Source organism: Amycolatopsis coloradensis (assembly GCF_001953865.1).
In the GTDB taxonomy this organism is placed as follows: domain Bacteria; phylum Actinomycetota; class Actinomycetes; order Mycobacteriales; family Pseudonocardiaceae; genus Amycolatopsis; species Amycolatopsis coloradensis.
Genome location: NZ_MQUQ01000011.1, coordinates 1 through 115,343 on the forward strand (window position 1 = coordinate 1; position 115,343 = coordinate 115,343).

Here is a 115,343-nt window from a genome sequence, read left to right on the forward strand (position 1 = left end):
CTACAAGAAACTCCGCAAACTCACCACATGAGACAAGCTCTAAGGTGGTGTCGGTAAATTCGGGCACAAAGGGGGCGACCCAGCGCTAGCGTGCGCCGCCCGGATTCCCCGCCAGGTGGAAATCATCTGGCCAGCGCCCGACTGACCCTGCCCGCCCATGGATCCGGGCCAACGGAGCGAGTCAGGAACATCCGGCGTCCCGTCACCGGCATTGTCACCAGCCCGACCCTGCGTGTGGTGAACTTGATCGCCCACCGTCTGGCTTATGCCCCCACCAAGGTGATAGCGGCCAGTATCGGCTTTCTGCTTCGTGGCAACGACCTCATGGCGAGCAACTTCGCCGGACTTCCCGTAGAAACGTGCCTCGCGGGCGCCAAAGTCACTGCCATCCACCCGTACTTGCCACTACTGCGCACCCCCCATCGGAATCGCACTCCTGTCCTAAAAGGACCGGCTACAGCTCGGCATCACCATGGACACCCATGTCATCACGGAACCAACGGCATTCGTGACGTGCCTTCAAGAAAGATTCGCCGAAATACTCCAGGATGCTGCCAAACCCACGTGGCAGACGCGACTGTCCCAGTAACCCTCGACCAACGTTCACCGTCCGAGCCGGTCGAAGTAGCGTTCGGCACCAAGTACCGCGGCGTGTGGCACCCGCTTCCCGCCATCGTGGCTACCACCCGCTCACCCAAGGTGCAGCAGTGGATCTCCTGCGCTGACAGCCATGTGTCCCACCTTGCTTGAATAAGACCGAGCGATGATCCACAACTCGCCGGGAATAGCCGAGCATGGTGACTTCGAAGCCTCTGCACGTATTTCACCGTGTTCGTGTGTCAGTGCCACGGGCCCGGAAATGTCCTCGTACGGCGGTACCGACACCACTTCGTCTTGGACACATTTCTCTCCATAGTCCGTTGGGTGGATTTTGCCCGCCTTGTGTATCGATCCTCTCCTGTCGCTGGCTTACTGGAACCAGGATACGGCCGGTAGGCGTCACGGGAGGTTCAGTGCGGGTTGCCGGGATCGCGCCATACGCCCCTTGGCCGACAGAAGCCATGCCGTCCGGGGCAGTCGAACTGCGCTCTTGGCTGACCGACCGTTTGGTGGCCCGAATGGGCCCGGATGCCGCCGTACGGGATCCGTGTCGCAGCCGAGTTCTCGAGTCAGCGCTCACCATGCGGTTGCTGGAACGCACCGGCCTACGGCCTGACCTGTACGCGGCTGTCGAAACCTATGTGCAGCGGCAAGCACCCGAGACCACTGGCTTCGAACGGACGATGGCCGAGATCACGCTGGGCGGCAAAAACGTACGATCGGATGTGCTTGCCGAGGTGGTGCGGGCCGCACCGGATTTTACCGGCAGCCGCAAACGCGTGCTGGCACAAGCGCTGTTGGCGGTCGTGGGCGCGCCTGGGGAAATCACCTGGGAGCCGGCGGCCTTCGACACGGCATTCCTGCACAGCTGGGCGTCCGTGCAGATGACCGCCGCGAAGGTGATCCTGGCGGCGGTCTCGGGGCAATCGGCGCGGATCAGCGACGAGGACGTGCGGTGTCTGGCTGATACGCAGCGCGCCCCGCGGCTGTGGGAGGGCAATGTGCTCATTCACCTCTCGGTGTTGCACGCCTTGACCTTGCTGCCCAATACCGGCCGGCTTGTCGCGGCCGGGGTGGACACGCTCGCGGCGCAGGTGCGATCCGATGGCGGTCTGCCGTTCGTGTCCGATGTGGACACCTGGTGCACCGCGACGGCCGGTGTGGCCTTGGCCGCCGTGAACGCCGCCGAGCCGACCTTGCGGGCATTGGCCGATCGACTGGCCGCCTGTCAGCAGCCAGGTGGCGGCTGGTCCTACTCCGACACGGCGGTGCAGACCGATGTGGACGACACGTCCGTGGCGGTGCAGTTCCTGGACAGGGTGGACTCGCGACGTTACCGGGGTTCGGTGCGGCGGGGCATACGGTCCTTGATGGCGGTGCGGGGGACCGATGGCGGGTTCCCCACCTATGTGGCCGGGGCGGCTTCGGAGGCGTCGATGACCGCCGCGGCCCTGGACGCGCTGACCCTGCGGTCCGACCGACACGCCGGGCACATCGCCGAGGGTCTGCGGTTCCTGGTATCACAACAGAACGAGGATGGCTCGTTTCCGCCGGACTGGAGCAGCAGCCGCCTGCACACCGTCTGCCGCGTACTGCTGTGCACATCCCGGCGACCGCGCAGTGGCTCGGCCACCGTGCGGCGTATGGTCGGTCGCGCCGCCGCTCTGGTGATCGGAGGGCAAAATGATGACGGGGGATGGGGTCAGCAGGCAGGAGATGCCAGCGACGTCATCAGTACCGCCTACGGGCTGACCGCCCTATGCAGCATCCCCGATGCCGATCCCAGGGCAGCCGCGGTCGCGGCCGAGTTTCTGGCCCATGCCCCCCGGGGGGCCGACGGATTGCAAGCGATCCCGGACTCCATCGGCCCGCGGCCGTTCGTGTTCACCGTGCCGGTCCTCGCCGAGATCTTCACCCTCCTGGCGTTAGGACACTTCGACCGCCGGCTCGCGGCGCCTGCTGCGCGGGCCCAGGGGACGACCCGTGGGTGAGCCAGGCAAGCCGCCGCGGCACGTCGGCATCATCCCGGACGGCAATCGGCGGTGGGCAGCACAACATGGCCTGCCGGTGCTGGAGGGACACCGGCGAGGTGCGGAAACGACCATGCGTGCACTGAGCTGGTGCGAAGAGGCGGGGGTCGAAGAGGTCACTGTCTGGGCGCTGTCCTTGGACAACATCGCCCGGCGACCCAATGTGGCCGGCATGGCCACCGCCATCGCCGAACTGGTCGACAGGGTGGACGGCCACCCAGGGTGGGACCTGCGTCTGATTGGCTCCCCGGGTCGGGTGGCCCTGCCCGTCCGCGCTCCTGATACGTCGAAGGACATCGTCGACCGCCGTCTGCTGGTCAATCTGGCCGTGGCCTACGACGGACGAGAAGAGATCGTGGCCGCAGCCCAAGCCCTGCTCACCGCCGATCCTCTGGGGAAGTTGGACGCTACCGCGCTGTCAGCGGAGCTGGAGCGGCGCGGACAGCCCGACTGCGATCTGATCATCCGCACCTCCGGCGAGCTACGGCTGTCGGGATTCCTGCTGTGGCAGAGCGTTCACAGCGAACTGTACTTCGCTCCCGAACTGTGGCCGGAATTCACCGAGCGGTCCCTCCATCGTGCCTTGGACTCCTACGCCCGCCGCGACCGAAGGGCAGGCGCATGACCACCACCGCTGCTTCCCACCTGCGGCTGGCCCGCTTCGCCCACACCCACATCCAACGCCTGGCCCCGCCGTCGACCCGTCGCCACCCCGACAGTGACTCGATCGAGACCGAGCTACGCCACTGGGCCACCACCGTCGATCTGTACGCGGGCGAGGACATACAGCAGTTGACACGACGGCAGGTCGGGCTGATCGTCGGCTGCTGCATGCCCGACGTCCCCACTCCGATCGCCCGGGTGACCGCCCACTACCTCGCCTGGGTCTTCGCGTTCGACGACACCGTGGCCGAGCACGAACCACTGCTGGCCATTCATCAGGCGATGGACCTGCCGGGACTGCTGCGGGACGGCGCTACCCACGATCGGTCTGCCGCTCAGGGACTGGCAGGCGTGTTGGTCTCGGTGCGCGACGAAATCGTCGACATCGGCGGAATGGCGCTGCTACCGCAGCTGGCCGGGCAACTGGGACGTTACCTCGATGCCTGCGCCGGGGAAGCCCCATGGCGGCGCACCGGCAGGCCGCCCGCACTCGCGGCCTACCTGCACGACCGCACCGCCACCTCCGGAGGGCATCCGCTGCTGCTACACAGGCTGATGCCCGGTATGCCACCCCCTGGTGCGCCGCTGCCGGCAGGTCTGGACAGTCTGGCCGACCAAGCCTTCCTCATCGGAGGCTTGGCCAACGACCTGCTCGGCTTCGCCCACGAACAGCGACAAGGCGATCCGGTCAACGTGGTCACGGTTCTGGCAGGCGAGTACGCGCTGCCGCTACCGGAGGCGTACCGGGCGGCGGTGATCCTGCACGCCGCCCACACCCACCGCTTCGCCGCCGACCTCGTTCGTACCAGCGGCGATCCCGCCCTGGCCGAGTCTCATCGTGCTCTGGCCGCGGCCATCGGCGGTTGGGTCGAGGGCAGCGCCGCGGCGATCGAGCCCTACTGGCAGCACCTGTTGGCCCACCACGAGGACCGACCGTGAGGAGACTTCCATGCCCGCGCTCTCGCCACACACCGTCATCGTGGTCGGCGCCGGCATCGCCGGCCTCACCGCGGCCTGGCGGCTGCGCCGGCACGGCGTCTCAGTCCGCGTCCTGGAACGGGAGTCACGTCCCGGCGGCCGGATGCGCACCGACGAACACGACGGGTTCCGCATCGAATTGGGAGCCAGCATCCTGGGCACCAACTACACCAGAATGCTCGACTTGATCACTGAACTCGGCATCGCCGATCAGTTCGGCCCGGCCAACCCGACCTGTGGTTTCCTGCACGCGGGTAAGACGCACCGCCTCCGAGCCACCTCCGTACTGGACTTCCTGCGTACACCGCTGCTCGGCACGCGGTCCAAGCTGGCACTAGCCCGGGCACTGCCCGAGCTCGTGCGCCACCGGACAAGGCTCGGCTGGGACACCATGGACCAGAACACCGAACTGGACCAGCTCAGCGTCACCGAGTACGCACGCCGTCACCTCACCCCCGAGATCCACGAACGTATCTGCGAGCCCCTGTTCGGCGGGGGGATCGTTCTTGGCTCGCCCGACAATTTGGCGGCGGCCGACATGTTCTTCTACGCCACGAAGTTTCTCGTCCCGCACTTCAACAGCCCTCGAGGAGTCGGCCTGCTCACCCAGACCCTCGCCGATCGCTTGCCCGTCACCCTCAACACCACCGTCACCGCCGTGCGCGCCAACCCCACCGGGGCGTCAGTATCTTTCACCGACGAACATGGCGCCCACACAAAACTCACCGCCGATGCCGCCATCGTCACCGTCCCCGCCCCCCAAGCAGCCGACATCCTGCCCGACCTACCTCCCGATCAAGCGGCCTACCTGCGCGCGGTTCCCTACTCGCGAGGTCTGATCGTGTCCTATGGCCTGTCCCGTCCGCCGAGGGAAACCTCTCCCAACATTTTCACCTGCCAAGCCACCCACCCCGATGCCGCCGGCGTCGAACTGCACCACAACAAGATTCCCGGTCGAGTCGACGGCGGCCGCGGGCTGATCACCGTCCACTCCCGGGAAGCTTTCGTCAAGCAGTGGTGGGAACGCGACGACGCCGACATCGCCCAGCGCCTGCTCGACACCACCGAATCCCTCCTTCCCGGTGTCCGCGACACCGTCATCACCACCCACGTCAACCGACGTGCCCTCGCGCTGGTCGTCCGGCCCCCCGGCGGCTACGGCGCCTTGCGCGAATTCAACGCCCGCCGTCGCACCGCCAACCCCCGTATCCAACTGGCCGGCGACTACTTCGCCCCGTCCAGCACCTACGGAGCGCTCCGCTCCGGTGAACACGCCGCCGCCCGCGTCCTGAACCACCTGCTTGCCAGTCCACCACCACAGCCCCCACCGACCGGCGACCCGGACCCAGGCCCCAACATGACCAGTCAGCACTAGTACTCCAGTCGTAATGGGACAGTCCCAGTCCCTCGGCGGGGGGTGACCTTTTGATCTGATGTCGTGGAAAGTTTCAGGTTGCCTTGTCTGTGTTGCAGTTGACGTCTCCAGAACTGACCGTGGTGCGGGCTACGAAAGGTCGGACATGTCAAGTACGAAGCGGGAGCGGACGTCGTTGCGCTCCAGGCGGGCGAGGGCTCCGTGCACGCGCGCCGAGGGCACGAGTTCGATGTCTGCGGAGACGTCGTGCTGAGCACAGAACTCCAACATGGCGGCGGTTTCGGGGCGACCGCCGCTGCCGGCGGAGCTGAGCTTCTTGCGCCCGATCAGCAGATCCAGTGTCTCCACGGTGACCGGCCCGAGGTGCCCGACGTGGCTGAGTGTCCCGTCCAGGGCGACCAGCCGCAGGTAGGGGGTGATGTCGTGCGGGACGGCGATGGTGTCGATGACGACGTCGAACCGGTCGCGGGCGGTGGTCATCTGTTGCTGGTCCGTGGAAATGATCAGGTCGTGGGCGCCGAGGCGGCGGGCGTCATCGGCCTTGTCGGCCGACCGACTGATGACCGTGGTGTCGGCACCGAGTGCGACGGCGAACTTGACCGCGAGGTGCCCGAGGCCACCGAGTCCGGCGACCGCGACCCGAGTACCGGGCTCGACGCCGAGGGCCCGTAGTGGCTCCCAGACGGTGATCCCCGCGCACAGGAGAGGAGCCGCGGCCGCGGGGTCAAGGCCTGCGGGGAGCGGGTAGGCGAACCGGTCGCGAACGATGTACTCGCGGGAGTAACCGCCCAGCGTGATGGTTCCGTCGTGGCGGTCGGTGCCACCGTAGGTCAGGGTCGGGAACTCGTAGCAGAAGTTTTCCTGCCCCTGTCGGCACATGACGCACACACCACAGGAGTCGACGATGTTGCCGACTGCCACCCTGTCGCCGACGGCGAATCGCGTGACCTCACGCCCGATGTCGGTCACCACCCCCGTGAACTCGTGGCCCGGCACCAACGGCGCGTTCGCCGTGCCGGTACGGGCGTGAATGGCGTGCAGATCGGAATGGCAGACGCCGCAGTAGTCCACCCGCACCGCGACGTCGTCGGCTCGCAGTTCCCGGCGTTCGAACGACACCCGCCGCAACGCGATCCCGGCGCCGTCGGCCTGCCAGCCCACTGTGGTCCTCATGCTGACTCCTAAGATAAACAGACTGTTCGGTTTGCTTCAACTTAGCCGAGGGCTGAGGACATAGCAAACAGACCGGTCTGTTGTTAAGCTGTGAGACATGCCCGACAAGCCCCTGACCTCGCGTGGTGCCGCCACGCGGCAGCGCATCATGGAGGTGGCGACCCAAGAGTTCGCCCAGTACGGGATCGCAGGGGCACGCGTCGAACGAATTGTGGCCACCGCCCGCACCAACAAGGCCCAGCTCTACGGCTATTTCGGTAACAAGGAAAGACTGTTCGACGCGATCTTCTTCGGCTCCCTGGAACGGATCATGACCGTCGTCCCGATCGACACCGCTGATCTGGCGGACTGGGCGGTCCGCCTGTACGACGAGTACCTCCGTCGCCCCGACCTGATCCGGCTGGCCACCTGGGCGCGCCTGGAACGACGCCCGACCGGTCACCTCGTCGACGACGTCAACCGCCTCGATGAGGCCAAAGTGCGCGCCATCACCGACGCGCAAACCGCGGGCCTCGTCCGATCCGGCGATCCGTTCGACCTCATGGCCATGGTCATCGCGATGTCCATGGCATGGTCACCGGTCAGTAACGTCTACGCTGCCAGCGATCAGGAACCCGCAGAGCTGCACGAGCGACGCCGAACCCTGCTCCGCGACAGCGTTCAGCGGGTCATCGCACCCGACTAGAAGTCGACCCATGCGGTGCCCCTGCCCCAGCGACGACCCGACATACCCGACGCAACTGCGCCTCTGTCAGCTCATCAACTCACGAGCCTTGGCCACCGCCCCTGCCCATACGTGACACCGGCATACGCTCATGCTGTTTGCCGCGCCGCCAGACAGCTTGCGATCAAGCAGTGCGGACACCAGCCGCTTCCCGGCTGATCACGTCGCGCGGAAACACCAGGTCGTTCACCTGGAACGTACAAGTGCTGTAGTTTCCGCGCCGATTTGAGCATTTCCGAGTGTGCCTGAGCACTGCGTGAGCATCTGCTCAGGCGTTACGGAAGTCTGCCCGCGAGTTCGCTACGGGGCCGCTTCTGTTGCCCCGATGAGCCTTGAGAGTAGAACAGCGACACCGCCGATTGCATTCAACTTCGAGCGAATCGCCGATGCGTTCGAAGTGCGAGCGGACGGCTGTTACTCAACTCTGCCAACCCCCGATCCCGCCCCAGGCGCGGTCCAAGTGAGGAGCCTTGAAGGGCACCCAGTACGCGACCTGCTGATGCGCGGCCTTCATTGCCGCGATCCCTCCCGAGCGGTAGATCTGAGAGCCGATCTCCCTGGTGCGTTCGTCGTCACGACCATCCTCGGTGAGGAAACCACCCTCACCCCGAGAGCCTATCTCCACCAATTCACGAACCAGCGGGTGCAGCTCGGCGAGCGGCGTCCGGTTACGCACCCGCTCAGCCTCGCGCCTCGCAGCCACCTTCTCCATATAGGCCTGGTCGCGTCGCGCGCGCCATCCTCGAAGCATCACGACCCCACGTTCGTCTCATTTCAAGATGACCCAGACTACTCGCGCTTACCCACTCTGGACGATCCTCAGCATGAACGCGGTAATCAACCTGTCGGCTACCGACACTTCGACACCACATCGGCAGGTTCACCGACTGTTCACCTGCAGGGCTCCCATCGCGGCACTGCACTGCTCCACGCGCTGGCTCCCACCGGCGGCCAGCAACACCTCGCCACCGCCACGAAGTGAGGCGCCAAGACCCAACGGATCAACCACCGCGGAAGGAAACACCACCCGCAGTGGTCAACTGTCAGGTCGGCGAGGGCGCGGCTGAGCCAGGCGTTCTCGGCGTCGCGTAGGGCGATGGCGTAGTCATTCTCGATCAGGAAGACGCGGGCAGTGACTGTGACGCGGCCGCGGTCGACCGCCTGAGGTCGTCCACTGCCGCAGTGTGCCGCTCGGTGAGCAGCTTGGCCGCGCTCCCCGGGGGTGGATCACCAGGGATGAGGTCTACGGAGCCGACCCAGCCTGCGCAAGGACCCTCCGAGCAACGCGGCGTCGGCTACGTCCTCGCCATCGGCTGCGACCGCCGTGTCAGCACCCCGGCAGGCGAACTGCGCGCCGATGGTGTTGCCGCGAGGCCGCCCAAACACGTCTGGCAGCGCCTCTCCGCAGGCGCCGGAGCGAAGGGGCATCGCTGCTACGACTGGGCTTTCGCCGATATCGACGAGCGCGGCGGTTGCCAGTGGCTGCTAATCCGCCGTAACCGCACCACCGGCGAGTTGGCGTGCTACCGCCGCAATTCGCCCGAGCCGGTGCCGCTGAGGGTCTTGGTGCAGGTCGCAGGCAGGAGGTGGACGGTCGAGGAGTCGTTCCAGGTCGGCAAAGGTCTCACCGGGCTTGATCAACACCAGGTCCGTCGCTGGACGGTCATGGCGATGCTCGCCACGCTTTCCTCGCCGTTGTCAAGTCCACCGAACGAACCCCCATATCCTCGGCCGCCGGATGGATTTCGTTGATCTGCAGGGAATTTCGCCACCTCTTCATCGCCCTCATCAGTCGCCCGGTTCTCGATGCCGCGCACCGGATCCGCTGCTCACGATGGCGCAAACGCCACCAATATCGCGCCCAGCAAGGCCACTACCAGCGACAATCCATCCACGAACCAAGAACATCACGAACTACGGCTGGAGTACGCGGCGGCGGCCCGGCCACAGGCCTACCTGCTATATCGCCGCAGCCGCGGCGGAGCCTTTGCCGCGCTACACGACCTCCGCTACCGCCAGGCAAGACGAAATTGGTCTAAGGGCCAATTAGCGGCCCACCTCCATACCGGGGTTCTACGCTCTTTTACTGCATGGCAACAGGTTCGGGTGTCACAGTCACAGCCGCCGCTACCCAAAGTCACCACCGGCTACGCGGAAAGACTCACCGGCTCGGCCGGACGCTCGTTGTCGAAGGGCGACCCTGTTCGTCCCACTCAACCTGTGTCGGCTTGCCCGTTCGGTTGCCGCCAATGGTTCTTTGTGCAGACAATTTCGCCGTGATTCACCGGGTCGATCCGGAAGGCCACCTTCTGCTGTACAACAAAAGCAAGAGACTGGCGTGTGCTTTTCAGATGTTGGGGTCCGGGTCGCAGCGCGGCGGCTGTCCAGGGATGTCATCCGCGGTCGCGGGATGACGCCGGGTCTGCAAGGGGAGTAAACGTATGGCATCGAAAAGTATGACAACGTTGTCTAACGGAGTCGTCCCGCGCGGCGCGGGCCGGGACACCACGGCTCTGGTCGGAAGGCGGGTCGAACTCGATCGGCTCAGTGCCGGGATCGCCGGGATCCGGTCCGGCCGCGCCAAGGCGGTGCTGCTGCGCGGTCCCGCCGGTATCGGCCTGAGCAGCCTGATCGCCGCTGCCCGCCGGGAGCTGTCGGTCGACGACATTCCCACCCTGGCGGTGAACTGTGACCCGGCTGACACCCAACTGGGCTATAGCGCGCTGCGCCGGTTGTTCGCGCCGCTGCTGCTGCGCGGCACCGTCGAACTGGACTCGCCGCTGTTCAACGATTGCGCCCGACGAGCGGTCCCGGTGCTGTTCGAGGGGGCCGAGTCGGTGAGCTACCCGATCCTGGACGGGCTGCATCGGTTCACCCGCAACGTGATGGCAGGCGGCCCGCTGGCCCTCGTGCTGGACGATGCGCAGTGGTGCGACGTGGGTTCGTTGCGCTGGCTGGACTTCCTGTTGCGCCGGGCCACCGACGTGCCGTTGTTCGTGCTGTTGGCGCAGCGCACCCCTGCCGTGGAGCCGAGTGGGCCCCTGCTGGCCGAGCTGGCCGCGGACGGCAACTGCGAAGTGCTCGAACCGGGCCCGCTGTCGGAGGAAGAAGTGGGCGACATCATGGCGGCGGTCCTGCCGAAGCCGCCGACCAGGAACCGCTCCCGCCACTTCACCGAGATCTGTGGTGGCAACCCGCTACTGCTCGATCGGTTGCTCACCGGGGTGCGGCTGGACACCGATGTGGACCGGGTCAGCGCGGACGTGGCCGCGGCGTCGGCGCTGGGCCGGTTGGCAGGCCAGCCTGAGCACGTGCGCCGGGTCGCGGTCGCGATGGCCGTATTGGGCTCGGCCCAGATCGAGCTGCTCACCGCGCTGGCCGAGGTGCCCGCCACGTTGGTGGCTTCGGCGATGACCGTGCTCGGCGGGGCCGAACTGGACGGCCCGGCGGCACGCGCGGCGGTGCTCGACGAGATCCCGGCAGTGGAGCTGGCCCGGCTGCGGGCCAGGGCCGTCTGGCTGCTCAACGACGCGGGATCGCCTATCCTCCAGGTGGCCGAGCACCTGCTGCGGACCGAAGTGGCCGAGCCATGGCAGTCCGCGCTGTTACGGCAGGCGGCGGTCAAGGCACTGTCCCACGGCACCCCCGAGGCCGCTGTCCGCTACCTCAATCGGGTGCCGGCCGAGCTGGTCGACCTCCCGACGGTCTGTGAACTGGCCAGGGCACTGGCCTTCGTCGATCCACACGAAGCCCTGTCCCGGCTCCGGGGCGCGCTGGTCGAGACCAGGTTCGATCCGCTCGGCCACGCACCGATCGCGATGCAGTTCGCGCTGACCGCGGTGGTGACTCACCAGGCCCGCGAGGCCATACCGGTGCTGGTGGACGCGCTGTCGAGGCTGCCAGACACGGCTGATCGGCCGCGGGGCCTGCTGCGGTCCACGCTGCTGATCGTCGGCGCCCAGGACCGTTCCACCGTGCGGATGGTGATCGAGCTGGCGCGCTCGATGTCTGAGCCCGGCGGGGACAGCGTCTCCGACATCCAGACGCTCGCCGGGATGGCAGTGCTTGCCGTCCTCGACGGTCAGCACCTGGATACCGCGGTGTCGTTGGCTCGCCGGGCGCTACGGGGTCCGGAGGGTTGCCATGGCGCGGCCAGGCTCGCTCCCGCCTTGGTACTGCAACTGGCCGACGAAGTGGATGACGCCAGGGCCTTGTTCGATCTGCAACTGGAGGACACCAGACACCGCGGCGACGTCTGGACCCACTGCGTGACCCTGGTGGCGCGGTCGTTCGCCTCGCAGGGGGCCGGCCGGCTGACCGAGGCCTCGGCGGATGCCGGGAACGCGATGGAGATCGTCCGGCGGACGCCGTGGGGTAAGGCCCCGGCTCTCGCGGCCATGGCCCAGGCCGCCGTGATGGTCGAGACCGGGCAGGCCGACCGGGCGGACAGCCTGCTCGACGGCGTCGACCGGGACCGGCTCGCCGACTCGGTCTGGGAGTGGAGCACCTTCCTGCTGGTCCGGGCCAGAGCGCGGCTGGCGCGCGATGACCGTACCGGGGCACTGCGGCTGCTGCGTGCCTGCGAGCGGAGTCTGTCCGAAGTGGGCAACCGGAATCCGGCCTCCGTCCCGTGGTGGAGCGACGCGGTCGAGGCGCTGGTGGATGAGGGGGATCTCGCCGCGGCCGACGGGGTGATCGAGCGGGTCGGCGAGCAGTTCCACCGCTGGCCGACCGCACGGCTGATCGGAATGGGCCTGCTGGCGCGGGGAACTGTCGCAAGTGGACTGACGGCGGTCGAGTTGCTGACCGGAGCGGTGGACGTGCTGGGGACCGCGCCGGCCCCGCTGGTGCTGGCCAGGGCCGAGTATCGCCTCGGCCTCGCCCTGCTGCGGACGGGGGACACGAAGGGAACTCGACAGCACGCGCGCCACGCCATCGACCTGGCCAACCGCAGCGGATCGCGGAGGATCGTGGCGCCGGCGCAACGGCTCCTGGTCGCGGCGGGCGGACGGGCGTACCGATCGTCCAGGGCCGCGGCGGACACGTTGACCGGGAGCGAGCGCCGGATCGCGGCGATGGCCGCCGGCGGTGTCAGCAACCGGCGGATCGCCGAGGAGCTGTTCGTCTCGCTGCGAACCGTGGAGATCCACCTGACCAACACCTACCGCAAGCTCGGCGTGACCGGGCGGCCCGAATTGGTCGAAGGGCTGGGCGCCGTGGCGGGGGAGAGCCCATGACCGGCCGGCACGGCCGTGCGGTGGCGGAACCACTGATCGAGCGGGAAGCGCACTTCGAAGTGCTGCTACGTCAGCTGAAGTCGTTGCGGGCCGGACGGTCCACCGTGACGATGGTGGAGGGGCCGCCGGGATCCGGGCGCAGCGCGCTGCTGCGCTGGTTGACCGACCGGGCAGGCGAAAAGGGCATTCCTGTCGCGGCGGCCCAGGGCTCGCTCACCGAAACCGGGTCGGCTTGGGGTGTGCTGAGCCAGCTGGCCGAGCCGATGCGGGCCGCCACCGGCCCCCTGCTCGTCACCGTGGACGACGTCCAGTTCGCCGACTTCGAGTCGCTCTGCCGACTGCACCTGATGGCTAGATGTTTCAGCGAACTGCCGGTGCTGTTGCTGCTCGCGGCGCGGAGCCCGGCGTTCCCGGTCAGCACCGGGCAGCAGGTGGCGCTGCGGGAACTGGTGGATACCTGCAACGCCGGCGGCGAGGTCCTCACCACCGCCGTTCTGTCCTTGGACGGGGTGCGGGCGACGCTGGCCGCCAGGTACGGGCCTGGCGTCGACGAGGAGACCGTCTTGGCGGTGCACACGGTCACCCGCGGGTGCCCCACCGTTCTGCGCGCGGTCACCGAGCAGTTCGCGCTGACCGGGTTGCGGGCGGCGGACCGGACGCGGTTGCGGGCGGTGGCGGCCGAGGAGACCGGGAACCTGTTCGTGCGCATGGTGGAGGTCCTGCCCGGGGACCTGGTGGACCTGGTCCGGGCCATCGCGGTGTGCGGCGGGCAACTCGGCTACGACCTCGTGTGCCGGGTGGCCGGGTTCCGCGACGGGTCCGGCTCGCTAGCCCTGGTGCGGTTGCGGGCCGCTGGGCTGGTCACTGGCGACGAGCGGCCCGAACTCGCCGATCCGGTCGCCGCCGAGCGGCTGCTGGCCGTTATGTCCACCGCGGCGAGGGAGAAGCTCCACCTCCGGGCGGTCGAAGCCGGCTGGCTGGCGGCGATTCCCGACGAGGCTCTGGCCGAGATGCTGCTTTGGGTGCGGGTGCATGGGGCGCCGTGGTCGGTGGCCGTGCTGCGCGACGCGGCGGCGGCCAGCCACGCCGGCGGAGATCCGGCGACGGCGGTGAAGTACCTCCAGCGGGCATTGGCCGAGCCGATGGATGCCGTAAGTCGGGCACAGGTCCGGATCGAACTCGGTGCGGCGCAGCTGCATCACGCCCCACGGGCCAGCGGCCGCAATCTGGGCGAGGTGATCAGGAGCCCCGGCGGGGCCGAGGTGGACGAACTGCGTGTCCAGGCCGCGGATCTGTTGCTGGCGCGCGGGGATCTGACGTTGGTGCACCGGCTGACCAGGGCGCCGCTCGGGCGGATGGACTCCGGTTCCGGTGGGGGCGCGGCGCTGTCCGCGTTGCACCGGCTGACCGACGAGGGAAAGCACGAGTGGGCGGAGCAACCGGTGTGCGAGGTTGCCCCCGGCCCGCCTCATCCCGCCGAGGCCGGGGTGAGGGCTTGGCAGTTGTCGTTGGGCGGTGAAGACATCGAGCGGGTACGGGAGCTGGCCCGGATCGGCGTGAGCCCGGACACGCCGCCGTTCGTGCCGAGGATCCTTGCCTGCTTCGCGCTCTGCCTGACCGACGACCTGGATGAGGCCGTGGCCGGGCTCGACTCAGTGGTGACCGACGCCCTGCGGCCCGGTGCCGACGCGGCCGTCGCCCTGGCTTTGGCCACGCGAGCCGGGGTCGACCTGCGGCGGGGACGGACCGACGGGGCCGCCGACGATCTCGACCGTGCCAGCCGCCTCATGCCCGATGATTCCTGGCACCCCAGGTTCGCGCTGGTGCTCCGATTGGCGTGGGCGCGACTGCATCTGCGGCTGGACGAAACCGAACTGGCCGCCCGATCTCTGGATGGGCCGGTGCCCAGTGGGACCGAGGACGGTGTGCTGTGGCCGCAGTGGTTGCTGGCCAAGGGAGTGCTGAACCTGCGGCGCGGTGCTGCCGAGACGGCGGACGCCCAGCTGAGCGAGTGCGGGCGCCGGTTGCTCTCGGCCGGTGTGCACAATCCGGCCGCAGTGCCCTGGCGCGCCGCGCTGGCCACGGCCAAATGGAACCGCGGCGCCGGTGACGAGGCCGTCCGGCTGATCACCGAGGAACACCGGCTCGCCGCGCGGTGGGGCGCGGTCGGGGCCACGGTCCGGGCCAGGCGGCTGCTCTCGCCGGTACACGGCGAGACCACGGCCTACCGGCGACGACGCCGCGGCGAGTGGGGTGAGAGGCGCTCCGACCGGGCCGTGCCGCGCGTGCTGCCGCCACGGCACGACTGAAGGGGACGAAACAGGTTGTTGCTGGAACGTGAGACCGAACTGAGCCAGGTGTCCGAGGCGTTGCGGCATGCCCGCGCCGGCCGGGGTTCGCTGCTGGTGGTCGGTGGCCCGGTCGGTAACGGGAAGTCCGCCTTCCTCGACGCGTTGCCACCACTGGCCACCGAGCACGGTGCCAGGGTGCTGCGGGCGAGTGGGGCGGTGTCCGAACAGCGTTTCCCGTTCGGTGTCGTGCGTCAGCTCTTGGACCCGGCGAAACCTCAGGGGCTCTCCGGCCGGCCCCCGTCGGTGAAGGACCGGATCGGCGCCATGCCGTGCGAGCGGCCCGAAATACCGGATCCGGTGGAATTGACGAGCGATCGGCAGCCGTTGCTGGTGCTGGTGGACAACGTGCACGCGGCCGATCAGCCCTCGCAGCGCTGGCTGGGACAGCTGGCGCGAAGACTCGACGGAACCAGAGCCGTGCTGGTGGTGACCGTCAGAGACGGCGACCCCCAGACCGAGCTGCCCCTGGCACGAGCGGTCACCGACCTCGCGACCGGGTGGCTGCGGCCGTCCGGTCTGTCCGTACCGGCCTGTCGGCTGCTCGTGGAGGCACATTTCGACGGGCCGGTGCAGGAGGAGTTCGTTCTCGCCTGCCACGAGGCCTCCGGTGGGAACCCGATGGTACTCAAGGCGACCCTGCTGGCCGCCGCCGCCGCAGGCCACCGGCCGGTCGCGGAGGAGGCCGCGCGGATCCGTGCGCTGCGGCCGCCCGCACTGTCGCACCGCTTCCTGTCCTGCCTCCAGACGTACCCCGAACACGTGCGACGGCTGTGCCAGGCCGTGCTGGTGCTGGGGCAGGACGCCGACCCGGAACTGCTCGACCGGTTGTGCGACCTGGACCCGGCCGGGCGGACCGAAGCTATCCGGCTGCTTCGCCGGGCCGGGTTGCTCACCGACGAGCCACGCCTTCGGTTCAGCCACCACGCGGTCGGTGCCGCCGTCGAACACTCCGCCAGCGTCGCCGAGGTGGAACGGTTACACACCAAGGTGGCCGCCCTGCTGTACCAGGGCGGCCACCCGGCCGAGCGGGTGGCCGCACATCTGCTGGCGGTGACCGCGCCGCAGGAGGACTGGACCACCGATGTGCTCCGCTCGGCGGCGGATTCCGCGCTGCGCCGGGGAGATCCCGAGTCAGCGGCCCGATACCTGCGGCGGGCCCTGCTGGCCTGCGGGCCGGAGGGCCCCGGCCGGGCCGAGCTGCTGATGGGCCTGGCGAACGCGGAACAGGGATTCGACACCGGTGCCGCGATGCGGCATGCGCTACAGGCAACCCACCTGCTCGACACGCCCGCAGGGCGCGCCAGGGCAGCGGCCTCGATCGGGCTGCTGGCGCTGGGTCGGACCTCGAGTCGAACGGTCGAACAGGTCCGCCGGATCGCGGGTGAACACGGTGAGCCCGAACGCCTGCGCGGCGCGGACCGGGAAGCGGCGCTGCGGCTGGAGGCGCGGTTACGGCACGCGTCACAGTTCGATCCTGGCCGCCTCGACGAAGCGGTGGACCGGCTGGGCGAGTTCGGTGACCGGCCACCGATGGACACGCGGAGCGGCCGGGAACTGACCGCCACCCTGCTGTACGCCGGCATGCTGACCGGCCGCCTCACCGCGGTCGAGGTGGCCCGGCTCGGTACCCGGATCCTCGACCGCGAGCCGGCGAGTCCGGACCATGCGCACACGGCCACGCCACTGGTGGTCACCGCCTTGCTGGCGGCCGACAGGGCCCCGGCCGTGTGTTCCTGGCTCGAGTTGTCCGTGTCCGAGTCGGGCAAGCAGCAGGCGCCGGTGTCCCGTGCGATCGCCTGCGCCGAGCTGGCGCGGGCGATGTGCGGCCTCGGCCGGGTGGCCGCGGCGGTACCGCTGATCACCGAGGCGCTGGAGCTGCTCGACCCGGAGTGGATCGGCGGGGACCTCCTGCTGGTCGGGGTGCTGGCCTCGATCATCCACGAGTCGGCGGTGCCCGACCCGGAGCTGATCGGCCGAATATCCACGATGTACTTTCCCGCCGACAATGATCCGCACACGGCGCTGACGAAGTCGTTGGCCGCCGGGGCGCAGGCGGCAGGACAGGGCAACAGCACCGAGGCGATCCGGCACCTGCGTGACTGCGGGCGGATGGTGGAGCGGCTCGGCTGGCGCAATCCCGCCGTGCTGCCCTGGCGCAGCTGGGCCGCGGCCCATCACCTCAAGCTCGGTCAGACCGGTGACGCCAGTGAACTGATCGACGAGGAACTAGTGCTGGCGGAGCGGTGGGGCGCCCCGACGGCCATCGGGCGGGCGCTGCGGATCCGGGGCGGCATGGAGTCGGGGGAGACCGGCGTGAAGTTGCTGAGGGAGGCCGTCGAGGTGCTCGGCGGTTCGCCCAACGCACTGGAACTGGCGAGAGCCTGCCTGTCGCTGGGCAATCGGCTGCGGGCCGACGGGCAGGCGGACGCGGCCGAACTCCTGCGCCGCGGGAACCTGCTCGCGGCCGAGTGCGGCGCTACCCTGCTGCCGGAACAAGGGAGCCAGGCCGGGCCTGCCACGGACTCCAGGCCGCTGACCGGTGCCGAACATCGTGTGGCGGTGCTCGCCGTCACCGGCCGGACGAACCAGGACATCGCGGAAGTACTGGGGGTCAGGTCCCGCACGGTGGAGAAGCACCTTACCCGTGTCTACCGGAAGCTGGGCGTGTCCGGGCGATCCGGTTTGGACGATGCGTTGCGTGCGCTCGCTCCCGATGTCAACGCGGTGTGAGTAGCGTCATGTCGAGGTTGGCCCATTCGATGCCGTACCAACCGTTCGCGGGAACCCTTCCGCCCTATTCCGTGACCACAGTATTTCCCGATCCCGGCTCCTTCGCGTTGACCGACCACCATCGGCGTTCATACGATCGTTGGGGGGAAAGAGATTCTGCACCGTACCCGGTTTCGTGGGTGCGTTTTTCGCTGCCAGGAAGGCAAAGGTGATCTGTGGTGTCCGAACGCGATGACTCCGGCACAACTGGCCGGACCGACGACCTGCCCCGCGGGCTGGTCGAGCGTTCCAGCGCGGGCGTGGCCCTCTTCGACGAGCAGTTGCGGGTCCTGGAGAAGAACTCCGAGCTGTTGCGCCAACTGAACCGCCGTTTCGGGGAGGTCCGCGGGCGGCGATTCCCGGAGCAGACGGTCAAGGGGCGGCCGGAGCAGGCCGAACCGGGGCGGCGGCTCAGCGACCTGGAAACCCGTATCCTGGAGGGCATCGCGGCCGGGATCTCCGTGGTGGAACTGGGTTCACAGTTGTACCTGAGCCGGCAGGGGGTGGAGTACCACGTGCGTCACATGTTGCGCGCGCTCGAAGCGGCCAACCGGCCGGCGTTGATCTCCCGTGCCTACAGCCTGGGAATGTTCACCACGGGGGTCTGGCCACCCAAGGTCCGCGCGGAGTTCGTCAAGTGACAAGCGCGGTGCGGTACCCGAACGGGGTCGGTGACGTCATCGCCGACCCCGCGGATTCACCAGCTCAACTCGCCACTGCTCGTTGGTACGCCCGGACGCTGAGCGGGATCGCCGCCGCCAGCGCCACGATCAGGGTGCCCACCGCCACCTGCGCCGGATGGGCCGCCGGCAGGCTCGTTCCGCCGCCGGCCACCGGGTTTCCCCACAGCAGACGGCAGGTCGTCACCACCGAGCTGACCGGATTCCACTCCACGAGGGTGCGTAACCACCACGGCAGTCCTTGTACCGGAACGAAGGCGCTGGACAGGAACGAACCAGTGACCAGCACCAGAGCCGAGAGCGCGGAGATGGCGTCGTGGTTGCCCACGAGCAGCCCCAGCAGCAAGCCCAGCCAAACCATGGCGAAGCTGTACAGCAGCAGTACGCCGAATCCGGCGACGGCGGCCGTGAAATCCCCGTGCAACCGCCAACCCAGCAGAAGGCCGGCCACGGCGGCGATGGTCATACCGAGCACGGCGAGCGCCAGGTTGGCCAGGGCCTGCGCGAGCAGGATGCTGATCCGGGGCACCGGTAATGAGCGGAACCGGTCGACCAGGCCGTTGCGCAGCTCCGAAGCCACCGACACGGCCGTGGCGCCGAGGCACTGTAGTCCTACTTGGACAGTGATTCCGGCCATCATGTAGTCCAGGTACTTCCCGCCACCGCTGAGGGTGATGGCGTTGCTGAACATGTAACCCAGTACGAACACCATGCTCACCGGCATCAGTGTGACGCCGAGGATCTTCCCCGGGTTCCGCAGCAGGTGCAGCAGGTGCCGCAGCGTCATCGCCGTGACCTTCATCGGGCACCACCTTCACCGGTCAGAGCCAGGAACACCTCGTCGAGGGACGGGCGACGCACTCCGAAGTCGATCACGTCCAGTCCCGCCGACTCCAGCGCCGTGGCCGCGGCGGCGATCACCCCGAACCCGCTGGTCAACTGAACTGTCATCTGGCGTCCGTCCACAGTGCAGGGGGACTCGGTGGCTACCCCGGCCAGCGCGGTCACCGCCGCGGCGACGTCTTCGAACCGTGCCAACGAAAACTCCAGACGCGCGCCGCCGATCTTCGTCTTGAGCATGTCCGCGGTGCCCTCCGCGATCACCTCACCCCCGGCCAGCATCGCGATCCGATCCGCCAACTGGTCGGCCTCCTCCAGGTACTGGGTGGTCAGCAGGATGGTGGTGCCGGTTGACACCTGCTCGCGGACCAGCTCCCACAACACCTGCCGGCTGGCCGGGTCCAGCCCGGTCGTCGGTTCGTCCAGGAAAACCACGGGCGGCGTGGCGATCAGGCAGGTGGCCAGGTCCAGCCTTCGGCGCAGGCCGCCGGAGTAGGTGGCCACCAGCCGGTCGGCCTTGCCGGTCAGTTCGAACCGGTGCAGCAGCTCGTCGGCCCGCCCGCGCGCCCCGCGCCGGCCGAGCCCGAGCAGAATTCCCAGTAATACCAGGTTTTCCCGGCCGGTGAGCTGGTTGTCCACCGCCGCGTACTGGCCGGCAAGACCGATCCGGGCGCGCACCTGCTGGGGGTGGGTGACCGTGTCGAAACCGGCCACCACCGCGTGCCCGGCGTCCGGTTTCTGGAGCGTGGCCAGGATACGGACGATGCTGGTCTTACCCGCTCCGTTGGGACCGAGCAGACCCAGCACTGTTCCCGGTGGGACGGAGAGGTCCACCCCGCGTACTGCCTCGTGCCCGCCGTAGCGCTTGCGCAGCCCCTCCGCCCGGATGGCGATGTCCATATGCCCCCCAAGACTTTTCGGTGTAAGGAATACCGTTCGATACTCAGGCACGGCACCCGCCTATGTACAGCAACCACTGTCCTCGCGCAAACGATGTTTGCGCAAGGACAGTCAGTCACTGACAACTGGCGATCGCGGTCCGTCGTTGGCTACGGTGGACATCGCCGCACCGAGAAGTTTCGGTTGCTTCAGTCTTCTTCCCTTGCTGCTGCGGGGAAATCAGTAAGTCATGTCGGGAACCACCGTTTTGCCAATGCCTTTGGGGGTTGTGCATGTCCGAGACCGTTACCGCACCGAGTTTCGCCGTGATCTCCGGTGCTCAAGTCCAGCGTGCGTTGTCAGGCAACGAGAAGCGCGTGGTGGAGCTGGTCGAGGCCGCCTACCGCACACACGGTGCGGGCGACACGGTGAACCCGCCCTCCTACTTCCTGCGCTTCCCCGACCGGCCGTCGGCACGGATCATCGCGCTGCCCGCCTCGCTGGGTGGCACGGCCAGGGTGGACGGGCTGAAGTGGATCTCCAGCTTCCCGACGAACGTGTCGGCCGGCCTGCCGAGGGCGTCGGGGGTGCTGGTACTCAACGACCACCTCACCGGATACCCGTTCGCCTGCCTGGAAACCTCGATCATCAGTGCGGCACGGACGGCGGCCTCCGCGGCGCTGGCCGCCGACTGGCTGACCCGCGGCCGCGACCGGCCGCGCCGGCTGGGGTTCATCGGTACCGGCCTCATCGCCCGCTACGTGCACACCTATCTCGCCGGTACCGACTGGAGCTTCGACTCGGTGGCCGTGCACGACCTGTCGGCCGAGCATGCCGAAGGGTTCCGCGGCTACCTCGCCGGGGCGGCCCCCGATGTCGAGGTCACGGTGGCCTCGAGCGCCGAGGACCTGATCCGCGACTCGGACGTGGTGGTGTTCACCACCACGGCGGGCAAGCCGCACGTGCTCGATCCCGAACTGTTCTCGCACAACCCACTCGTGCTGCACCTGTCGCTGCGGGACCTGAGCCCGGAGATCATCCTGTCGGCCACGAACGTACTCGACGACGTGGAGCACTGCCTCAAGGCCGACACCTCGCCGCACCTGGCCGAGCAGGCCAGCGGCAACCGGGACTTCGTGCACGCCACGTTGTGCCAGGTGATGAACGGCCAGGCCGAACTGCCGGCGGACCGGCCGATCGTGTTCTCCCCGTTCGGACTCGGCGTGCTCGATCTGGCTGTCGGCCTGCACGTTCACGACGAGGTGCGCGTGGCGGGGGAACTGGCCGTGGTCGAGGACTTCTTCCACGAGCTCTCCCGCTACGGAAAGCGCGCTCCGCGCGCGGACCGTTCCTGACCTGGAGGTCGGTGTGCCTATCATTTCCGCTCCACACGAGTTCATCGAGGACGACCTCTACGTCGACCTTGGCGAACTCGTCGGGCATTCGCTCTACCTCAAGTGCGAGGGTCTCAACCTGGCAGGCTCGATCAAGCTGAAGGCCGCGGCGGAGATGGTCACCGCGGCCGAGCGGGAGGGCCTGCTGCGACCCGGATCCATCCTGGTCGAGTCCTCGTCCGGCAACCTGGGCATCGCGCTGAGCATGATCGCCGCGAGCAAGGGCTATCAGTTCCTGTGCGTCACCGACTCCCGGTGCAACGCGGTGACCAAACAGCTGATGGAAGCCTACGGCAGCAAGGTGCACACGATCTCCGAACCGTTGCCCGACACCGGGTTCCTCGGCGCGCGGCTGGCGTTCGTGGACAGCCTGTGCGCACGGGACGACCGGTTCGTCTGGCTCAACCAGTACCGCAACCCGAACAACAGCCTGGCGCACTATCAGCAGACCGCCCCGGCCATCCTCAAGCAGTTCCCGGACGTTCAGGTGTTGTTCATCGGTGCCGGCACCACCGGCACCCTGATGGGCTGCGCCCAGTACTTCCGCGAACACAAGCCGGACACCACCCTGGTCGGGGTCGACACCGTCGGTTCGGTGACCTTCGGTGGCCCGCCTGCTCCGCGGCTGATCCCGGGCGTCGGCGCCGGGGTATTGCCACCGCTTTACGACTCGTCCTTTGTGGACAATGTGGTGATGGTGCCCGAGCCGGACACGGTGCGTACCTGTCGACGGCTGGCCCGCCAAGGCTTCCTGTTCGGCGGGTCCACCGGAACGGTGATCAGCGGGGCACTGAAGTGGTTGTCGGCCAACCCGCTCGGCCCCACCGAGGCGGCCGTGGCGATCGCCCCTGACTTCGGTGAGCGTTATCTGGACACTGTCTACCGCGATTCCTGGGTGCAGGAAACGTACGGGTCCGAGTCGGCCCTGGATCTCACTTTCGAAGGAGTGCGTGAGCATGGCTGAGTTGCACCGGGCGGGACTTCCGCTGTCCGCGGCCCAGAGCGAGATCTGGTATGCCCAGCAACTGGACCCGGCCAACCCGATCTGGAACATCGCCGAGTGCTACGAGATCCACGGCCCGGTGGACGTCGGGTTGTTCGAGTCCGCGACGCGGCAGGCGGTCATCGAGGCCGAGTGCCTGCGGGTCCGCTTCGAGTCCGTCGACGGCGAACTTCGGCAGTTCGTGGAACCCTTCGACGGCTGGCCGTTCCCGGTGCTGGATGTCAGCGACGAGCCGGACCCGGCCGCGGCCGGTCGGGCGTGGATGTCCGCCGACGTCGCCCGTCCGGTCGACCTGACCGCCCCGCCGTTGTTCGGCCTGGCGCTGCTGAGGGTCGAGACGGGGCTGTTCTTCTTCTACGTCCGCGCGCACCACATTCTGTGGGACGGATTCAGCGAGGCGCTGTTCGCCCGCAGGGTGGCCGAGATCTACACGGCGCTGGTCGAGGGAAAGTCCACTCAGGACGGTGCCTTCCCGCCGCTGGCCGAGCTGCTCGCCGAGGAGACGGCCTACCGCGCGTCCTCACAGTTCGAGCGGGACAAGGAGTTCTGGGCCGGTCGGTTCGCCGAGGCTCCCGAGCTGACCAGCGTGTCCGGCCGGACCGCAGAGCCGGTGAACGACTTCGTCCGGTGCAGTGGCCGGGTCAGTGCGTCCACTTTGGAGCGACTGCGCGAGCTGGCATGGGAGGCGCGGACCACCTGGCCCACCTTCATCATCGCGGCCACCGCGGCGTACGTGCACCGGATGACCGACTCCAGCCAGGTGCTGCTTTCCCTTCCGGTGGCGGTACGCCCCGGCAAACTGGCCGGCAAGGTGCCGGGGATGCGCGCCAATGTGCTGCCGCTGCCGCTGACCATCCGGCCGGACATGTCCCGCGCCGAACTGCTCGCCAGCGCGGGCAAGGAGGTCGGCAGCACGCTGCGGCACCAGCGCTTCCGCGGCCGTGACGTGCGGGCCATGATGGGTCTGGCCGCCGCCGACCGCAGGCCGTTCGGTCCCGAGCTGAACGTGGTGTCCTTCTTCGAGCAGATGCAGTTCGGACCATTCCAGGGCTTCACCAAGAACGTGTCGACGGCCCCGAGCGACGACCTGACGATCACCGTTTACCACGCCGAGAACGGCGGCCTCTACGTCGCGTTCGACGGTAACTCCTCGCTCTACAGCCTGGAGGAACTCACCGCGCACCTGGACCGGTTGCTGGGCTTCCTCGACGCCTTCGCTTCGGCCGAGGCCGACCTGCCGCTGGGCAAGCTGGACGTCGTCGGTGAGCAAGAGCGCCGGCAGTTGCTGATGGACCACAACGACACGGCCAAGCCGCTGGACTTCCCCGGTGTGGTGGAGCGGGTCCGGCAGACCGCACAGGAGCGGCCCGAGGCGGTGGCCGTGTTCGACGACACCGAGTCCCTCACCTATCGACGGCTGGCCGACCGTTCGACCGCGCTGTCCCGGCGCCTGCTGGCGGCCGGTGTCCGGGCCGACACACTGGTGGCGGTGCTGGCAGATCCCGGTTGCCGATTCGTCTCCGCCGTCCTCGGAGTGCTCGGCGCCGGGGGCGCGTACCTCCCGCTCGACCCCAACGCGCCTTCCTCTCGCAACGCCGGGGTGCTCGCCGACAGCGGCAGCGCCATCCTCCTGGTGGACCCGGAGTACCGGGAGCAGGCCACCGGGTTCGGCGAGATCACGGTGCTGGAACTGGACGACGTCGAGGAGGAGGCGGCGGCGTTCACCCCGCCCGCCGCCGCGCCCGAGGACCTGGCTTACGTCATCTACACCTCCGGTTCCACCGGCCGCCCCAAGGGTGCGATGGTGCACCGCGAGGGGATGGCCAACCACCTGCTGGCCAAGGTGGAGGATCTGGGAATGTCCGAAGTGGACGTCCTGGTGCAGAACGCCCCGCTGACCTTCGACATCTCGGTGTGGCAGATGCTCGTCCCGCTGGTCTCCGGCGGCCGGGTGGTCGTGGTGTCCCGATCCACCGCCGCCGATCCGGTGGAGTTGTTCGGCCGGGTCACCGAGCAGCGGGTCACCGTGCTCGAAGTCGTGCCCTCGTTGCTGCGGACAGCCCTGGAATCATGGGACGCCGGCAATCCCGTGCCGGACCTGTCGGCCTTGCACCACCTGGTGGTCACCGGCGAGGCGATGCCGCCGGACCTGTGCACGCGCTGGTTCGCCCTGTTCCCCGATATCCCACTGGTCAACGCCTACGGTCCCACCGAGTGCTCCGACGACGTCACCCACGCCGTGATCACCGCCACCGACGAGGTCGGCCCGGTCCGAGTGCCAATCGGTCGCGCCGTGCGCAACACCCAGTTGTATGTGCTGGGCCAAGAACTGCGGCCGGTGCCGTTAGGCGTCCCTGGTGAGCTGTACGTGGCCGGAACCGGTGTCGGGCGTGGTTACCTGGCCGATGCCGCCCGCACGGCAGCCACCTTCGTGGCCGACCCCCACTCGACCCGCCCGGGCGCCCGGATGTACCGCACCGGTGACCGGGTGGTCCGCCGCGCCGACGGCCAACTGGAGTTCCTGGAGCGCAGGGACCGCCAGGTCAAGGTACGCGGGCACCGGATCGAGCTCGGTGAGATCGAGGCCGCGCTGCGGGCCGTTGACGGCATCACCGACGCCGCGGTCGAGGTCAAGCAGGCCTCTTCGGGCCAGCCGCAACTGGTCGCCTACGTGGCAGGCAAGGCCGAGCCGGAGGCGCTGACCGAGGAACTGGTCAGGACCCTACCCCGCTACATGGTGCCTGCCGCGTTCGTGGTGCTGGACGCGTTGCCGTTGACCCCCAACGGAAAGGTCGACCACAAGGCGCTGCCCGCGCCAGATCTGCTCGGACTTATCGGCCGCGGCCCCCGCAACCCGCGCGAAGAGGTGCTGTGCGCGGTGTTCGCCGAGGTGCTCGGTCTGTCCAAAGTGGGCATCGACGACAGCTTCTTCGACCTCGGTGGCGAGTCGCTGCTGGCCACCACCCTGGTCAACCGCGTCCAGCACGCGATGGGCGTCACCCTGTCCATCAAGGAGGTCTTCAACGCACCCACGGTGGCCGAGCTGGCCGCCCTGACCACCGGACCGCGCCGTGCCCGGCCACCGCTGGTCCGGGCGACGGAGGCGGCCAACAACGTGCCGGTCTCCTCGGTGCAGCACAGGTTGTGGTTCCTCAACCAGCTTGAGGGCCGGGTCGGCACGTACAACATCGTCACGGTCACCCGGATGTCCGGCGACCTGAACCGCAAGGCTCTGTGGCAGGCGCTGACCGACACCGTCGAGCGGCACGAGACGCTGCGCACGGTCCTGCCCGAGGTGGAAGGCGTTCCCTACCAGAAGATCCTGCCTCTCGAGGAGGCCAGGCCGGTTCCGCTGGAGACCGAGGTCACCGAGGAGCAGCTGGCCGAACTGGTGGACGCCGATGCCAAGCTCGGCTTCGACCTCACCGCAGAGCTGCCCTTCCGGTTCCAGCTGTTCGTGCTCGGTCCTCAGGAGCACGTGATGCTCGGCGTCGTGCACCACGTTGCCGCGGACGGCTGGTCGGTGGCGCCGCTGGTACGCGACATCGGCATCGCCTACGCCGCCCGCGTCGAGGGGCGCGAGCCGGGCTGGGGGCCGCCCCCGGTCCGCTACACCGACTACACCCGCTGGCAGGCCGAACTGTTGGGCAGTGCCGAGGACCCCGACAGCGTCCTCGCCGAACAGCTGACGTACTGGCGGGCGACGCTGGCCGGGATGCCGCAGCGGCTGGAGCTGCCGACCGACCGGCCGCACCCGGAAAAGCCCACCCACCGCGGTGACACGGTCGTGTGCATGATCGAACCGCGGCTGCACCACGACCTGGTCCAACTGGCCAGGGTCACCGGCAGTTCGGTGTTCATGTTGGTGCAGGCCGGTGTGTCGCTGCTGCTGGGCAAGATGGGTGCGGGCGAGGACATCCCGATCGGCACTCCGGTTGCCGGTCGCACCGACGAGGCGCTGCTGGACCTGGTCGGGTTGTTCATCAACACCCTGGTGCTGCGCACCGACCTGTCCGGGGACCCGAGCTTCCTTGAGCTGCTGGCGCGGGTGCGCGAGGCGGACCTGTCGGTATACGACAACCAGGACGTGCCGCTGGAACAGCTGGTGGACAGCATCAACCCGGTGCGCTCGCGGTCCCGCCAGCAGCCGGTGCAGGTGGTCATCGCGGTGCAGAGCGCACAGCAGAGCGACCCGGTGATGCCGGGACTGGTCACCAGCCTGCGCCGGATCGGCAACGGCACCTGCAAGTTCGACCTGTCCCTTGAATGCACCGAAACCTTCGCCGAGGACGGAGCCGAGGCCGGCCTTGAGATCAGCATCGAGTACAGCGTGGACGTGTTCGACCGGGACACGGTCGAACACCTCGGTGCGGAACTGGCCAAGCTGATCGGGGCCGCCGTCGCCGAGCCGGACCTTCCGGTCAGCACGATCGCGGTGACCGCTCCGCGCCGGGCAAGCCGCCGTGCCGCGCCCATCCTTGCCGCCGGGAAGGGGACGTCGACCACCCCGTACCGGGCCCCGCGCAACCCGCAGGAGGAGATCCTGTGCGCCCTGTTCGGCGAGGTACTCGGCGTTGCCAAGGTTGGCATCGACGACAACTTCTTCGAGAACGGCGGACACTCGCTGCTGGCCACCCGGTTGATCAGCCGGGTCAGGTCCACGCTGGCCGCCGAGCTGGAGGTGCGTGACCTGTTCGAGTCGAGCACCCCGGTCGCACTGGCCCAGCTGCTGGACCGGGACGCGCCGAACCGGGCGAAGCTGCGCCAGATGGACCGTCCGGACACCATTCCGCTGTCCTACGCCCAGCAGCGGCTGTGGTTCCTCAACCGGCTGGAAGGCGCCAACGCGACCTACAACATCCCAGTGCTGCTCCGGCTGTCCGGCGAACTGGACCGGTCCGCGCTGCAACAGGCGCTCGACGACCTGGTCGGCAGACACGAGATGCTGCGGACGGTGTTCGTCGAGGTGGACGGGGTGCCGTGCCAGGTGGTGCGGGACCGGGTGGCCGTGCCACTTCAGGTGATCGAGGTGTCCGAACCCGACCTTCGGGCCGCCGTGGAAGTCTCGGTGAGCCAGGGCTTCGACCTCGCGGTGGACGTGCCGATGCGCGCCAAGCTGTTCGTGCTGGGCGAGAACGAGCACGTGCTGTTGATGGTGGCGCACCACATCGTCAGCGACGGCTGGTCCTCGGTCCCGCTGTCCGGTGACCTCGCCCGTGCCTACCAGGCCCGGCGCGCCGGTGAGGCCCCGAGCTGGCAGCCGTTGCCGGTGCAGTACGTGGATTACACGCTGTGGCAGCGAGAACTGCTTGGCACCGAGCAGGACCCGGAGAGCCTGTTCAGCCGGCAGCTGGACTTCTGGCGCGGCCGGCTGGCGGACCTGCCGGAGGAGTTGCCGCTGCGGGTGGACCGGCCCCGCCGGGACGTGCCCTCTTATCAGGGCGACACCTACCGGTTCACCCTTGGTACCGAGACCCACCGTGGGTTGGTCGCACTCGCCAGGCAGGCCAAGGCCAGCATGTTCATGGTGTTACAGGCCGCGGTGGCCAGCCTGCTGACCAAGCTGGGCGCCGGTAACGACATCCCGCTGGGGACCCCGATCGCAGGCCGCACCGACGACGCGCTGGACGAGCTGATCGGGTTCTTCCTCAACTCGCTGGTGCTGCGCACCGACACCTCCGGTGACCCCGCCTTCGCTGAACTGGTGAGCCGGGTCCGTGAGGCCGACCTTGGCGCGTACGGCAACCAGGACATGCCCTTCGAGCGACTGGTTGACCTGGTCAATCCGGAGCGGGCTGCCGCGCGGCATCCGCTGTTCCAGGTGATGGTGGTGCTCCAGAACAACGCCACCGCCGAGGTGCGTCTGCCCGGCCTGGAGAGCACTGCCGAGCTGCTTGACACCGGCGCCGCCGACCTCGACCTGCACTTCGAGTTCGACGAGGACGTCGAAGAGGGCATGGCCGCCTTCATCCGGTACAGCACCGATCTGTTCGACCGGGACACGGTGCGCGGCATCGCCGAGCGCCTGATCCGGCTGATCGAGGCCGTGGTGGCCGAGCCAAGCCTGCCGCTGAGCCGGATCGAGATCCTGGACGAGGCCGAGACGGCACGGCTGCGGCAACGGTGGGACGGCACGACACGGGGCTTCGCGTTCACCGACGTGGTGACCCAGGTTCGCGACTGGGCTCAGCGGCTGCCCGATGTGGTCGCCGTGGCCGATGACGAGGGGGAGACCACCTACGCCGATCTGATCGGGCGGGCCGACGCGGTTTCGCTGCGGCTGGCGGCGGCCGGTGTCCGGCGGGGTGATCTGGTCGGCGTGCTGGCCGAGCCGGGGGTCCGGTTCATCGCGGCGATCCTCGGGGTCTGGGGTCTCGGGGCGGCGTACGTGCCGCTGGACCCGAACTCGCCCAAGGTTCGCAACGAGGCCCTGATCCGGGACAATGGAATCCGTTTCCTGTTGTCCGACAACGAGTTCGAAGGCTCCCTGCGGCTGGACGAGGAGATCGCCGACGACGGGTTCACCCCGGTGGCGACCACGGCGGACGACCTGGCGTACGTGATCTTCACCTCCGGCTCGACCGGGAAGCCCAAGGGCGCGATGGTGCACCGCCAAGGCATGGTCAACCACCTGCTGGCCAAGGTGGAGGAACTCGGACTGTCCGATGTGGACGATGTGCTGCAGAACGCCCCGTTGACCTTCGACATCTCGGTGTGGCAGATGCTGGCCGCGCTGGTGGTCGGCGGCCGGGTGCGCACGGTCCGCCGGGACATCGCGATGGACCCGGTCGCGCTGTTCGCGCTGGCCGAGACCGAGCGGCTGTCCGTGGTCGAGGTAGTGCCCTCCCTGCTCCGCGCCGCGCTGGAGGAGTGGGAAAACGGCAAGGCGCCCGCGCTCTCCGCGTTGCGCTGGCTGGTGGTCACCGGGGAGGCGCTGCCCGCCGGGCTGTGTGCCCGGTGGCTGAGCCGGTACCCGGGAATCCCGCTGCTCAACGCGTACGGGCCCACCGAGTGCTCGGACGACGTGACGCACGCGGTGATCGCCACCGCCCCGCATCGGGTGCCGATCGGCACCGCGGTGCGCAACTCCCGGCTGTACGTGCTTGGCGACGACCTGCGGCCCGTCCCGCCCGGTGTGCCCGGTGAGCTGTACGTGGGCGGCCTGGTCGTCGGGCAGGGCTACCTCGGTGACCCCGCGCGGACCAGTACCACCTTCGTGCCCGACCCGTACGCCCCGGCCGGCGGTGCCCGGATGTACCGCACCGGTGACCGGGTGGTCCAGCTCCCGGACGGTCAGCTGGAGTTCATCGGCCGCCAGGACCAGCAGGTCAAGGTGCGCGGTCACCGGATCGAACTGGGTGAGGTGGAGGCCGGGCTGCGCGCGGTCCCCGGTATCACCGACGCGGCGGTCCGGGTGGACATCGATGCGGCCGGCCTGCGCCGCCTGGTCGGCTACCTGGTGGGGGGCGTCGACCTCGGCATGGTCCGGCGCGCCCTCGCGGAACGGCTGCCGGACTACATGGTGCCAGGCGCGTTCGTCCAGCTAAACGAGCTGCCGCTGAGCGCCAACGGGAAGCTCGACCGTAACGCGTTGCCCGCTCCGGACCTCGCCGCGCAGACCGGCGGCCGGGTGGCCAGGGACCCGCGGGAGGAGATCGTCTGCGGGATCTTCGCCGAGCTGCTCGGGCTGTCCTCGGTCGGCGTGGACGACAGCTTCTTCGACCTCGGCGGGCACTCCCTGCTGGCGACCCGGCTGGTCAGCCGGATTCGCTCGGCACTGGGGGTGGAACTGCCGATCCGCGCGGTGTTCGAGAGGCCGACGGCGGCAGGCCTGGCGACCGCCGCGGCACGCGCGGGCCGGTCCCGGCCGCCGCTGCGCCCGATGCCGCGGCCCGAGGTGGTCCCGCTGTCCTTCGCCCAGCAGCGCCTGTGGATCGCCAGCCAGATCAGCGACTCCTCCTACGCGATGCCGGTGGCACTGCGTATGTCCGGCCTGCTGGACCGGGCGGCTCTCACCGCCGCGATCAACGACGTGGTCGCCCGGCACGAGGTCCTGCGGACCGTGTTCGGCTCGGTGGAAGGGGTTCCGTGCCAGCTGGTGCGGGACCGGGTGGAGCTGGAGCTGCCGGTGCGGGAGCTTGCCGAGGCGGAGCTGCGCCAGGCCATCGACGTGTCGGTGGCGCGCGGGTTCGACCTGTCGGCCGACCTGCCGATCCGGGCCGAGTTGTTCGCGCTGGGCGAGCGGGAACACGTGCTGCTGGTGGTCGCGCACCACATCGCGAGTGACGGTTGGTCGGCAGCCCCACTGTCGCGGGACCTGGCGGTGGCGTACCAGGCCCGGTGCGCCGGTGTGGCCCCGCGTTGGGAGCCGTTGCCGGTGCAATACGCGGACTTCGCGCTGTGGCAGCGGGAACTGCTGGGCGCCGAGGAGGACGCGGACAGCCTGTACGCGCAGCAGCTCGGGTACTGGAGGGAACGGCTGGCGGGAATGCCGGAGGAGCTGGCGCTCCCGGTGGACCGGCCCCGTCCCGCGGTGCCCAGCCAGGGCGGTGACGCCGTCCGGTTCGAACTGAACTCCGAAGTGCGGCAAGGGATCATCAGCCTGGCCCGGGAGACCGGGGCCACGCCGTTCATGGTGCTGCAGGCCGCGGTCGCCGGACTGCTGACCAAGCTGGGTGCCGGTAACGACATCCCGCTCGGCACCCCGATCGCGGGCCGTACCGACGACGCGCTGGACGAGCTGGTGGGCTTCTTCATCAACTCGCTGGTGCTGCGGACGGACACCTCGGGTGATCCGGGTTTCGCCGAGCTGGTGAGCCGGGTCCGTGAGGCCGACCTCGCCGCCTACGGCAACCAGGACGTGCCGTTCGAGCGCTTGGTGGACCTGCTCAACCCGGAGCGCTCGGCTGCCCGGCACCCGCTGTTCCAGGTGATGGTGGTGATGCAGAACAACGCCGACGGCGAGGTGGAACTGCCCGGCCTGCGCACCGCGGTCGAACCCCTCGAGACCAGGACCTCCCGGTTCGACCTGCACTTCGCCTTCACCGAGGACGAAGACGATCTGACGGGGGTGCTCACCTACAGCACCGACCTGTTCGACCAGGCCTCGGTGACCCGGTTGACGTCCCGGCTGGTCCGGTTCCTCACCGCGGTGACCGGCGACCCGCAGCGGCCGCTGAGCCGAGTGGACATCCTGGACCCGGCCGAGCGGCGGCAGCTGCTGGTGACCTGGAACACCACCGCCCGGGTGGAGACGCCCAGCCTGGTGACCCTGTTCCAGGCCGAGGCGGACCGGGTCCCGGACGCGATCGCCGTTGCCCATGGGGACGACCGGATCAGCTATGGCGACCTGAACCGGCGGGCCAACAGCCTCGCCCATGCCCTGATCGGCACCGGCGTCGGCCCCGGTCACCTCGTCGGGGTCCAGCTGCCCCGGTCGGTGGATCTGGTGACCAGCCTGCTGGCGGTGCTCAAGACCGGCGCGGCCTACCTGCCGATCGACCCGTCCTACCCGGACGACCGGGTGGCTTTCATGGTCGAGGACGCCAAGCCCACCGTGGTGATCAGCACCGGGGAGGCCGCGCCGTCCCTCGACGTGCCGATGTTGCCGCTCGACCACCAGGGCACCGCCGAGGCGCTGGCCGCCCAACCTCAGTCGAACCCGGCCGACACCGACCGAAAAGCACCGCTGACCGGGACCACCCCGGCCTACGTGATCTACACCTCCGGTTCGACCGGTCGCCCGAAGGGTGTGCTGGTGGAGCACAGCGCGCTGACCGACTACTTGAACTGGACCCGGCAGCAGTACCAGAGCGCCACCGGGACCTCCCTGGTGCACTCACCGGTCTCCTTCGACCTGACCGTCACCGCCCTGTTCACCCCGCTGGTCCGCGGGGGAAAGGTCGTGCTGGCCGGACTGGACGACGGCGGGGCCGATGCCCTGAAGGCACTCGGCGGTTCGGCGGTGGACTTCATGAAGGCGACACCGAGCCACCTGCCGCTGCTGTCCGCGCTGCCCGGAGAGCTTTCACCCACCGGCGAACTGCTGCTCGGCGGTGAGGCGTTGACGGCGGAAGCGTTGGCGCAATGGCGTTCCGAGCACCCCGGGGTGACGGTGTTCAACGTGTACGGGCCGACCGAGGCGACGGTGAACTGCGCCGAGTACCGGATCCCGCCGGGCACCGCACTGCCGCCCGGCGCGGTGCCGATCGGCCGGCCGCAGGCCAACGCCCGGCTCTACGTGCTGGACGCGGCGTTGTCCCCGGTTCCGCCGGGGGTCTCCGGTGAGCTGTACATCGCCGGGGCGGGCCTGGCCCGAGGCTATCTGAACCGGCCGGGGCTGACCGCGCAGCGGTTCGTTGCCGACCCCTACGGGCCCGCCGGTTCGCGGATGTACCGCAGCGGCGACCTGGCCCGGTGGAACGCCGAGGGCAACCTGGAGTTCCTGGGGCGGGCCGACGACCAGGTCAAGCTGCGTGGGTTCCGGATCGAACTCGGCGAGGTGGAGACCGTACTCGCCGCCCACGCCGGGGTCGAGCGGGCCGTGGTGGTGGTCCGTGAGGACCAGCCTGGCGACAAGCGTTTGGTCGCCTACGTCGTATCGGCCGGGGACTGCGATCCGGAGGCGCTCCGCGAGCACGCCGGGGCCGCACTGCCCGACTACATGGTGCCCGGCGCCGTGGTCGTACTGGGAGAGCTTCCCTTGACAGCGCATGGAAAGCTCGACCGGAAGGCGCTGCCCGCACCGGAGGCGAACACCAGCTCGGCCCATAACCGGCCGAAGACCCCGCAGCAGGAGACGCTGTGCGAGCTGTTCACCGAGCTGCTCGGGGTGAGCGGGGTCGGCATCGATGACAGCTTCTTCGACCTGGGCGGGCACTCGCTGCTGGCCGCCCGGCTGCTCGGCCGGATCCGGGCGGTGTTCGGGGTACAGCTGGCCATCACCGACCTGTTCGCCGCGCCCACCCCGGCCGGTCTGGCCGAACGGCTCGCGACGAAGACCGCCGGGGATCCCTTCGACGTGCTGATCCCGTTGCGTACCGGGGGAACCGAGCCCGCGGTGTTCTGCGTGCACCCGTCCGGTTCGGTCAGCTGGTCCTACATCGGACTGGCCAAGCACATCGGCCCGGAGCGACCGATCTACGGGTTGCAGGCGGCCGGGCTGAGCGAGCCCGCCGACCTGCCGGACTCCATCGAAGACATGGCTGCCGACTACGTCGCACGGATCAGGCAGGTCCAGCCCGAGGGGCCGTACCACCTGCTCGGCTGGTCCTTCGGCGGGCTGGTCGCGCACGAGATGGCGGTGCAGTTGCGGGAAGCCGGGCAGCAGGTGGGGCTGCTGGCCAGTTTGGACAGTCATCCCGTCGGCGATCCCGATGAGGTGCCCACCGACCACGACTTCTTCCTCACCATGCTGGGCTTCTTCGGCTACGACCTGGCCGATGTCGGCGACCGGACGCTGACGATGGCCACGGTGGTCTCGATCCTGCTACGGGACAACGTGTTGCCGGGCCTGACCGAGGACAAGATCGGCAACACCCTGGTGACCTGGCGCAACAACATCCAGCTGCACGGCCGGTTCACCCCGCGCCACTACCCGGGCCGGATGCTGCACTTCGTGGCGACCCTGGACCGGGACAACGGGGTCGACACCGCCGCGGACTGGCGTCCGCACCTGGGCGGAGGGTTGCAGTGCCAGGAGATCACCTGCTCGCACCAGGAAATGATGCGGCCGGGGCCGCTGGCCGAAATCGGCAAGATCATCGCTTTCGAACTAGGCAACCAGACCGCATAGCGGTAGCCGGAGCAGAGGAGCGCACCATGACCAATCCCTTCGACGACGACGCGGGCACCTTCTCCGTGGTGTCCAACGACTTGGGCCAGCACAGCCTCTGGCCGTCCTTTATGGACATACCAGAGGGCTGGCGGCCGGCGTACGGCCCGGAGTCCAGGAGCAACTGCCTGGACTACGTGGAGAAGAACTGGACCGACCTTCGCCCGAAGAGCCTGGTCGATTAACCGAAAGTCAACGAGGAGGTGTGTCGGTGCACGTCGAAAAGAAGACCAGCCCGTCCGGTGGTACCACGGCCGCGCTGATCACCGTTTCCACGGAAGAACGTGGCGGTGTGGACCAGGCCGTCGAGGAACTGCTGGCCGAACACGGGGCGGTGTTCCTGCGCGGGATCGGGGTGGCCGGCCCCGAGCACTTCCGGGCAGTGGTCGACCGGTTCAGTGAGAAGCTGTTGGACTACCGGCACGGCAACTCGCCGCGGACCCAAATCGGCGACGGGGTCTACACGTCGACCGATTACCCGGCGGGCTACGACATCTCGCTGCACAACGAGATGTCGTACGCGCCGACCTGGCCCAGCCGGCTGTTCTTCAGCTGCCTCGTCGAGCCCGCCACCGGTGGGGCCACCCACCTGGCCGACGGCCGGGCCCTGCTGCGGGACCTCGATTCAGTGGTGCGCGACCGGTTCGAGGGGCTCGGGGTGACCTACCGGCAGAACATGCACGGCGGGGTTGGCTTCGGCAAGTCCTGGCAGGCCACCTACGACACCGAGGACCGCAAGAAGGTCGAGGAGTTCCTCACCGCGGCCCAGGTCGGTTTCGAGTGGACCGCGGACAACGGGCTGCGTACCTGGCAGATGCGCCCGGGCGCGCGTTCGCACCAGGTCAGCGGGGACGCGGTGTGGTTCAACCAGGCCGACCAGTGGCATGTGTCCAACCTGCCCGAGGCCGAGCGGGAAGCGCTGCTCGGCATGGTCGAGCACGAGCAGGACCTGCCGCTCTCGGTCAGCTATGGGGACGGCAGCCGGATCACCACCGAGGACCTGGACACCGTGCGCGAGACCGCCGGGCGACACGCGCTCGACGTGCCATGGCAGTGCGGGGACGTGCTCATGGTGGACAACATGTCGGTGCTGCACGGGCGCCGCGCTTTCACCGGAGACCGGAGAATTCTCGTATCCATGGCCTGATTCCCGGGCCAAGACCGGCTCGATTCCTTCACAACAAATGAAGTGGAGCAAGAAAATGGAAACGATCAACCGCGAGCGTGCCGCCCGTATCAAGGAGATTGTCTGCGAGATCCTTGAGCTTGACCAGGACGAGGTCACCGACACCAGCCTGTTCGACGAGGACCACGGGGCCGACTCGCTGCGTTCCATCGAGATCCTCGCCGCGCTCGAACGCGAGTACAGCGTGATCATCGACCAGAACGAGCTTTCCCGGATGGTCAACCTCAAGAGCGTCTGCGAGGTCGTCGGGGAAGTCTCCGGCGGCTGAGCACGGCCGGCTGACACCTGCGAGGCGTTGGAGTGGAAGGGGAACAACCGGTGAACGAGAATCGACTCGCCATCACGTCGTGGTCGGCGGTCTCACCGTTCGGCATCGGACGGCAGTCGTTCGTGGACGGTCTGCGGGCCGGGATCGGGACGGTGAAGACACTGGAGCCCGGCCGGTGGGACGGGCCGGACGAACGGGCGTGCCTCGTTCCGGGGTTCGATGCCAGGGAGGTGCTGGGCAGCAAGGGAACGCGGTCGATGGACCGGGGAACCGCGCTGGCCGTCACCGCCGTCGGACGACTGGTCGACGGTGACCGGGACGGGATCGTCGGCGACGGCGGGGACATCGCGGTGGTGCTGGGTACCACGATGGGCAGCGCGCAAAGCGCGGTGGACTTCACCAGGACCTCGCTGACGGCGGAGAAACCCTTCTACGTCGACCCGTCGAAGATGCCGAACACCGTGATCAACTGCGCCGCCGGCCAGTGTGCGATCTGGTGTGGCCTGAAGGGGCCGAACACCACGCTGGCCGGCGGCCGCGCGGCCGGTCTGTTCGGCCTGACCTACGCCCGCCGGCTGCTGGCCACCGGACGGGCGGCCAGGGTGCTGGTCGGCGCGACCGAGGAGTACTCCACGGCACGGGCCTGGCTGACCGCCCGGGGCCGCTCCGGCGGACCGACGGACACGGTGCTCGGCGAAGGGGCCTGCGTGCTGCTGGTGGAACCGGCCTCGGCCGTGCCGCCGGAGCGGTCGCCGCTGGCCGAGGTGCTGGCGGTCGAGTCCAGGGTTCACTTCAGACACAACATCGCGGAGGTGCTCACCGCCTGCGTGGACGCCGTCCTGAGGTCTGCCGCGGTCACCAGTGACCAGGTGGCAGCGGTGGTGCCCTCGAGTGTGCCCGGGGAGGGCGGCGAACAGGAAGGGGCTGTGCTGGCCGGTCTCTTCGGCGAGGCGGCGCTGGCGGAGGTTCCGCTGGTGAACCTGATCGGCGACGCGGGTGCCGCGTTGGGCCCGCTGCAGATCGTCATGGCACTGGAGACGGTGCGGACGCCGGGTTCGGTGGTTCTTGTGTCCACTGTGGATAGTGCGGGCAGTGTGTCTTGCGCACTGTTGCGGCTGGCGGGTGAGCGGTGATGGCGGTGGGCACCGGGGTCAGCCCGGTCGCCGCCGAGGTGCGGCTGGTCGGCCCGGGGGAGGCCGGGGAGGGTAGGGCGCTGGCTACCGCTTCGGTGCGGATCGACGCCAGTGAACCGGTTTTCGCCGGACACTACCCGGATTTCCCCATCTTCCCGGGGGTGTGCGTGGTGGAGTGCGTGCTACGCGGCGCCCGGCTGGCCGCGCCGCAAGCTTGCGGAGACCTCTACCTGGCCGCGGTGGAGTCCGCCCGGTATCTCCGTGCGGTCTTCGCCGGTGACGTGCTGGACATCGGCCTGGAGTTCACCTGGGACCGGACCGCGGTGCGGTGCCGGGCCAAGGTGGGCACCCAGCGGGGTGAGGCGGCGGTGGTCCGGCTCCGTTACCGGAGAGGGGAGAGCTCATGATCGGTGCGGCCGGCATCAGGAGGGTGCTGCCGCACCGGTATCCGATGCTGCTGGTCGACCGGGTGCTGGAGCTGAACCCAGGCCGCGACCTGGTCGCACAGAAGGCGATCAGCTGCAACGAGCCGTGGTACTCCAGGCTCGGCGAGGATCTGTCCGAAATGGACATGGCCTATCCGGGAGTGCTGCTCATGGAGTCCTGGGCGCAATCCGCCGGGGTGCTGGCCGCGGCCACCCGGCCGGACACCGGCGGCGTGATGCTGGCCGGCTCGATGTCGGACATCGAGTTCTTCGGCAGTGCGCGGCCGGGAGACGTGGTCGAAAACCACGTCCGGCTGCGCCGGGAACTGCCCGACGCGGCGATCTTCGAGGGTGCGGGAGTGGTCGGGGGACGGGAGTTGTTCACCGTCGGAGCCATGGTCCTGGCCTTCCGGCCGGCTGAAGTGTTGCGGTCAACCGAAAACGAAGTGAAAGCAGGTGAACGACGGTGACGGGGAACAGAACCGGGGTCGCGCTGGTCAGCGGAGGGTCGGGCGGGATCGGTGGGGCCACCGTGTGCAGGCTCGCCGAGCTGGGCTACGACGTCAGCTTCAGCTACCACGGCAACGAGCAGGCCGCTGGTGCGGTGGAGAAGCAGGCGGGTGAGCTGGGCGCCCGGGTACTCACGACGAAGGTGGACGTGGCCGACCCGGACGCGGTCCGGGCCTGGGTGAGCGGCACAGAGGCCGAACTCGGCCCGATCGCGGTCGCGATCACCGCAGCCGGGATCACCCGGGACAACCCGCTGGTGGCGATGCCCGATGAGGATTGGCACGCGGTGCTGGAAGCCAACCTGACCGGGGTCTACACGGTGTGCCGGGCCGCGGTGTTCCCGATGATGAAGCGCCGGGCCGGCTCGATCGTCAACCTCTCCTCGGTCTCCGGGGTGCAGGGCAACGCCACGCAGACCAACTACTCGGCCGCCAAGGCCGGGATCATCGGCTTCACCAAGGCACTGTCCAAGGAGGTCGGCCGCTATGGCATCCGGGCCAACGTGGTGGCCCCGGGAATGATCGACACCGGGATGACGGCGGTGCTGCGCGAGCAGACCCTGCGCAAGATGCTCGACGCCACCGCGCTCGGACGGCTCGGCACGGCCGGGGAGGTGGCCGACCTCGTGGGCTACCTGGCATCGGACCGCGCGGCCTACATCACCGGCTCGGTCTTCGAGATCCACGGTGGCCTCACAATCTGATCGGAGAAAAGTTCGATGCCAGACAAAGCCCGGCCCCGCTGGTACTTCTCGATGCGCAGCCCGTACTCCTGGCTGGCCCATCACGACCTGACCGAGCACTTCCCGGACGTGCTGGAAACCGTGGAACTGATCGCCTGCTGGGAACCGGACCAGCCGATGACCGAGCGGCTCGACGCGGCGGGGGTGAAGGCGCTGTACACACCGATGTCCCGGGCCAAGCACTTCTACATCTTGCACGACGTGCGCCGGCTGGCCGCCGCACGCGGTCTCAAGGTGACCTGGCCGGTGGACCGGGACCCCACCTGGGACGTGACGAACCTGGCTTACCTGATGGCCGATCAGGCCGGCAAGGGCCGTGAGTTCCTGGCGGCGTGCTACCGGAAGCGGTGGGCCGAAAACAAGGTCATCTGGGACCGGGCGGTAGTCGCCGAAATCGCCGGGGAACTGGGTCTCGACCCGGTGGCGGCCGCGAGTGCCGCCGACAACCCGGAATTGCAGCAGCGGGGCGTGGAACACATGGCGCGCGCGGACAAGGAAGGCGTGTTCGGTGTGCCGTACTTCGTGCACGGCCGGGAGACCTTCTGGGGACTGGACCGGCTGAGTTCCTTTGTGGCCGCCGTGCGCGGAAAGCCGGTGAGGGACTACCCGGACTACGCCTGGCGTGCCGGTGTCGAGGAGACCGACCTGTGGGTCCGCGCCGGCGGCGACGGGGGACACGCGGGCGGCTGCGGCTGACCGCGAAGGAGATGCTGGAAAGGAGGACTCGTGACAGAGATGCTGTTCTGCCTGCCCTATGCCGGCGGCGGTGCTTCGTTCTACCGGGCGTGGACGCCGCCCGAGGATATGGGTTTCACCCTCTATCCGGTTCAGTTACCGGGGCGGGAGGAACTGTTCGGTGAGTCCCACTACGGCGATGTCGCGGAGGCTGCCGCCGACATCACCGGGCGGATCGTCGAGACGGCCGGACCGGGGGACCGGGTCTCCCTGCTGGGGCACAGCTTCGGTGCGGTACTCGGCTACGAGATCGCCCGCCAGCTGGCGGCAAAGGGTGGGGTCGAACTGGGACACCTGGTGGTGAGCGGTTCGGCCCACCCCTTCAGCCGGCTGGGCCGGATCTCCGGTGACCTGCCGGACGACGAGTTCGTGGCCCGGGTGGAGGAACTGGCCGGATACGCGCATCCGGCGCTGGCCGACCCTGACCTGCGCAGCCTGGTGCTGCCCGTGCTGCGCTCGGATGTGATCCTGCACGAGACCTACTTCGCCGCTCACGCGACAGCGTTGCCGATGCGGATCACCGCGCTCCGTGGCCAGGACGATCACATCGTCTCCCGGTCGGAGGTCGAGGGGTGGCGCCGGGCGAGTTCAGTCGGCTCCGCGGTGGTGGAGCTGCCAGGCGGGCACATGTACCTCGCCGATCAACCGGCGCAGTTGTTCGAGGTACTGCGACGGTTGGCGCACTCGGAGGCCCTCGATGGCTGAGGTGCTGTTGACCGGAGCCCAGCGGCTGCGCTGGGCGGGCTGCCAGGAGGACGGGGCCGAGTTCGCGGTCCATTCCGTGCTGCTCGACGCCGCCGGGGTGACCGCCGAGGAACTGACCAACCGACTGCGAGCCGTGCCCGGACTGGACCGTCGGCTGTCCACCGCGGCCGGTGAGCCGGGCTGGGTGGACGGCCGCCCGGCCCAGCTGCTGGTGGAGACCGGTGACCAGGGCCCAGGCATCATGGCCCGGCCGATCGATCCGCGGCGGGGCCCGTTGGTGCGGGTCGTGTTTCTCGAGTCGGTCCGGCAGCTGGTCGTCACCGCCCACACCGCGTTGCTCGACCGCGCGGAGCTGCTCGACCTGGCCGCGCGACTCCTTGGTGGGCCAGGGAAATCGGCGCGGACCCGGCCGGTCGCGGCGGGCGATCAGGATTCCAGCCTGGCCGTGCCGCTGGACTGGGCGCGGATCTCGGAGCACGACCCGGGGCGCGGGCCCGCCGTGGCCACCGCCGGGATCGCCGCGCCGGACCGCACGGCCACCCAGCTCATCGTCGCGGCGGCCGTGGTGCTTTCCCGGTACACCGGGATCCTCGCCCCGGCCGTGGCCGTGGCCGACGTGGCCGTGCCGGTCCCGGTGCTGGACGACACCCCGCTCGGCGAGCTCGCGGCAGGGGAGTCGATTGCCCTGCGACTCCCCGAGTCCGGCCCGCTGCACGACTGGGTGCCCACCATCACCGTGGAGCGCGGCTCCCGGGTGCGGGTGCTCGACGAGTTCGCCAGGACCCAGCCGATGGCGATCGCGCTCCGCCAGGACGGCACGCGTCTGGTCTGCCGATACCGTACCGATCTCGTCGACGACTCGGCGGCGCGATGGCTGCTGGAATCGGTGCGTGCGGTCCTGGCCGCCGACCCGGCCCGTCCGGCGGGCGAGATCGAGATCGTATCCACCGTGGATAGTGAGCCCGAGGTGCTTGCCGACACCGGGCACACCATTCACGCCCTGGTGGCAGAACAGGCCGGTCGCCGGCCGAACGCCACCGCCGTGACCTTCGGCGAACAGGAGCTGACCTACGCCGAGCTGAACACAGCGGCCGACGAACTGGCCGTCCGGCTGCGGGCCGCCGGTGTCGGGCGTGGCGCGCGGGTCGGCGTCAGCCTGTCCCGCGACCTGTCGCTCATCACCACGCTGCTCGGGGTCATGAAGGCCGGCGCCTCCTACGTGCCACTGGACCCCAGCTACCCGAGTCAGCGCATCGAGCACATGATCACCGATTCCGGGGTCGCGGTGGTGGTGACCGAATCCGACGGGAAGCCGGCACTGACGGTCCACGACGACGCCCCGAAAGGGGTGGCCGGGGAAGTGGCCGCCGAGGACCACGCGTACGTCATCTACACCTCCGGTTCCACCGGCCGTCCCAAGGGCGTCGGCGTGCGGCACCGCAACGTGGCCGCGCTGTTGACTGCCACCAAGGACTTCCAGTTCGACACCGAAGACGTCTGGACCTTCTTCCACTCCTATGCCTTCGACTTCTCCGTCTGGGAGATCTGGGGCTGCCTGACCAGCGGCGGCCGGCTGGTGATCGTGCCGCAGGAGATCGCCCGCGATCCCCAGGAGTTCCACCGGCTGCTCGACGAGCAGCGGGTCACCGTGCTCAACCAGACCCCGTCCGCCTTCGCCCAGCTGCTGTCGGCCACCGGGGACCGCGACCTCGCGGTGCGGCTGCTGGTGTTCGGCGGCGAGCAGCTGGACAGCCGGATGCTGCTGCCCTGGCTGGACGCCCGGCCCGAGGACCGCTGCCGGGTGGTCAACATGTACGGGATCACCGAGACCACCGTGCACTGCACCTGGACCACGGTGACCAGGCGGGCCGCGCTGGCAGGCAGCAAGTCGGTCGGCGTGGCCATTCCCGGCTGGTCGCTGCGGGTGGTCGATCCGAAGGGACGCCGGGTCCCGCCGGGCGTCGCCGGTGAGATCGTGGTCGGCGGGGCCGGGGTGGCCGACGGCTACCTGGGACGACCGGAGTTGACCGCAGAACGGTTCCCCTCCGGTCCGGACGGTGCCAGGCTGTACCGCAGCGGGGACCGCGGCAGGCTGCTGGCCAACGGCGAACTGGAACACCTCGGCCGGTTGGACGACCAGGTCAAGGTGCGCGGCCACCGCATCGAACTCGGCGAGATCAAGGCGGCGCTTCTGGCCGATCCCGCCGTACTGGCGGCGACGGTGCTGGTCAACCGGCGCGGCGACGCCGGGGACGTGCACCTGGACGCCTACGTGGTCGGCCCGGAGGCCGAGCCCACTGCCCTGCGCGACCGGCTCACCTCCAGTCTGCCGGCGTACATGCTGCCGAGCACCATCACCCCGGTGCCGGAACTTCCGTTGACCGGCAACGGAAAGCTGGACACCACGCGCCTGCCGGCACCGATCCGGCCGGTGCGGCGCGCGGTCGAACACGAGGCCGGCGAGACCGGCCGACTCGGCCAGATCTGGGCCCAGGTGCTCGGCGGCCCGGTCGGGCTGGACGACAACCTGTTCCTGGTCGGCGGGAATTCGTTGCTGGCGGCCAGAATCGCGGCCGAGATCCGCCGGGAGTCGCTGGGCGACGTGTCGGTGCAACAGGTGTACCGGCACCCGACGATCCGGGCGCTGGCCGGGATGCTCGGAACGAAGTCATGACCGGACAAGGCTTGCCGACGGGGAGATCCTCGCGGTTGGACAACAAGCTCGTCCTCATCACGGGCGCGGCGCGGGGCATCGGGCGGGCCTGTGCCACCGAGTTCGCGGCCGAGGGCGCCGACCTGGTGCTACTCGACATCGCCGCCGACATCGACGGCTGCCCGTACCCGATGGGAACCTGGAGCCAGTTGCGGCACACCGCCGAGCTGTGCCGAGGGTACGGGGTGCACGTCACCGCCGACCGACTGGACGTGCGCGACAGCGCCGCGGGCAGCCGGATCGTCGAACGGGTCCTAGACGAGCACGGCCGGATCGACGCGCTGATCAACAACGCCGGTCTGGCCGCGCCCTCGGGCAAGCCGCTGCATGAGGTGACCGACGAGGAATGGCAGCTGATGCTGGACGTGGACCTCACCGGCGCGTTCCGCATGCTCCGCTCGGCGGTGCCGGGAATGATCCGGCACGGCGCGGGCAGCGTGGTCAACATCGCCTCCACCGCCGGCATGGTCGGCTACCGGCACTTCGCCGGCTACGTGGCGGCCAAGCACGGCCTCGTCGGACTAACCAAGGCGGCGGCGCTGGACTACGCCCCGCTCGGGGTTCGAGTCAACGCGCTGTGCCCCGGCTCGGTCCGGGACGACCCGGAGCTGGAGGGCCGGATGCTGGGCGAGATCGCCCGCAGTCTGGACCTGCCGGTGGCCGAGCACGAGCACACCTTCATCGCCGCGCAACCGACCAACCGGTTCGTCGCCGCCCGCGACGTGGCCAAGGCCGCGCTGTGGCTGGCCTCCGACGAGTCACGAGACGTCACCGGGGCGGTCATCGCCGTCGACGGTGGCTTCAGCGTGCGGTGACCGTGAATCCCTTACCCAATCCGAGGAGTGACTCGTGATGTCCCTTGATCTCAATTCGCAGCAACCGGCCAACCGGGTGGTGCTCACCGGGTTCGGCGTGTTCTCCAGCATCGGCATCGGCGCGCAGGAGTTCGCCGAAGGACTGCGCGCCGGCCGCAGCGGAGCCCGTCCGATCACCGTGTTCGGCACCGAGGGCTTCACCCACGCCACTGGCTGTGAAGTAGTCGGCTTCCGGCCCGATGACTGGATCCGCACCCTCCCGGTGGAGGAAATGGGCCGGGCCACCCAGTTCTCGGTCGCCGCGGCGCGGATGGCGGTGGCCGACGCCGGACTCCAGGCAGAGGAGCTGGCCACCAAGCGCGGCCTGATCGCCATCGGCACCACCGACGGCGAGTCGCATGACCTGGACGGGATCGTGCAGAGCGAGCTGGACTCCGGTCCGGAGCGGATCGACCCGGTCATCGCGCGCCGGGTGGCGGTCAACCGGCTGTCGGTGGCGATCGCGCAGGAGCTGGAACTGTCCGATGTGGAGGCTGTGACGATCGCGACGGCCTGCTCCGCAGGCAACTACGCCATCGGTTACGGCTTCGACGCCGTACGGGCCGGCGAGGTGGACTTCGCCCTGTGTGGCGGAGCGGACGCCATGTGCCGCAAGACGTTCACCGGGTTCTACCGGCTGGGCACCGTGGCGCCGGAACTCTGCCAGCCCTTCGACAAGAATCGCAAGGGCATCCTCACCGGGGAGGGGGCCGGGGTGATGATGCTCGAGAGCCTGGAGTCCGCGCTGGCCCGCGGCGCCCGGATCTACGCCGAGGTGCTCGGCTACGGCTTGAACTGCGACGCCTACCACCAGGTGGCCCCTGATCGCGGCAGCGTGGCCAGGTGCATGGAACTGGCCCTGCGCAACGCGGGCGTGAAACCGTCCGAAGTGGACCTGGTATCGGCCCACGGCACCGGGACCAAGGCCAACGACGTCACCGAGACCCGCGCGATCCGCGACGTCTACGGCAGCACCCCACCCAGGACGATCTCGCTGAAGTCGATGCTCGGCCACACCATGGGGGCGGCCAGCGCGCTGGCCACGATCGCCTGCTCACTGGCGATCACCCACCGGTTCATCCCGCCGACCATCAACCACGTGGAGACCGACCCGGAGTGCGAGATCGACTGCGTGCCCAACGAGTCGGTCCCGGCCGACCTGCGGGTGGTGCAGAACAACGGAATGGCCTTCGGCGGCAACAACGCCGTGGTGATCCTCGGCCGGTACGAGGAGCAGTCCAGGTGAGCCCCGTGATCTCCGCCTGGTCGGCGGTGTCCCCGTTCGGTGTCGGGCGGCACGCGTTCGCCGACGGTGTCCGGGAACGCCGCCGCACGGCGGTGGCGATCGACCGGAATCAGTGGCAGGTACCCGACGAGCAGGCGTGTCTGGTGCCGGAGTCGGTGCTGACCGCCGCGCGCCAGGTCAAGGGAACTCGGGGGATGGACCGGGGCACGCTGATGGCCCTCACCGCGGTCGGCGACCTGTTCGACGAGGTCGGCGGCACCCCCGACCCGGCCACGGCCGTGGTGTTCGGTATCACCAACGCCAGCGTCGAGACGATGATGGAGTTCACCAGGAGTTCCCTGGTGGCCGAGAAGCCGTTCTACGTGGACCCCGCGGTCACCCCGCACGCCGTGATGAGCGGCGCGGCTGGGAACTGCGCGATCCGCTACCGGCTCAAGGGGCCGAACACCACGCTGTCCGGCGGCCGACCGGCCGCGCTGTTCGCGCTCGGCTATGCGCAGCGCCTGCTGTCCAGCGGCCGGGCGAGCACCGTGGTGTGCGGTGGTGTCGAGGAGTACTCCAGGGCCCGTTCCCGGCTGGAACAGGGGAAGCAGGCACCGGGCTGCCCGGACGAGGTGCTCGGCGAGGGCTGCGCGGTGCTGTTGCTCGAATCCGGCGGACCCGGGCTGGCCGAGGTGCTGGCGGTCGGCCGGCGGGTGTACCTGGACGGCAGTCCCGGTGCGGTGCTCGACACCTGCGTCCGGTCCACTTTGGAACAGGCCGGGGTCGGCCGGGAGGAGGTCTGGGCGGCGGTCCCCTCGGGCGCGTCCGGTTCCCTGGGTGACCACGAACGGGCCGTGCTGGCCGAGCGGTTCGGCGCCGAAGCGGTGGACCGGGTGCCGGATGGCTCGCTGGCCGGTGAACTCGCGGCCGGCTCGGCGGCCTTCCAGATCGCCGCCCTGCTCAGTCTCGCCGAAGACGGCTCGGCGGCCGGGCGGGCGGCGGTGATCACGTCGGTCGACCGGAGCGGTGTGCTGGCCTGCGCCGTGCTGCGGCTGACGGGTGAACCTCGTCAAGGAAGGGGCTTCTGAATGACTGAGCCGGAAGACCAGTGGGACGCCGTGGTCGTTGGCGCGGGAATGGGCGGCCTGGTCTGCGCCGCCTACCTGGCGACCAGCGGCAAGCGGGTGCTGGTGCTCGAACAACACGACGTGGCCGGTGGCAACAGCCACGTGTTCCGCCGTCGCCGGGCCTACGAGTTCGACGTGGGTGTGCACTACCTCGGCGACTGCGGGCCGGACGGGGTGCTGCCGGCGATCCTGGCCGGGGTGGGCCTGGCCGACCGGGTGAAGTTCCGGGAGATGGACCCGGACGGCTACGACCGGATCGTACTGCCGGGGCTGGAGGTGGACGTCCCGGCCGACTGGCCCACGCTGCGTACCCGGCTGCGGCAGGCGTTCCCCGAGGACGCCACGGCCATCGACTCGTTCCTGGACATCAGCCAGGCGATCGGCGCGGAGCTACGTGCGGGCCTGCTGTCCGAGTCCGAGGTGTCCCCGAGCGACCTGGCCCGGCGGACCCCTGAAGTTGTTAGGTGGAACAACCGCCCGCTGACCGAGTTGTTCGACCACTGTGGACTGCCGGTGCGGGCCAGGACCGTGTTGTCCGCGCAGACACTGAACTTCGGCATGGGGCCGGACCAGATCTCGGTGAGCATGCACGCCTCAGTCACCGACCACTACCTGCGCGGCTCCTATTACCCGGAGGGCGGCAGCCAGGTGATGGCCGCGTCGCTTGTGGAGACGATCGAGGCACACGGCGGGGCACTGCGCACAAAGAGCCGGGTCGGCCGGATCCTGGTCGAGCAGGGTCGGGCAGGCGGCGTGGAGCTGGTCGGCGGTGAGCGGATCAAGGCCCCGCTCGTGGTGTCCAACGCCGACTTCCCGCGGACCGTGCTGGAGCTGGTCGGCCCGGATCACTTCCCGCCCGCCCTGGTCGCCAGGACCAGGGAGACCGAGATGGCCCTGCCGCTGGCGGTTGCCTACGTCGGGCTGGACATCGACCTGGGCGACCGGCGCAACGCGAACCTGTTGTGGCACCGGGGAGAGGACATCTCGGAAAGCTACCGCCAGCTCGCCACCGGGGACTGGGACGAGTTGCCGGCGCTGTTCGTCTCGTTCGCCTCGATCAAGGACCCCGGCTCCAGGGCGGTCTGCCCCGAGGGGCACAGCAACTTCCAGGTGCTCGTGATGTGCCCGCCGGGCTACGAGCAGTGGGGCGTGCGGGAGGGGCCGAGCAGCGGTGGCCGCTACCGGCGCAACGCCGACTACCGCGCGGCGAAGGACCGGCTGACCGAGGCGATCGTGCGCGGCACCGAGACCGCCATCGGACCGTTCCGGGAGCACATCACGCACCTGGAGGTCGCCACCCCGCTGACCCAGGAGCGCTATACCCGCTCCACCGGCGGGGTCTCCTTCGGCATGACGCGCTGGGGCGGCCAGATCGCGCGGCCGGACGTGCGCACCTCCGTGTCGGGGCTGTTCGTGGTCGGCCAGAGCACCCGGTACGGCACCGGGATCGCCGGGGTGGCGATCAGCGGTATCGCCTGTGCCGGCGAGATTCTCGGCCGCCGTCTGCTGTCCGAGGTGCACCGGGGCGCGGTGTTCGCCGACCGCGAGCTGCTGCCGGAGCGGCTGCCGGGCTGGGACCCGTTGCGGGTCTCCCGCGGTACCGCCCGGCGCAACGCTCGTGGTCTGGCCGGATCCGGACGAGGCGCCCGATGACGCGGTTCGCGGGCAAGGTCGCGTTGGTCAGCGGCGGGGCACGGGGCCTGGGCGCCAACCACGCCCGGGCGCTGGTGGCGCAGGGCGCCCAGGTGGTCATCGGGGACCTGCTCGATCAGGAAGGCAAGGCTCTGGTCGAGGAACTAGGCCCGGCGGCCCGGTTCTGCCATCTGGACGTGACCTCCGAGGACGGCTGGGTGGCGGCGGTGGAATTCACCGAGCAGAGCTTCGGTTCCCTGTCGGTTCTGGTGAACAACGCCGGGATCGTGTTGCTGGAACGGTTCATGGACACCGAGCCCGCGGCGTTCCGTCAGCAGCTGGACGTCAATCTGGTCGGTATGTTCCTCGGTATCCGGGCGGCCGCGCCCGCACTACGACGGGCGGGCGGGGGCAGCGTGGTCAACGTGTCCTCGATAGCGGGCCTGGCGGGCCTGCCCGGTTTTGCCGGCTATTCCGCCAGCAAGTGGGGGGTCCGCGGGCTGACCAAGACCGCGGCCATCGAACTCGGCGGCAGCGGCATCCGGATCAACTCGGTGCACCCCGGGTTCATCCGGACACCGATGACCGCGGAGGCCCCGCTGCCCCCGGAGGCGGTCGGCTACCAGCCGATCCCCAGGTTCGGTGAGATGGACGAGGTGACCTCGGTGGTGTTGTTCCTGGCCAGTGAAGAAGCCTCGTACGTGACCGGAGCCGAGTACACGGTGGATGGTGGGGCGACGGCCCCGATCGGGGGCACCGGAGCCATGGCGGCCCTCGGGATCTTCCCATTGGACTAGGTCTGTGTGTGCCGCTTGCCCGGGAGAATTCTCATCGCGAACACATGAACAGGAGAGGTGTTCGATTGACGAACGATTCGGATAGTCGAGCGGAACTGCTTACCGGATTGAACGTATTCGTCGGAGGTCCGATCCAGCATGCCATTCTCCGTGACAGCTTCTTCGAGCCATTGCGGGAAGTGATCGAGGCGGCCATAAAGACCGTACGTGAGCAGGGCGCCAGGATCTTCTCGGCCCATGTCGTCGAGAAGTTCGGGGCGGAAACGGCCGCTTTCACCCCACAGGAAGTGTCGGTGCGGGACTTCAACTGGATGAAGGGGTGCGACGTCTTCGTGCCCATCCTGCCCACGTTGCCCGACCAGACGCTGTACCGGACGGACGGGACCCACATCGAACTCGGCTGGGCCACCGCGCTTGAACGCCCCATCGTCCTGATCACTGAGCAGCCGTTCGTCGAGGGCGCGAGTCATCTTCTCAAGGGACTGGGCTGTGTGGGCCAGGTGCGGGTAATCGACTTCACGGCTTTCACCCGGGATCCAGGCCTGCTTACCCAAGCCGTTCTCGCCGCCACGGGTCGGCGGCAGGCGGCGAACCTGCCGGCGTGACTGCCTGCCCGGCGTCACGAAACACCATTCATTTCGCGGTCCGAAACCTGGATGGAGAACCATATGCCCATTTTTCCCATTCTGGGCCTGCGCACGAAGAACCCGGTGATCATCGGTTCCGGTCTACTGACCGACCAGGAGGGCAACATTCGTAAACTGCTGGCGAAGGGGGCCGGGGCCGTGGTCACGAAGACCATTCATCCCAGTCCCCCCGAAGGGCTGGCCGAGCGGATCCTGCGGCTGCCCGTCGGCATGCTGAACAGCACGACATACTCCAAACGCCCGATCGGCTATTGGCTGACGATGCTCCGTTCCTGTGCCGAAGAGGGCCTGCCGGTCATCGCCAATCTGCACGCCGACACTCCGGTCGAACTGGGCCGGCTCGCACAGGAGGTCGAAGCCGCCGGCTGTCCGGCGCTGGAACTCGGCATCTCGTGCATCAACGAGGAATCGGATGCGGAGGACGACCCAGACCGGGTGCGTGCGTATACGGCGGCGGTGCGGAGCCGGGTGACGATTCCGTTCTCGGTCAAGCTGGCCGCCGGTGAGGGCCTGACGGACCGGGCGCTCGCCGCGGCCGATGCCGGAGCGAACGCCATAACCTTGAGCGACACCATCCCGGGGGCCGCCGTCTCCCCGAAGACCGGTGCCCTCGAACTGAACGGGGTGTTCGGTTACTCGGGCCCGGGAATCAAGCCGCTGGTGCTCGCGGCCATCTGGCGACTGCGCCGACGGGGCTTCGACCTGCCCATCATGGGTTCCGGAGGCGTGACTTGCGGCCGTGACGTGGTGGACTACCTGCGGGCCGGCGCCGACGTCGTGCAGGTGTACACGGCGCTGCACACCGACATGTACAACACCCTGGACACCATTCTCACCGGTACGGAACACCTTCTGGCCGAGTCGACGAAGGTGGCTCACTGATGCCGAGGGAGTTCGCCGACCTCACCAGCGCCGAAGTGGTGGACCAGGTGACCGGTCGTACTGTGGTGTGGCCGCTCGGGGCCATCGAACAACACGGTCCGCACCTGCCGCTCTCGGTCGACTCGCTGATCGCCGAAGCGTTCGCCCGGGAAATCGCCGACATCGTCGACGGGTACACCCTTCCGGTACAGTCGATCGCCGCGCGATCGTTGCCGCAGAGCGGTGGCGGACTGTCCTTTCCCGGCACGATCCACGTCGGCGGGGACACCCTGATCCGTTTCCTTCGCGAGGCACTGCGATCCCTGTTCAGTCTGCCGATGGCCCGGCTGGTCGTGGTGAACGGTCATTTCGAAAACGAGCCCTTCCTTTTCGAGGCGCTCGACCAGGTTCGCCAGCAGGGCTTCATCGGGGACCGGGAAGTCTTCGCCTTCAGCTGGTGGAGCCTGGTCCAGGAGTCCTGGCTCACTGCCGAGATCACCGGATTCCCCGGTTGGCACGCCGAACACGCGGGGGTGAGCGAAACGAGCCTCATGCTCCACCTCCGGCCGGACCTGGTGACCGACCTGCGGCCGGACCACGACCACCCGCCGAGAGCGGGCCTGTACCTGCATCCAGTGGATGTGGACCGGATCAGTAACCGCGGCGTCCTGTCCTCGACCTCCGGATCGAGCGCCGAACTGGGCGAAAAGCTGTTTCGCCACGTGATCGACGAAGGGGTGGCCGTGCTCCGCGACCGCGACGGGAACTCGTCCGCGAACCGCCGCTAGGCAGCCAGCCAAGAAAGAGGAACAATGACGAGCAAATTCCACCTCGCCTTCATCTTCGATTTCGCCGCGGACGAATGGCAGGGACCGTTCGGCACCGGTGGCTCTCCCTGGGACGGTAAGTTCCACACCGAAGTGGCGGTGGCACTGGAACGGGCCTGCTTCGACTTCGTGGTGGTCGAGGACAAACTCATGGTTCCGGAGAGCTACGGTGGCTCCTCGGAAGCCGCGCTGAGCCAGGCCATGATCGTCCCCAAACATGATCCCGTCCCGCTCGCTGTGGCCATGGGACTTGCGACATCACAGCTCGGCATCGTCACTACGCTGTCCACATTGGGCTATCCGCCCTTCATGACCGCTCGCCTTGCTTCCACTATGGACAACATGCTGGGTGGGCGTTACGGCTGGAACATCGTCACCAGCGCGGAGGACCTGGCCGCACAGAACTTCGGCCTGAAGAAGCTGCCGCCGCGGCAGGAACGCTATGCGCGGGCGGAGGAGTACGTCCAGATCGTCCGGGCCCTGTTCGATTCTTGGGACAAAGACGCGGTGGTGCTTGACCGGGAAAAGGGGATCTACGCCGACCACACCAAGGTCCGGCCCATCAACTTCGAGGGTACCTACTTCACCGTGCGTGGCCCCCTGAACACCGTGCCCTCGCCCCAGCATCGTCCCGCGTTCGTCCAGGCAGGCGCTTCTCCGCAGGGGCGGGAGTTCGCGGCACGCAACGCGGACTCCATCATCGCCATCGCCAACGGCCCGGAGAGCATGAAGGACTTCCGGGACGACATTCGCGATCGCGCCAGGAAGATGGGCCGGGATCCCGACGAGATCAAGGTGCTGTTCTGTGTCACCCCCATGCTGGGGGACACCGAGTACGACGCGAGGGAAAAGCAGGCGAGAATGGTCGCCTCGCCCAGGTTCATCAAGGACATCCTCGCCCAGATGTCCGCGCTCACCGAGATCGACTTCGCGCAGTTCGATGTGGACCAGCCGTTGCCGCACCGGCTGGAGACCAACGGCGAGAAGGGCACGCTGGACATGTTCCAGCAGTGGGGCAGTGGGAAGACCCTGCGGGAACTGGTGGTCGACGGCGCCGGCGGTCTGGTGTCTTCCGTGCCGCTGGTCGGTACCCCGGACCAGGTCGCCGAACGCATGGGCGAGGTGATGGAGCAGGTGGGTGGCGACGGGTTCATGCTCACGACCCCGTTACTGCGGATGAACCGCCGCTACGTCGCCGAGGTCACCGATGGGCTCGTTCCCGCGCTTCAGCGCCGCGGGCTGACTCGGTCGACCTACACCCCCGGCCGGACCCTGCGGGAGAACCTCCTGGAGTTCTGATCGGCCTGACCGGAGAGAGCAGGAGAGGGAGCCGTGCGGAGAAGTGCCGAAGAACTCCTCGAACTGACCGGCGCCCAGCAGGGCATCTGGCAGGAGCTGGCCGACCGGCCCGGTAGCCCGGCGTTCAACTCCGCCGAATACGTCGAGCTGACCGGGGACCTGGACCCCGGTGCCTTCCTGCTGGCCATCGACCAGGTGGTCGGGCAGGAGGAGGCGATGCGACTGACCTTCGTGCGGACGTCCGACGGCCCCCGGCAGAGGATCCGCCCGCCGGAGGACCAGCCGCTGGGTTTCGTGGATGTCAGTGGCCACGCCGATCCGCACGCCGAGGCGCTGTCTCGGATGTGGGCGGATCTGGGAGAAGAGGTGGACCTCGTCCTGGGCCCCCTCTCCCGCCAGCTCCTGTTTCGGCTCGGTGCGGGGCACTTCATCTGGTATCAGCGCGTCCATACCCTTCTTGTGGACGGCTTCAGCCTTGCCAAACTGACCGGCCGGGTAACCGACCGTTACACCGCGCTGATCACCGGGGCCGAGCACCGCCGCCCGGTGATCCGGCCGCTGGCGAAACTACTCGCGAGCGAGGCGGCGTACCGTTCCTCTGAACGCTTCGCCGCCGACCGGACCTTCTGGACCCAGCGCCTGGCCGCGCAACCCCGGCCGTTTTCCTTGTCCGACTCGTGGCCTTCCGTAGCAGCGGAACGCTTTCTGCGCACGTCCGTGGTGCTCCCGCCTGACCTGATGAGCCGGATACGCCGGGCGGAGGGACTGCTCGGAGCGAGCTGGCCGGTCCTGTTGACCGGCTGCGCCGCGGCGTATGTGGGCAGTACCCGGAGCACGGAGTCGGTGGTGCTCGGGTTGTTCGCTACGGGACGCCACGGCACCGACACGGCTGACACCCTGGCAATGGTCTCCAACGTGCTTCCGTTGCATCTGGAGGTCTGCCGGAGGTCGACCACCGAAAGCTATGTCGCCCTTGTTCTCGACACGATGGCACGAATACTGGCACGCCAACGGTTTCGCCAGGAGGAGATGCGCCGGTGCCGGGTCGCGGACGCCTCCGCATCGCTTTACGGGCCGTTGGTGAACATCATGCCGTTTCCCCGTGAGTTCGAATTCGCCGGGATTCGCGGGAGAACGCGGAACCTCAGCACCGGCCCGATCGACGACCTCATGCTGGCGGTGTGGGAAGTCCGGGCCCTGTCCGGGGAGACGACCCTCGCGGTGACCATCGATACGAACCCCGATCTGTACACACAGGACCAAACAGAAGGTCATCTAGAACGTTTCATCGCCTTCCTGACGGCGTTCGTCAGCGCAGGCCCGTCGACCCGGCTGTCCGAGATCATGGTGTTCGAAGGAACAGTGGTGTGATGGAAGGGTTCGTTCCCTGGCCGGCCGAGTTCGCGGAACGCTACCGCCGTGAGGGCTACTGGCCGGGCGAGACTTTGGGGGGCTTGCCGCGACTCCACAGCGGACGGACAGCGCTGGTGGACGAGCACCGGTCGTGGACGTACGCGGAACTGGACCGGGATGCCGACCGGCTGGCCGCCGGTCTGCGGCGGCTCGGTATCCAGGCGGGGGACCGTGTCGTGGTGCAGCTGCCCAACGTAGGCGAGTTCGTCGTGCTGTGCTTGGCCTGCTACCGGGCCGGTGTGGTCCCCGTGCTGGCTCTGCCGGGACACCGGCGCACTGAGATCGCCTACCTGTGCGAGCTTTCCGGGGCGGTCGCCTACGTCATCCCTGACCGCCATGGGGGCTTCGACTTCCGCGAGCTCGCCCGGGATGTCGCCGCCGTGTCACCCGCGCTCCAGCAGGTCCTCGTCCTGGGAGACCCCGGCGAGTTCACGTCCCTGGCATCGGTGCCTGCCGAGCCTGAACCGATGCCGGTGCCGGACCCGTCCGGCGTCGCGATGCTCCTGCTGTCCGGCGGTACAACCGGGCTCCCCAAGCTCATCCCGCGTACACATGACGACTACGCGTACAACGTGCGTGCGAGCGCGGATTTGTGCGCTGTCAACGAGGACACCTGTTATCTCGTGGTGCTGCCGGTGTCGCACAACTTCGCGTGGGGCTGTCCCGGAGTGCTGGGTGTCCTGCGAGTGGGCGGCAAGGTAGTGCTCGCGGGCAACGGGAGCCCGGCCGAGGTCTTCCCGCTCGTGGCGCGGGAACGGGTATCCATGGTCGCCCTCGTACCGCCGCTGCTGGTGCTGTGGTCCGATGCCCGGCGCCGGTTCGACGTGGACCTGTCCAGCCTGCGCCTGCTGCAGGTCGGCGGGTCCAAACTGGCCGAGCCGCAGGCCAGGGCCGCGCTGGACGCCTTCGGTTGCACGCTGCAGCAGGTGTTCGGGATGGCGGAGGGACTGCTGAACTTCACCCGTCTCGACGATCCCGAGGAAGAGGTCGTCACCACGCAGGGCAGGCCGCTGTCGCCCGCCGACGAGGTGCGGGTGGTCGACCAGGACGGGACCGGCTGCGGTGAGCTCCTCACCCGCGGCCCCTACACCTTGCGGGGCTACTACCGCGCCGAGGACCACAACCGCGTCGCGTTCACCCCGGACGGTTACTACCGGACGGGCGACCTGGTCCGGCTGACCCCGGCGGGAAACCTGGTCGTCGAAGGACGCGTCAAGGATCAGATCAACCGCGCCGGGGAGAAGATCGCCGCCGTCGAGATCGAGGGCTATCTCAGTGAGTACCCCTCGATCCGGGAAGCCGCTGTCGTCGGAGCGGCGGACGCCAGGCTCGGTGAACGGATCTGCGCGTTCGTGCGGGTCGACGGGCCGGCTCCGAGTCTGACCGAGATCAGAAGCTTCCTGCGGTCCAGGGGGGTCGCGGCCTTCAAGGCGCCGGACAGCATCGAGGTCGTGAACTCCTGGCCACTGACCAGCGTGGGGAAGATCGACAAAAAGGCACTCGCCCGCATCCTCGCCGAGCGACCCCAGTCCGACGGCTAGCCGTCCCGACTCACTGCCCCGTTACGAGACCAGAGGACGGTTATGTTGCCCCAGAGCTACCACGAACGCGTCGTGCCCACGTCTGATGATCCTTTGCTCGTGATGGCGTCGCTGGCCCGGACGTTCCGCGCTGACGACCACATCGTCTACGAGAGTCCCAACGGCTACACCTTCGCGCTCGGCCGTCTGGCGGAGGTCACCGTCGACCGGGACGCCGTCCAGGTGCGGTGGGGCGAAGAGAAACGCCGTGAGCGCTGGACTTCGAGCCCGTACCCGGTCCTCGAGCGGTTGCTGGCCGAGCTGCCGGTCAAGGACTGGCGGGCCTACGGCGTCGCCGACTTCGAACTCTGCTACCTCGGCGGGGATCTCCACGACATCTTGGGCGACCGGCCGTTGTTGCGGCTCATGATCCCGGAGTCGGAGGTGTCGCTGCGTGACGGAGAGGCCGTCGTACGGGCGACCAACCGGCGACAGCTCGACCAGATCGCCAGTCTGGTGTCCGGCCCAGCACCGGACCATGGCGCCTGCTCCGCGCCCATCGCCGTCGAGCAGGAAGGTGTCGCGGACTACGAGAAGGCAGTGGGCCGCGCGATCCGGGACATCAACGGCGGCAAGCTGCAGAAGGTCATCCTCTCCCGGGTCGTCCCGGTCCCCGGCGCGATCGACCTCGTGGCCACCTACGTCGAAGGCCGCCGGAACAACACCCCGGTCCGGTCCTTCCTCGTTCGGATGGACGGGCACGAAGCCGCGGGGTTCAGTCCGGAGATCGTGGTCCGGGTGGACGCCCAGCGGCAGGTGACCGTCCAGCCACTCGCCGGCACCCGGGCCCGGCACCAGGACCCGGCGGAGAACGCTCGGCTCAGGACGGAACTCCTGGCCGACAGCAAGGAGATCTTCGAGCACACGATCTCGGTCAAGGTCGCCCACGACGAACTCTCCGCCGTCTGCGCCCCACAGGCCCCCTTGATCGCCGAGTTCATGGCGGTCAAGGAACGGGGTAGTGTCCAGCATCTCGGTTCGGAGGTTCGGGCCGAGTTGCCGGAGAACAGGGGAGTGTGGGACGCGTTCGCCGCACTTTTCCCCGCCGTGACGGTTTCCGGTATACCCAAGGACGCCGCCTACCGATGCATCCGCGAGAACGAGTCCGGGCCCCGAGGCTGGTACGGCGGAGCCGTGCTGGCGGTCGGACAGGACGGCACGCTCGACGCGGCCCTGGTCTTGCGCACTGTGTTCCACGCGGACGGCCGGACCTGGCTGCGCGCGGGCGCCGGAATTGTCGCGCAGTCGAACCCCGCCCGGGAAGTCTTGGAAACCAGTGAAAAGCTGCGCAGCGTCGCCCTGCACGTGGTCCCGGCTACCGAGGACAGCCACGCGGAGATGCGACGCGACATCGCCGACCAGCTGGGCGTGGAACCCGCCGAGCTGACCGACGACGAAGACCTCGTGTTGCGAGGTCTTTCCTCCCTGTCGGTGATGGCACTGGCCAACAGCTGGAGTACCAACGGAACCGTCGTCCGCTATACCGATCTGCTCGAACGCCCAACACTGGCCCACTGGTCCGCACTCGTGAAGCGATGACTCTGATCCTCACCCTTCCGGAAAAGCTTTCGCGCGCGAGGCGTTGAGCCAGCCGCTTGGCATAGGCGGCGGGGTCGGCGTTGTCGATCGCGCAGTGCAGCCGCATCCCCTTCGACCCCGACGTTTTCGCGAACGCGGTCAACCCGTCGGCGGCCAGCACATCCTGAAGCCGCTCGGCGACCCGGCACGATCAGACGATCACCGATCCGTGCCTCGACCGCCTCGATATCCCCGAACGCCGGCAGTACCGCCAACGGCTCACCGACGGCACCGGGTTCGGTGAAACTCACCGGGCAATGCTGATCGCACCGCAGCGACGACAGGCGCGGCACCGGAACCGATCCAGTCGCGGCCTGCCACGCCATCCGCGTCACCATCCCCGTCAACCACATCCCGTGGGCGATCGTGGCGACCGACGGCGCCTACACGCCCATGAAACACCTGGGAATCACCGATTGGCGAGCGCTCAGCAGTCTGCCAGGCGAGGAACTGTACCGGATCCTGGATCGCTGCCGGTGTTGGGAACACCACGATGTCCCCCTTGTCTCCGCCCGGTTCGAGTAGTCGCTGGCCGACAGCGCCAAGGGGTCACCACTGGTACCTGCGCCGCCTCGCACGGGAACAGTTTTCGACAACACTGACCGAGCTCTTTGGCACAAGCTGAGACTCAGCTGTTGCTGGGCAGGAGGTTGATGTCACACCCACCCGATAGCGGATGTATGCAAATCGCATATAGTTCTGGGTATGGAGTCAAGCCTTGAAGAAGTGATCAACGAGTGGCACGCGAGGGTCAACGCCGGCGACCCGCAACGGTCTGCGACGGCGGTCGGTGATCCAGTCGTCGTCCTCGGACCGAAGGGCGCGGGCCCGATCACGCCTGCGCAGTTCGCTGACTGGGTGGAGCGTTCAGGGATCAAGTTGACCCCTCGGTCCTGGCACCCGATCAGCGAGCGACTGATGGTGGTCGAGGAAGACGCCACCTGGCCCGAGAGCGCGAAGCCCACACGGGTAGCGACGGTCTACCGCGCCTCCGACGGGAAGGTCACGGCTGCGTTGCGGTTGCCGGACCTCAAGGCTGCTCTCGAGCTGGCCTACATCTGCCGTGAAATGGCAGCAACCGAATGACGGATCGAGGTCCGGGGCAGGTCCTGTTCCACTTCGTCCGGCACTGGTCACGCCGACCTGTCGTGGCAGACACGGGCGGCGAGCAGGGGCGACTCGTTCTGACCTGCGAGGCAGTCCATGCGCTCAGCCTGCACGGTACCCCGGCAACGGTGAATGCGATCGCGCACGAGATCGGGATCGACCAGAGCGGCGCGTCACGGTTGATCAAGAGCGCTGCAGCAGCCGGTTACCTGGTCATGGCGGCGTCCGCGGCCGATGGCAGACGACGCGAAGCATCACTCACTTCTGCGGGCAGGTCCATGCTGGACCAGGCACATCGCTGGCAGGAGGACATCTTCGCTCAGTTGACCACGGGCTGGAGTGACAAGAAGTGCCGCGACTTCCAGCAGGCGATGACCGACCTGATGGAGCGCTCCTACGCGATGGACGCATGAGCGTTGCCGTGGCCAGGTGGCTGCGCCTCCGGCGTCACTCATACGGCCTAGCGTGCCACGGAGTCGAGTCAACCATGCCAGTGGCTGCCCGTGGATCACCGGGTGGACGTGGCGGGTTCACTACCTGGTGTTATGTCAGCCACTCGGCTTGACGGCAGGCATGCGAGCGGGTCAAGATCGTTGACGTAGTTCGTTCGTATGTTCGAGTGTTTGTCGCTGGCTTCCCCCCACGGCAGAGCGTGTGTGGTGTGGAGCTGGTGTGGCGTTCAACAATCCTGCTGTCCCGTGGTCGGAGGTCGCTCGTGTGGCCTCCGGCCAGTCGCCTGCCCAGGGCGACGGGGGCGATTCGCCCGCCTGGTCGCGCAAGCGCGAGGGCTACGCCGGGGCGCCTGCGGATTTGCGGGTCCGCGAGGGTGACGACGATGGCGGTGCGGTGCCACGGGTGCCGTACGCGGAGTTGCACGCGCATTCGAACTTCAGCTTTCTCGACGGCGCCAGCCACCCGGAGGAGCTGGTGGAGGAGGCCGCCCGGCAGGGCCTGGACGCGATCTTCCTGACCGATCACGACGGCATGTACGGGGCAGTCAGGTTTAACGAGGCCGCCCGCGAGCTGGGTGTCCGGGTAGGGTTCGGGGCCGAACTCTCCCTTGACCTTCCGGCCCCGCAGAACGGGGTGGCGGATCCGGGCGGGGCACATCTGCTGGTGCTCGCCCGCGGCCTGGAGGGCTACCGGCGGCTGTGCCGGGTGATCTCCCGTGCCCAGCTCGCCGGTGGGGAGAAGGGCCGCCCGGTCTACGACGAGACCGCGCTGGTCGACGATCTCGCCGGGCATGTGCTGGTGCTGACCGGCTGCCGCAAGGGCCGGATCCGCCGCGCCCTGGCCGCGAACGACAAGGTCACGGCGATGTCGGAGCTGGTGTCCCTGGTGGACAAGTTCGGGCGAGACAACGTGGCGGTGGAGCTGATCGATCACAGTCAGCCCCTGGAGTCCACCTTCAACGACACGTTGGCGTCGATGGCGGAGGTGGCGGGGGTGGTGACGGTGGCGACGAACAACGTCCACTACGCCCACCCCGGCCGGGGCCCGCTCGGTGACGCGGTGGCCGCGGTCCGCGCCCGGAGGTCGCTGGAGGACATGGAGGGCTGGCTACCAGCGGCGCACCAGGCGTTCGTGCGCTCCGGCGCCGAGCAAGCCGAGTACTTCGCCCGGTATCCCGGCGCGGTCACCCGCGCCGCCTTGCTGGGCGTCGAGTGCGCCTTCGACTTGAATCTCGTCGCGCCGGACCTGCCTCCGTTCCCCGTCCCGCCCGGGCATGACGAGATGTCGTACCTGCGGGAACTGACCTGGGTGGGCGCGGCGAAACGCTACGGGCACCGGGATGACTGTCCGAAGGCCTACGCCCAGCTCGAGCATGAGCTGAACATGATCGAGAAGCTGGGGTTCCCGGGGTATTTCCTGGTGGTGTGGGACATCGTCCGGTTCTGCCGCGACGCGAACATCTTGTGTCAGGGCCGGGGGTCCGCAGCGAATTCCGCGGTCTGCTACGCGCTGGAGATCTGCCACGCCGACCCCGTCCGCTGGGGCCTGCTCTTCGAACGCTTCCTGGCGCCGGAACGCGATGGGCCGCCGGACATCGACATCGACATCGAGTCTGACCGCCGCGAAGAGGCGATCCAGTACGTCTACGACAAACACGGCCGCTTCCACGCCGCGCAGGTCGCGAACGTGATCACTTACCGGGCCGCCTCAGCGATCCGGGACGCCGCCAAAGCGTTGGGGTACAGCCAGGGCCAGCAGGACGCCTACGGCAAGGTCGTCAACCGCTGGGCCGGCGTGGCGAAGACCAGCGAGGAAGCGGCGGGGGAGATCCCGTCCGAGATCCTCGAACTCGCCGACGCACTCGAAGATTTCCCCCGGCATCTGGGGATCCATTCGGGTGGGATGGTGATGTCGAAGGAGCCGGTGTCGGAGGTGGTGCCGGTGGAGTGGGCCCGGATGCCTGGCCGGTCGGTGTTGCAGTGGGACAAGGATGACTGCGCCGCCGTCGGTTTGGTGAAGTTCGATCTGCTCGGCCTCGGCATGCTCTCCGCGCTGCACTACATGATCGACCTCATCGCCGAGTTTCACGAGGCCACTGTGGACATCGGCAAGCTCGACCTCGCCGACCCGGCTGTCTACGACATGTTGTGCGCGGCGGACGCGATCGGCGTGTTCCAAGTGGAGTCCCGGGCGCAGCTGGCGACGCTGCCGCGGTTGCGGCCGCGGAAGTTCTACGACCTCGTCGTCGAGGTCGCGCTCATCCGGCCCGGCCCGATCCAGGGCGGCTCGGTGCACCCCTACATCGCGCGCCGCCGCGGCGAGGAAACCTGGAAACACAAGCACCCCCTCCTGGCTCGGAGTCTCGATAGGACGCTCGGGGTGCCGTTGTTTCAGGAGCAGGTCATGCAGATGGCCGTCGACGTCGCCTCGTTCACCCCGGCCGAAGCCGATTTGCTGCGGCGGGCGATGGGCGCGAAACGCTCCAGCGCGAAAATGCGGAAGCTCGCGAAGCGGTTCTTCGAGGGCGCTGCGGCCAACGGTGTCGACCGTGACACCGCGGTGTCGGTGTTCGAGCAGATCGCCGCCTTCTCCGGCTACGGCTTCCCCGAGTCTCACTCCATGAGCTTCGCCCTGCTTGTTTACGCCTCGTCCTACCTCAAGTTCTACTATCCGGCGGCGTTCTGCGCGGGTTTGCTGCGGGCGCAGCCGATGGGGTTCTACTCTCCGCAATCGCTGGTCGCCGACGCCCGCCGCCACGGCGTCATCGTCTACGAACCCGACATCAACTCAAGCCTCACCCACGCCACTCTCGAAGCCGATCCCGCCGGCACCGGCGGCCATGCGATCCGCCTAGGCCTCGCCGCGATCCGCAACGTCGGTGACAAAGCGGCTGAGGCGATCGTCACCGAACGCCACACCCACGGTCCCTATACCAGCATCGGCGAGCTGACCGAACGCGTCCGCTTGAAGAGACCCGCGATCGAAGCTCTCGCCACCGCGGGTGCGTTCACCAGCCTCGGCCCCCAGCGGCGTCAAGCGCTCTGGGCCGCCGGTGCCGCGGCCACCACCCGGCCCGAGCACCTCCCGGGCCTCGCCCCCGGCCTGGACGCGCCGGCGCTGCCGGGGATGACGCGGATCGAGGTCACCGCCGCAGACCTGTGGGCCACCGGAATCTCGCCCGATTCCCACCCTGTCGAGTACCTGCGCCAGTGGCTCACCGACCACGACGCCGTCACCGCCGCCCAGCTCGGCCAGACCGAGGACGGGACGCGAGTGTGGATCGGGGGAGCGGTCACCCACCGGCAGCGCCCCGCCACCGCCGGCGGCATCACCTTTTTCAACCTCGAAGACGAGACCGGAATGGCCAACATTCTCGTCTCGCCGGAAATGTTCCGCACCTACCGGAAGATATTGCAGGCCAGCAGCGCGTTGCTGTTCCGTGGCATCGCGCAGATAGCTGAGGGAACCGCTACGGTGGTCGCCGATCAAGTACGACCGCTGGATCTGCGAGACCTGGCGGCGAAGTCGCGGGACTTCCGATGACCGGCGCGAACCGGCAGTGGCACACGTTGGAAGTTCCTCTCCGGCCCGGCACGGGCACACCGGCACGATGCCCGTGGGGCCACGACCTCGCGGTCGCGGGTGTCCGGCAAGGCTGGTCGCAGGACTACCGGTCACCGGAATGGACGTGCGAGGCATGTCATGCCCTGTCCGCGGGGTCCGGAGTGTGGGCGATGATCGACCCCGGCCCCGCCCGGCAAGTCACCGAAGACCACGTTGACGAGTACGGCCTGCGCCTCGTCCTGCTCCGGCCGCCCACAGCGGCCGGAATCGGCGCCATCCAACTACGCATGGGACACACCACGTTCGGCGAGATCCGATTCTCTTTGTGTGGCCCTGACCGGCGCGCTGTCCTGGTTAGTGTCGAGGTGGAGGAGAAGCACCGGCGACGGGGCGCCGGCCGGATACTGGTGGCCGCCGCCCGAGCACGCGCTACCCGCTATCACTGGACGATGCTGCCGCTGGGCGAAGATCCCGTCGCCGTCGCGTTCTGGGCCACAGTAGGAGCGCTCGGCCCCCACAATCCTCACCCGTGTACACACCAAATCGACGCCCAGGTGGTACCCGCGGAGTCGAGATGGACACAGTGGTGGTGACAGGCGGCGCGGGATCGTTCTTCCTCTGGCACCACTGCTCTCGCACGCACAACGCGCCAGACAGGAAGAGATCCGCGACAACCTGGAAGCCCGCGTCATAGAGGCGGAACGCGAAGGCTGGCTCGGCGAAGTCGAAGGCATGCAGGTCAGCTACAGCGGCATCCTGTGTTCTTCCCGTACCTCGACGGCCGGGCCGAACAGGGTTGCCACTGAGCGCGCCAGGGTGGGCTCAGAGAAACCACTGACGGTAACTGAAGTTGTCACGCCATTCTCGGTGCGTCCAAACGAAAAAATCGTCCTACCTCGGCAAGTCTGCCAAGCGGGACGGTCTTCGTGTTGTGAAGCCAAGGACTTGAACCCCGACCCCTCATTGCCTGATCCGTGGCTATCGCGAATCCGCTGTTCGGCTGCAGCAGCTGTGCTCTGACCGGTGTGGTTCGACGCTGTTGTGCCTGACGGCGTGCTTCAGAACTGCTCCAGGAAACAGGTGGGATAGTCGGACTGCCAGGGGGCCGTGGGTGATCGCCGCCGCTGCGGACGCGACGTCTCGCCGCTGGTGGGCGTCGCTTCCAGAGGCTACGGACCATCACTCGCAACCAAGGACAGCCGGGACGTGCTTTGGTCAGAATGAGCCCATGTCGGACGAGATCCAGTGCTCGGGGCGGAGGTAGATGGCCAGATGCTCGCCGAGCTGGCTCAGCTCGAACTCCACGAAGCCGTCAACCTTGTCCGCGGGCAGGTAACGCGCGGCCATCTGCCTCGACAGCTCGCGGGTGCCCGGCTCGGTCCGGACCACCGGCCCCTCCACCGCCACATAGCGAATCGTCGGCTCGGTCCGCTGAACCATCAGGCTGCACCGCCCGGCCGCCTCGATCGCGCGAGCCTTGCGCGAGCCGGGCGGGGTGTTCACCCACAGTTCGCCACCGGGCGTGTAGTGGTACCAGATCGGCACGACCAGTGGTGCGCGATCGGCACTCTCGACCACGGACAGCGCCCCGATCCGCGGCTCGGCCAGGAACTGCTCGCGTTCGTCCTTCGACAGTGGCATCACCCGAGACTATCGAGCTGATCGGAGGGCTGCAGCTCCCAGCTCCGATCAGCGGTGTTTCGCCACTGTGGAGCTGAGGGGACTCGAACCCGCGTCAACAACCTCACGACTCGCGACGACTAGTTCTTCCCGCGCCGGTACTCACTGGGGCTGCAACCGTGTTCTCTGCGGAAAGTGCGCGAGAAGTAGAACGCGTCGTTGTAGCCGATGGTCCTGGCGATCTCGGAGATGTCGCGGGACGTGGTAACCAGCAGCTCGCGCGCCCGGGCCATCCGCACGCGCTTGGCGTATTCGACCACGCCGCAGCCCGCCACCATCCGGAACAGGGCCGCGAAGTGCGAGGGGGACAGGCCCGCCGTGCGCGCGAGCTCTTTGACGATCACCGGCTTCGCGAAGTTGTGCCGCAGGTACTCCTGCGCCTGGCGAACCGGCTCGGTGGGCTGGTGGGCTTCGGTCAGTGCGTCCGCGGCCAGCTGCGCCAGCAGGGTCCAGCCCGCGCCGGAGGCCGAGATAAGGTGCGGGAAGGTCTCGTCCCGCTCGAGGAAGCCGATGGCGTCGTCGATCGCCGAGACGGCCCGGTAGACGTCGCGCACCTCGATGATGGCTTCTCCGCCGTCCGGCGTGACGACCGAGAGCAGCTCCGAGACCTGGGAGCCCGCGGCGTGCAGCCACCAGATCGTCCAGGGGTCACGCGAGTCCGCCCAGTAGAAGTGCGGGCGGGATGGGGGCAGGACCAGGGCATTTCCCGGCCTGATCACGCTCACTCTGCCGTCGACCTCGCAGTGCCCGACCCCGTCGGTGCAGACGATCACGATGGCTTCTGGTGCGCTGCGCGGGCGGTGCATGCCGTGGTTGGCCGCGCTGGGGAAGTACCCGGCGTCGGTGACGAGCAGGCCCGAGGTCGGGGCTCTGCGCAGGGCCGACGCTACCAGCGGCCGCGGCAGCACGCGCAACCGCTGACCTGGGAAGCCATCGGGCATCAGCATCCGCACACCGTACAGCCGGCCGTCGAATCGTCCAGGTGATTCGGTCGATTCGGCCATCCCGCCGAACGGGTGCCCGGGCATAGCGTTGCCGCATGTCACAGGGTGAATCGACGCTGATCCTGCCGTCCCGCCCCGCCGAGCACGCCGAGGCCGGGGTCGCGGCGTGGCGGGCGGGGGTGATGATCGACAGCTACCTTCCCGAGGCGCCCGACCGGTATCCCGCCTACCTGGACCGGCGCGTCTATCAGGGCTCCTCCGGGCGGGTGTATCCACTGCCGTTCCATGACCGGATCAGCCCGGTGAAGGCCCCGGCGAAGTGGGACGCGGTGCACCTGGAGAACCGCTGGCTGCGGCTGATGGTGCTGCCCGAGCTCGGTGGCCGCATCCATGGTGCTTTCGACCGCACCAGAAACTACGACTTCTTCTACCGCAACCCGGTGATCAAGCCCGCTCTCGTCGGCCTGACCGGCCCGTGGGTCTCCGGCGGAGTCGAGTTCAACTGGCCGCAGCACCATCGCCCCGCCACGTTCCTGCCGACCGACGTCGAGATCGAGCACGAGGCCGATGGCGCCGTGACCGTGTGGTGCTCCGACCACGACCCCTTCGACCGGATGAAGGGGATGCACGGCGTCCGGATGCGGCCCGACAACGCCGTCCTGGAGCTGCGGGTGCGGCTGTACAACCGCGGCGAGCGGACCCGGACGTTCTTGTGGTGGACCAATATCGCCGCGCGGGCGGATGAGAACTACCAGTCGTTCTTCCCACGAGACGTGCGGGTGGTCGCCGATCACGCCAAGCGCGCGACGACCGGCTTCCCCGCCGCGGATCGGGCCTACTACGGAGTCGACTACCCGGCCCGGCACGACGAGGTCGACACGGCCGCCGGTGGCGTGCAGGTCCGCGGGGACCGCCTTGACTGGTATCGCAACATCCCGGTGCCGACCTCGTACATGTGTGTTGGCAGTAAGGAAACGTTCTTCGGCGGCTATGACCATGCCGCGCGGGCCGGGTTCGTGCACGTCGCCGATCGGCAGATCGCTGTCGGGAAGAAGCAGTGGACTTGGGGCGCTTCGGAGTTCGGTGACGCGTGGGGCCGCAATCTGACCGACGACGGTTCGGCCTATGTCGAATTGATGGCCGGGGTGTTCACCGACAACCAGCCGGACTTCTCCTTCATCGCGCCCGGGGAGACGAAGGTGTTTTCCCAGTTCTGGTATCCGATTCAAGAGATCGGTCCGGTGCAGGCGGCAACCGTGGACGCCGCGGTGCGAGTGGACCTCCAGGGAACGAGTGCGCGGGTCGGAGTCGCAGTGACAGCTGACCGCCCCGGATGCCGCTTGTCGCTCGTCGACGGCACGGGGGCCGAGGTCGCCGAGGTGCGCGCCGACATCGCGCCGGGCAAGCCCTTCCAGGAGAGCATCCCGCTGACGCGGCACGCTGATCGACTCGTGCTGCGCGTCCTCCACGGTGACGAACTGTTGGTGGAGTGGGATTCCCTGGTCCCCAGCGCGGACGATCAAGTCACCCCGGCACGCGAGCCCGCCGCGCCCGAGGACGTGCCGACCGTGGAAGAGCTGTCCGTGATCGGCGCGCACCTCGATCAGTACCGGCACGCGACGCGCTCGCCGGAGCCGTACTGGCGTGAGGCATTGCGCCGCGATCCCGCGCATGTCGCGGCCAAGGTCGGGCTCGCTGGGCGCGCGTATCAGCGTGGTGACTTCGCCGAGGCGGAGAAATTGTTACGGGTGGCCGTTTCCCGGCTGACGACGTTGAACCCCAACCCGGTCGACACGACCGCGCTGTACTGCCTCGGTCTCGTGCTGGAGCGACTCGGCCGGGCCGACGAGGCTTACGACGTATACGGTTCCAGCTCCTGGGCGCGTGCGTGGCGGGCACCGGCGGGCTATCGCATGGCGCGTATCGACGCCGCACACGGGCGGAACAGGGAAGCGCTGGCCAGGCTTGAGGATGTGCTGCGCACCGAGCCGGAGCACCTGCAAGCCCGTGCTCTCCGGGTGATCGTGTTGCGCCGTAACGGAAAAGACGGTCAAGCGGCAGAGTTTGCCGAAGTCACCCGTGCGCTTGATCCCTTGGACTGGTGGACGCGCGATCTGCTTGGCCTGCCTCTCACGACGGACGCGCAGACCTGCCTTGACATCGCGCTGGAGTACGTCGGCGTTGGTGAGCACGATGCGGCACTGCGGGTGCTCGACGTCGCCCGCGAGCGGGAGGGTTCTCGCGCCATCGGGCAGACAGCGGCCGGGCCGTTGCTGGAGTACCACCGAGCCGAGGTGCTGCGCAGGCTGGGCAGAGACCACGAGGCGCGTGAAGCCGTTGAGAGAGCGCAAAGTCTCGACGCGACGTGGTGTTTTCCTTCGCGGTTGGACGACGCGTTGACGTTGGAACGTGCGGCGAACTCCGACGACACGGACGCGCGGGCTCGCGCGCTGCTCGGACACTGGCTCTACGCCAACGGACGCCCTGATGACGCGTGCACGGCCTGGAACGCCGCAGCGGTGATCGACCCGGATGACCCCGTGGTGTGGCGGAATCTGGGGCTCGCGGCCTTCAACCATCTCGGTGACGCCGAGCAGGCATGCGCGGCCTACGACTCCGCGCTCGCCGTCGCGGGGGACGACGCCAAGTTGATCTTCGAGCGTGACCAGCTCAGCGCGAGGCGCGGCGTGCCGCCCGGGCCACGGCTGGACTGGCTCCTGCGGAACCGCGCCCTGGTCGAGACGCGGGACGACGCCACTATTGAGCTCGCGCACCTGCTGATCACCGCCGACCGGCTCGACGAGGCCCGCGAACTGCTGCTCGGCCGCACCTTCCAACCGTGGGAGGGCGGTGAGGGCGACGTGCTGCGCGTGTGGGACCGGCTGTGCCGCTCACAATCCACAGTGGACGACGCGTTCGCGCCGCCGGAATCCCTCAGCGAGGCAAGGCATCCGCTCGCGAACACCGCGCAGCTGCACCTGATGCGGGGTGACGTGCTCGGGGACCGGGCGGCGTGGGAGCTAGCCGCCGCGCAGCAGGGAGACTTCCTGGGGATGAGCGCCCAGCCCTACTCCGAGGCGACCTACTCTTCGGTGCTCGCGCTGCGCAGGCTTGGTCGCACCGAGGAAGCCGACCGGCTCACCGAGGCATTGCGCGCCTTCTGCGACACGGTGGAGGCGAGCCCGGCGACCGTGGACTACTTCGCGACTTCGCTGCCGTCGATGTTGTTGTTCACCGAGGACCTGGCCGCCGCGCAGCTGCGCCGAGTAGCGTTTTTGCGGGCACAGCTCGACATTCTCGGCGGGCAGCACGCACGCGCGGGTGACCGGTTGGCCGCGCTGCTGGTCGAGGAGCCGCACCACGTCGACGCGCTGGACCTCGCCCGATCGATCCGGAATCCGACGCGGTGACGGCGTCTGTGCACCGCCACCGCGCGCGGAATTCCTCACACGTCAGGGATATCCGCCACGGTTCCGGTCGCGGCCGCGTCGGCGTAGTTCGCGAGGCGCTCGGCCATCGGAACCCCGGCGCGATGGGCTCGCCGACCGGTGCCGCCGCGCTGCCACGGCGCCGGGCCGGTCAGCGGGCGGAACTCGACTCCGGCCGCCGCCAGCCGGTCGAGGTGGCGGGGCAGCCGCCGGTGGAGATCCTGCGTGCGGGAGCCCCAAGCGATCTCCGCGAAGGCACACGTTCGCGGGTACAGGAGGTAGTCGACCAGTCGTGGGTCGTCGACGAACTCGGTCCACATCTGACACTGGATCCCTTGCACACGAGCACTCTCGTCCTCGGACCAGTCCTGCGGGATCGGCTCCCACGAGACGACGTCGCCGAGGGTGACCGGACCGCCGATCGCGAGTGGCTCGCCGGGGTCGGCCTCCTGGAAGTAGTCGAAGTAGGTCGGCATGACCGGCGAGAGCACGACGTCGTGACCGGCTGCCGCCGCCCGGCGGGCGACCTCCGCGCCACGCCACGCCATGACCAGCGTGGTGGTCGATTCCGCGTCGGCGGCGGTTCCTTGCGCGGCGAAGCTGTCGTCCCACGTGACCGGCGTTTTGCCGTGCTCAGCCAGCATCTGCCGCACTTCGGCCATCAGGGCGGCGAAGATCTCGGCGCTCCCGGAGAGCCTCCGCTTGTCGGCGAACGCACGCACCACCGGGTCGTCGTCCCACGCCCGCAGGACGGACTCGTCACCACCCACGTGCACGTAAGGGGAAGGGAACAGCGGGAGCAGCTCGTCGAACAGGAGGCGCAGGAACTCCAGGGACCGCTCCGACGGAGCCAGGAGCGCGTCGTGCACACCCCAGTTCGGGTGCACCGCGCGATCCGGCACGGACGGGGACCCGAACTCCGGGTAGGCGGCCAGCAAGGCGCCGGTGTGGCCGGGAACGCCGATCTCCGGGACGACCGTGATCGCGCGATCCGCCGCGTAGGCGACGATCTCGGCGAGGTCGTCGCGGGTGTAGTAGCCGCCGTGCGGTGTGCCGTCGTGGACGACCTCGTCGGAGTAGTGGCTGACCTGGCTCGTCACCCGCCAGCTGCCGACCTCGTGCAGGCGCGGGAAGCGAAGGCTCTCCACCCGCCAGCCCTGGTCGTCGCTGAGGTGCAGGTGCAGGGTGTTCAGCTTGTGCGCGCTCATCAGGCCGAGGTGGCGCAACACCTCCCGCTTGGGCAGGAAGTGCCGCGCGACGTCGAGGAGCATTCCGCGCCAGCGGAATCGTGGGCTGTCCTCGACGCGGACGACCGGTGCGACCCACCGGATGTCCGACGGCGCGGCCTGCCGGTAAGCGGCGTCGGGAAGGAGCTGGCGCAGGGTCTGCACGGCATACACGACACCGGAACGGTCCGCCGCGGTGATGGTCACTCCGGCCTCGGTCACGTCGAGCACGAAACCCTCGGGAGGAGTCGCGCCCGCGCGGAGCAGCACTTGCAGACCTGCGGGTTCGGCGACGACCTTGCTGGTCATGGGCAGCAGCGTGATCGCCCGCAGGACCGCGGCCCGTTCCTCCGCCGGCACGTCCAGGCGCACCGGGAGTTCGGCCGGAAGCCGGAGCACCCCCGCGCCGAGCACCACCGAATGCGGTTGGGGAACGAGGTGCGCCGCCCGCTCTCGCGCGTCGTCGTGGCTCATGATCGCTGCCTCCCTGTTTGCGCGCAAATGTTTTTTTCTGTTCAGTACTCGTTTATAGTCAACAGATATTGCTCATTTAGAGGCTAGTATGCACATAAATGAACGAAAATCACCACGAAGGGACGCCGATGTACCTCCCGATCGCCGAGGTTGCCTGCGTGCCGGCCCGGGCACGCGTCTTCGAGCAGGGCTGGCAGTCCTGGAGTCCCACCGGCACCTACCCGGGTGACACGACCTCGCCCCGGCCGTCCTCGGCGCAGATCGCGGCGAGCTGCTTCCGCTTCGACCGGCCGATGCCGGAATCCGGCTTCCAGGGCGAGGGACTTGTCGTGATCGACCCGGGCGACGGCGGCCCGGTGCGGTCGTGGTCCGCGGTGGATCACTCCGCCGAAGTCCCCTCCATCCGCGTGCAGGCGCTCGGGGACCGGCTCGTCGTCTCCAGCCTTGGCGCTGTCCGGGAGACCGAGCACGCCGACCTCCCACGCGCGCTCGCCGCCTGGGCCGAGGAAGTGGCGGCCGGCGGTGGCGTGACGGCGGTCCGTCCGCTCGGTCCGGGGTGGAGCAGCTGGTACGGGCACTGGAACAAGGTCACCGAGCAGGACATCGCCGACACCCTGGTGCATGCCGAACGACTGGAGCTGCCGTTGGAGATCATCCAGCTCGACGACGGCTACCAGAGCGCGATCGGGGATTGGCTCGACATCCGGCCGGGCTTCGGATCCCTTGAAGGAGTGGCGAAACGCGTCGCCGACACCGGGCGGCGCGCGGGCATCTGGCTGACGCCGTTCTTCGTCGCCGCCGACAGCCGGGTGGCGACCGAACATCCGGACTGGCTGGTGCGGGGCACGCCCGTGATGCGCGAGTGGGACCGGGACATCGCGGTGCTCGACGTGACGCACCCGGACGCGGCGGAGCATCTCGGCGGCGTGTTCAGCTCCCTTGTGGCGACCGGGTTTTCGTTCTTCAAGATCGACTACAGCTACGCCGGAGCGCATCCCGGCCGGCGGCACGCCGACGTGTCGGGGCACGACGCCTACGTGGCGGGAATGCGGATCATCCGCGAGGCGGTCGGGCCGGACTCGACCGTTCTCGGTTGCGGCGCACCGATGCTGCCCAGTGTGGGACTCGTCGACGCCATGCGGGTCAGCCCGGACACCGCGGTCGCCGTCGAACCCAAGTCCGGGGACGTCAGTCAGCCCTCGCAGCTCGGCGCGCGGCTGGCCGGGGCCGCGCGGGAGTTCATGCACGGCCGGTTGTGGGTCAACGATCCCGACTGCCTGCTGGTGTCTCCGCGCGTGGAAGACCGCGCCGGCTGGGCGGATCACGTGGCCTCCAGCGGTGGGTGGAGGTGTTCGAGCGATCGCCTCGCCGACCTCGACGAGTGGGGAGCCACGCGCACCCGCGAGCTGCTCACGCCGTCAACCGGTCCTGCCTGATCTCTCCGGAAGGGAGTTCGCCATGGCTCAGGTCCTCACGGTGCCGACCCCGCCGCCACCGGTCTCGACCCGGCCGGCGCCGCCACGGGGACGTCGTCGGCGGGCGCGGGAAACCCTGACGGCGTATGCCTTTGTAGCCCCGAGCCTGTTCGGCGTCGTCGCGTTCCTGTTGCTGCCAGTACTGATCGTCGCCGGGCTGAGCCTGTTCGACTGGAAGCTGCTGGCCACGCCGGAGTTCGTCGGGCTGGTCAACTACGAGCGGCTCTTCGCCGACGGCGGGATCGGCCACTCGCTACTGGTGACCATCGCCTACGTGGTCCTGACCATCCCGGTGCAGACGGTGCTGGCCCTGGTGCTCGCGCTGCTGCTCAACCAGCGAGTGCGCGGCGTGAAGATCTTCCGCGCGCTGTTCGTCCTGCCCTGGATGGCGACGCCGGTGGTGATGGGCCTGGTGTGGGGCTGGATCTTCGACCCGGCCAATGGTGCTGTCAACTCCTTCCTGGAGATCTTCGGGATCGACGGGCCGAGCTGGCTGTCCTCGGCCGGCCTCGCGCTGCCCTCGGTGGCGGCGACGCAGGTGTGGCAGTTCGCGGGCTACAACATGCTGTTCTTCCTCGCCGGGTTGCAGTCCATCCCGAAGGACTTCTACGAGGCGGCCATGCTGGACGGGGCGTCGCCGGTCCGGCAGTTCTTCGCGATCACACTGCCGCTGTTGCGCCCGACGCTGTTCTTCGTCCTTGTCACCAACGTGATCGGCTCGTTCCAGGTCTTCGACACCGTTTTCGTGATGACCAACGGCGGTCCCGGCACCAGCACCGAGGTCATCAACTACACGATCTACCAGACCGCGTTCAGGCAGTTCGATTTCGGCTACGCCTCCGCCATCGCGATGGTGCTGTTCCTGATCATCCTCGCGGTCACCATGGCGCAGGTCCGGTACTTCAACCGCACCACGACCTACGACCTGACCTGAGAGGGGCCGACCGTGACCACGACCACGACCACCCGGCGGCGGCGGCCCTCCCGCCGCGCCGCCCTCTACGCGACGCTGATCATCGGGGCGGCCATGTCGGTCTTCCCGTACTGGCTGATCGTCTCGACCGCGGTGAAACCGCGCGGTGAACTCTTCGAGGCGGCACCGTGGGCGCCGCCGTCCTCGCCGACGCTGGAGAACCTCGGCGCGCTGCTGGGCTCGGACTTCGCGCAGTCCATCCTCAACACCTTCATCTTCGTCACCGTCCTCACCGTCGGACAGCTGATCTTCACCACGCTGGCGGCGTATGCGTTCGCGCGCTTGGACTTCCGGGGTCGCAACTCGCTGTTCTGGCTGTACCTGGCCACCCTGATGGTGCCCAACGTGGTGACCCTGATCCCGCTGTTCCTGATCATGCGGGAGCTGGATCTGGTGAACAGCTGGTACGGGCTCGTCGCGCCGTACGTCTTCGGGACGCCGTACGGGATTTTCCTGATGCGCCAGTTCTTCCGCAGCATCCCGCGCGAGATCGAGGAGGCCGCGCGGGTGGATGGCGCGGGGCACCTGACCATCCTGTGGCGGATCATCCTGCCGCTGAGCAGGCCGATCCTGGCCACGCTGGCGATCGTCACGGTGATCTCGTCCTGGAACAACTTCCTGTGGCCGCTGATCATCACCAGCAGCGAGGACACCCGCGTGGTCACCGTCGCGATCGCCGCCCTGCGCTCGGAAATCGGCATCGACTACACCCGGATGATGGCGGGCAGCCTGCTCACGCTGCTGCCGATGCTGCTCGTCTTCGTCTTCTTCCAGCGCTACATCGTCCGGTCGGTCGCCCTGACCGGACTCAAGTGACACGAAGGAGTGTCCCCATGAAGTTCTCGACTTTCCGGCGGAAGATGCTCAGCGCGCTGACAGTCGGCGCGCTGGTCGGGCTGGTCGCCGCCTGCGGCGGCAGCGGCGACAGCAACGGCAAGACGACACTGACCTACCGAATCTGGGACGAGCAGCAGCAGAAGGGTTACGAGAAGGTCTTCGAGGCGTTCAAGGCCAAACACCCCGACATCGATGTCAAGATCGAGCTTCAGCCCTACGACCAATACTGGACCAAGCTCGTCACCGAGATGGTCTCCGGCACCGCGCCCGACGTGTTCTGGATGACGCCCGCGAACTTCCCCGAACTGGCGACGAAGGGCGCGTTGATGGACGTCTCCGACGCCGTGGAGAAGTCCGGCCTCGCCAAGGACAAGTACCACCCCAACGTGGTGGATTCCTTTACCTACAAGGAAAAGATGTACGCCGTCCCCAAGGACTGGGGCGTACCGGGGATGCTCTACAACAAGCAGGTCTTCGCCGAGGCCGGCGTCGAGATGCCCACCGAGCCGCTGACCTGGGCGCCCGACGGATCCGGAACGTTCCTGCCGCTGATGCAGAAGCTCACCGTCGACGTGAACGGCAAGCACCCCGATGAAGCCGGCTTCGATCCGGCCAAGGTCAAGCGGTGGGGCTTCGCCTCCTGGAACCACTCGGGCACCCAGTGGCTGAACTGGATCCCGAGCAACGGCGGCACGACGATCACCAAGCCCTACGGCACGTTCAACTTCAACGAGCCCGCTTCGGTCGAGGCGTTGCAGTGGGGCGTCGACCTGATCGAGAAGTGGCACGTGTCCCCGCCCGCCGAGCAGACCAACCCGCCGGCGGGCCGTGCGACCGAGATGTTCCAGCGTGGCGAGGTCGCGGTCTTCCCGGCCAACAACGCGCTGCTGCCCTTCGTCGCCCCTGGCTCGACCTTCCCGATCGGCACCGCGTCGCTTCCCGCGGGCAAGGCAGGCCGCGTCGTGATCATCAACGGCCTCGGCGAGGCGGTCTACTCCCGCACCGAGCATCCCGACCAGGCCAAACAGCTCGTGTCGTTCCTGGCCACCCCGCAGGCGCAGGCGATCATGGCCGAGGGCGGCTATGTCTTCCCGGCCATCAACGACCTCGCCCCGCGCTACGTCGAGCACTGGAAAGCCAAGGGCATCGACACCCAGCCGTTCCTGGACGAGGCGCGCGGCAAGACGGTGAACTTCCCGATCGTGTCCGGCTTCGCCGCGGCGGAACCCAAAATCAACCAGATCTTCAACGACATGTACCTCGGATCGGTCAAGGTCCCCGACGCCGCCGGGGAGGCTGTCAAGCAGGGCAACGCCCTGCTCAAACCCGAGAAGTAAGGAGGTCTGCCATGTCCGCGTCACCCAAGAGATGGCGAGCGGCGGCGATCGCCACCGCCGCGTCGCTGGCCGTCTCACTGGCACCGGCCGCGACGGCCGAGCCCGCGCCCGGGGTGCCCGTGCAGCTGCTGTCGATCACCGACCTGCACGGCTACTTCGGCGAGTACACCACGACCGTGCCCGGCTCGCGTGCCGGTGAGCCCGCGAAAACCGTGGGTGGCGGGGCATATCTCGCCTCGCACCTCGACCGGCTGCGCGCACCGGAGAACTCCGTACTGTTCTCCGCGGGCGACGACTTCTCCGGCTGGCCGCCGGAGACCGCGTGGTTCTGGAACGAGCCGACGATCGAGTACATGAACATGATCGGCGTCGAGTTCTCCACCGTGGGCAACCACGAGATCGACCGGAAACCGGCCTATCTCGAGCATATGATGGAGGGCACCTGCCAGGGCCGCCCCGACCGCGACCTCTGCTTCACCGACTCGACCGGGAAACGCTTCCAGGGCGCGGACTTCGACTACTACTCCGCGAACGTGCTCAACGAAGCCACCGGCCGGCCGCTGGTCATGCCGTACCACGTGCGGCAGGTCGACGACGGTCGCGGCGGCACGCTCCCGGTGGGATTCATCCACGCCACGACCACCCACACGCCGCAAGAGCAGCTCTCCTACTGGCCGAGCGAACTGAAGTTCCTGCCCGAGGCGGAGACGATCAACCGCTACGCCGAGGAGCTGCGCGGTCGGGGTGTCCAGGCCATCGTCGCCGTTGTGCACGAAGGGTTTTCGCAAGCGAACGGGGCGGGGTACAACGACTGCACCGCACCGTTCGGCCCGCTCGCCGACATGAACGAGCAGATCAGCCCGGCGGTGGACGCCATCGTCGGCGGGCACTGGCACGCGCTGGTGAACTGCATGCTGCCCGACCCGGCCGGTAATCCCCGCCCGGTGGTGGATGCGGCGAACCACGGCAGGCTGATCAACGAGATCAACCTGGAGCTGGACCCGGCGACCGGCGATGTCCGCCGAGACCGGACGAAGTCGGTCAGCCACGCCAACACCCGTGATGTCGCACCGGATCCCGAAGTGCAGCGGATGGCGAAGTACTGGAAGGACCGGCTCCCCGCGCGGGGTGACCAGCGGGTCGCCACGGTCACCGGCGATCTCACCCGCACCTCCGGCACCGACGAGGAGTCCACGCTCGGCAACGTGACCGCCGATGCGTTCCTCTGGGCGGCCAACAAGGACGGACAGGCCGATCTCGCGGTCGCGATGCCGGGGATCTTGTTGCACGACATACCTTTCGCCCCCAATCCAGCCAATCCCGCGGACGCGCCGGGACGGGTGCTGTTCTCCGAGCTGGTCTTCGGCACGGTCTACGAGAACGGCATCGGCCCGGCCGTCGTGCGCGGGACGGTGACCGGCAAGAAACTCGACGAGCTGATCGAGAGCCAATGGCAGCGGGGGGCCGACGGTGTCGTGACGTATCGCCACATGGCCGTTTCCGGCAACGTTTCCTACACCTACGACCCCGGCGCCCCGCTCGGGCAGCACGTCGACATCAAGAAGATCCGGATCAACGGGAAGCCGGTGAAGGCCGACCGCGAGTACCGGATCGCGACCCTGGCCAACAACTTCTTCGCCCGCAACGCCACACCCGGTTTCACGGCGCTTTTCGACGCCAGGAAACAGAATCGGAGCAGCTACTCCGGTGCGGACGCGCTCCGGGGGTACATGGCGGCAAGGTCGCCGGTCCGGCCGCCGAAGCTCGACCGGGTCCGGCCCGCACCTGGAAGCTGATTGTCTCACCTGAACCGGGACGGAGGGGTTGGCACGTGTTCGCTCATCGAGTCGAACTTGCGGACATAGGTCAGCCCCTCCGGGATCTCGATGCTGGTCGTCGAGGTCCAGCCCCGCGTCAGGGTGGGCCAGTCGGGCACGTCGGGGTGGAAGTGTGGCCGGAACGGCTCGTAGCCGTCGATGAAGGCGGCCGGTTCCGACCTCGCCTGCCACCGGATGTCCGCCGACAACCGCAGCCGGTCGCTGAGGTTGGGGCGGGCCCCGTGCACGGTGAGACTGGTGAACATGAGCACGTCCCCCTGGCCGAAGTGGGTGCTGCGCCAGCCGTCCACGCCGCTGCCCGCCACCTGCGCGGTGACCCCGCCGGGGCCCTCCGCCCGGGACACACCGAGCACGCCGAGCTTGTGCGACCCCGCGAGGACCTCCAGCCCGCCGGCGTCGGAGGGACAGTCAGCGAGGGGGATCCACATCGTCAGGGTGTCGACCGCGCCCTGGATGAGGCGGTAGTCCTGGTGAGCGGGCGTGGGTGTGGCCCGCGGCGTCGGCGCCGTGATGCGGGCGATGTGCAGCGGGTGACAGAAGACCTCCTCGCCGAGCAGCCGCTGAGCCAGGCCGCGCAGCTCCTCCCGTTCGCTGAGCTCGTGGAAGGACTGCGTCGCCTGCACGGCGGAGTACATGCCGAAGAAGGTGGACTCGCCCTCCTCGAGCGCCCGGTCGGACGCCCGCAGCTCGTGCGGCGCGGTGCCGGAGGCCAGCCACCTGCTGTCGTGGAGCACGGCCGCGATGTCGGCGCGAACACCGGTGACGTAGTCGCTGGGCAGCAGGCGAGGGAAGTAGAGGTAGCCGTCCTCGGACATGCGCTCCCGTAGTGCCGCGACGTCGTCGGCGATGTCGCTGGAATCGATCAACTGCTCCATGTTCTGCCTCCGTCGTGGGGGTCTCGACGGTTTCGACTGTAGGAAGGGCGGGACATCGCGGACATGGCTGAACCTGCCTGGAAGATGACAGATCCTGCTACGACGCCCTCGCCTCCGGCCGGGTTGCTCGTCATCGGAGAGAGCACCTTCACCAAGCGCGTCGAGGCGATTCGGCCGACCGGCTCGCCGAGCTGGCTGCTCATGTGGACAACGCGGGGGCGCGGGGCCGTGCACCACGGGGACACGGCCCTGACCACCAGCGCGGGGCGGCTCGTGCTGATAGAACCCGGCGTGCGGCACACCTATGGAGTCGCCCCCGACGCCGCGGAATGGTCGCTGCTGTGGGCACATTTCCGCGCACCACAAGGAAACTGGCTCGGGACGAGTCGCCATCTGACACCGGCCGCGAGTGGCGCCGCGGAGGCCATCGACGCCGCTTTCGACCGGCTCCGCCGTTACGCCCGGCTCACCGGTGATCACATCCCGCCGTCGCCGGTCCACCTCCCGGCTTTCGCCACCCGCCCCGAACAGCAGGCCCTCGCCATGTGCGCGCTCGAGGAAATCGTGCGCCTGGCCGACCTCGCCGGCGCTCCCGCCGCACCGCCAGGCCCTGACCCGCGTATCGCCCGCGTGCAGCAGCTCATTGCCGATACACCGGAGGCCCCGCATACCCTCAACTCGCTCGCCGCCACCGCCGGGCTGTCACCGTCGCACTTCAGTCACCTCTACGCGAGGGCCACCGGCCACAGCCCCATGCGGGAGGTGCGCACCCGCCGCTTGCACCGCGCGGCTCGGCTGCTGACCGGCACGGGAATGTCCGTCGCCGCGGTCGCCGGCACCGTCGGCTACGTCGACCAGTTCCACTTCAGCCGCGCGTTCCGCCGCGAGTTCGGCCTGCCGCCGAGCAGTTACCGGCACAACGGCGAGGTTTCCGGTTGGGACTGACGTGTGCGAAATCAGTGCGGGCGTCCCTCGACACCGACCCTGGCAGGCAGGAGACCACCAGGGGACGCTTCTCCTACCTCGCTGGTGCCAACACCATCGTTGTGCGGCGGCACTTGTTGATGACCGGTCGCGAGAAGTATGTCGAGATCTTCGCCTACTCCACCGGGTCACTGTCCCGCGCCGGCAACGCGGAGGTGTGCGGCCGCAGGACAGGCGGTGCTCGTGCCGCTGTCCCGCGTCAGGGCCATCGGCAACCCGAACGACAGCGCGAATCTCCGCGCGGTTTGAGGGGCGACGGGATCGGGAAGTAGGCGGGCATGTCGGGTGCAGTCGATGAACAGGCCGTCCAGTCGGAGCAGCGACACCGGCGCAGACGCTGGGTGGCGGAACATGGTGGAGTGATCGCCGTTGTCTCGGCGCTGTTCTTCGGTGCGATGGGTGCGTGGTTCGGCTCCGGCGAAGACGCTGATGTCGGTTGGGTGAATCCGGTGACGACGGGTGCCGTCGGGGTGGTGTTCGGCGCGTTCGTCGGGTACTTCCTGTCGGCGGAAGCCAGCGGCACGAAAGCCAACGGTAAGCGTCGGGTGCTGTTCATCGTGGGGATGGTGTTCTGCATCGGGGTAGTGGTGGGTATGCGGTACTTGAACGACTGGACATGACCTCCAAGTGATCGACATGCTGACCACCAACGACGTCACCGCCTTCGCCGGCAAGGTGGGCCAGGGTGCGGGCGGCACGGTTCGCACCCCGTTCAAGCGCCACGCCGCGCGCCCTCACCGGTCACGCGTGCAGAAGGCGGTCAGCCGTGCCCACGCTGGCATCCGCGCGCACGGCGAACGCGCCGTCCCACCGCTCATGGGCTGGAAAGTCCTGGCCGAACTCCGTCGTTGCCCACGCCGGGCCACCGCGATCATCGCGGCCATCCTCGTCCTGCACCACATCGAGACCCGCCGTCAACCACGATAAAAAGCTCATTCCACGGCGATTCCGCGGGCCTTGAGAATGTCCTCGGCGCCGGGGGCGGCCATCATGGCCTCGTCGCCGCCGTAGATCACGCGGAGGTTGGGTAGCAGGGCGAAGTCGTCCAGGGAGGTGACGTCGAAGAGGTCGTCCTCGCCGTCCCAGAACGGCGAGCACTGGTGGTAGATCTCCAAGCCGCCGTCAGTGGTCAGTTCCTCCACAGTGGCCAGTTGGTCGGGGGTGATCTCCAAATCGGTGAAGCACTGGCGGGCTTCCTCGAGGACGGTGTACAGCAGGTCCTGTTCGCGCAGGTACTTCCACAGGTCGCCGGTGGCGCCCTTGGCGTGGAGCATGTCGGCGATCCGGAAACGGGGCTGGATGAGCTTGTCCTGGTACATGAGCTTGTCGATGACCAGCAGCTTGAAGTTGAAGTCGCGGAACATGCCCCATGATCTACCAGACCGCTCCGACAATCCGGGCAGATCCCTGTGGTTCGACGCTCGTTGTGGGGTCTCGGGGGGCGCCGGGGCCAACAGAAGTGGACGCGAGCGGCGTGCTGCGACCGCCGATCTCCTCGTGCGCCACTTCGTCCCGGATGATTTCATCGGAAAGTCCGCTGGATGGGCGTCCTCTGCGCGAAGCCGATATCCCGAGTAAGGCTTCGGATCCGTCATCGACTCGAACAGGACTGTAGTACTGCCGGGGGATGGAAGCTTAGCTGCGCACGAAGACCGAGAGTGGCTTCGGTGTAAGCCCCGCATATCGGTGAGGCTGATACAACGGTCCTTCGGGCAGTCGGTGTGTCAGGCTCGCGAACCGATCGCCCCGCGGTAGTCGCCGTTGGTGATCACCGTCCAGAGCAGGAGCGAGGTGAGGTGGCGTTTGTCGTTAGTCTGGGTAGTACCCGCACGCCTGGCGAGAAGGCCTTACCTGCGTCGGGGTTGGCGTCACGACCGTCCACTTCGGAGCGCCAGCGTTCAGAGGCGGACGTCGTGGCGGGAAGGTGCGTTCAGTTTGCGGCAGACCTTGGCGACGTAGTCCTCGACGGTGCGGCGGGACAGAAACAATGCCTGGGCGATCTCGCGGTTGGTGTGGCCGCCTGCGAGGAGACGAGCGACATCGTGCTCGCGCGGGGACAGTTCATCGCCGTAGCCGCGCCTCCCGCGCCGGGAAGGCGTGGCCACGCCGGCACCGCGGATGCGGTGGCGGCAGCGGGCGGCGTCGACCGTCGCCCCGAGTGACTCGTAGGACTCGGCGAGTACTTCGAGCACCGTGACGTTGGCGGTGGCTCCGTCCTCGGCTTGCTCCGCGAGCTGGGTGGCCCGGTACGGCAGACCAAGGTCGTGATGCAGGCCGATCGCCTCCCGATAGAGCCTGTCCGCCTCCCCGCGATCGTCCGTCACCGCCGCCAGCCGGGCGCGACAGCCGGTCAGCGCCGCGTGGGCCAGCGGGGCGTCCACACCCCCCAGACCGACAATGGTCTCGGCGACAAGCCGACGCGCGGCGTCGACGCGGTCCATGGCCAGGTAGAAGTCCACGGCTTGCGGCAAGAGGTCGCCCGACCACACCCACGCGCCTTTGCTCCGGAGCATCCCTACGCCGCGTTCCACGTGTTCTTCCGCCGCGGTGACCTTGCCCTGGCTGAGCAGCATGCCCGCCATGCCCCCGGCGGCCGAGACGCCTACCGGGAACACCTGGGTGAGTGGGTACGAGCCCGTCGCCTCGAAAGCCCGCTCGGCCCGCGCCCATTCGCCGCGTGCGGCCGCCAGCCAGCCTCGCGTGAGGTTCAGGTCGGTGGTCAGCAGCAGGTTGGCGTAGGTCTCGACCAAACGGTCGATCCGCTGTTCCAGGCCCGACCATTGTCCGTCGAGCCAGTCGAGCCGGACGGCTGTGGCTTCGGCGGTGCCGAGCACGTAGGAGGCGGCGGCGCGCTCGGCCAAGGTGATCCCGCTGCGCAAGAATTTCCGCGCTCGCGGATAGTGCCCGATCCACGAGCACGCGTCCGCCAGGTTGCAGTGCGCCCTGGCCAGGTGGTGGATTTCGTCGGGGTCGTGCACCTCGGACGGGGACGGCAGCTGGGCGACGCGCTCCCAGGTGCTGGAGTCGCCGATGATGAGCCGCCCGCCGAGCGTCGTGGCCAGCAGGACGGTCCGCAGGGCCTGTGTGGGCAGGTGGTCGGTGATCGTTTCCACCCGGCCGAGCGCGGTTCGGTGCTCGGCGATGGACGCGGTCCCCAGGTACGGGCCTGCCATGGCCGCCAGCCCGCGCACGGTGCGTTGCGGTTGGTCGGCGAGCAGGTCGATGGCGCGGGCGAGCTGGTCGGCGCCGCGGTCCACTGTCCCGGTCTCGCGCTGCAGCAGCAGCCCGAACCACAGGTGCACCTCGCCCCGGACGTCCGGGGCGAGCCTCGGGTCCGACAACAGGCTCTCGACCCGCGTCGTCACCACCCCGCCGGGCAATCCCATCAAGGCGTAGCCGCACAGTTTGATGGCAAGCCGGTTGGTGTCCTCGACGCTGATCTCCGGATCGGCCAACACCTCCGACAGCAGGTCGACCGCGAGGGCCACGTCCTTGACATCCTCCGCGGCCTCGGCGGCCAGTTCGCTGTAGCGCAGCCATTCACGTTTCCTGCCTGCGGCCTTGGCGTGGACGGACAGACGACCGGCTGGTACCCGGTCAAGGGTCGACAGCGCGGCCAGGGCGCGTTCGTGCAACTCTCGTCGCCGAGGGCCGGGCAGTGACGCACACACCGCGCGCCGCGCGAGGTTGTCCCGGAAACCGAACCTGTTCGCCGGTTCCTCCACGAGCACAGTGGATTTCGTCAGCCTGATGAGGTGTGCCACCTCTGGCTGGTCCGCCACGGCGCTCAGGACATCGGCCGTCTCCGGGACGCCCAGAACCGCGGCGGCCTCGGCGACGGACCGCGCGGCGTCGGGCAGATTTCCCAGCCGCTCTGCGATCGCGTCCGACACCGGGACTGGCACATCGATGCGGTCCAGAACCAGCTGGGCGCGGTCACCTTCCGCGCGTACGTCCACTGTCGGGTCGCGCAGTGCGCGGACGGTTTCCTCGACCATGAAGGGGATCCCGGCGGTCTCGCGCAGGACGGCCTCGGCGAACCGGTCCGAGGTCACCTCCTCCGCCACGAGTGCGTCGATCATGGCGCGCACGTCCGCCACGCCGAGAGGCCCCAGGACCAGGTTGACGCCGGTGACCCCGTGCGGGACGTGCGAGGGGTAACCGAACGGGGCCACGGTGGGCAGGTCTTCGCGGCGGTATGTCGTCACGATCGACAGGCCCGGCGGCGGGCTCGCCAGCACGAACCGCAGTACCCACCGTGTCTCCTCGTCCGCCCAGTGCAGGTCCTCGAGCACGAGCACGGTGGCTCCCAGGGAGCGGAGCAGTTCGTGCACGGCGCGGAAGATCCGATGCCGCTCGGCGTCGGGGTCGCCGAGAGCACGTGGCGCGGGCGGCAGGAGCCCGGCGAGTTCCGGCAGGTGGTCGCGCAGGGCGCCGGTCACCGGGCCGGGGTCGTCGAGGTGGTCACCACACTGGCTGAGGCAGTCGAAGAGCACTCCATACGGGAACGGCTCAGGCAGTGGCTGGCACGCACCCACGAGCACGCGCACTCCCCGGGCGCGGACGGCCGCGGCGAACTCGGCGACCAATCTGGTCTTGCCCACCCCGGCTGGTCCCTCCACGAACACAACCGACGGTGCGTGTTCCACCGCGTCGAGCAGGACGGCCAGTTCCGCGTCCCGGCCGACCATCGGCGCCGAGCCGGAACGGAGTAGAAGCGGTCTCGCGCCACCATGACCCATGCCTCGCTCCTGCCCGTGATCATGCGAAAAGGACTGTCCTACAGGGTAGGTCGGGCACCAGGGCTACGTAACCCCGTGGGAACGCGCATTCGTATGCGTAACCAGGATTCCGTACGCATACGGGTCCCGACCACGCTTGTTTCCCCGTCGCCCACGCCGAAAAGTGGATGCCCGAGCGGCCTGCTGTCCCCAGTCCCTGTCAATGGCCGCTCGAACGAATGATGGAGGACTCCATGCAGGAGCGCGGGAAACGATTGTTCTCGAGCTTGTTCACCGTCGCGGTCGCCGTGGTCACGGTGGCGACCGCGACGGGCGATGCTGCGGCGCGACAGGCGGAAACGGCCGTTGCGCAGGCCGGACATCCTTACCCCGGACAGTACATCGTGATTCTCGACAACGGCGCCCGCGCCGCGGCCGAGGGCCAGGCCGTGGCACTCAGTCGGCGCTACGGCGGCGAGGTGACCGACACCTACTCGGTCACCCTGAACGGCTTCGCGGTCCGCAACCTGACCGAGCGGCAAGCGCGGCGCCTCGCCGCCGATCCGTCGGTCAAATCCGTACACCAGGACGGCACGACCAGGGCGGCGGGAGAGCAGCCGAACCCGCCTTCGTGGGGCCTGGACCAGATCGACCAGCGAACCACCACCTTGGACAAGAAGTACGCCTTCCCGAACTCGGGTGAGGGGGTGACCGCCTACGTCATCGATTCCGGGGTCAACGCCCAGCACCCCGAGTTCGAAGGCAGGGCGAGCCATGGCTACGACACGCTCGACAACGACACCGACGCGAGTGATTGTTACTGGCACGGCTCGCATGTGGCGGGAACGATCGCGGGGGCGACGGTAGGGGTGGCGAAGAAGGCCAAGATCGTGGCCGTGCGCTCGCTGGACTGCAAGGGCTCCGGCCCGGACTCGGCCACCGTCAGCGCGATGGAGTGGGTGGCGAAGAACGCCGTGCGGCCCGCGGTGGTGAACATGAGTCTGGGCATGGACGTCGCCGGCGTCGGCGACGAGCAGGTCAAAGCCATGGTGGCCAAGGGGATCGTGGTGGCGGTCTCCGCGGGGAACAACGGTCAGGACGCGTGCGGCGTCAGCCCCGCGCGTGTTCCCGAGGCGCTCACCGTCGGCTGGTTCAACAAAGACCGCACCCGCGGCGGGAACTACGGTCGCTGTGTCGATCTCTTCGCTCCGGGCGGCAACATCTATTCCAGTGACCACACCGGAAAGTTCCGCACCGGTAGCGGTACGTCCATGGCATCCCCGCATGTCGCGGGCGCGGCGGCGCTGTATCTGGCCGCGAACCCCAGCGCGGCCCCGCAGCAGGTCAGCGACGCGTTGGCGCGAAGCGCCAGCCCGGACCTGATCACCAATCCCGGGACCGACTCGCCCAACAAGGTGCTCTACGTCGGCGACATCGGCGGGGGAACGCCGTCCAAGTGCGAGGTGAAGAGCAACGACCAGGACGTGGCCATCCCCGACGCGGGTCCGGCAGTGGACACTCCCGTGAGCCAGGACTCCTGCCAGGGCAAGGCGTCGGCCGCGTTGGCGGTCCGGGTCGACATCGATCACCCCTACACCGCGGACCTCGACATCGACCTGACCGGACCGAGTGGGGCGTCCTACCCGCTCAAGCGCGCGGGCGGAGTCGGCGAATCCGGCGGTGTACACCAAAGCTTCACCGTGGACGCGTCACGTGAGGACGCGAACGGCACGTGGCGGCTCTCGGTTCGCGACACCTACCGCTTCGATACCGGCACGCTCACGGGCTGGTCCATCAAGTTCTGACCGAAATAGACGGACGTCCCCGTTTTTCCTGTAAGGAGAATGATGAGAACACCACGCTTCGCCGTAGCGATCACCGCGGCACTCGTCACAGTGACGCTGCCGGTACTGAACACCACCGCTGCCGCCGCGCCACCCGACAAGGTCAGTGTCGCCGCGAACCCGACCGACCAACTCCGCACCGGAGACTGGGGAACCCGGATCGTCAACGGGGAACGCACCACCGTGAAGGAGTACCCGTTCGTCATCGCCGGCATGCGGGTCGGGGGCGGCGGCCCGCAGGGGCAGTCCTGCACCGCCTCGGTCGTCGGTAAGCGCAAGATCCTCACCGCGGCGCACTGCATGGTCGACACCACCGGCGCCAAGAGCTACTTCTACGGCGACGACGACTTGAACACCCCGGGCGACGAGACGTTCCGCACGGCCGTCGCCTCGTTCAAGACCCACCCCGGCTACACCGGCTCCGGCGGCTGGCGAACCGGCTACGACGTCGCGGTGGTCACCACCGTCGACGACATCCCGGTGCCGGAGAGCCAGTGGGCCAAGGTGGCAGGCTCCGGGGACAGCGCGCTCACCCAGCCGGGCAAGTCCGGCACCTCCCTCGGCTACGGCAAGACGTCGGCGGGCGGCGGTTCCGGTGAACTCCGCAAGACCACCATGCCGGTCAACGACCCCGCCGGCTGCCAGGTCTTCGACATCCGGGTCAACGGCGACCTCATGGTGTGCACCGGCTACAACGACGGGCGTACCGCTGACTGCTCGGGTGACAGCGGTGGCCCGTTCATCGTCGATGGTGTCGTCGTCGGCGTCTCGTCGTGGGGCTCCAGCGCCTGCGACCGCTACAGCATCATGGCCCGCCTGACCAACGCGATGGGTGACTGGGCGCGTGCCGAGATCGGCGGGACCCAACCCGGCGACGGGAAGTTCGGTATGGCGTTGTCACCGTCGGCCGGCAAGGCCGAGCCTGGCAAGCACGTCTCCACCAGCGTTACCACCACGGCGGGCGACCAGGGCCCGGAGAAGCTGGAACTGAGCGCGTCCGCCCTGCCCACCGGAACGACCGCCACCTTCCAGCCCTCGTCGACAGTCGACGCCGGGCAAGTCGCCAAACTGACCCTGCAGACCGCAGCGAGCACCCCGGCAGGCATCTACAAGGTCATCGTCACGGCCACGGGCACCTCCGGGGCCAAGACCGCCGAGTTCACGCTCACGGTCGGAGACGGCGGCACCGTCGACGGCCCGAGACCGTCCGCCTCGCCCGGCACCGGCACAGTCCCGCCCGGCGGCTACGCCAACGCGACGATCACCGTCACCGGCGGTACGGGTTCCATCCGGCTCAGCGCCACCGGTCTGCCCTACCCGCCGAGTTTCACTCCGCAGACCGTCAAATCGGGCGGTACCTCGCGAATGACGGTCATGGGGCCGTATCAGCGCGGCACCTACAAGGTCTCCATCACCGCGACGGACAGCGTCGGCAATACCGGGACAACGACCTACACCCTCACTGTCCGATGACGTTCGTGCCGTAAGTTGCTCGCCGGAACTGCGGAGCCCGTGGTCGCCCCGAGGACCACGGGCTCCGCAGCCCGTGTCCAACCCCGCGGGCGTCGGCGTGCGGTCAATAGGCCAGACGGGCAGGGCCCAGGCCCTGCGAAAGCAGAAGTGCTGTCCTCGTGACGGCGGGCGCGCCGAGTAGCGGTTCGGCCCTGGACCCAGGTTGCCGTTGGACAGGTCACGCGGCCAGAGTTGTGGCAAGCAGCGTGTTCGAACCACTTTTCGAGAAAACTTCAGGTCGGACAGAGGGTGATTCGGGGCGGCTTTGCCCGTCTCGCGGCGGTGGACGCCCATGCAGGCCTCGACTACAACGGGCACTGAGGTGTCAACGAACTCTGCGACATTGCACGCCGAGCGAACCCAATCCGCAATCAGGATTCCGCCATTTCCGCTCGAAGTCGTAGCCTCCAAGCTCGACACCGAGAATCCGTACATCGACACCACATATCTCCACAGGAAAGCAAGGCGCGGATGTCGACACAAGATAACCTTTAGCGGACTGAACACGCACACCCGAACCGATTACGTCGAGACACTGATCGTTCCACGCACCCGGCCCGGGGGCATCTCCGCATACATACGCCGACCGTACACTGACGTTGCCCGTGCTGTCGGCGTTGACTTGGGCTGCCTGAGCCGAACTCGGTGCCAAGGTGGCTGGTGCCATGACACCAGCCACGGCAGCGTACACCGCGCGACCGCGCCGACTCCGTCCACGAGCATCCCCACAATCATCTTCACGATTTTCGCATAGCGCGAACCTCTCCTGATTGAGCGTTATCCGGCGATAACGCGCAATCGGAGGGATGGCTGCCACGAAGGTTGCCCCACCGCCCACCGAAGAATGAGGCCTCTCCCTCGCGAGGGTGGCTGTGTCATCGCGGTCTTCTCCGACCTCGACCTCCTCCGCAACGAGTCCTCCACCAGTTCGGCATCGCTTCCAAACGCGCCGAGGTCGACGCGATCGAGCTGGTCGCCGCCCGCCAACATTGGAGAGTTGCCTGACTGACGGTGTTTCGTCGCGGTCGACCGATCCGGGCCGCACGTGACTGTTCGCTGCCGCTTCGACATGAGAAGAAGCGCCGTGCCAGGGTGGGGATTTCATGCCGCCCTGCTGTTCCGGTCGTTTGAGGGCCCGGCGGGGCTTGACCGGTTCGCTGAGGGGTCAGTTCTGATTGACTGGCCAGGCTGCGGCGGGGTGACAGTGTGCCGGGCAAGCCAGCACGTAGGTCTCGTTGCCGAGAAAGAGGCCGTATTGGCCGAAGCGGAAGGTGTCGGGCTGTTCGGGTCGGTGGTGATGTTTGTCGAAGCCGGTGTCTGTGGGGATTTGGCACACGTAGACGAGGTTATCGCCGCAGGGGCAGGTGTAGGACTCGCGCCCTTGGATCCAGCTCGGCACCCCGCCGATTTTGAACTCGGGGAGACCGATGCCGTGGTCGGTGAATGCCGAGTCGAGGTCCTGGCCGTCCGAGAGCGCCTCGCCGGGCCACCAGAGCGTGACTTGCTCGGTCGCCGGACGGAAGTCCAGCCGCCGTGGTCGCAGGTACTCGTCCGGGTCCGGGGTCGGGCTCGTGTGATCGCGGTGGAGCATGATTCTCCAGAACGCGCCGGGTGCCGTGTACAGCGGTGGTGGGGTGTCCCAGAACCTCGGCGGCAGCTGGTCCGACACGCCTTTGGCGACGACCGCGTCGTTGTGCGTGGGACACTGAAAGACCAAGAGATGATCTCCGCCGAACACGGCGATGTCCGCGGGGATGTCGAATTGGAAGAACAGGATCATCCTTTCGCCGCAGAAACACAGCGGCCAGGGCTCCCCGGCGGGGAGAATCGGCCAGCCGCCGACGGTGTCGCGGGCGCCCGGCGTGGCCGGGTCATTGTGCCTCTCGATCACGTACATCGGGACGTCGGCATCGCGAGTCAGCGGAGGTTGTACCGGAGGGGTGCTCACCCTCGACACCTTAAGCCGCCGATCCCTCCTCGCCGGCGGGGGTTATCCCGGAGAACCTCGTTGATTGCCTTCTCAGGTACGCCCTCGAAGAGCATCTCCGCGCGCTCATGCGGTGGGAATGCTGTCGCCCCGCTCGTCAGAGCGGACGTCGTCGGCGCGGTGCGCTCGGAGCTGGGCACGGACCGGCTGGTCACCTTGACCGGCCCTGGTGGTGTCGGCAAAACGCGGTTGGCCGTGGAGACGGCGGGCGGGTTGGCCGATGCCTTCCCCGACGGCGTTTGGCTGGTCGAACTGGCCATCCTGGACCGCCAGGGCAATCCGGGGACCTCAGCGGAACTGGCCGATCTGGTCGCCGCGGTCCTCGGCCTCCGCGACGATGCCACAACCGCCCTGTTTCCCTCCGCCGGCCCCGTTTCCTCGCTCGATCGGCTCACCGGTGCCCTGCGGACGAAGCGGCTCCTGCTGGTCCTGGACAACTGCGAGCACGTGACCGAGGCGGCCGCCGAACTCGTCGGACGGCTGCTGTCGACAGCGCCGGGCCTGCGCATCCTGGCGACCAGCCGTCAACCGCTCGCGGTGGACGGGGAGCAGGTGTGGCCCGTGTCGCCGCTGGAGCCACCGGCACCCGGGGCGGCGATCGAAGCCGTGCGCGAGTCCAGCGCGGTCCGGTTGTTCCTGGCACGAGCGAGCGCCGCCGTGCCCGGATTCGACCTGACCACCGGCAACGCCGATGCCGTCGCCACGATCTGCCGGCGGCTCGACGGAATTCCGCTTGCTTTGGAGCTGGCCGCCACGCGGATCCGGGCCTTGGGTGCGCGGGAACTGGCCGCGCGAGTGGACGACCGGTTCCGGTTGCTGTCAGGCGGGAACCGGGGAGCACCGGCCCGTCAGCGGACGTTGCGGGCGGCGGGGCCGCCTCAGCGTTGTCGAACGCTTTGTAGATCTCATTGAGAAAGCGACCGCATTCGGCGGTCGCGGTCCGGTCGAGCCCGATCGACGGCTCCAAGGGACTCGAACCAGGTAACCGGAGGATTCTTGCTTCGAGTCCAAGCGCCGTTTTGACGTCTGTCCGGCGTTCCCCGAATACGCCGCCTGTCTAGCGTCACCCTCATGGGCGGCGTGAGACCACGCCGAGGACGGATTGCGGCCATGTCCGGAGAATCATGAGGTCGACCTCAACGAGGGTGGCCGGTCCGGAGCGGATCGACGATGCCAGGCGTCGTGCCCGTGACCGGCTGCGAGCCTGGCCGAGCGCCATCGCGCACCGGCCACTGCGCATCATCGTCTCCGACCAGGCCCGCGGAAGCTGACCCAGCTCGGCCTGCACACCATCATCTCGCTCGAGGCAAACACCGGAGCGTGGCCAGAACTCCGGACAACGGGCCGGGTGTTCGGAAAACGATCGACCTGGTGAGCGTGACTCGGCAGAATCAAGGGCAGATGTCCTGTGCCATGGTGGTGCGAGGACCGTGCTTCACGAAAGGATTCTGGTGCGTCAACCCTCCCAGGGGCGGATGCAAGTACTGATCGCCGTCGATGAAGGCCGTGTGCGCAGGTACGGCATCGGGTGGGTTTGCGAGTGGCCGTCTGACGAAGACACAGCGATGAACTCCGACGCTGTGCCGCTCAAAGCCGTCAAAGACGTTCACAAGGATGGGTGGATCGCCATCCCCTACGTCCCTACCGCCCCAGGTGAGTCTGTCGTCGCGACGCTGACAGACGAGGGCCGCGCCATACTTATGCAGTTCCGGACGGACTGACCTGGTCTGTCCAGGGAACGATCGACGTTGCCGGTGCGGACTGGCGCGAATCAGCGGTGGGCGCCCTGTGCCGTGGCGGTACGAGGGCGGTCGTCGCGAAAGGGGCTTCGATGCGTCAACCCACTAAGGGCCGCATGCAGGCGTTGGCCGCTGTCGACCAAGGCCTCGTGCGGTTGTTCGAGCCTGAGATCGGCTGGCATGTTGCTTTCCCGCCGCATGAGAACGCGGAGATGACCTTCGAGGGTGTACCCGGTAAGGCGCTCAAAGAGGTTTACCGGGACGGATGGATCGCTGTCCCTTATGTGCCGGTCGAACCGCGCGAATCGGTCCTGGCCACGTTGACCGACAAAGGCCGGGCCATCCTGAGGCAGTTCAAGAAGGACGACAGTGGTCGCTGGCGCTAGCTGGCCGCGACGCGGTCGAGCCATGTCCCACCGCCGCCGAACCATAGGACTGCGGCCTGTTCGCGAACGATCGGACAAATCGCGGCAGTCGGTGAGGCCGAACGAGGCGGAGGCGGGTACGCAGCCGCTCGGTCGATGCCGTCCTCGTGAGGCGGCGTGCTCGCTGTCCGGCCCGCGCAGTGAGCACCGGGCCGGTGTATCCGACGCCGGAGTGCACCCGGTTCTGGGCCCAGTCGGGCCTCTCGCTCGCGGCGGCAGGGTCCATGCCGCGCGCAGGAAAACGGCCTGGGGTTTCGGCTCCACACGACGCCGTGGCTTCGCCGGATGTGGGGATTTCAGCACAACGGCGCGAGCCATCCCAGGTGGTCGCGGGCGCCGCTGGTCGAGGATGGTGGTGCCGGCCCCGCGCTTGGGCGTGGTCGAGGCGGACCTCGTCGAGCATGACTGCCCGGCCAGAATCACAGGTCTGGTTAAAGTCGGCTCGCGGGCGAGCCGGACGACGTGGCCGAGTTCGATGCCGTGTTCGACCGGTGCCGAGGGGTGCTGCGCGTGGTCCACGGTGGCAGCGGCCGCCAGCCAGACACCACTGTCCATTCAAGCCACCGGTGCTGTCGAATCACTCGCCACTGGCGGTACCGTCCGGCGCATGCAGGTCTACATCGGGCTACTCGGCGGTGCGTTGAGAGGCATCTTGGGCGGGATCGTCACTTACCTCGCGACCCGAACGAAAGCGCGGCTCGAACTGGTGCACGCACACGACCTGACGCTGCGGACCGAGCGTCTCATCCGCTACCAGCGACTCTTTCACCTGTCTGGGCGGCTGCCCCGCTACTGGCGGCCAGGCGAGGAGCCTGACAGGCAAACCCTCGCTTCCCTCCGCGAAGATTTGCATGAGTGGTATTTCGGCGAGGAGGCCGGTGGGCTGTTCCTCACCCAGGAGGCCAAGACCAGGTACCTGCGGCTGCAGAACGCCTTGGCCGAGGCAGTGGATGCGGGCCCAACTCCACTGTCCGAGCAGGAGTCGATGACGTTGCGCGGCCTGGCGAGCGAGCTCAGACATCAGCTCGGCGAGGACATCGGTGCGGCCAGCCCGCCACGGATCAAGCGCCTGAGTGTCGGTCCGACGCTGCCGCCACCTGAACCCCACAGATGATTGTGTCTGGACCTAAAGGTTGTCCCATAATGATCGAGTGTGTTAGTGGCTATGGGTGACGGCGGAGCTGTCCGGTGCCGTAGCGGCCGTCAGGCCGTCATGGTGCGGTTGCGTATGAAGGTGATGCCGTGGGTGGCGTGCCGGACGCCGTCAACGACAAGCTTGCCGCAGCGGACCACGCCGAGGACGTCCGCCACATCGACCAACGGGTCACCACGATCGGGCAGAACTTCGCGCTCGAGGCACCGTTGCTGGCAGTGTTGCCGGTGGACGAGTTCGACATCGCACTCACCACCACACCGCGCGTGGACCGCTACGCCAGGATCACCGTCCGCCAGGCGCTCTGCTCTGTCCCTGCGCGGCTGATCGGGCAACCTGCCCGGGCGAAGCTCGACGCGGAAGAGGTGGTGGTGCTGCACGGCTCGAACGAAGTCGCCCGGCATCCCCGGCTGACCACCAAGGGCGGGCAGCACTTCGTGCTCGATCAGTACCTTGAGGTCTTGGCTGGCAAGCCTGGCGCGCTGCGCGGGTCGACCGCACGGTCGAGGCACGACAGAAGGGCTGGTTCACCGCCACCCATCGTTCTGGGCTGCCGCCCGCGCCAAACACGGAGACCAGGCGGGAACCAGGGTGCCGATCGAGGTCCCTGCTACTGCACTGGCGGATGGTTCATGCGCACGTGATCGCTGGGATCCGTACCACTTTGGAAGCCGGGTCGGTCTCGGCCCGACGTGGTCGCGATCGAGGCCCGCAAACACGCCGCCGCGGCCGACGAACCAGCACCGAGCTGCCAACGCCACAGCGCAGCCGCAGCAAGGTCGTCTCGCTGCCCGAACGCCGCCGCGACGCCGAGCTGCCGCAAGACTCACGCCCCGCACCGTCGGTCGAGGCCTACGACCAGTTGCTGCACAACATTCCGAGCAAGGGGAACGTCTCATGACCCGCACCACCGCCCGAGGCCGGACCAGATCACCGAGGAAGCCGCCGACGCCGCGATTGAGCAGGCCTGCCGGATCCGGAGGCTGCCCACCATCCGCGACCGCCGAGCACGTCTTGCCAGATCCGGTCGGCCGACGGGAACTCATGTCATAGCGGCGCTGCGACGACCGGTATGCCCAGCTCGTCCGGCGCGACGCGGGCGAGGCGTCTGGTCTCGTCTCGTTTCTGCCGGAAGAAGGTGAGCGTGAGGTCGATGCCCTCGACCTCACCGAGCCAGGCCTCATGTTCGGCGCGTGCGCGGCGGGCCGTCAGGTCGTCCTCGATCTCGTCGAGCCTGGGCAGCATTTTCGGGGTTATGGCGAGCATGGGGCAACGCAAACAAGCGTGCTCATGCTGGCACCCGGAACCGTATGGTCGCGTGCAACCGCCCAGTTCGACCTTTCGCCGGTCGAAGTGTTCCTCAAATTCGGACCACTCGCTGTCGGTGACAGGTTTATACTCATCCGCTGACCGGGCTTGCCGGCGGTAGTCGAGGAATTCTTGGTAGTGGCGCACGACATCCTCATTGAACACTGTCCGGCCCCACGAACGATCGGTTGCAGCCAGAGTTTGATGTTGACCAGTTGACCGGTTCCGCCTTCAGGACAGTCCTGGTGTAGGTGGCTGCCGTAAGGCGACGTGGACGATGGGTGAAATATGGTAGGCGTCGGCTATTCACCTCCGACGCCTACCACTTACCTGGATCAGACGAGCTGCAGTACCTGCGTCAGCGGGCGTCGCGGTTTCTGCGGCCAGTTTTCCGGGGTAGCGAAACCGACCGAGAGGAGCATGACCGGGATTTCGTCAGCGGCCAGTTCGAATTCCCGGGCGACGCCTTCTGGCTCGAAGCCGATCATGGGTGCGGAACCCAGTCCCATCGCGTGGGCGGCGAAGATGAGTGCGCCGGCGCCGAAGGTCGCGCTCCGCACCGCCTCGTCGCGTGCGCGCTGCGGCTGTTCGAAGTAGAGGGACTTCGCCGCCCCTTGCCACCCGGCGGCGACGTTCTCGGGCATGATGCCGGACTCGACCGCCGGGGCCAGCCGTTCAGGGGTGCGTTCGTGGTCGGCCAGTTGCCCGCAGACGATGAAGGTGACCGCCGCGTCGGTGATCTTCGGCTGATCCCAGCCCACCTTGCGCAGCCGCGCTTTGGCTTCGGGGGTGCGGGCCGCGATGAAGCGCCAGTTCTGGAGGTTGAAGGAAGAGGGCGCCATTGTCGCCAGCCGGACCAGGTCGTGGATCTGCTCGTCGCTGATGCCGCGGTCCGGATCGAACAGGTTGATGGTCTGGCGTGTTTCGATGGCGCTGACGATGGGGTGGTTCATGGGTTCCTTTCGGTGTTTCGGAAATTCCGGTCAGATGATGCTGTCTATGACGCCACCGTCTACGCGCAGCGCGGCACCGGTGGTGGCGGAAGCCTGGTCGGAACTGACGTAGAGGATCATGTTCGCCACCTCGCCGACTTCAGCGGCACGCTGGATGATCGAGGAGCCGCGGTGGGCCGCCACAAAATCCGCCGCCACCTTGTCCAGGCTGCTCCCGGTCCGCTCGACTTCGGGCTTGAGCATGTCGGCCACTCCCTCCGAGAGGGTGGGGCCAGGCAGGACCGCGTTGACGGTCACACCGGTCCCGGCGAGGCGTTTGGCCAGTCCGCGCGAGATCGCCAGCTGGGCCGTCTTCGTGAAGCCGTAGTGGATCATGTCCACCGGGACGTTGATGGCTGACTCCGACGAGATGAACACGATCCGGCCCCAGCCCCGGTCGGCCATGGCCGGCGCGTAGGCCCGGGCCAGACGCACGCCGGACATGACGTTGGTTCGGAAGAACCGATCCCACTCCTCGTCCGGGGTGTCGAAGAAGTCTCGTGGCCCGAATACGCCGAGATTGTTGACGAGGATGTCGAAGTCGGGATACTCGGCGATCAGGCGGGCGCAGGCTGATTCGGTGCCGAGATCCCCCGCGAAGCCCGCGAGCGATGGCTGTGGGCCGCCCAGCCGCGCTGTCGCGGCCTCCACGCTCGTTCCGCTGCGGCCGTTGATGACGACGCTCGCACCTGCGCCCAGGAAGCCCTGGGCGGCCGCGAAGCCGATGCCGCCTGTCGACCCGGTGACGAGTACGCGCCGCCCGGTGAAGTCAATGTTCACTCGTGATCTCCCGCTTGCAAACGATTGTATCCGCGACCGCATTGGGGTGCGAACATGACGGTCAAATAAGCTGATAGTAAGTTTAGGTTACTATATGGACTGTAGTTCGAAGTGTTGTGCCAGGGCAAGGCGGGGGTCGACTAGACTGCGTGAGCCAGGTGACAAGGGTGTGACCTGCATGTGAGAGGGGACTGGAATGGTCGGTCGGGCCGAGCAGAACGCGAGCGATCCGGATCTTGGCGTGCTCGCCGGGCGTCTGCTGTTCGCGGTGCAGGACGAGCTCTTCACGAAGCTCGCCGCCGAGGGGTTCGACGATCTGCACCCGCGCCACGGAGCAGTTTTGGCCTACATCGACAAGGATGGCGTGCGGGCGACCGAGCTGGCCCAGTTGTCCGGGCAGCACAAACAGGTGATCGGTAAGTTGGTCGATGAGCTGGAGGCGCTCGGTTACGTCGAGCGTCGGCCGGATCCCGCCGACCGCCGGGCGAAGCTGGTGTGCCCGACCGAGCGCGGACTGGCGGAGATGCGCGCCGGGGGCAAGATCATGTCGGGGATACACGAGCGGCATGCCCGGCGCCTCGGCCGGGAGCGGTTCATCGCCTTCAAGTCTGCATTCATGGACATCGCCACACATCAACGCCGTCTTCGGAACTCATGACAGCGTTTCAAGTCAGATGAAGGTCTTCGCGCCCGGGTCGGATGTCGAGTCGTGTGTCTACGGTCTCGGCCGGTGTGCGAGGTGATGGAAGGTTGTGTGCCGACGGAGCCCGGTCCCGTATCGGACCTTGTCTTCGCGGTCGGTATATCGCCGGCGGCCTGCGTGCTCGCTAGGCGCCGACGTCGAGCGTGGGCTTCGTCGTCGTCTCCACATCGGCTGGGCTGATAGTAACTTTAGGTGACTATCATCGGCGATCGCACTGTGATGCTGCCTACGCTGGCAGAACTTGCCGGCAAAGTAGTAATGTTTGGTGAACATCACTGATGTTTACTAAATGGAAGGTCGGCGATGATCACACACGTCAAGGGCAGCCATCACATCACTTTGTCAGTCGGCTCGGCGCAGGAAGACGCCCAGTTCCACGTGCACACCCTGGGCATGCGGTTCATCAAGCGCACCGTGCTCTTCGACGGCAAGCTGCCGATCTACCACCTCTACTACAGCAACGCCGACGGCGACCCGAACTCCGTGATCACCACGTTCCCGTTCCGCAAAGCGGGGTGGACCGGCCGGCGGGGAACCAATCAAGCACGTGAGGTCCTGCTGTCGGTTCCCGCCGGTTCGCTCGGATACTGGGCGCAACGCCTCGCCGAGCACGGTGTCGACAGCGAGCACGCGGAGGTGCTGGAGAGCCGTCGTCTGCTCTTCCGGCACCCCACCGGCATCGAGTACGGCATGGTGGAGGTCGACGGTGACTCCCGCCGAGGTTTCCTCGGCGGCGGTGTGCCCGCCGAGTATGCGATCCACGGCTTGTTCGGGGTCGGTATCCACGTCAGCCACCCCGAGAACATGGTCGAGTTCATCACCGGGCAGCTGCACGCCGGCGCGGTGGCCGAGGAAGGCGACCGCGTCACCGCCCGCATCGGTGAACCAGGTCAGGGAGGCGCCGTCGAACTGGTCGTCAACCGGACCGACGACCCGGGCACCTGGACCTACGGCGAGGGAACCGTGCACCACTTCGCGTGGAACGTGGTCGACCTGGGCAACCAGCAGGAGATCAAGCACGAGATGGAGGGTGCCGGCTACACCGACATCTCGGAGGTGAAGGACCGCAAGTACTTCAAGTCGGTGTACGTGCGCTCACCGGGTGGCGCGCTCTTCGAGATGGCCGTCACGGGGGAGGCGGGCTGGACGATCGACGAGTCGCCACGTGAGCTGGGTACCCGGTTCCAACTGCCGTCCAGGTTCGAACTCCGCCGCAACGAGATCTTCTCGCAGCTCGAGCCCATCGACATCTGAGCGAACGGAAGGGGCGGCGGTGAGCGATCCGGCATGGACCGTCGCCGGACTCGGCCGCGCACTGCGGGCCGGGTCGCTGACGAGCGTGGAGATCGTGCGGCGACTGCTGGATCGGGCGGACAAGCAGGACCCGGTTCTCGGGGTTTACCGCACGCGGTTCGACGGCTCGGCGCTAGCCGCTGCCGTAGCTGCCGACGCGGAACTCGCGGCCGGCCACGACCGTGGCCCGTTGCACGGGATCCCTGTGGGAATCAAGGATCTCATCACCACTCGCGAGGGACCGACCACAGCCCAGAGCGTGGTCGGTCACCGTTGGCACTCTGTCCGATCCGACGCCGCTGTGGTCACCTGGCTTCGTGAAGCGGGCGCTGTGCTGCTCGGCAAGGTCGCGACGATGGAGTTCGGCGTGGGAGGCCCGGTCGGGCAGTCCTGCTTCCGCAGCCCGCGCAATCCCTGGCACACCGGGCATTGGACGGGTGGCTCGAGTTCCGGCACCGGAAGCGGCGTCGCGGCCGGTTTTTTCCCGGGTGGCTTGGGCACGGACACGGCCGGAAGCATCCGCGGCCCGGCGGCGTACTGTGGCATCACCGGGCTCAAACCGACCTTCGGCCTGGTCCCCGTGTCCGGCTGTGTGGAGCTGGCCCCCAGCTACGACACGGTCGGACCGATGGCCCGGACGGCCGAAGACTGCGCCCTGCTGCTCGATGCGTTGACCGGGCGCCACCACCATGCCGGTCTCACCGGGCACTTGTCCGGGATCACTGTGGGAGTCGACAGTCTCGGAGGCCGGGGGAAGGCGGCGGCACCGGCCACGCTGACGGCTCTGGAGGCTGCCGTGGAGGTGCTTCGCGAGGCCGGTGCCACAGTGCGACGGATCGACGTGCCGTGGTACGAAGAGCTGACGACGGCGACGGTACTCGGCTTCGTCGCGGAAGGATTCGCCGAGCACAGAACCGGCCTGCGACGGCATTGGCGGTCCTATGGTCCGCAGACCCGCTTGGCGCTGGCCACCGGAGCCCTGCTCTCCAGTGGGGACTACGAACAGGTGCACCGCGTTCGCCAGGCGGGTCGAAACGCGATGAACGGTTTGTTCGGCGAGGTCGATCTGGTGGTCACCCCGACGGCGGCCGGGCCGGCGCCCGCGCTGGCGGACCTGCCGGGGCACCGGACGATCGACGCGCTGTACACGCCCATCTGGAACGCGACCGGCAATCCCGCTCTTTCCCTCCCGATGGGCTTCACCGACACCGGGCTTCCGCTGGGGCTCCAAATCGTCGGACGTCATCACGCGGAGGCAAGGGTCCTCGATGCCGGCCACGCCTTCCAAACGCGGAGTGACTGGCACCTCCGCATCCCTGCCCCTGCGATGGACGACATGCCCGAACCGGTGCCGGTCTGGAGTGACACCACCGTGGCAGATGGCCCGGTGCCCGCGCTGGTGAAAGCCGCAGGACTTCCGGCGACCATGGCGGAGATCCAAGTCCTTGCCGCGCGCTACCCGGAGTTGGCCACGCGGTTGGCTGCCCTCTACCGGGTCCCTTCCCGTCCGGCGTAGTGACCGGGCCAGTCCTGGTGACGAATCCGGGTGATCGTCCGGATCTCGCCGATCCCCGCCCACTCGTTGCGCCCCAGCCGCGCCAGCGGGCGCAACCGGCGGACATCGGGCAGGCTGTTGCCTCGTTCGTCGGTCTCGAACATTTCCTCGCGCACGGCGATGTGCCGCACTTGGCCGATGACGACGAACGAGTCACCGAGACCCAGTTCGTGGACCAGTTCGCACTCCAGGGACACTGGCGACTCGGCCACCCGGAACGGCGCGACGGTCGCGCTGTTCTCCGCGGTCACCGCGACGGCCTCGAATTCGCTGGTATCGCCGGGGAAGTCCGTCGCCGTCGCGTTGATCTGCTCGAACATGTCCTCGGTGGCGAAGTTGACCACGAACTCGCCGGTCTCCCGCACGTTCCGCAAGGAGTCCTTGACCGCGATGGAGGTGAACTGCACCATCGGTGGATCGGCGCACGACACGGTGAAGAACGAATGCGGAGCCAGATTGTCCACACCGGCGCGTGACCGGGTGGACACCCAGGCGATCGGCCTCGGCACCACCACCGCGGTCAGCAGCCGGTAGACCTCCTGAGGATCCATGCGGACCGGATCGATCTCAGCTCGCATCGAAAGGTTTCCTCTTCTGTCACGTCGGCGAAGGATGGAAACAAAAGTATACAGTCACCAAGTGCTACTACTATGTTGGGCGGACGAGGCGGCGACGGTCACGCTTTGCCTGACGTCACAGGGGAGGAAGCTCATGGTGATCGACCTCCGAGACAACACTTCTCGGTTGACCGGCAAGGATGCCACGAGATCGGGTACGGTGGCTTCCAGGCTGATGCAAACGTTCTCATTCTGGAAGGCGATGGTCATGTCCTTACGCCACATCGATCCTGAAGGCCTGCATCCCGTGCCCGGAGTGCTCAGTCATGCCGTCGTGGTCCCGGAAGCGGGTCTGGTGTACCTGTCCGGGCAAGTCGCCTGGAATCCGGCGGGCGAACTGGTCGGCGCCGGTGATCACGGCCGGCAGGCCCAGCAGATCGTCCGCAACATCGACATCGCACTCGCCGCGGCGGGCACCGATCGATCCCATGTGGTCAAGGAGACCATCTACATCGCCGACTACAGTCCGGACGTCGTTCAGCCGATCATCGACGCGCTCAGGAAGGGAGTGACGACACCGCCGCCCGCGCAGACGATCGTCGGAGTCGCCACTCTGTACTCGCCCGAGTTTCTTCTCGAGATCGATATCGTCGCCACGCTCTGATCGGGCGTCCCGTCCGCGGCGCGCGGAGAGAGAGTGAGGCACGATAAGTACTGAGTTGGCGTTTCGATCGGCGACCGAGCTGGCCCGGCTCATCGCTACCCGTGAGTTGTCTCCGGTGGAGTTGATGAAGGCGTGCATCGCTCGAATCGAGGAACGCAATCCCTCGCTGAACGCCCTGGTCCACACCGATCTCGAGCACGCCCGGTCGGCGGCCGTGGCGGCCGAAAAGGCGGTCATGGCAGGCGAGGAAATCGGGCCGCTGCACGGCGTGCCCACCGCGATCAAGGACTTGTTCAGCACCCGGGCGGGGTGGGTCGCGACCTTCGGTGGCATACCCGCGCTGAAGAACTTCGTCGCGGACCAGTCCAGCCTGTGGGTCGAACGGATGGAGGCCGCCGGTGCCGTCATTCTCGGCAGTACCAACAGTCCGGTCCTCGGTTTCCGCGGAGTCTGTGACAACGCGCTCTTCGGCCCGACCTGTAACCCCTTCGACATGACCCGGAATTCGGGGGGTTCGTCCGGTGGGGGCGCGGCCGCTGTCGCGGATGGCCTGGTGCCGTTCGCCGAGGGCACCGATGCCGGTGGCTCCATCCGCATCCCGGCGGCCTGGACCAATCTCGTCGGTCACAAGCCTTCGGCCGGACGAGTTCCGCTGGTCATGCGTCCGGACGCGTTCGGTGGCACTGCGCCGTTCATTCACGAGGGCGCGATGACCCGGACGGTCGAGGACACGGTCACGACGTTGCGGATACTCGTCGGTGCTGACCACCGAGATCCGTTCAGCGTCGACGAGCGCCCCGGCTTCGCCGACGTCCTTGGCGGCGATGTCCGCGGTATGCGGATCGCTTACAGCCCGGGCCTCGGCGTGCACCAGGTCGAGCCCGTCGTGGCCGACGCCGTTGGGCAAACCGTGCGGTCCTTGGAAGAGGCCGGTGCGTTCGTGGCTCTTGTCGATCCGGAAATCCGGTATGACCAAACCGAACTCAGTGATCTCTGGTGCCGATGCGTGGCCAGGATGGTGCTGCCGATCATCGAGAACTTTCGCGAGCGGGGACTGGACCTGGTCGAGCTGGACCAGATCCCGGCTCCTTTGCTGCGCTGGCTCGACCACGTGGCTGACGAACGCCTGCCCGCGCAGTCCCGCGATTCGGTGATGCGCACGCACGTCTTCGACGCCATCCAGCACGTTCTCACCGACCACGATCTGCTCGTCTGCCCGACGGTCGGGGCGCTGCCCGTGGTCAACGGCCCGCGCGGCGAGACACTCGGGCCCGCACGAGTCGACGGCGTGGCGGTCGATCCCTCCATCGGCTGGACGCTGACGTATCTGCTCAATTTCACCGGTCACCCCGCGTGCTCGGTTCCCGCCGGTCTCGTCGATGGCCTTCCGGTGGGAATGCAAATCATCGGACGACGCTTCGCCGACGGCGACGTGCTGCGGGCCGCCGCTGCTGTCGAACGACACCGGCCATGGGCCTCGTGGTACCCGGCACGACGCGGAGGAAGTGGTCGCGGTGCGTGAGCGGGTGCCACACCCGCGGAAGAATCCGCGACCGGGGCGAGGTTCGCCGGGCCGGGGGGCGTTCCTGGTCGGACGGGCTCACGATCGGGTTTCTCTCGCGGTAGATGAAACATTCGCGTGCGTGTTCGACAGCACCCGCGCCACCGGTGATGTCCGGGTACGATCGCCGGGTGCATCGGGCAACACTCAAGGACGTCGCGGGCCGGGCCGGCGTTCATGTGGCGACGGCTTCCCGGGCACTCAACGAGGCTTCCCGGTACCTGGTCCAGGCCGACACACTCGAACGGGTGCTAAGCGCTGCGAAGGAGCTCGGCTACACGCCCAACATGGCAGCCCGGACGCTCAAGACAGCCACCTCGCGTGCGGTCGGGATGCTCATTCCGGACATCATGAACCCGATCTTCCCGCCCATGATGCGTGGGGTGGAGGAGGTGCTCCGCGGCGAGGGTTACAGCACTTGGGTCGTGAACACCGACGACGACAGCGCGAGGAATGAAGAAGCCGTGTCGGCGTTCCGTCAACGCAATGTGGATGGTCTCATCCTGGCGACCGCGCGGTTGAACGATCCGGTGATCGACCTGATGCAGAAGCAGGGAACCGTCACGCCGTTCGTGCTCGCCAATCGCCGAGCCGCTCGATCCGATGTTCCCTCGGTCCGGGTCGATGAGGCCGGCGGCATGCGGCTCGCGCTGGAGCACCTGATCGGGCTCGGGCACCGGCGGATCGCCCTTCTTGCGGGACCGCAAGACGTATCGACGGGCCGGGCGGGCAAGCAGGCCTTCGTGGCAGGCGTAGGCAAGTACGGGTTGCCGAAGGTGCGCGGGCAGGTGGTCGTGTGTGGTTCCTTCACCTTCGAGGCGGGCCGTGAGGCGATGAGGGACCGGTTGCGCGAGGACGTGTCCTTCTCGGCCGTTGTCGCGGGCAATGACCTGATCGCTCTCGGCTGCGTGGACGCCCTCCTCGAGGCGGGTCTGTGCTGTCCGCGCGATATGAGCGTCATCGGCTTCAACGACATGATGCTGATGGACCGCGTCACCCCGGCACTGACAACAGTGGCCATACCGCACCGCCAAGTCGGGGTGGAGGCCGCCCGGTTGCTGGTGGAAGTGATGCGGGGCGAGTTCCGACGCAAATCTTCCGTGGTGTTGAAGCCTTCCCTCATGGTCCGCGACACGACCATTCCGTTTCCTGGATAGCTCTAACGTCGCATGCCTCGGCGGGGCCGGGCCTTCGCCGTGGCGCGTTGCAAACGATTGCAGTAGGTTGAGCGCTTACTGGGGGAAGGGATTTCCGATGAAGGACACGGGTGCGACGCTGTTACGCGGGGCGACGATCCTGACCATGGATCCGGCGATCGGCGACCTGGCTCGTGGCGACCTGCTCATCACGGCGGGCCGGATCAGCGCGGTAGCCGCGACGATCGAGGTGAGTCCGGGTGCCGATGTAGAGATCGTCGACGCGACGGGACGCATCGTGATACCGGGCTTCGTCGATACCCATCGCCATATGTGGGAGGTGCTGGTGCGGGGCGGCGCGCCGCACCACACCCTGGAGCAGTACTACGTCGACGTGCTCGGGCACGTCGGTTCCCGGGTGACTCCCGACGACGTACACCTCGGGACGCTGGCCAGTGCTCGCAGCGCACTCCTGGCCGGCATCACGACCGTCCAGGACATCGCCAACATCCAGAAGAGCCCGGAGCACACCGACGCCGCGGTCGCCGCTCTGCGCCAGTCCGGGGTGCGGGCCGTGTTCGCCTACGGGAAGCCGTACTCGCTGATGGCGCAGCAGGGTGCCGGGTTGTCTGACGACGTCCGGCGCGTCCGGTCGGACCTGTTGCCCGACGACACCGCCGATGTGACGCTGGCACTGCTCACCGAGTGGGGCGATGACGACGCGGAGCACCGCAACGCTGCGCTGGCGCGGGATCTCGGGGTGCGCACGGCGCGTCACATCGGTGCCATGACCCCGATCTCGAGGCTTCGGAGTCTTGGAGTGCTCTCGGCGGGTACGACGTTCATCCACGGCAACGCGCTGCCCGTGGACGAGCTGCGGATCATCGCCGAAAGCGGCGGGACGCTGTCCGTCGCGCCGGGAATCGAGATGCTGATGGGTCACGGCATCCCCATGGTGGGCCGGACCCCGCCGGAGCTGCCGCTCAGCCTGAGCACCTCCGCCGAGGTCACCGTGGCGGCCGACTTCTTCACGCAGATGCGTGCGGCGTTGCAGGTCGGCCGGGCGTTCGGCCGCGGCGCGGACTCCGGCCGGGAGCTGACCGCGAGCGAGGTCCTGGCTTTGGCCACCCGGGAAGGCGCCGCGGCGTTGGGCCTCGACGCCAGTACGGGCACCCTGACGCCCGGCAAGTACGCCGATCTGGTCGTTCTGCGGGCTGACGACCTCGACGTCACGCCAGTGCTCGACCCGGCCGGCACCGTTGTGTCGCAGATGGACCGCCGCCACATCGACGCGGTTTACCGGGCCGGGCGCCCGGTCGTGCGCGGTGGCGCGCTGGTGGACGACCCGCGACACCTGATCGAGGGCCTTCAGGTCGCTGCCGCCCGTCTCGGTCCTGTACCTCGCTCCACCGTTCCACCGCAACGGTGATCGACACCCTCGACGCTGCGCGGGTCAGCAGTTCCCGGTGGCGGGATCGGAATCGAGCCGCGTCCAGATGTCCGCGAGTTGTCGCAGATCATCGGTGTTCAGTCGCTCGAAGAAGTGCGTGCGCAGATCGCTGTGATGCTGCCGCCGGGCCTGCCGCAGCAGTGTGCGCCCTTCGTCGGTCAGCACGGCGTCCAGGCTTCGACCGTCCACTGCGGATCGGCGCCGCTCGATCAGAGAGCGCCGTTCCAATCGGTCCGCCAGCCGTGTGAAGCCACCCGTCGACATCAGCCGGCGCTCGGCGAGATCGGACATCCGTAGACCTCCGGGGCCGGCGGCGTCCAGTGCGAGCAGTACGTCGTACTCGGCGAGACTGACGTTCACCGCCGACAGGCCCGTTTCGAGTTGGCGCCACAAGCGCTCGTGGGTGCGCAGGAAGCCGCCCCATGCTTCCTCTTCGAGTGCGTTCAGTCGTCCCTCGGTCACGGCATCACCCTAGGCCGTGTCCTCGGCCGCTGTCGTGCCGCACGCCGGAGGGAGAGTGCGACCGAGGAGGAAAGGTGATATAACTGTCTGCGCAGGCAGGTAAAGTTCGAAGCTCCGTCTCCCGAGTCGACGTGTGGTCGGCGTAAGAGCGAAGGAAGTCCAACGATGGGAAAGAACGGAAGTCGAGCTCACGGTATCCCGACCTTCTCTACTCCGGAGAATGTCGAGAAGATCGAGTACTACAACACGACGTTCGAGCTTCCTCTTCGGGCCGAAGTGACCGGTGGGCAGTTCCTCATGATCCGGCAGCGCGAGATTCCGGCTGATGCCGCGCCACCCTTTCATGTGCACACCAACGAAGACGAGATCTGGATCATCAACGGTGGTGCTTTCCGGTTCTGGACGGGCGGGTCCTCTCTCGCCACGGCCGAAATCTTCGATGTCGGTCCTGGGGCGGTCGTATATGGACCGCGCAATGTGCCTCACACCTTCCAGAGCATCGACGGACTCGGGGACGTGACTCTCCTGTGGAGTCCTGCGGACAGCCAGGACTACTTTCTGAACGTCGGCCAAGCCGACTCCCGTAAGGACACCGATGGTCACGACCAGCTCAAGCGGATCGGTGTGCACGTGCTCGATCGAGCCCCGGTCGCCGGTCGGTAGGTTCACCGGATCGGGTGGTGGCGCCGAACGTCGCGCACCGCCGCGCGTGTAGAGCCCTGGACCATCGAGTTCGGCCCGGCTTGCCTTTTCGGTTCGACCCTAACGGGTTCCGTTTGTGGCGGGAGTCACCCGGGCGTCGTGCAAACGATTGCAGTCGTTTGGCGGCAAGACCTGAGCTACGAAGGGGATCCCGGCGATGACGGACACCGGTGTGACACTGTTGCCTGGCACAACGCTCCTGACCATGGGCCGGGCTTCACCGAATCCCTGGATCCCCTTGAAGGGCAGGCAAATCGGTACGAGTTCGCCGATGAGGCCGGTCTGCGGATCGATGATCGGTGAGCGGTGGCGCGACATGCTGGGCACGGTGACCGGCCGATGACCGTGTCGATGAGACGGTCGACCGACAGCGCGTACGCGGCGATCGACCGGCTGGCGCGGCAGCGGTCCACGTGTGAGGACTTCCAGTGGGCGGCGGTGTCCGACCTCCGCCGGATCGTGGGCTTCGACTCGATGTGCTGGAATCTGATTGACCCGCTGACCTGGGTTCCCTCGTGGACCGTGGCCGACAACCCGGTCATCGGGCGGCAACAGCGCAGGGTGCACGAAGCGTGGGCGTCGTCGGGCGAGTTCGCGGAGTTGACCGACCGGGGATTCGCCTTTACCCGCGTGGACGCCGAGGGTGCGCCGCGGCGCGAGTCGTATTGGTGGGAGATCGCCGAACCCGGCGGACTACGTGACGGCCTGTCCGTCGCGCTCGCCGCCGACGGCGTGTGCTGGGGGATGCTGCACCTTTACCGCGACGGCGGTCGCCCTTTCACCGCGGCCGACGTCGAAGCGCTGATGAAGATCGCGTCGACCCTGGGTCGCCGACTGCGGCGCAGTACGATCGACCCGGCAGGGGCGCCGTCGAGCGACGACGAGGCGGGGACGGTGATCCTCGATCGTGCGCTCGGCCTGGTCGCGTCGACGCCCGCGGCGGATCGCTGGTTGTCCCGGCTTCCGCAGGCCGTTCCCGGTGGAGACGCGCTTCCCGGCTTCATTTACGCCGTCGCGGCTCGTGCCACACCCGGCGGTTCGTCGCTCCCGTCACCCCGGCTGCGTATCCGCGCCGATGACGGGACCTGGCTGGTCCTCGATATCGCCTCGCTGTCGGAGTCCGCTCCACTGGGGGTGGGAGCCATGGTGATGACGATCGAACCCGCCCGGCGCACCGATCTGCGCCCGCTGTTGATGCGGGCACACCAGCTTTCCGATCGTGAGCGGGAAGTCGCCGCGCTGGTCACCAACGGTCTCACGAACCTCGAATTGGCCGATGCCTTGTTCATCACCCGTCACACCGTGTCGGACCATCTCAAGGCGATCTATAGCAAGCTCGGGGTCAACAGCCGCAGTGAACTCTCCGCCGTACTGGCCGGAAACCGGGGATGACCACGAAGCCTTCGAGTCACGACCAGGTGCCGGGCACGCTGCCGGGATAAAGCTGTTCCGGAGTTCGGGCGAGTGCCTTCTTCGCTTCCTCGGCTTCCGTGCCGAACAGCACCTCAAGTGACCCGGCCGCCACTCCGTCCAGCGCGGCGGCCACGACCTCCTCCGGCGCCACCTTGGGAATTTCGTATCCGGCCGTCATGTCCGTGTCGGTCGCGCCGACGTGCAGGCCGACGACCTGTGTCCGCTGGGCTGCCAGCTCGTGCCGGATCGCGGTATTGAGGCCCCAGAGGGCGGTCTTGGCGGCGGTGTAGGAACCGAGACCGTAGTAGTCGACCCAAGAGAGTGCGGAGAGCATCGTCAGAATCGCTCCGCCACCGTTCGCCGCGAGCACGGGGGCGAAGGCACGCACCATGTTTAATGTGCCGAACACATGGGTCTCGAACTCTCGGCGGACGCGGTCGAGTTCGCCGGAGACCACCGGCTCGATGAACGAACTGCCGGCGTTGTTGATCAACAACGACACGTCCGACGCGTTCGCCGCCGCCATGGCGACACCATGGGCGTCGGTGATGTCAAGCGAGACCGGAACAACGCGCTCGTCACCGGAGTGAGCGGGATCCAGGGTTCGCGGGTCGCGACACACGGCGTAGACGCGGGCCGCGCCACGATTGAGAAGTTCGCTCACATAGACCCTGCCCATGCCGCGGTTGGCCCCGCTCACCAGGGCTACCGAGTCGGTGATGTTCACAAGGGTCCCTTCGTGCGAATCCGAGCTGGCGACCCGGCCCACCCGAGTGCTGCGGGCAACTGTGCCCCTCGGCGGGTTGATCATGAATCCCGCGTTTACGGGATGTCGGCCGGTACGGTCTGGATGCCAACATCGCGACATGGTGCTCAACGAACTGGCTCGCTGGCGGGAAACCGTCCAGGGCGCTGTCATCGAGCCGGGTGACCAACGATTCGCGTCCGCCACCCGGCCATGGAGTCTGACGGTGGAACAACGACCGGTCGCGGTCGTGGTCGCCGCCGACGTCGAGGACGTCGCCGCCACGGTCGGCTTCGCGGCCAGGCAAGGCAGGCAGGTGGCGGTACAGGCCACCGGCCACGGCGCGATCGACTCCCTCGACGGAGCGATCCTCTTGCGCACGGGTGCGCTCCGCGGCGTGACGGTCGACCCGAGCCGGCGGAGGGCTCGTCTCGGGCCGGGCGTCTCGTGGCGGGACGTGCAGCGAGCCTGCGCCCCGCATGGACTCAGTGGGTTGACCGGTACCGCCCCCGGTGTCGGGGCGACCGGCTACACGCTCACCGGCGGACTAGGCCTCCTCGCCCGACGCCACGGCCTCGCCGCGCACCGTCTGATGGCCGCCGAGCTGGTGACCGGTGACGGGCGGCGGCTCAGCGTGGACCGAGATCGGTATCCGGACCTGTGGTGCGCGCTGCGTGGGGGAGGGACACCGCCGGGGGTGGTGACGGAGATCGAGATCGAGCTCGTCCCGGCTCCCGTTCTCTGCGCGGGACAGCTGATCTGGTCCGCCGAATCCGCGCCCGAACTGTTCGGCGCCTTCCGTTCGTGGACGTCGACCCTGCCGGACGAGATGACCACCACCCTTGGGGTACAACAGGTTCCGTCACTGCCGTCGGTGCCTGAGCCGCTCCGGGGGAGACGCGTGGTCACGCTGACGGTCGCCCATCTCGGCGAAGAGGAGGAGACGCGGCGGCTACTGCGTCCACTGCTTGACCTCGCCCAGCCGCTGAGCGACACCCTCGTACCACGTAAACCTGACGACCTCGACGTGGCCGGCGTCCCCACCGACCCGGCGCCCACTCGTGCGCGCACCGAATTGCTGACCGACCTGCCGGACGCGGCGCTGGACGTGCTGACCGACCTCGGCCCGGACGCCGGCCCGTTGATGCTGACCGAGATCCGTCATCTCGGCGGAGCACTGACCCGGTCGGCCGCGACCTCGACGCCGATGAACCGAGTGGAAGGTGAATTCCTCCTCGAGACTGTCGGCCTGCTCTTCCGCGAGGAAGACTTCGGTGCTCTAGCCATCGAACAAGCACGCATCCACGACGCGGTGCGACAGGTGGCGACAGGACGGACCCTTCGCTCGTTCGCCAACGCCGGCGACCGGGACGCGGAGCGCTTCTTCAGCACTGAGGCGTTGGCTCTCCTGAATGACGTTGCCCGTCGCTATGACCCCGGCGCCGTCATCCACAACCCGACGGCCGGATGACCGAGCCGGGGCATCTTGCGATTCAAGCGGACACCGTTGTCGTGCTCACACCACATCAGACAAGTTAATGAACGCGTGGCCTCGAAGCGGTGATAGAGGCGTCTCACGCCTACAACCAGTCCATCGCCGGTGTGCGGCACGGAATCCTGGATCTGTGGCAGCCCGAGCCGGATGTGGCTGTCGTTGCGCTGGAAGTGGAATACCGGCGCCACGACGGACGCACGCTACGCCTGCCGTGTCGCAACATCTTCCGCTTCCGCGAAGGCCTGGACCTCGCGCCCGTCTTCGAGCAGCCATGATTCCCGCGAGGCGGATTCGACGTCACCTCCCCTTTTCCCCCGAACAAGGAGATACGCGATGACAGAGCTGAACGAGCCGCGATGGACGCATGTGGCCTTGCCGGTCAGCGAACTCGATCGGTCGGTCGAGTTCTACGAACGCTTGACGTCGCTGGTCGTCGTCCGGCGGGTGAACGGCGAGAACATGCGCGTGGCGTGGCTGTCCAACAAAGGACAGGTCGAGACACCGTTCGTACTGGTGCTCGGCCAGTTTCTGGGAGACGCGGGGCTGCGCTTCGGCGTTCCGTCCGGCGGCGCGAAGATGCCGATCCTCGCGCCGTGGGCACACCTCGGCATCGAGGTGCCTGATCGTGCGGACGTCGATCGGATCGCGGCGCGAGCACACGAGATCGGCAGCCCCCCTCGCTGGGAGCCGATGGACATGGGCGAAGACATCGGTTACACCACCGCGGTGACCGACCCCGACGGCAATACCGTCGAGTTCGCCCACAACCAGAAAATCTTCTCCCGTATCCAGGAGCTTTGGGGCTGATCGGTCCGGCGATGTTCGCCTCCGCTGTGCGGCGGAACTCCCGTGGTGGGTCATCGGCGCAGGACACGCGGACCCAAGGTCGGCACCGTGTCGGCGTGAGCCGATGCCAACGGGAGTCTGCGCGCGTCGTGGTAGCCGGTGAGGTCGGAGGGGAACAGTCCGTGCAGTCCGTGGCCGTCGACGGGAGGCTCTGTTCCGAAGTCGACGAATCCGGTGGACCTCGGGGTCGCGGATGGTCAGCAGGGGCACGCTGGTGTCTTCGGCGAAGGCCGTCACGGCGGCGAGGTAGGCGGCCTTCGCCGGGCTGTGGTCGCTCGACACGTCCTCGGAACCGCAGTACGCGCCCCACTTGTCGCGATCGGCTGAGTCGTACTTGGTGATCTGGTAGACGTACGACGTACTCATGATCGGCTGGACGGTCCTTCGGAAACCTGGATGCTCGACTCGGTCACGTTAGCCGAGCCACCACACTGACAGCGACGCGATAACAGCAAAGCCCCGCGTTAACACCGGCCTCAAGAAGCGGCCGCTGCTTGCGCTTTTGGCCGGTGATGGTCGCTCGCCGGGGGCGCGTCCTGTTTGACTGTCGAGATCTTCTCGGCGCGGAACAGGCAGTTTCCGACGTGCTCAGCGTTATCAGTTTCCGTTCAGCGATTGAACGAAATGACGGGCTGGAGATGCGGGCAAGTGCGGACGGGGCGTTCTCGGTTTCGGTGAGCCACGTCCAGTCGTGGGCCAGTGGTTCGAGGTTTACGCGACGAAGAACTCGATGAGAGCGCGGGCGATCTGGTCGGGGGCGTTCTCAGTGGGAATGTGTGTCGCGTCCGGAATACGCAGAAGGGTGGTTTGCGGGATTTCCAAGGCGAATTTCTCGGCGTACTCCACCTTCTCGAAGCGGTCGTCCTGGCCCCAGATCAGCAACTTGGGCGTCGTCGACCGCTTCAGCGCGGGGACGAGGTCAAGGGTGTAGCGGCTTTCGGCCGCGCCCGCCATGGCCAACCACGAACGGCGGACCCGCGGATCAGTCCACGGATCCAGATAGTCGGCGATCCGCTGCTCGGTGGCGGCACCGGCCAGATCCGTCGTCACGGCCTCCCGCCGGGCGGCGAGAAATTCACCGGCGGTGGTCGCCGCAGCGACCACCGGGTCCAGAAGCCGGGCCACGTGGGGCGCCGGCCAGGAGTCGTAGGTGACGGAGTTGACCAAAACCAGCCGGGACACCGCCAGCCGATCGTGAGCCAGGAGATGCTGGGCGACGGCGCCGCCGATGTCATGACCGGCCACGGCGATCGGCTCGGAGATCTTCATCGCGGACACGAATCGCGCCACCCAATCCGCAAGGGCCGGAACCGTGGCCGTTTCCAGGGTGAGCGCGCCTCCCGAGCGTCCCAGCCCGGGGAAGTCGACGGCGATGGGCCGCAGTCCCGCCTTCGCGAGGCGGCCCAGTACCGGAAGCCACACCCGGCTCCAATACGTTCCGTGCAGCAGCAACACGGCCGGGCCGTCCTGCCCCGCGGTCAGGTAGCTGACCGTTTCGCCGTCGACCTGGACCGTGGTCCTCAGCACACCCGTTTCCGTCGTTGCACCCATGGCACCACTGTGACCCGGAGACGGCCTCGCGGCCGAGTGTCAACAAAGACATTCATGGGTACTTTTCCGCCATGAACCGTCACCGAGTGGTGGCCCTGCTCAACGCACCCCAGTCACCCTTCGAACTCGCCTGCGCCGGTGAGGTCTTCGACAGCGTCCCACCGGGCGTGCCCGCCCGTTACGACTTCCGGATCTGCGCCGAGCGCCCCGGCCCGCTGCGGACCACCGTCGGTTACACGGTGCACGTCGACGTGGGACTGGCGGCCCTGCAGGAGGCAGACACCGTGGTCGTCCCCGGCTGGCAGCCACCCGGCACACCAGTGTCGCCTGCGGTCACCGAGGCACTGCGGGCCGCTCACCAGCGCGGAACGAGGATCGTCGCCATCTGCACGGGGGCGTTCGTCCTCGCGCAGGCCGGACTACTCGACGGCCGCCGCGCCGCCACCCACTGGCGCCACACCGCCCAACTCGCCGCCACCTTCCCCGAGGTGCAGGTAGACCCGGGCGTGCTGTACGTGGACCACGGCGACGTGGCGACCAGCGCCGGAACCGGCGCGGGCATCGACCTGTGCCTGCACCTCGTCCGGTCCGACCATGGCGCGGCCTACGCCGCCGAGATCGCGCGCAACATGGTGCTGCCGCCACACCGGGAGGGCGGCCAGCTCCAGTACGCCACCCAGCCCGCCCCGGCAAGGGCAGACGAGTCGTTGGCGCCGTTGCTGGAGTGGGCCACCTCCCGGCTCGGCACTCCACTGACCGTCGGCAGGCTCGCCGAACGCGCCGGGGTATCAAGCCGAACCCTCACCCGGCGATTCACCGAACAGCTCGGCACCAGCCCCGGACAGTGGCTGCTCGACCAGCGCCTCGACGCGACACGGGTACTGCTGGAACAAACCGACCTCCCCGTGGACGCCATCGCCACCCGGGTCGGACTCGCCTCCGCCGTCAACCTGCGCCGCCGCTTCCGAGCACACCTCGGCACCACACCCGGCGCCTACCGACAGACGTTCGGCGAAGCCCGATAGACCCGGCCCGGCTCACGACAACCTCGCTGGGAGCACCAACAGCGACTGTTCGTGACCGCGCGGACGCATTCGGAGTCGGACCTGCGGATCTTCTTCACCTGGTGCAATGAACGCGACTCGCCCCGCTGGCGGCTCGGCGGGCCCAGATTGAGTTGTACGTGCGCCGGATGCAGGAAGTTCGATGGTTCAAGCCCTCCATGCGGCACGGCAACTGAAAGACCGAGCCGGCGAGGCGACGGCCCTTCTCGGCCTGGGCAGGGCCGCTCGTCATCAGCGCGACTTCGACACATCCCGGACTTGTTATCACGAAGCCCTGGTCGTGTATCGCGCGCTCGGTGACCGCCGAGGAGAAGCCCGTGCGCTGCACCACCTCGGTTCGATCCTGCGCCTGCAGGGTGACTACAGCACTGCCCGTGTCCGCTACGGCGACGCGCTCGCTCTCTACCGCCTCCTCGGCAAGCGGCACGGTGAAGCCGATATCGCGCACAATCTCGGCACGATGGCTCGCCGTCAGAAGGACCATGACCAGGCTTGCACGCACTACCTCGAGGCTTTGGCGATCTGTCGCGAGATCGGCGACCACCGCCGCGAGGCACGCGCCCTGGAACAGCTCGGCAAGACGGCCAGGGACCAAGGAGACCTGGCGCAAGCCCGAAATCATTGGCGGGCGGTGATCGTGGCGTACGAACATGCGAACGACAGGCCCTATGCCATAGGGCTGAGCCGACGGATGGCGCGTGATTTCGCAGACAGCTGATCGCAGCCGGTGCCAGAGTCCACGCGGCGATCGGCCGCGTGACGTCTGATGTCCGCTCATGCCGCCGGGCGGTCGATGCGCAGCGCTCGGGCGCTGTTCGCTGGAATGATCGGGGTATGGCCAAGGCACGTAAACGACGTAAGGGCGAGACGTTCGAGTCCGAGGTTCGTCGTCAGTTCGGTCCTGTGTCGGATCGGTTGGGTCTCACCGAGGGTGAGTTCCCCAGCCGGTCGGTCATTGTCGCCGGAGTGGTGTACGTGGGGGGTGGTCTGGCCTACCAGTGGAGCTGCGACGGACGGGACGGCTGCATGTGGGTTCATGTTGTCCTGGACCTCGACGACGCCCGCTACAGCGTCGATCTGCGGCGGCTGGTCGCCGGCAGCCGGCCCGCGGGCGACCGGACGCTCTTGGACAACTGTCGCTCCTGGCTTGTCCTGCAACGTGCGGTGGCGTCCCACGCGGAATGGGTCGAGAGGCTTCACCCACGTCTGATCGCCCCGGATGCCCCCGACCTCATCCTGGCCTCCGGCGGTTCGAAAGTACTCCCGGCCATGCCGGACGCGGCCCGGTGGAGGCCTTGCGCTGAACCTGACCTCCCGTAGTTCGCTGAACAGGGCTGGTTCTCCGCAAGGCGCAGGCATCGATCTACCGGCGGCGTCACAAAAGTACGTACCCTCATGCCGATGAGCGGTCGTCGTGAGCGCGTCAGCTGCTACGTGTGACACGAGCACGAGCGGTATCCGGCTCATCGGCATCTACAGCATTGAGGTCAGGGCGGCGATCAGCGTGTGTTCCACGCCGTTGCCTTGGGCGTTGCGCAGGTAGTGGGCGATGAGGCCGTAAGCGCACATCGCACCGCCGCCCATGCCCGGGTAGTCGGTGGACCAGCCGCAGGCATAGTGCCACGCGCCACCGGTGGTCAGCAGTTCGTCGCTGGGCAGGTAGGCGGGTACCTCGCCGGCGTAGCCACTGATCCAGATGCCGTCGCTGCCGCCGTAGTTGTCACGGCAATGGGCCGCGTAGCCTGCCACCGGTTCACCGCCGATCATGACCATCCTCAGCGGCGTGCCACCGGAGAAGCGCCAGACCTGTACCGGTACCGGGGTGCTGAACGTGAAGCTGTGTGCGTCGATCTGGTTGATCATGCTCTCGGCGTGCCGGCTGATCCACCCCGGCGAGTTCGCCTGGCGAACGGCGAAGTTGGCACGGGCAACTGCGAGGTTATCGGGCGTGTCGGTGATGTCCAGCTTGATGTCGACGTCGCGGTACGCGGTGAGGATGGGCCCGCTGATCGGACGGCCTGGCGTGGCGAGCGTGGTGAGCACAGTTTGGCCGAGGTCGGTGCCGTCCGCAGCCAGTGCGGGCCAACTGGAAGCGTTGCGGGGATTCTGGTCGCCGGCCGCTCCGGTGAGGAACTGCGCGAAAATTCCGGCGTTGTCTTCGATTACTGAAACGGCCAATCCGGTGTAGTCCGGGTCGATCAAGGTCTCGCCGGGGCCGGATACAGGGTGGCAGCCGTAGCCGAACAGTACGGCGATGGCGGCACCGTCAAGCGTGCGGGCGACCAGGACCGGCAGATCGCGCTCCACTGAGGATAGGCCCTCCCTGTTGTAGGAGAAGTCCTCATCGGCGACTTGGTAGTCAAGGGTGCACGCGGTCGGAGTTTCTGTGAGCGTTTCGCGGACCAGGTCCACGATCTGATCCTGTAGCCGGGCTGCGTAGGCCCGAATTGTGTCCCGTTCCGGCGACGGGTCGGCGATGTTGTAGAGGGTGTACGCGGTGACGTCATCGTTGATCACCGGGCCGTTGTGGGTGTGCGTCGCCGTGAGCACGAAATCCGACGACGCGACGCCAAGCGCGGTGATCCGCGAACGGATCGCTCGATGGATGCTGGGCGGGAAGGCAAGGACGTCTGCGGTCACGATGATGTTCGGGACGCCCGTGTCCCAGATGATCGTGCACCGCGCATACAGCGGCCGGTTCACACCGGTCGCCGCGCGGGGACCGTCGCCTGCATACCCGGCCAGCGCGATTCCGAGGCCTGGGGTGATATCGACCTTGCCGACCGCGATCGCCAAAGGAACAGCTGCCGCGTCGGCCCGGCCTGGCTGCAGCCACGGTGCGGCGAGCCCGTAGCCAGCCATCATCACGCCGCCCTTGAGCACCGGTCTTCTCGGGATCTCCATCCTGCCCCCTTGTGCATGGGTGTGAGGTATGAGTCAGGTCCTTCACCGCTCGAAGGAGCTACAGCGCCAGCCGCTTCCCTCGTCGAGCGACAGCCGGCTCGTGTTACAAACGCGGAATCCCGGAGTCGATCTACGTGACGTACAAGCCGCTCCCAACCCGCGTACCACCATGCGATATGACCGGGCACGCAAGAAACTCGATCAACACACGAGCCGCGTCGTCTCTGCCTACATGGCCTCGAGCCTCTAGAAAGGATGCACTGTCCTGCCGACGAGCGAGTGTTGTCGGGACATCTCGACGCGCGACTGGTCCGACTACCGGCACTACCGCACTCTCGGACCTCTTCCGCACGCCGCTCACCCCGCCCGGCCACGCCGTGTCATGGGGGTGGCCACGGCTCAATCCCGACCGTGGCTACCCCCATGGGTTTCGGGATCGCGCAAACCTCCGATCGACGGTCGCGGATATCGCCGGGGAGTTGCTCGCAGATGCAGTCCGGTGTGCCCTTTAGTCCGTCCCGACGCGCATTCCGGCGCGGTACTTCATGGCGTGATCATCGGTGTCTCCTGCACGCATCGGAACGAGGAGCGAACCGCCGTGGCGCTGACCGTGACCTTCACCGGGACGACTCCGCTGAACCCCGCCGAGCCGGATTCGCCTCACCTGCTCTGGACCTACAGCGTGCAGGCGACCCCGCCCACCGGCGTCGACACCGGCCAGCGGATCGCGCTCGCGCTGCCCGCGGACATCGATCTGCGGGATCCCCGGCGCTATCCGGACGTGCAGGCGCTCAACG

General features: G+C 68.0%; 89 protein-coding genes and 2 pseudogenes (1 of these 91 running past the window's edge). 71 read left to right on the top strand and 20 right to left on the bottom strand.

Translation table 11 applies throughout. The annotated features are described in order from the left end of the window. Positions 1-90: 90 nt before the first annotated feature. From BS329_RS45535 to BS329_RS20410, 5 genes are all read left to right on the top strand, one after another. On the top strand, positions 91-750 hold the full coding sequence (locus tag BS329_RS45535) for a WS/DGAT domain-containing protein (protein ID WP_076162843.1): 660 nt from the start codon (positions 91-93) through the stop codon (positions 748-750). Positions 751-1,181: 431 nt separating this feature from the next. After that, entirely contained in the window at positions 1,182-2,591 is a 1,410-nt protein-coding gene (locus tag BS329_RS20395) for a prenyltransferase/squalene oxidase repeat-containing protein (RefSeq protein WP_158075817.1), read from the top strand. Further along, positions 2,584-3,255: a polyprenyl diphosphate synthase gene (gene uppS, locus BS329_RS20400; protein ID WP_084749989.1), complete on the top strand. Its 672-nt coding sequence runs from the start codon at positions 2,584-2,586 to the stop codon at positions 3,253-3,255. The genes BS329_RS20395 and uppS overlap by 8 nt, the downstream gene beginning before the upstream one ends. Then, positions 3,252-4,232: a terpene synthase family protein gene (locus tag BS329_RS20405; RefSeq protein WP_076162846.1), complete on the top strand. Its 981-nt coding sequence runs from the start codon at positions 3,252-3,254 to the stop codon at positions 4,230-4,232. Before uppS ends, BS329_RS20405 begins: the two co-directional genes overlap by 4 nt. Positions 4,233-4,242: 10 nt before the next feature. Beyond that, positions 4,243-5,646: a protoporphyrinogen/coproporphyrinogen oxidase gene (locus tag BS329_RS20410; protein ID WP_076162847.1), complete on the top strand. Its 1,404-nt coding sequence runs from the start codon at positions 4,243-4,245 to the stop codon at positions 5,644-5,646. Between the two features lie 129 nt (positions 5,647-5,775). Here BS329_RS20410 and BS329_RS20415 read toward each other — a convergent pair whose 3' ends face one another. Then, positions 5,776-6,819, bottom strand: a complete 1,044-nt coding sequence (locus BS329_RS20415) for an NAD(P)-dependent alcohol dehydrogenase (protein ID WP_076162848.1) — start codon at positions 6,817-6,819, stop codon at positions 5,776-5,778. Positions 6,820-6,916: 97 nt separating this feature from the next. On the opposite strand from BS329_RS20415, the gene BS329_RS20420 reads away from it, so the two are divergent. After that, a complete protein-coding gene (locus BS329_RS20420; protein ID WP_076162849.1) occupies positions 6,917-7,504 on the top strand; it encodes a TetR/AcrR family transcriptional regulator in 588 nt (195 codons plus the stop codon). A gap of 457 nt (positions 7,505-7,961) precedes the next feature. Here the strand turns inward: BS329_RS20420 and BS329_RS20425 are convergent, their stop codons facing one another. Beyond that, positions 7,962-8,255, bottom strand: coding sequence for a hypothetical protein (locus tag BS329_RS20425; protein WP_076162850.1), 294 nt, complete (start codon positions 8,253-8,255; stop codon positions 7,962-7,964). A 524-nt stretch (positions 8,256-8,779) separates the two neighbouring features. On the opposite strand from BS329_RS20425, the gene BS329_RS20430 reads away from it, so the two are divergent. From BS329_RS20430 to BS329_RS20450, 5 genes are all read left to right on the top strand, one after another. Beyond that, positions 8,780-9,295 carry a hypothetical protein gene (locus tag BS329_RS20430; protein WP_076162851.1) on the top strand — a complete coding sequence of 172 codons (516 nt, stop codon included), beginning with the start codon at positions 8,780-8,782 and terminating at the stop codon, positions 9,293-9,295. Positions 9,296-10,008: 713 nt separating this feature from the next. Then, positions 10,009-12,780 carry an AAA family ATPase gene (locus tag BS329_RS20435; protein WP_076162852.1) on the top strand — a complete coding sequence of 924 codons (2,772 nt, stop codon included), beginning with the start codon at positions 10,009-10,011 and terminating at the stop codon, positions 12,778-12,780. Beyond that, a complete protein-coding gene (locus tag BS329_RS20440; protein WP_076162853.1) occupies positions 12,777-15,089 on the top strand; it encodes an ATP-binding protein in 2,313 nt (770 codons plus the stop codon). The genes BS329_RS20435 and BS329_RS20440 overlap by 4 nt, the downstream gene beginning before the upstream one ends. A gap of 15 nt (positions 15,090-15,104) precedes the next feature. Further along, the gene (locus BS329_RS20445) at positions 15,105-17,861 is read left to right on the top strand and encodes a helix-turn-helix transcriptional regulator (protein ID WP_076162854.1); all 2,757 of its coding nucleotides are present in this window, start codon (positions 15,105-15,107) and stop codon (positions 17,859-17,861) included. A gap of 218 nt (positions 17,862-18,079) precedes the next feature. Further along, entirely contained in the window at positions 18,080-18,541 is a 462-nt protein-coding gene (locus BS329_RS20450) for a helix-turn-helix transcriptional regulator (protein ID WP_244197230.1), read from the top strand. A 64-nt stretch (positions 18,542-18,605) separates the two neighbouring features. Here the strand turns inward: BS329_RS20450 and BS329_RS20455 are convergent, their stop codons facing one another. Together BS329_RS20455 and BS329_RS20460 are read right to left on the bottom strand one after the other, a co-directional pair. Next, positions 18,606-19,382 carry an ABC transporter permease gene (locus tag BS329_RS20455; RefSeq protein ID WP_076162856.1) on the bottom strand — a complete coding sequence of 259 codons (777 nt, stop codon included), beginning with the start codon at positions 19,380-19,382 and terminating at the stop codon, positions 18,606-18,608. Then, entirely contained in the window at positions 19,379-20,320 is a 942-nt protein-coding gene (locus BS329_RS20460) for an ATP-binding cassette domain-containing protein (protein ID WP_076162857.1), read from the bottom strand. Before BS329_RS20460 ends, BS329_RS20455 begins: the two co-directional genes overlap by 4 nt. Positions 20,321-20,592: 272 nt before the next feature. Between BS329_RS20460 and sbnB the strand changes: the two genes are divergently transcribed. The 25 genes from sbnB to BS329_RS20585 all read left to right on the top strand — a co-directional run bounded on the left by sbnB (position 20,593) and on the right by BS329_RS20585 (position 56,750). Further along, positions 20,593-21,654, top strand: a complete 1,062-nt coding sequence (sbnB, locus tag BS329_RS20465) for a 2,3-diaminopropionate biosynthesis protein SbnB (protein WP_076162858.1) — start codon at positions 20,593-20,595, stop codon at positions 21,652-21,654. 13 nt (positions 21,655-21,667) lie between these two features. Beyond that, complete coding sequence (sbnA, locus tag BS329_RS20470) at positions 21,668-22,657, top strand: 2,3-diaminopropionate biosynthesis protein SbnA (protein ID WP_076162859.1); 990 nt, start codon at positions 21,668-21,670, stop codon at positions 22,655-22,657. Further along, positions 22,650-34,490 (top strand): amino acid adenylation domain-containing protein, encoded by an 11,841-nt coding sequence (locus tag BS329_RS20475; RefSeq protein WP_076162860.1) that lies wholly within the window; start codon positions 22,650-22,652, stop codon positions 34,488-34,490. Before sbnA ends, BS329_RS20475 begins: the two co-directional genes overlap by 8 nt. A 26-nt stretch (positions 34,491-34,516) precedes the next feature. After that, positions 34,517-34,714: an MbtH family protein gene (locus BS329_RS20480; protein WP_076162861.1), complete on the top strand. Its 198-nt coding sequence runs from the start codon at positions 34,517-34,519 to the stop codon at positions 34,712-34,714. A 26-nt stretch (positions 34,715-34,740) separates the two neighbouring features. Further along, a complete protein-coding gene (locus BS329_RS20485) occupies positions 34,741-35,676 on the top strand; it encodes a TauD/TfdA family dioxygenase (RefSeq protein WP_076162975.1) in 936 nt (311 codons plus the stop codon). Between the two features lie 55 nt (positions 35,677-35,731). After that, on the top strand, positions 35,732-35,983 hold the full coding sequence (locus BS329_RS20490) for an acyl carrier protein (protein ID WP_076162862.1): 252 nt from the start codon (positions 35,732-35,734) through the stop codon (positions 35,981-35,983). A 50-nt stretch (positions 35,984-36,033) separates the two neighbouring features. After that, positions 36,034-37,116, top strand: coding sequence for a beta-ketoacyl synthase N-terminal-like domain-containing protein (locus BS329_RS20495; protein WP_076162976.1), 1,083 nt, complete (start codon positions 36,034-36,036; stop codon positions 37,114-37,116). Then, positions 37,116-37,523, top strand: a complete 408-nt coding sequence (locus BS329_RS20500; RefSeq protein WP_076162863.1) for a 3-hydroxyacyl-ACP dehydratase FabZ family protein — start codon at positions 37,116-37,118, stop codon at positions 37,521-37,523. Before BS329_RS20495 ends, BS329_RS20500 begins: the two co-directional genes overlap by 1 nt. After that, complete coding sequence (locus BS329_RS20505) at positions 37,520-38,011, top strand: 3-hydroxyacyl-ACP dehydratase FabZ family protein (protein WP_076162864.1); 492 nt, start codon at positions 37,520-37,522, stop codon at positions 38,009-38,011. Before BS329_RS20500 ends, BS329_RS20505 begins: the two co-directional genes overlap by 4 nt. Then, positions 38,008-38,754 carry a 3-oxoacyl-ACP reductase FabG gene (gene fabG / locus BS329_RS20510; RefSeq protein WP_076162865.1) on the top strand — a complete coding sequence of 249 codons (747 nt, stop codon included), beginning with the start codon at positions 38,008-38,010 and terminating at the stop codon, positions 38,752-38,754. The genes BS329_RS20505 and fabG overlap by 4 nt, the downstream gene beginning before the upstream one ends. Positions 38,755-38,769: 15 nt before the next feature. After that, positions 38,770-39,489, top strand: coding sequence for a 2-hydroxychromene-2-carboxylate isomerase (locus BS329_RS20515; protein ID WP_076162866.1), 720 nt, complete (start codon positions 38,770-38,772; stop codon positions 39,487-39,489). A 39-nt stretch (positions 39,490-39,528) separates the two neighbouring features. Next, complete coding sequence (locus tag BS329_RS20520; RefSeq protein WP_076162867.1) at positions 39,529-40,233, top strand: thioesterase II family protein; 705 nt, start codon at positions 39,529-39,531, stop codon at positions 40,231-40,233. Then, positions 40,226-42,907 (top strand): amino acid adenylation domain-containing protein, encoded by a 2,682-nt coding sequence (locus tag BS329_RS20525; RefSeq protein ID WP_208619238.1) that lies wholly within the window; start codon positions 40,226-40,228, stop codon positions 42,905-42,907. The genes BS329_RS20520 and BS329_RS20525 overlap by 8 nt, the downstream gene beginning before the upstream one ends. A gap of 35 nt (positions 42,908-42,942) precedes the next feature. Next, complete coding sequence (locus BS329_RS20530; protein ID WP_244197231.1) at positions 42,943-43,761, top strand: SDR family oxidoreductase; 819 nt, start codon at positions 42,943-42,945, stop codon at positions 43,759-43,761. Between the two features lie 37 nt (positions 43,762-43,798). Then, positions 43,799-45,046 (top strand): beta-ketoacyl-[acyl-carrier-protein] synthase family protein, encoded by a 1,248-nt coding sequence (locus tag BS329_RS20535; protein WP_076162869.1) that lies wholly within the window; start codon positions 43,799-43,801, stop codon positions 45,044-45,046. Then, on the top strand, positions 45,043-46,116 hold the full coding sequence (locus BS329_RS20540) for a beta-ketoacyl synthase N-terminal-like domain-containing protein (protein WP_076162870.1): 1,074 nt from the start codon (positions 45,043-45,045) through the stop codon (positions 46,114-46,116). Before BS329_RS20535 ends, BS329_RS20540 begins: the two co-directional genes overlap by 4 nt. Further along, a complete protein-coding gene (locus tag BS329_RS20545) occupies positions 46,117-47,808 on the top strand; it encodes a phytoene desaturase family protein (RefSeq protein WP_076162871.1) in 1,692 nt (563 codons plus the stop codon). It abuts the gene before it with no gap. Further along, complete coding sequence (locus BS329_RS20550) at positions 47,805-48,584, top strand: glucose 1-dehydrogenase (protein ID WP_076162872.1); 780 nt, start codon at positions 47,805-47,807, stop codon at positions 48,582-48,584. The genes BS329_RS20545 and BS329_RS20550 overlap by 4 nt, the downstream gene beginning before the upstream one ends. Positions 48,585-48,649: 65 nt before the next feature. Beyond that, a complete protein-coding gene (locus BS329_RS42685; RefSeq protein WP_208619239.1) occupies positions 48,650-49,189 on the top strand; it encodes a TIR domain-containing protein in 540 nt (179 codons plus the stop codon). Positions 49,190-49,252: 63 nt separating this feature from the next. Then, positions 49,253-50,113 carry a beta/alpha barrel domain-containing protein gene (locus tag BS329_RS20560; protein WP_084750000.1) on the top strand — a complete coding sequence of 287 codons (861 nt, stop codon included), beginning with the start codon at positions 49,253-49,255 and terminating at the stop codon, positions 50,111-50,113. Further along, on the top strand, positions 50,113-50,880 hold the full coding sequence (locus BS329_RS20565; RefSeq protein WP_076162874.1) for a creatininase family protein: 768 nt from the start codon (positions 50,113-50,115) through the stop codon (positions 50,878-50,880). Before BS329_RS20560 ends, BS329_RS20565 begins: the two co-directional genes overlap by 1 nt. Before the next feature lie 24 nt (positions 50,881-50,904). Further along, positions 50,905-52,218 carry an NtaA/DmoA family FMN-dependent monooxygenase gene (locus BS329_RS20570; RefSeq protein ID WP_076162875.1) on the top strand — a complete coding sequence of 438 codons (1,314 nt, stop codon included), beginning with the start codon at positions 50,905-50,907 and terminating at the stop codon, positions 52,216-52,218. A 33-nt stretch (positions 52,219-52,251) separates the two neighbouring features. Then, entirely contained in the window at positions 52,252-53,589 is a 1,338-nt protein-coding gene (locus BS329_RS20575) for a condensation domain-containing protein (RefSeq protein ID WP_076162876.1), read from the top strand. After that, positions 53,589-55,172 (top strand): (2,3-dihydroxybenzoyl)adenylate synthase, encoded by a 1,584-nt coding sequence (locus BS329_RS20580; protein WP_167480021.1) that lies wholly within the window; start codon positions 53,589-53,591, stop codon positions 55,170-55,172. Before BS329_RS20575 ends, BS329_RS20580 begins: the two co-directional genes overlap by 1 nt. Positions 55,173-55,244: 72 nt before the next feature. Continuing rightward, positions 55,245-56,750 carry a salicylate synthase gene (locus tag BS329_RS20585; RefSeq protein WP_244197232.1) on the top strand — a complete coding sequence of 502 codons (1,506 nt, stop codon included), beginning with the start codon at positions 55,245-55,247 and terminating at the stop codon, positions 56,748-56,750. A 40-nt stretch (positions 56,751-56,790) separates the two neighbouring features. Here BS329_RS20585 and ligD read toward each other — a convergent pair. Then, positions 56,791-56,925 (bottom strand): annotated as a pseudogene (gene ligD, locus BS329_RS45390) (non-homologous end-joining DNA ligase LigD); the annotation flags it as partial. 590 nt (positions 56,926-57,515) lie between these two features. On the opposite strand from ligD, the gene BS329_RS20595 reads away from it, so the two are divergent. The 4 genes from BS329_RS20595 to BS329_RS20610 all read left to right on the top strand — a co-directional run bounded on the left by BS329_RS20595 (position 57,516) and on the right by BS329_RS20610 (position 62,506). Then, positions 57,516-57,875 carry a hypothetical protein gene (locus tag BS329_RS20595; RefSeq protein ID WP_244197233.1) on the top strand — a complete coding sequence of 120 codons (360 nt, stop codon included), beginning with the start codon at positions 57,516-57,518 and terminating at the stop codon, positions 57,873-57,875. Between the two features lie 62 nt (positions 57,876-57,937). Then, positions 57,938-58,309 (top strand): MarR family winged helix-turn-helix transcriptional regulator, encoded by a 372-nt coding sequence (locus tag BS329_RS20600; protein ID WP_244197234.1) that lies wholly within the window; start codon positions 57,938-57,940, stop codon positions 58,307-58,309. Between the two features lie 259 nt (positions 58,310-58,568). Beyond that, entirely contained in the window at positions 58,569-61,892 is a 3,324-nt protein-coding gene (locus BS329_RS20605) for an error-prone DNA polymerase (protein ID WP_076162881.1), read from the top strand. Further along, entirely contained in the window at positions 61,889-62,506 is a 618-nt protein-coding gene (locus tag BS329_RS20610; RefSeq protein WP_143253130.1) for a GNAT family N-acetyltransferase, read from the top strand. The genes BS329_RS20605 and BS329_RS20610 overlap by 4 nt, the downstream gene beginning before the upstream one ends. A 622-nt stretch (positions 62,507-63,128) precedes the next feature. Here the strand turns inward: BS329_RS20610 and BS329_RS20615 are convergent. Both BS329_RS20615 and BS329_RS20620 read right to left on the bottom strand, forming a co-directional pair. Further along, positions 63,129-63,554, bottom strand: coding sequence for a pyridoxamine 5'-phosphate oxidase family protein (locus BS329_RS20615; protein WP_076162883.1), 426 nt, complete (start codon positions 63,552-63,554; stop codon positions 63,129-63,131). A gap of 119 nt (positions 63,555-63,673) precedes the next feature. Beyond that, positions 63,674-64,540 carry a helix-turn-helix transcriptional regulator gene (locus tag BS329_RS20620; RefSeq protein ID WP_076162979.1) on the bottom strand — a complete coding sequence of 289 codons (867 nt, stop codon included), beginning with the start codon at positions 64,538-64,540 and terminating at the stop codon, positions 63,674-63,676. 92 nt (positions 64,541-64,632) lie between these two features. On the opposite strand from BS329_RS20620, the gene BS329_RS20625 reads away from it, so the two are divergent. Beyond that, positions 64,633-67,947, top strand: coding sequence for a DUF5107 domain-containing protein (locus BS329_RS20625; RefSeq protein WP_076162884.1), 3,315 nt, complete (start codon positions 64,633-64,635; stop codon positions 67,945-67,947). A gap of 35 nt (positions 67,948-67,982) precedes the next feature. On the opposite strand, the gene BS329_RS20630 is transcribed toward BS329_RS20625, so the two are convergent. Then, a complete protein-coding gene (locus BS329_RS20630; protein ID WP_076162885.1) occupies positions 67,983-69,665 on the bottom strand; it encodes a beta-N-acetylhexosaminidase in 1,683 nt (560 codons plus the stop codon). A 98-nt stretch (positions 69,666-69,763) separates the two neighbouring features. Between BS329_RS20630 and BS329_RS20635 the strand changes: the two genes are divergently transcribed. Genes BS329_RS20635 through BS329_RS20655 form a run of 5 tightly spaced genes read left to right on the top strand, consistent with a single transcriptional unit; the run spans position 69,764 to position 76,083 of the window. Beyond that, on the top strand, positions 69,764-71,101 hold the full coding sequence (locus BS329_RS20635; protein WP_208619240.1) for a glycoside hydrolase family 36 protein: 1,338 nt from the start codon (positions 69,764-69,766) through the stop codon (positions 71,099-71,101). Between the two features lie 22 nt (positions 71,102-71,123). After that, complete coding sequence (locus tag BS329_RS20640; RefSeq protein ID WP_244197235.1) at positions 71,124-72,074, top strand: carbohydrate ABC transporter permease; 951 nt, start codon at positions 71,124-71,126, stop codon at positions 72,072-72,074. A gap of 12 nt (positions 72,075-72,086) precedes the next feature. Further along, positions 72,087-72,929 carry a carbohydrate ABC transporter permease gene (locus BS329_RS20645; protein ID WP_084750006.1) on the top strand — a complete coding sequence of 281 codons (843 nt, stop codon included), beginning with the start codon at positions 72,087-72,089 and terminating at the stop codon, positions 72,927-72,929. A gap of 17 nt (positions 72,930-72,946) precedes the next feature. After that, positions 72,947-74,287, top strand: a complete 1,341-nt coding sequence (locus tag BS329_RS20650) for an ABC transporter substrate-binding protein (protein WP_076162887.1) — start codon at positions 72,947-72,949, stop codon at positions 74,285-74,287. 11 nt (positions 74,288-74,298) lie between these two features. Then, positions 74,299-76,083 (top strand): bifunctional metallophosphatase/5'-nucleotidase, encoded by a 1,785-nt coding sequence (locus tag BS329_RS20655; protein WP_076162888.1) that lies wholly within the window; start codon positions 74,299-74,301, stop codon positions 76,081-76,083. 5 nt (positions 76,084-76,088) lie between these two features. Here BS329_RS20655 and BS329_RS20660 read toward each other — a convergent pair whose 3' ends face one another. After that, on the bottom strand, positions 76,089-77,000 hold the full coding sequence (locus tag BS329_RS20660) for a phytanoyl-CoA dioxygenase family protein (RefSeq protein ID WP_076162889.1): 912 nt from the start codon (positions 76,998-77,000) through the stop codon (positions 76,089-76,091). Between the two features lie 84 nt (positions 77,001-77,084). Here BS329_RS20660 and BS329_RS45200 point away from each other — a divergent pair, with 84 nt between their 5' ends. The 3 genes and pseudogenes from BS329_RS45200 to BS329_RS42690 form a co-directional block, all read left to right on the top strand. Beyond that, positions 77,085-77,945 (top strand): helix-turn-helix domain-containing protein, encoded by an 861-nt coding sequence (locus tag BS329_RS45200; protein ID WP_158075818.1) that lies wholly within the window; start codon positions 77,085-77,087, stop codon positions 77,943-77,945. Between the two features lie 398 nt (positions 77,946-78,343). Beyond that, positions 78,344-78,604, top strand: coding sequence for a hypothetical protein (locus BS329_RS20675; protein ID WP_076162892.1), 261 nt, complete (start codon positions 78,344-78,346; stop codon positions 78,602-78,604). A 7-nt stretch (positions 78,605-78,611) separates the two neighbouring features. Then, positions 78,612-78,911 (top strand): annotated as a pseudogene (locus BS329_RS42690) (IS5/IS1182 family transposase); the annotation flags it as partial. 5 nt (positions 78,912-78,916) lie between these two features. Here BS329_RS42690 and BS329_RS20680 read toward each other — a convergent pair. Further along, the gene (locus BS329_RS20680; protein ID WP_076162893.1) at positions 78,917-79,348 is read right to left on the bottom strand and encodes a DUF6892 domain-containing protein; all 432 of its coding nucleotides are present in this window, start codon (positions 79,346-79,348) and stop codon (positions 78,917-78,919) included. Between the two features lie 534 nt (positions 79,349-79,882). Next, complete coding sequence (locus BS329_RS20685; RefSeq protein WP_076162894.1) at positions 79,883-82,726, bottom strand: ATP-binding protein; 2,844 nt, start codon at positions 82,724-82,726, stop codon at positions 79,883-79,885. Between the two features lie 233 nt (positions 82,727-82,959). Between BS329_RS20685 and BS329_RS20690 the strand changes: the two genes are divergently transcribed. Together BS329_RS20690 and BS329_RS20695 are read left to right on the top strand one after the other, a co-directional pair. Beyond that, the gene (locus tag BS329_RS20690; RefSeq protein ID WP_076162982.1) at positions 82,960-84,510 is read left to right on the top strand and encodes a S8 family peptidase; all 1,551 of its coding nucleotides are present in this window, start codon (positions 82,960-82,962) and stop codon (positions 84,508-84,510) included. 42 nt (positions 84,511-84,552) lie between these two features. After that, entirely contained in the window at positions 84,553-86,022 is a 1,470-nt protein-coding gene (locus BS329_RS20695) for a trypsin-like serine protease (RefSeq protein ID WP_076162895.1), read from the top strand. A gap of 1,204 nt (positions 86,023-87,226) precedes the next feature. Here the strand turns inward: BS329_RS20695 and BS329_RS20705 are convergent. Next, positions 87,227-87,841: a hypothetical protein gene (locus BS329_RS20705; protein WP_084750052.1), complete on the bottom strand. Its 615-nt coding sequence runs from the start codon at positions 87,839-87,841 to the stop codon at positions 87,227-87,229. Positions 87,842-88,168: 327 nt separating this feature from the next. Between BS329_RS20705 and BS329_RS20710 the strand changes: the two genes are divergently transcribed. The 5 genes from BS329_RS20710 (at position 88,169) to BS329_RS20730 (ending at position 92,009) form a co-directional block, all read left to right on the top strand. Further along, positions 88,169-88,960: an ATP-binding protein gene (locus BS329_RS20710; RefSeq protein WP_076162898.1), complete on the top strand. Its 792-nt coding sequence runs from the start codon at positions 88,169-88,171 to the stop codon at positions 88,958-88,960. Between the two features lie 212 nt (positions 88,961-89,172). After that, a complete protein-coding gene (locus tag BS329_RS43925) occupies positions 89,173-89,319 on the top strand; it encodes a hypothetical protein (RefSeq protein WP_167480020.1) in 147 nt (48 codons plus the stop codon). Between the two features lie 584 nt (positions 89,320-89,903). Next, positions 89,904-90,173 carry a hypothetical protein gene (locus BS329_RS20720; RefSeq protein ID WP_076162900.1) on the top strand — a complete coding sequence of 90 codons (270 nt, stop codon included), beginning with the start codon at positions 89,904-89,906 and terminating at the stop codon, positions 90,171-90,173. A 646-nt stretch (positions 90,174-90,819) separates the two neighbouring features. After that, positions 90,820-91,326: a hypothetical protein gene (locus BS329_RS20725; protein ID WP_143253132.1), complete on the top strand. Its 507-nt coding sequence runs from the start codon at positions 90,820-90,822 to the stop codon at positions 91,324-91,326. A gap of 137 nt (positions 91,327-91,463) precedes the next feature. After that, positions 91,464-92,009: a Mu transposase domain-containing protein gene (locus tag BS329_RS20730; RefSeq protein ID WP_208619241.1), complete on the top strand. Its 546-nt coding sequence runs from the start codon at positions 91,464-91,466 to the stop codon at positions 92,007-92,009. A gap of 403 nt (positions 92,010-92,412) precedes the next feature. Here the strand turns inward: BS329_RS20730 and BS329_RS42695 are convergent, their stop codons facing one another. The 3 genes from BS329_RS42695 to BS329_RS20745 form a co-directional block, all read right to left on the bottom strand. Then, a complete protein-coding gene (locus BS329_RS42695) occupies positions 92,413-92,631 on the bottom strand; it encodes a recombinase (protein ID WP_143253133.1) in 219 nt (72 codons plus the stop codon). Positions 92,632-93,008: 377 nt separating this feature from the next. Beyond that, positions 93,009-93,626, bottom strand: a complete 618-nt coding sequence (locus tag BS329_RS20740) for a nitroreductase family protein (protein ID WP_076162904.1) — start codon at positions 93,624-93,626, stop codon at positions 93,009-93,011. A 30-nt stretch (positions 93,627-93,656) separates the two neighbouring features. Further along, positions 93,657-94,445 carry an SDR family NAD(P)-dependent oxidoreductase gene (locus BS329_RS20745; protein ID WP_076162905.1) on the bottom strand — a complete coding sequence of 263 codons (789 nt, stop codon included), beginning with the start codon at positions 94,443-94,445 and terminating at the stop codon, positions 93,657-93,659. Positions 94,446-94,641: 196 nt separating this feature from the next. Between BS329_RS20745 and BS329_RS20750 the strand changes: the two genes are divergently transcribed. The 3 genes from BS329_RS20750 (at position 94,642) to BS329_RS20760 (ending at position 97,957) form a co-directional block, all read left to right on the top strand. Then, the gene (locus BS329_RS20750) at positions 94,642-95,103 is read left to right on the top strand and encodes a MarR family winged helix-turn-helix transcriptional regulator (RefSeq protein WP_076162906.1); all 462 of its coding nucleotides are present in this window, start codon (positions 94,642-94,644) and stop codon (positions 95,101-95,103) included. Positions 95,104-95,451: 348 nt separating this feature from the next. Continuing rightward, on the top strand, positions 95,452-96,402 hold the full coding sequence (locus BS329_RS20755; RefSeq protein WP_076162907.1) for a VOC family protein: 951 nt from the start codon (positions 95,452-95,454) through the stop codon (positions 96,400-96,402). Between the two features lie 19 nt (positions 96,403-96,421). Beyond that, positions 96,422-97,957: an amidase gene (locus BS329_RS20760; protein ID WP_076162908.1), complete on the top strand. Its 1,536-nt coding sequence runs from the start codon at positions 96,422-96,424 to the stop codon at positions 97,955-97,957. On the opposite strand, the gene BS329_RS20765 is transcribed toward BS329_RS20760, so the two are convergent. Continuing rightward, entirely contained in the window at positions 97,930-98,574 is a 645-nt protein-coding gene (locus BS329_RS20765; protein ID WP_076162909.1) for a flavin reductase family protein, read from the bottom strand. The two genes, BS329_RS20760 and BS329_RS20765, sit on opposite strands and share 28 nt — an antisense overlap. A gap of 133 nt (positions 98,575-98,707) precedes the next feature. On the opposite strand from BS329_RS20765, the gene BS329_RS20770 reads away from it, so the two are divergent. The 4 genes from BS329_RS20770 to BS329_RS20785 all read left to right on the top strand — a co-directional run bounded on the left by BS329_RS20770 (position 98,708) and on the right by BS329_RS20785 (position 103,343). After that, on the top strand, positions 98,708-99,217 hold the full coding sequence (locus BS329_RS20770) for a RidA family protein (protein ID WP_244197236.1): 510 nt from the start codon (positions 98,708-98,710) through the stop codon (positions 99,215-99,217). A 124-nt stretch (positions 99,218-99,341) separates the two neighbouring features. Continuing rightward, positions 99,342-100,739, top strand: coding sequence for an amidase (locus BS329_RS20775; RefSeq protein ID WP_084750058.1), 1,398 nt, complete (start codon positions 99,342-99,344; stop codon positions 100,737-100,739). 170 nt (positions 100,740-100,909) lie between these two features. After that, complete coding sequence (locus BS329_RS20780) at positions 100,910-101,935, top strand: LacI family DNA-binding transcriptional regulator (protein WP_208619243.1); 1,026 nt, start codon at positions 100,910-100,912, stop codon at positions 101,933-101,935. 97 nt (positions 101,936-102,032) lie between these two features. After that, complete coding sequence (locus BS329_RS20785; RefSeq protein WP_076162912.1) at positions 102,033-103,343, top strand: amidohydrolase family protein; 1,311 nt, start codon at positions 102,033-102,035, stop codon at positions 103,341-103,343. A gap of 24 nt (positions 103,344-103,367) precedes the next feature. Here BS329_RS20785 and BS329_RS20790 read toward each other — a convergent pair whose 3' ends face one another. After that, positions 103,368-103,826, bottom strand: a complete 459-nt coding sequence (locus tag BS329_RS20790) for a MarR family winged helix-turn-helix transcriptional regulator (protein WP_076162913.1) — start codon at positions 103,824-103,826, stop codon at positions 103,368-103,370. A gap of 165 nt (positions 103,827-103,991) precedes the next feature. On the opposite strand from BS329_RS20790, the gene BS329_RS20795 reads away from it, so the two are divergent. Both BS329_RS20795 and BS329_RS20805 read left to right on the top strand, forming a co-directional pair. After that, positions 103,992-104,489, top strand: a complete 498-nt coding sequence (locus tag BS329_RS20795) for a cupin domain-containing protein (RefSeq protein WP_076162914.1) — start codon at positions 103,992-103,994, stop codon at positions 104,487-104,489. A 390-nt stretch (positions 104,490-104,879) separates the two neighbouring features. Then, positions 104,880-105,920 (top strand): LuxR C-terminal-related transcriptional regulator, encoded by a 1,041-nt coding sequence (locus BS329_RS20805; protein WP_158075819.1) that lies wholly within the window; start codon positions 104,880-104,882, stop codon positions 105,918-105,920. A 16-nt stretch (positions 105,921-105,936) separates the two neighbouring features. Here BS329_RS20805 and BS329_RS20810 read toward each other — a convergent pair whose 3' ends face one another. Further along, a complete protein-coding gene (locus BS329_RS20810) occupies positions 105,937-106,809 on the bottom strand; it encodes an SDR family oxidoreductase (protein WP_244197242.1) in 873 nt (290 codons plus the stop codon). Here BS329_RS20810 and BS329_RS20815 point away from each other — a divergent pair. The 3 genes from BS329_RS20815 (at position 106,808) to BS329_RS20825 (ending at position 108,988) form a co-directional block, all read left to right on the top strand. After that, positions 106,808-108,157: an FAD-binding oxidoreductase gene (locus tag BS329_RS20815; protein WP_076162918.1), complete on the top strand. Its 1,350-nt coding sequence runs from the start codon at positions 106,808-106,810 to the stop codon at positions 108,155-108,157. The two genes, BS329_RS20810 and BS329_RS20815, sit on opposite strands and share 2 nt — an antisense overlap. Before the next feature lie 89 nt (positions 108,158-108,246). After that, positions 108,247-108,456, top strand: coding sequence for a hypothetical protein (locus tag BS329_RS20820; RefSeq protein ID WP_076162919.1), 210 nt, complete (start codon positions 108,247-108,249; stop codon positions 108,454-108,456). A 58-nt stretch (positions 108,457-108,514) separates the two neighbouring features. After that, complete coding sequence (locus BS329_RS20825) at positions 108,515-108,988, top strand: VOC family protein (RefSeq protein WP_076162920.1); 474 nt, start codon at positions 108,515-108,517, stop codon at positions 108,986-108,988. Between the two features lie 750 nt (positions 108,989-109,738). Here BS329_RS20825 and BS329_RS20835 read toward each other — a convergent pair. Next, entirely contained in the window at positions 109,739-110,578 is an 840-nt protein-coding gene (locus BS329_RS20835) for an alpha/beta fold hydrolase (protein ID WP_208619245.1), read from the bottom strand. A 71-nt stretch (positions 110,579-110,649) separates the two neighbouring features. Between BS329_RS20835 and BS329_RS20840 the strand changes: the two genes are divergently transcribed. Then, positions 110,650-111,603, top strand: a complete 954-nt coding sequence (locus BS329_RS20840; RefSeq protein ID WP_076162922.1) for a GlxA family transcriptional regulator — start codon at positions 110,650-110,652, stop codon at positions 111,601-111,603. A 181-nt stretch (positions 111,604-111,784) separates the two neighbouring features. After that, positions 111,785-112,360: a tetratricopeptide repeat protein gene (locus tag BS329_RS20845; protein ID WP_076162923.1), complete on the top strand. Its 576-nt coding sequence runs from the start codon at positions 111,785-111,787 to the stop codon at positions 112,358-112,360. Positions 112,361-113,115: 755 nt separating this feature from the next. Here BS329_RS20845 and BS329_RS20855 read toward each other — a convergent pair. Then, positions 113,116-114,546: a neutral/alkaline non-lysosomal ceramidase N-terminal domain-containing protein gene (locus tag BS329_RS20855; protein WP_143253134.1), complete on the bottom strand. Its 1,431-nt coding sequence runs from the start codon at positions 114,544-114,546 to the stop codon at positions 113,116-113,118. Positions 114,547-115,144: 598 nt separating this feature from the next. On the opposite strand from BS329_RS20855, the gene BS329_RS20860 reads away from it, so the two are divergent. Next, on the top strand, positions 115,145-115,343 hold the 5' end (the start) of the coding sequence (locus tag BS329_RS20860) for a hypothetical protein (RefSeq protein ID WP_143253135.1). The gene runs 3,053 nt beyond the window's last position; 199 of the gene's 3,252 nt are visible here — the first part of the coding sequence; it begins with the start codon at positions 115,145-115,147; the stop codon falls past the right edge of the window.

Coding starts and splice junctions, on each gene's coding strand:
- BS329_RS20840 (WP_076162922.1), top strand. CDS start 110,650: ATGAACCGTCACCGAGTGGTGGCCCTGCTCAACGCACCCCAGTCACCC.
- BS329_RS20550 (WP_076162872.1), top strand. CDS start 47,805: ATGACGCGGTTCGCGGGCAAGGTCGCGTTGGTCAGCGGCGGGGCACGG.
- BS329_RS20835 (WP_208619245.1), bottom strand. CDS start 110,578: ATGGGTGCAACGACGGAAACGGGTGTGCTGAGGACCACGGTCCAGGTC.
- BS329_RS20515 (WP_076162866.1), top strand. CDS start 38,770: ATGCCAGACAAAGCCCGGCCCCGCTGGTACTTCTCGATGCGCAGCCCG.
- BS329_RS20610 (WP_143253130.1), top strand. CDS start 61,889: ATGACCGGCGCGAACCGGCAGTGGCACACGTTGGAAGTTCCTCTCCGG.
- BS329_RS20615 (WP_076162883.1), bottom strand. CDS start 63,554: ATGCCACTGTCGAAGGACGAACGCGAGCAGTTCCTGGCCGAGCCGCGG.
- BS329_RS20650 (WP_076162887.1), top strand. CDS start 72,947: ATGAAGTTCTCGACTTTCCGGCGGAAGATGCTCAGCGCGCTGACAGTC.
- BS329_RS20695 (WP_076162895.1), top strand. CDS start 84,553: ATGAGAACACCACGCTTCGCCGTAGCGATCACCGCGGCACTCGTCACA.
- BS329_RS20845 (WP_076162923.1), top strand. CDS start 111,785: ATGGTTCAAGCCCTCCATGCGGCACGGCAACTGAAAGACCGAGCCGGC.
- BS329_RS20775 (WP_084750058.1), top strand. CDS start 99,342: ATGAAGGCGTGCATCGCTCGAATCGAGGAACGCAATCCCTCGCTGAAC.
- BS329_RS20680 (WP_076162893.1), bottom strand. CDS start 79,348: ATGTTCCGCGACTTCAACTTCAAGCTGCTGGTCATCGACAAGCTCATG.
- BS329_RS20525 (WP_208619238.1), top strand. CDS start 40,226: ATGGCTGAGGTGCTGTTGACCGGAGCCCAGCGGCTGCGCTGGGCGGGC.
- BS329_RS20785 (WP_076162912.1), top strand. CDS start 102,033: ATGAAGGACACGGGTGCGACGCTGTTACGCGGGGCGACGATCCTGACC.
- BS329_RS20440 (WP_076162853.1), top strand. CDS start 12,777: ATGACCGGCCGGCACGGCCGTGCGGTGGCGGAACCACTGATCGAGCGG.
- BS329_RS20395 (WP_158075817.1), top strand. CDS start 1,182: ATGCGGTTGCTGGAACGCACCGGCCTACGGCCTGACCTGTACGCGGCT.
- BS329_RS20475 (WP_076162860.1), top strand. CDS start 22,650: ATGGCTGAGTTGCACCGGGCGGGACTTCCGCTGTCCGCGGCCCAGAGC.
- BS329_RS20685 (WP_076162894.1), bottom strand. CDS start 82,726: ATGGGTCATGGTGGCGCGAGACCGCTTCTACTCCGTTCCGGCTCGGCG.
- BS329_RS20720 (WP_076162900.1), top strand. CDS start 89,904: ATGCAGGCGTTGGCCGCTGTCGACCAAGGCCTCGTGCGGTTGTTCGAG.
- BS329_RS42695 (WP_143253133.1), bottom strand. CDS start 92,631: ATGCTCGCCATAACCCCGAAAATGCTGCCCAGGCTCGACGAGATCGAG.
- BS329_RS20620 (WP_076162979.1), bottom strand. CDS start 64,540: ATGCTGATGCCCGATGGCTTCCCAGGTCAGCGGTTGCGCGTGCTGCCG.
- BS329_RS20805 (WP_158075819.1), top strand. CDS start 104,880: ATGAGACGGTCGACCGACAGCGCGTACGCGGCGATCGACCGGCTGGCG.
- BS329_RS20520 (WP_076162867.1), top strand. CDS start 39,529: ATGCTGTTCTGCCTGCCCTATGCCGGCGGCGGTGCTTCGTTCTACCGG.
- BS329_RS20825 (WP_076162920.1), top strand. CDS start 108,515: ATGACAGAGCTGAACGAGCCGCGATGGACGCATGTGGCCTTGCCGGTC.
- BS329_RS20405 (WP_076162846.1), top strand. CDS start 3,252: ATGACCACCACCGCTGCTTCCCACCTGCGGCTGGCCCGCTTCGCCCAC.
- BS329_RS20560 (WP_084750000.1), top strand. CDS start 49,253: ATGCCCATTTTTCCCATTCTGGGCCTGCGCACGAAGAACCCGGTGATC.
- BS329_RS20480 (WP_076162861.1), top strand. CDS start 34,517: ATGACCAATCCCTTCGACGACGACGCGGGCACCTTCTCCGTGGTGTCC.
- BS329_RS20810 (WP_244197242.1), bottom strand. CDS start 106,809: ATGTCGCGATGTTGGCATCCAGACCGTACCGGCCGACATCCCGTAAAC.
- BS329_RS20500 (WP_076162863.1), top strand. CDS start 37,116: ATGGCGGTGGGCACCGGGGTCAGCCCGGTCGCCGCCGAGGTGCGGCTG.
- BS329_RS20455 (WP_076162856.1), bottom strand. CDS start 19,382: ATGAAGGTCACGGCGATGACGCTGCGGCACCTGCTGCACCTGCTGCGG.
- BS329_RS20430 (WP_076162851.1), top strand. CDS start 8,780: ATGAGGTCTACGGAGCCGACCCAGCCTGCGCAAGGACCCTCCGAGCAA.
- BS329_RS20815 (WP_076162918.1), top strand. CDS start 106,808: ATGGTGCTCAACGAACTGGCTCGCTGGCGGGAAACCGTCCAGGGCGCT.
- BS329_RS20545 (WP_076162871.1), top strand. CDS start 46,117: ATGACTGAGCCGGAAGACCAGTGGGACGCCGTGGTCGTTGGCGCGGGA.
- BS329_RS20580 (WP_167480021.1), top strand. CDS start 53,589: ATGGAAGGGTTCGTTCCCTGGCCGGCCGAGTTCGCGGAACGCTACCGC.
- BS329_RS20765 (WP_076162909.1), bottom strand. CDS start 98,574: ATGCGAGCTGAGATCGATCCGGTCCGCATGGATCCTCAGGAGGTCTAC.
- BS329_RS20415 (WP_076162848.1), bottom strand. CDS start 6,819: ATGAGGACCACAGTGGGCTGGCAGGCCGACGGCGCCGGGATCGCGTTG.
- BS329_RS20635 (WP_208619240.1), top strand. CDS start 69,764: ATGAACGAAAATCACCACGAAGGGACGCCGATGTACCTCCCGATCGCC.
- BS329_RS20460 (WP_076162857.1), bottom strand. CDS start 20,320: ATGGACATCGCCATCCGGGCGGAGGGGCTGCGCAAGCGCTACGGCGGG.
- BS329_RS20565 (WP_076162874.1), top strand. CDS start 50,113: ATGCCGAGGGAGTTCGCCGACCTCACCAGCGCCGAAGTGGTGGACCAG.
- BS329_RS45200 (WP_158075818.1), top strand. CDS start 77,085: ATGACAGATCCTGCTACGACGCCCTCGCCTCCGGCCGGGTTGCTCGTC.
- BS329_RS20660 (WP_076162889.1), bottom strand. CDS start 77,000: ATGGAGCAGTTGATCGATTCCAGCGACATCGCCGACGACGTCGCGGCA.
- sbnB (WP_076162858.1), top strand. CDS start 20,593: ATGTCCGAGACCGTTACCGCACCGAGTTTCGCCGTGATCTCCGGTGCT.
- BS329_RS20705 (WP_084750052.1), bottom strand. CDS start 87,841: ATGATCCTGTTCTTCCAATTCGACATCCCCGCGGACATCGCCGTGTTC.
- BS329_RS20410 (WP_076162847.1), top strand. CDS start 4,243: ATGCCCGCGCTCTCGCCACACACCGTCATCGTGGTCGGCGCCGGCATC.
- BS329_RS20420 (WP_076162849.1), top strand. CDS start 6,917: ATGCCCGACAAGCCCCTGACCTCGCGTGGTGCCGCCACGCGGCAGCGC.
- BS329_RS20750 (WP_076162906.1), top strand. CDS start 94,642: ATGGTCGGTCGGGCCGAGCAGAACGCGAGCGATCCGGATCTTGGCGTG.
- BS329_RS20725 (WP_143253132.1), top strand. CDS start 90,820: ATGCAGGTCTACATCGGGCTACTCGGCGGTGCGTTGAGAGGCATCTTG.
- BS329_RS20755 (WP_076162907.1), top strand. CDS start 95,452: ATGATCACACACGTCAAGGGCAGCCATCACATCACTTTGTCAGTCGGC.
- BS329_RS43925 (WP_167480020.1), top strand. CDS start 89,173: ATGAGGTCGACCTCAACGAGGGTGGCCGGTCCGGAGCGGATCGACGAT.
- BS329_RS20770 (WP_244197236.1), top strand. CDS start 98,708: ATGGTGATCGACCTCCGAGACAACACTTCTCGGTTGACCGGCAAGGAT.
- BS329_RS20630 (WP_076162885.1), bottom strand. CDS start 69,665: ATGAGCCACGACGACGCGCGAGAGCGGGCGGCGCACCTCGTTCCCCAA.
- BS329_RS20640 (WP_244197235.1), top strand. CDS start 71,124: ATGGCTCAGGTCCTCACGGTGCCGACCCCGCCGCCACCGGTCTCGACC.
- BS329_RS20505 (WP_076162864.1), top strand. CDS start 37,520: ATGATCGGTGCGGCCGGCATCAGGAGGGTGCTGCCGCACCGGTATCCG.
- BS329_RS20740 (WP_076162904.1), bottom strand. CDS start 93,626: ATGAACCACCCCATCGTCAGCGCCATCGAAACACGCCAGACCATCAAC.
- BS329_RS20690 (WP_076162982.1), top strand. CDS start 82,960: ATGCAGGAGCGCGGGAAACGATTGTTCTCGAGCTTGTTCACCGTCGCG.
- BS329_RS20855 (WP_143253134.1), bottom strand. CDS start 114,546: ATGGAGATCCCGAGAAGACCGGTGCTCAAGGGCGGCGTGATGATGGCT.
- BS329_RS20625 (WP_076162884.1), top strand. CDS start 64,633: ATGTCACAGGGTGAATCGACGCTGATCCTGCCGTCCCGCCCCGCCGAG.
- BS329_RS20570 (WP_076162875.1), top strand. CDS start 50,905: ATGACGAGCAAATTCCACCTCGCCTTCATCTTCGATTTCGCCGCGGAC.
- BS329_RS20490 (WP_076162862.1), top strand. CDS start 35,732: ATGGAAACGATCAACCGCGAGCGTGCCGCCCGTATCAAGGAGATTGTC.
- BS329_RS20795 (WP_076162914.1), top strand. CDS start 103,992: ATGGGAAAGAACGGAAGTCGAGCTCACGGTATCCCGACCTTCTCTACT.
- BS329_RS20655 (WP_076162888.1), top strand. CDS start 74,299: ATGTCCGCGTCACCCAAGAGATGGCGAGCGGCGGCGATCGCCACCGCC.
- BS329_RS20535 (WP_076162869.1), top strand. CDS start 43,799: ATGTCCCTTGATCTCAATTCGCAGCAACCGGCCAACCGGGTGGTGCTC.
- BS329_RS20425 (WP_076162850.1), bottom strand. CDS start 8,255: ATGGAGAAGGTGGCTGCGAGGCGCGAGGCTGAGCGGGTGCGTAACCGG.